This window comes from Crenalkalicoccus roseus (assembly GCF_004761865.1).
In the GTDB taxonomy this organism is placed as follows: domain Bacteria; phylum Pseudomonadota; class Alphaproteobacteria; order Acetobacterales; family Acetobacteraceae; genus Crenalkalicoccus; species Crenalkalicoccus roseus.
Window position 1 is genome coordinate 1 of the sequence record NZ_SJDM01000001.1, and the last position, 110,776, is coordinate 110,776.

104 protein-coding genes, 3 pseudogenes and 3 riboswitches (1 of these 110 cut by a window edge) are annotated in these 110,776 nt (G+C 75.0%); of the genes and pseudogenes, 44 read left to right on the top strand and 63 right to left on the bottom strand.

Annotated elements, in window-relative coordinates; all coding sequences use genetic code 11:
- A partial coding sequence (locus ET526_RS00005; RefSeq protein WP_135465612.1) for a response regulator transcription factor occupies positions 1-347 on the bottom strand: 347 nt, incomplete at its 3' end.
- 263 nt (positions 348-610) lie between these two features.
- On the opposite strand from ET526_RS00005, the gene ribA reads away from it, so the two are divergent.
- Positions 611-1,771 (top strand): GTP cyclohydrolase II, encoded by a 1,161-nt coding sequence (gene ribA / locus ET526_RS00010; protein WP_135465613.1) that lies wholly within the window; start codon positions 611-613, stop codon positions 1,769-1,771.
- 3 nt (positions 1,772-1,774) lie between these two features.
- Positions 1,775-2,284: a L,D-transpeptidase family protein gene (locus ET526_RS00015; RefSeq protein WP_135465614.1), complete on the top strand. Its 510-nt coding sequence runs from the start codon at positions 1,775-1,777 to the stop codon at positions 2,282-2,284.
- Positions 2,285-2,485: 201 nt separating this feature from the next.
- Here the strand turns inward: ET526_RS00015 and ET526_RS21605 are convergent, their stop codons facing one another.
- The 4 genes from ET526_RS21605 to ET526_RS00030 all read right to left on the bottom strand — a co-directional run bounded on the left by ET526_RS21605 (position 2,486) and on the right by ET526_RS00030 (position 6,327).
- Positions 2,486-2,977, bottom strand: coding sequence for a P-loop NTPase family protein (locus ET526_RS21605; RefSeq protein WP_240048186.1), 492 nt, complete (start codon positions 2,975-2,977; stop codon positions 2,486-2,488).
- Positions 2,978-2,988: 11 nt separating this feature from the next.
- Positions 2,989-4,038, bottom strand: a complete 1,050-nt coding sequence (locus tag ET526_RS21810) for a hypothetical protein (RefSeq protein ID WP_240048187.1) — start codon at positions 4,036-4,038, stop codon at positions 2,989-2,991.
- Entirely contained in the window at positions 4,035-5,555 is a 1,521-nt protein-coding gene (locus ET526_RS00025; protein ID WP_240048188.1) for a MutS-related protein, read from the bottom strand. The genes ET526_RS21810 and ET526_RS00025 overlap by 4 nt, the downstream gene beginning before the upstream one ends.
- Positions 5,556-5,943: 388 nt before the next feature.
- The gene (locus ET526_RS00030) at positions 5,944-6,327 is read right to left on the bottom strand and encodes a hypothetical protein (protein WP_135465616.1); all 384 of its coding nucleotides are present in this window, start codon (positions 6,325-6,327) and stop codon (positions 5,944-5,946) included.
- 171 nt (positions 6,328-6,498) lie between these two features.
- Positions 6,499-6,558: riboswitch (Fluoride riboswitch) on the bottom strand.
- Between the two features lie 113 nt (positions 6,559-6,671).
- Positions 6,672-6,732, top strand: a riboswitch (Fluoride riboswitch).
- Between the two features lie 118 nt (positions 6,733-6,850).
- Between ET526_RS00030 and ET526_RS00035 the strand changes: the two genes are divergently transcribed.
- Both ET526_RS00035 and ET526_RS00040 read left to right on the top strand, forming a co-directional pair.
- On the top strand, positions 6,851-8,011 hold the full coding sequence (locus tag ET526_RS00035; protein WP_135465617.1) for a cation:proton antiporter: 1,161 nt from the start codon (positions 6,851-6,853) through the stop codon (positions 8,009-8,011).
- Positions 8,004-8,423, top strand: a complete 420-nt coding sequence (locus ET526_RS00040) for a universal stress protein (protein WP_135465618.1) — start codon at positions 8,004-8,006, stop codon at positions 8,421-8,423. Before ET526_RS00035 ends, ET526_RS00040 begins: the two co-directional genes overlap by 8 nt.
- Before the next feature lie 18 nt (positions 8,424-8,441).
- On the opposite strand, the gene ET526_RS00045 is transcribed toward ET526_RS00040, so the two are convergent.
- From ET526_RS00045 to ET526_RS00070, 6 genes and pseudogenes are all read right to left on the bottom strand, one after another.
- The gene (locus ET526_RS00045; RefSeq protein ID WP_135465619.1) at positions 8,442-9,062 is read right to left on the bottom strand and encodes a histidine phosphatase family protein; all 621 of its coding nucleotides are present in this window, start codon (positions 9,060-9,062) and stop codon (positions 8,442-8,444) included.
- Between the two features lie 38 nt (positions 9,063-9,100).
- Positions 9,101-9,925, bottom strand: coding sequence for a universal stress protein (locus tag ET526_RS00050; protein WP_135465620.1), 825 nt, complete (start codon positions 9,923-9,925; stop codon positions 9,101-9,103).
- 115 nt (positions 9,926-10,040) lie between these two features.
- Positions 10,041-10,859 (bottom strand): universal stress protein, encoded by an 819-nt coding sequence (locus tag ET526_RS00055; protein ID WP_135465621.1) that lies wholly within the window; start codon positions 10,857-10,859, stop codon positions 10,041-10,043.
- A gap of 5 nt (positions 10,860-10,864) precedes the next feature.
- Positions 10,865-12,157, bottom strand: a complete 1,293-nt coding sequence (gene eno / locus ET526_RS00060; RefSeq protein WP_135465622.1) for a phosphopyruvate hydratase — start codon at positions 12,155-12,157, stop codon at positions 10,865-10,867.
- A 167-nt stretch (positions 12,158-12,324) separates the two neighbouring features.
- A pseudogene (gene crcB, locus ET526_RS00065) lies at positions 12,325-12,699 on the bottom strand (fluoride efflux transporter CrcB); the annotation flags it as partial.
- On the bottom strand, positions 12,696-13,940 hold the full coding sequence (locus tag ET526_RS00070; RefSeq protein WP_204623428.1) for an MFS transporter: 1,245 nt from the start codon (positions 13,938-13,940) through the stop codon (positions 12,696-12,698). The pseudogene crcB and the gene ET526_RS00070, both read right to left, overlap by 4 nt.
- A gap of 101 nt (positions 13,941-14,041) precedes the next feature.
- Positions 14,042-14,103: riboswitch (Fluoride riboswitch) on the bottom strand.
- Positions 14,104-14,831: 728 nt separating this feature from the next.
- Here ET526_RS00070 and ET526_RS21815 point away from each other — a divergent pair.
- A pseudogene (locus tag ET526_RS21815) lies at positions 14,832-15,274 on the top strand (transposase); the annotation flags it as partial.
- A 162-nt stretch (positions 15,275-15,436) separates the two neighbouring features.
- Here the strand turns inward: ET526_RS21815 and ET526_RS21820 are convergent.
- From ET526_RS21820 to ET526_RS00110, 6 genes are all read right to left on the bottom strand, one after another.
- The gene (locus tag ET526_RS21820; protein ID WP_135465624.1) at positions 15,437-19,672 is read right to left on the bottom strand and encodes a calcium-binding protein; all 4,236 of its coding nucleotides are present in this window, start codon (positions 19,670-19,672) and stop codon (positions 15,437-15,439) included.
- Positions 19,673-19,794: 122 nt separating this feature from the next.
- Positions 19,795-21,990: a hybrid sensor histidine kinase/response regulator gene (locus ET526_RS00090; protein WP_135465625.1), complete on the bottom strand. Its 2,196-nt coding sequence runs from the start codon at positions 21,988-21,990 to the stop codon at positions 19,795-19,797.
- 106 nt (positions 21,991-22,096) lie between these two features.
- Positions 22,097-24,967 carry a DNA polymerase I gene (gene polA, locus ET526_RS00095; RefSeq protein WP_192898632.1) on the bottom strand — a complete coding sequence of 957 codons (2,871 nt, stop codon included), beginning with the start codon at positions 24,965-24,967 and terminating at the stop codon, positions 22,097-22,099.
- Positions 24,948-25,178 carry a zinc-finger domain-containing protein gene (locus ET526_RS00100; RefSeq protein ID WP_135465626.1) on the bottom strand — a complete coding sequence of 77 codons (231 nt, stop codon included), beginning with the start codon at positions 25,176-25,178 and terminating at the stop codon, positions 24,948-24,950. The genes polA and ET526_RS00100 overlap by 20 nt, the downstream gene beginning before the upstream one ends.
- Positions 25,179-25,276: 98 nt before the next feature.
- The gene (locus ET526_RS00105) at positions 25,277-25,864 is read right to left on the bottom strand and encodes a CoA pyrophosphatase (protein WP_135465627.1); all 588 of its coding nucleotides are present in this window, start codon (positions 25,862-25,864) and stop codon (positions 25,277-25,279) included.
- Positions 25,865-25,898: 34 nt separating this feature from the next.
- Complete coding sequence (locus tag ET526_RS00110) at positions 25,899-26,519, bottom strand: DUF1285 domain-containing protein (protein ID WP_192898633.1); 621 nt, start codon at positions 26,517-26,519, stop codon at positions 25,899-25,901.
- A gap of 111 nt (positions 26,520-26,630) precedes the next feature.
- On the opposite strand from ET526_RS00110, the gene ET526_RS00115 reads away from it, so the two are divergent.
- The 10 genes from ET526_RS00115 (at position 26,631) to ET526_RS00160 (ending at position 38,781) form a co-directional block, all read left to right on the top strand.
- Positions 26,631-27,647: an AAA family ATPase gene (locus ET526_RS00115; protein WP_135465628.1), complete on the top strand. Its 1,017-nt coding sequence runs from the start codon at positions 26,631-26,633 to the stop codon at positions 27,645-27,647.
- Complete coding sequence (locus ET526_RS00120; RefSeq protein WP_135465629.1) at positions 27,644-28,510, top strand: DUF58 domain-containing protein; 867 nt, start codon at positions 27,644-27,646, stop codon at positions 28,508-28,510. The genes ET526_RS00115 and ET526_RS00120 overlap by 4 nt, the downstream gene beginning before the upstream one ends.
- A 70-nt stretch (positions 28,511-28,580) precedes the next feature.
- On the top strand, positions 28,581-31,331 hold the full coding sequence (locus ET526_RS00125; protein ID WP_192898634.1) for a DUF4159 domain-containing protein: 2,751 nt from the start codon (positions 28,581-28,583) through the stop codon (positions 31,329-31,331).
- A 3-nt stretch (positions 31,332-31,334) separates the two neighbouring features.
- Positions 31,335-33,464: a hypothetical protein gene (locus ET526_RS00130; RefSeq protein WP_135465630.1), complete on the top strand. Its 2,130-nt coding sequence runs from the start codon at positions 31,335-31,337 to the stop codon at positions 33,462-33,464.
- Positions 33,461-33,817, top strand: coding sequence for a hypothetical protein (locus ET526_RS00135; protein ID WP_135465631.1), 357 nt, complete (start codon positions 33,461-33,463; stop codon positions 33,815-33,817). The genes ET526_RS00130 and ET526_RS00135 overlap by 4 nt, the downstream gene beginning before the upstream one ends.
- Positions 33,818-33,885: 68 nt before the next feature.
- On the top strand, positions 33,886-34,530 hold the full coding sequence (locus ET526_RS00140; protein ID WP_135465632.1) for an ankyrin repeat domain-containing protein: 645 nt from the start codon (positions 33,886-33,888) through the stop codon (positions 34,528-34,530).
- A 121-nt stretch (positions 34,531-34,651) separates the two neighbouring features.
- Entirely contained in the window at positions 34,652-35,695 is a 1,044-nt protein-coding gene (locus ET526_RS00145; RefSeq protein ID WP_240048189.1) for a phosphotransferase family protein, read from the top strand.
- A 16-nt stretch (positions 35,696-35,711) separates the two neighbouring features.
- Positions 35,712-36,974, top strand: a complete 1,263-nt coding sequence (locus tag ET526_RS00150) for an acyl-CoA dehydrogenase family protein (protein WP_135465634.1) — start codon at positions 35,712-35,714, stop codon at positions 36,972-36,974.
- Positions 36,975-37,049: 75 nt separating this feature from the next.
- Entirely contained in the window at positions 37,050-37,901 is an 852-nt protein-coding gene (locus tag ET526_RS00155; protein ID WP_135465635.1) for a beta-lactamase hydrolase domain-containing protein, read from the top strand.
- Between the two features lie 76 nt (positions 37,902-37,977).
- On the top strand, positions 37,978-38,781 hold the full coding sequence (locus ET526_RS00160) for an enoyl-CoA hydratase (protein ID WP_204623429.1): 804 nt from the start codon (positions 37,978-37,980) through the stop codon (positions 38,779-38,781).
- Positions 38,782-38,784: 3 nt separating this feature from the next.
- Here the strand turns inward: ET526_RS00160 and ET526_RS00165 are convergent, their stop codons facing one another.
- The 6 genes from ET526_RS00165 to ET526_RS00190 form a co-directional block, all read right to left on the bottom strand.
- Positions 38,785-39,627, bottom strand: coding sequence for a carbohydrate ABC transporter permease (locus ET526_RS00165; protein ID WP_135465637.1), 843 nt, complete (start codon positions 39,625-39,627; stop codon positions 38,785-38,787).
- Between the two features lie 11 nt (positions 39,628-39,638).
- Entirely contained in the window at positions 39,639-40,535 is an 897-nt protein-coding gene (locus tag ET526_RS00170; protein WP_338025306.1) for a carbohydrate ABC transporter permease, read from the bottom strand.
- Positions 40,535-41,803, bottom strand: coding sequence for an ABC transporter substrate-binding protein (locus ET526_RS00175; RefSeq protein WP_135465638.1), 1,269 nt, complete (start codon positions 41,801-41,803; stop codon positions 40,535-40,537). Before ET526_RS00175 ends, ET526_RS00170 begins: the two co-directional genes overlap by 1 nt.
- A gap of 107 nt (positions 41,804-41,910) precedes the next feature.
- Positions 41,911-43,227: an ABC transporter permease gene (locus ET526_RS00180; protein ID WP_240048190.1), complete on the bottom strand. Its 1,317-nt coding sequence runs from the start codon at positions 43,225-43,227 to the stop codon at positions 41,911-41,913.
- Complete coding sequence (locus ET526_RS00185) at positions 43,224-43,991, bottom strand: ABC transporter ATP-binding protein (RefSeq protein ID WP_135465639.1); 768 nt, start codon at positions 43,989-43,991, stop codon at positions 43,224-43,226. Before ET526_RS00185 ends, ET526_RS00180 begins: the two co-directional genes overlap by 4 nt.
- Before the next feature lies 1 nt (position 43,992).
- Entirely contained in the window at positions 43,993-45,594 is a 1,602-nt protein-coding gene (locus tag ET526_RS00190) for an efflux RND transporter periplasmic adaptor subunit (RefSeq protein ID WP_158295440.1), read from the bottom strand.
- Positions 45,595-45,657: 63 nt separating this feature from the next.
- On the opposite strand from ET526_RS00190, the gene ET526_RS00195 reads away from it, so the two are divergent.
- The 4 genes and pseudogenes from ET526_RS00195 to ET526_RS22575 all read left to right on the top strand — a co-directional run.
- On the top strand, positions 45,658-46,602 hold the full coding sequence (locus tag ET526_RS00195) for a ketopantoate reductase family protein (RefSeq protein WP_135465641.1): 945 nt from the start codon (positions 45,658-45,660) through the stop codon (positions 46,600-46,602).
- Positions 46,603-46,649: 47 nt separating this feature from the next.
- Positions 46,650-47,612: an ABC transporter ATP-binding protein gene (locus tag ET526_RS00200; protein WP_135465642.1), complete on the top strand. Its 963-nt coding sequence runs from the start codon at positions 46,650-46,652 to the stop codon at positions 47,610-47,612.
- A gap of 487 nt (positions 47,613-48,099) precedes the next feature.
- Entirely contained in the window at positions 48,100-48,483 is a 384-nt protein-coding gene (locus ET526_RS22570) for a hypothetical protein (protein ID WP_408869748.1), read from the top strand.
- A 129-nt stretch (positions 48,484-48,612) separates the two neighbouring features.
- Positions 48,613-49,017: pseudogene (locus tag ET526_RS22575) on the top strand (transposase); the annotation flags it as partial.
- Here the strand turns inward: ET526_RS22575 and ET526_RS00210 are convergent.
- From ET526_RS00210 to ET526_RS00230, 5 genes are all read right to left on the bottom strand, one after another.
- Positions 48,965-49,519: a hypothetical protein gene (locus tag ET526_RS00210; protein WP_135465643.1), complete on the bottom strand. Its 555-nt coding sequence runs from the start codon at positions 49,517-49,519 to the stop codon at positions 48,965-48,967. The pseudogene ET526_RS22575 and the gene ET526_RS00210 overlap by 53 nt on opposite strands.
- A gap of 147 nt (positions 49,520-49,666) precedes the next feature.
- Positions 49,667-52,120, bottom strand: coding sequence for an FtsK/SpoIIIE family DNA translocase (locus ET526_RS00215; protein ID WP_192898635.1), 2,454 nt, complete (start codon positions 52,118-52,120; stop codon positions 49,667-49,669).
- A 117-nt stretch (positions 52,121-52,237) separates the two neighbouring features.
- Positions 52,238-53,035 carry a TorF family putative porin gene (locus ET526_RS00220; protein WP_135465644.1) on the bottom strand — a complete coding sequence of 266 codons (798 nt, stop codon included), beginning with the start codon at positions 53,033-53,035 and terminating at the stop codon, positions 52,238-52,240.
- A gap of 64 nt (positions 53,036-53,099) precedes the next feature.
- Positions 53,100-54,437, bottom strand: coding sequence for an ammonium transporter (locus ET526_RS00225; RefSeq protein ID WP_135465645.1), 1,338 nt, complete (start codon positions 54,435-54,437; stop codon positions 53,100-53,102).
- 44 nt (positions 54,438-54,481) lie between these two features.
- A complete protein-coding gene (locus tag ET526_RS00230) occupies positions 54,482-54,820 on the bottom strand; it encodes a P-II family nitrogen regulator (RefSeq protein WP_135465646.1) in 339 nt (112 codons plus the stop codon).
- 188 nt (positions 54,821-55,008) lie between these two features.
- Here ET526_RS00230 and ET526_RS00235 point away from each other — a divergent pair, with 188 nt between their 5' ends.
- On the top strand, positions 55,009-56,274 hold the full coding sequence (locus tag ET526_RS00235; RefSeq protein ID WP_135465647.1) for an FAD-dependent monooxygenase: 1,266 nt from the start codon (positions 55,009-55,011) through the stop codon (positions 56,272-56,274).
- Positions 56,271-56,765: a YaiI/YqxD family protein gene (locus tag ET526_RS00240; RefSeq protein WP_135465648.1), complete on the top strand. Its 495-nt coding sequence runs from the start codon at positions 56,271-56,273 to the stop codon at positions 56,763-56,765. Before ET526_RS00235 ends, ET526_RS00240 begins: the two co-directional genes overlap by 4 nt.
- Positions 56,766-56,880: 115 nt before the next feature.
- Here ET526_RS00240 and htpX read toward each other — a convergent pair whose 3' ends face one another.
- Entirely contained in the window at positions 56,881-57,786 is a 906-nt protein-coding gene (gene htpX / locus ET526_RS00245) for a zinc metalloprotease HtpX (protein WP_135465649.1), read from the bottom strand.
- A gap of 73 nt (positions 57,787-57,859) precedes the next feature.
- Here htpX and ET526_RS22580 point away from each other — a divergent pair, with 73 nt between their 5' ends.
- Positions 57,860-58,192, top strand: a complete 333-nt coding sequence (locus tag ET526_RS22580; protein WP_408869749.1) for a succinate dehydrogenase assembly factor 4 — start codon at positions 57,860-57,862, stop codon at positions 58,190-58,192.
- Between the two features lie 257 nt (positions 58,193-58,449).
- On the opposite strand, the gene ET526_RS00255 is transcribed toward ET526_RS22580, so the two are convergent.
- From ET526_RS00255 to ET526_RS00265, 3 genes are all read right to left on the bottom strand, one after another.
- Positions 58,450-59,217 (bottom strand): competence/damage-inducible protein A, encoded by a 768-nt coding sequence (locus ET526_RS00255; RefSeq protein WP_135465650.1) that lies wholly within the window; start codon positions 59,215-59,217, stop codon positions 58,450-58,452.
- A gap of 85 nt (positions 59,218-59,302) precedes the next feature.
- The gene (locus ET526_RS00260) at positions 59,303-60,208 is read right to left on the bottom strand and encodes a YihY/virulence factor BrkB family protein (protein ID WP_135465651.1); all 906 of its coding nucleotides are present in this window, start codon (positions 60,206-60,208) and stop codon (positions 59,303-59,305) included.
- A gap of 55 nt (positions 60,209-60,263) precedes the next feature.
- The gene (locus tag ET526_RS00265) at positions 60,264-61,274 is read right to left on the bottom strand and encodes a bifunctional GNAT family N-acetyltransferase/(deoxy)nucleoside triphosphate pyrophosphohydrolase (protein WP_135465652.1); all 1,011 of its coding nucleotides are present in this window, start codon (positions 61,272-61,274) and stop codon (positions 60,264-60,266) included.
- Between the two features lie 149 nt (positions 61,275-61,423).
- On the opposite strand from ET526_RS00265, the gene ET526_RS21160 reads away from it, so the two are divergent.
- The 3 genes from ET526_RS21160 to ET526_RS00280 all read left to right on the top strand — a co-directional run bounded on the left by ET526_RS21160 (position 61,424) and on the right by ET526_RS00280 (position 64,491).
- Positions 61,424-61,612 carry a hypothetical protein gene (locus ET526_RS21160; RefSeq protein ID WP_158295441.1) on the top strand — a complete coding sequence of 63 codons (189 nt, stop codon included), beginning with the start codon at positions 61,424-61,426 and terminating at the stop codon, positions 61,610-61,612.
- 274 nt (positions 61,613-61,886) lie between these two features.
- Positions 61,887-62,873 (top strand): AEC family transporter, encoded by a 987-nt coding sequence (locus ET526_RS00275; protein ID WP_135465653.1) that lies wholly within the window; start codon positions 61,887-61,889, stop codon positions 62,871-62,873.
- Between the two features lie 70 nt (positions 62,874-62,943).
- A complete protein-coding gene (locus ET526_RS00280) occupies positions 62,944-64,491 on the top strand; it encodes an ABC transporter substrate-binding protein (RefSeq protein ID WP_135465654.1) in 1,548 nt (515 codons plus the stop codon).
- A 21-nt stretch (positions 64,492-64,512) separates the two neighbouring features.
- On the opposite strand, the gene ET526_RS00285 is transcribed toward ET526_RS00280, so the two are convergent.
- The 7 genes from ET526_RS00285 to ET526_RS21485 all read right to left on the bottom strand — a co-directional run bounded on the left by ET526_RS00285 (position 64,513) and on the right by ET526_RS21485 (position 72,308).
- On the bottom strand, positions 64,513-65,514 hold the full coding sequence (locus ET526_RS00285; protein ID WP_135465655.1) for an ABC transporter ATP-binding protein: 1,002 nt from the start codon (positions 65,512-65,514) through the stop codon (positions 64,513-64,515).
- Positions 65,511-66,491 carry an ABC transporter ATP-binding protein gene (locus ET526_RS00290; RefSeq protein WP_135465656.1) on the bottom strand — a complete coding sequence of 327 codons (981 nt, stop codon included), beginning with the start codon at positions 66,489-66,491 and terminating at the stop codon, positions 65,511-65,513. The genes ET526_RS00285 and ET526_RS00290 overlap by 4 nt, the downstream gene beginning before the upstream one ends.
- Complete coding sequence (locus ET526_RS00295) at positions 66,488-67,366, bottom strand: ABC transporter permease (protein ID WP_135465657.1); 879 nt, start codon at positions 67,364-67,366, stop codon at positions 66,488-66,490. Before ET526_RS00295 ends, ET526_RS00290 begins: the two co-directional genes overlap by 4 nt.
- A complete protein-coding gene (locus tag ET526_RS00300; RefSeq protein ID WP_135465658.1) occupies positions 67,363-68,280 on the bottom strand; it encodes an ABC transporter permease in 918 nt (305 codons plus the stop codon). Before ET526_RS00300 ends, ET526_RS00295 begins: the two co-directional genes overlap by 4 nt.
- Positions 68,281-68,379: 99 nt before the next feature.
- Complete coding sequence (locus ET526_RS00305) at positions 68,380-70,686, bottom strand: PAS domain-containing protein (RefSeq protein WP_135465659.1); 2,307 nt, start codon at positions 70,684-70,686, stop codon at positions 68,380-68,382.
- 504 nt (positions 70,687-71,190) lie between these two features.
- The gene (locus ET526_RS00310) at positions 71,191-72,156 is read right to left on the bottom strand and encodes a tyrosine recombinase (RefSeq protein WP_275668620.1); all 966 of its coding nucleotides are present in this window, start codon (positions 72,154-72,156) and stop codon (positions 71,191-71,193) included.
- Positions 72,157-72,161: 5 nt separating this feature from the next.
- A complete protein-coding gene (locus tag ET526_RS21485; RefSeq protein WP_192898636.1) occupies positions 72,162-72,308 on the bottom strand; it encodes a hypothetical protein in 147 nt (48 codons plus the stop codon).
- A 51-nt stretch (positions 72,309-72,359) separates the two neighbouring features.
- Here ET526_RS21485 and aroB point away from each other — a divergent pair, with 51 nt between their 5' ends.
- Positions 72,360-74,069 carry a 3-dehydroquinate synthase gene (gene aroB, locus ET526_RS00315; RefSeq protein WP_275668621.1) on the top strand — a complete coding sequence of 570 codons (1,710 nt, stop codon included), beginning with the start codon at positions 72,360-72,362 and terminating at the stop codon, positions 74,067-74,069.
- Positions 74,070-74,130: 61 nt separating this feature from the next.
- Here aroB and panB read toward each other — a convergent pair whose 3' ends face one another.
- From panB to ET526_RS00350, 8 genes are all read right to left on the bottom strand, one after another.
- Positions 74,131-74,952, bottom strand: a complete 822-nt coding sequence (gene panB, locus ET526_RS00320) for a 3-methyl-2-oxobutanoate hydroxymethyltransferase (RefSeq protein ID WP_135465662.1) — start codon at positions 74,950-74,952, stop codon at positions 74,131-74,133.
- Between the two features lie 88 nt (positions 74,953-75,040).
- Positions 75,041-75,847: a c-type cytochrome biogenesis protein CcmI gene (ccmI, locus tag ET526_RS00325; protein WP_135465663.1), complete on the bottom strand. Its 807-nt coding sequence runs from the start codon at positions 75,845-75,847 to the stop codon at positions 75,041-75,043.
- On the bottom strand, positions 75,844-76,335 hold the full coding sequence (locus tag ET526_RS00330; protein ID WP_135465664.1) for a cytochrome c-type biogenesis protein: 492 nt from the start codon (positions 76,333-76,335) through the stop codon (positions 75,844-75,846). The genes ccmI and ET526_RS00330 overlap by 4 nt, the downstream gene beginning before the upstream one ends.
- The gene (locus ET526_RS00335; RefSeq protein WP_240048192.1) at positions 76,332-76,961 is read right to left on the bottom strand and encodes a DsbE family thiol:disulfide interchange protein; all 630 of its coding nucleotides are present in this window, start codon (positions 76,959-76,961) and stop codon (positions 76,332-76,334) included. Before ET526_RS00335 ends, ET526_RS00330 begins: the two co-directional genes overlap by 4 nt.
- Positions 76,958-78,922, bottom strand: a complete 1,965-nt coding sequence (locus tag ET526_RS00340; RefSeq protein WP_135465665.1) for a heme lyase CcmF/NrfE family subunit — start codon at positions 78,920-78,922, stop codon at positions 76,958-76,960. The genes ET526_RS00335 and ET526_RS00340 overlap by 4 nt, the downstream gene beginning before the upstream one ends.
- A 79-nt stretch (positions 78,923-79,001) precedes the next feature.
- The gene (gene ccmE, locus ET526_RS00345; RefSeq protein ID WP_135465666.1) at positions 79,002-79,523 is read right to left on the bottom strand and encodes a cytochrome c maturation protein CcmE; all 522 of its coding nucleotides are present in this window, start codon (positions 79,521-79,523) and stop codon (positions 79,002-79,004) included.
- Positions 79,520-79,675 carry a hypothetical protein gene (locus ET526_RS21165; RefSeq protein WP_158295442.1) on the bottom strand — a complete coding sequence of 52 codons (156 nt, stop codon included), beginning with the start codon at positions 79,673-79,675 and terminating at the stop codon, positions 79,520-79,522. The genes ccmE and ET526_RS21165 overlap by 4 nt, the downstream gene beginning before the upstream one ends.
- Entirely contained in the window at positions 79,672-80,490 is an 819-nt protein-coding gene (locus ET526_RS00350; protein ID WP_192898637.1) for a heme ABC transporter permease, read from the bottom strand. The genes ET526_RS21165 and ET526_RS00350 overlap by 4 nt, the downstream gene beginning before the upstream one ends.
- An 84-nt stretch (positions 80,491-80,574) precedes the next feature.
- On the opposite strand from ET526_RS00350, the gene ET526_RS00355 reads away from it, so the two are divergent.
- From ET526_RS00355 to ET526_RS00380, 6 genes are all read left to right on the top strand, one after another.
- Entirely contained in the window at positions 80,575-80,991 is a 417-nt protein-coding gene (locus ET526_RS00355; protein ID WP_135465667.1) for an EVE domain-containing protein, read from the top strand.
- 4 nt (positions 80,992-80,995) lie between these two features.
- The gene (locus ET526_RS00360) at positions 80,996-81,490 is read left to right on the top strand and encodes a GFA family protein (protein WP_135465668.1); all 495 of its coding nucleotides are present in this window, start codon (positions 80,996-80,998) and stop codon (positions 81,488-81,490) included.
- Positions 81,480-81,836 (top strand): Rieske (2Fe-2S) protein, encoded by a 357-nt coding sequence (locus ET526_RS00365; protein WP_135465669.1) that lies wholly within the window; start codon positions 81,480-81,482, stop codon positions 81,834-81,836. Before ET526_RS00360 ends, ET526_RS00365 begins: the two co-directional genes overlap by 11 nt.
- 113 nt (positions 81,837-81,949) lie before the next feature.
- Entirely contained in the window at positions 81,950-83,884 is a 1,935-nt protein-coding gene (acs, locus tag ET526_RS00370) for an acetate--CoA ligase (RefSeq protein WP_135465670.1), read from the top strand.
- Positions 83,885-84,074: 190 nt separating this feature from the next.
- Positions 84,075-84,875, top strand: coding sequence for a Crp/Fnr family transcriptional regulator (locus ET526_RS00375; protein ID WP_135465671.1), 801 nt, complete (start codon positions 84,075-84,077; stop codon positions 84,873-84,875).
- A 151-nt stretch (positions 84,876-85,026) separates the two neighbouring features.
- Positions 85,027-86,268, top strand: a complete 1,242-nt coding sequence (locus ET526_RS00380; RefSeq protein WP_158295443.1) for an HWE histidine kinase domain-containing protein — start codon at positions 85,027-85,029, stop codon at positions 86,266-86,268.
- 109 nt (positions 86,269-86,377) lie between these two features.
- Here the strand turns inward: ET526_RS00380 and ET526_RS00385 are convergent, their stop codons facing one another.
- A complete protein-coding gene (locus ET526_RS00385) occupies positions 86,378-87,625 on the bottom strand; it encodes a glycosyltransferase family 4 protein (protein WP_135465673.1) in 1,248 nt (415 codons plus the stop codon).
- A 164-nt stretch (positions 87,626-87,789) separates the two neighbouring features.
- Here ET526_RS00385 and ET526_RS00390 point away from each other — a divergent pair, with 164 nt between their 5' ends.
- Positions 87,790-88,068 carry a hypothetical protein gene (locus tag ET526_RS00390; RefSeq protein WP_135465674.1) on the top strand — a complete coding sequence of 93 codons (279 nt, stop codon included), beginning with the start codon at positions 87,790-87,792 and terminating at the stop codon, positions 88,066-88,068.
- Positions 88,069-88,155: 87 nt separating this feature from the next.
- Here ET526_RS00390 and ET526_RS00395 read toward each other — a convergent pair whose 3' ends face one another.
- Entirely contained in the window at positions 88,156-90,192 is a 2,037-nt protein-coding gene (locus ET526_RS00395) for a sensor histidine kinase (RefSeq protein WP_135465675.1), read from the bottom strand.
- An 88-nt stretch (positions 90,193-90,280) separates the two neighbouring features.
- Here ET526_RS00395 and ET526_RS00400 point away from each other — a divergent pair, with 88 nt between their 5' ends.
- Positions 90,281-90,772: a hypothetical protein gene (locus ET526_RS00400; RefSeq protein ID WP_135465676.1), complete on the top strand. Its 492-nt coding sequence runs from the start codon at positions 90,281-90,283 to the stop codon at positions 90,770-90,772.
- A gap of 15 nt (positions 90,773-90,787) precedes the next feature.
- On the opposite strand, the gene ET526_RS00405 is transcribed toward ET526_RS00400, so the two are convergent.
- From ET526_RS00405 to ET526_RS00425, 5 genes are all read right to left on the bottom strand, one after another.
- On the bottom strand, positions 90,788-91,855 hold the full coding sequence (locus ET526_RS00405) for a ketopantoate reductase family protein (protein ID WP_135465677.1): 1,068 nt from the start codon (positions 91,853-91,855) through the stop codon (positions 90,788-90,790).
- Positions 91,846-92,352, bottom strand: a complete 507-nt coding sequence (locus ET526_RS00410) for a hypothetical protein (RefSeq protein ID WP_135465678.1) — start codon at positions 92,350-92,352, stop codon at positions 91,846-91,848. Before ET526_RS00410 ends, ET526_RS00405 begins: the two co-directional genes overlap by 10 nt.
- A gap of 2 nt (positions 92,353-92,354) precedes the next feature.
- Positions 92,355-92,687 (bottom strand): YdhR family protein, encoded by a 333-nt coding sequence (locus ET526_RS00415; protein ID WP_135465679.1) that lies wholly within the window; start codon positions 92,685-92,687, stop codon positions 92,355-92,357.
- A gap of 65 nt (positions 92,688-92,752) precedes the next feature.
- Positions 92,753-93,499 carry a DUF7168 domain-containing protein gene (locus ET526_RS00420; RefSeq protein WP_135465680.1) on the bottom strand — a complete coding sequence of 249 codons (747 nt, stop codon included), beginning with the start codon at positions 93,497-93,499 and terminating at the stop codon, positions 92,753-92,755.
- 196 nt (positions 93,500-93,695) lie between these two features.
- Positions 93,696-94,139: an RrF2 family transcriptional regulator gene (locus ET526_RS00425; protein WP_135465681.1), complete on the bottom strand. Its 444-nt coding sequence runs from the start codon at positions 94,137-94,139 to the stop codon at positions 93,696-93,698.
- Positions 94,140-94,328: 189 nt separating this feature from the next.
- Between ET526_RS00425 and ET526_RS00430 the strand changes: the two genes are divergently transcribed.
- Entirely contained in the window at positions 94,329-94,718 is a 390-nt protein-coding gene (locus tag ET526_RS00430) for a VOC family protein (RefSeq protein WP_135465682.1), read from the top strand.
- A 602-nt stretch (positions 94,719-95,320) separates the two neighbouring features.
- Here the strand turns inward: ET526_RS00430 and ET526_RS00435 are convergent.
- Complete coding sequence (locus tag ET526_RS00435; RefSeq protein ID WP_135465683.1) at positions 95,321-95,686, bottom strand: hypothetical protein; 366 nt, start codon at positions 95,684-95,686, stop codon at positions 95,321-95,323.
- Between the two features lie 169 nt (positions 95,687-95,855).
- On the opposite strand from ET526_RS00435, the gene ET526_RS00440 reads away from it, so the two are divergent.
- Entirely contained in the window at positions 95,856-96,986 is a 1,131-nt protein-coding gene (locus ET526_RS00440; RefSeq protein WP_135465684.1) for a CaiB/BaiF CoA transferase family protein, read from the top strand.
- A 7-nt stretch (positions 96,987-96,993) separates the two neighbouring features.
- Complete coding sequence (locus ET526_RS00445) at positions 96,994-98,160, top strand: acetate/propionate family kinase (protein WP_135465685.1); 1,167 nt, start codon at positions 96,994-96,996, stop codon at positions 98,158-98,160.
- Between the two features lie 96 nt (positions 98,161-98,256).
- Here the strand turns inward: ET526_RS00445 and ET526_RS00450 are convergent, their stop codons facing one another.
- The 3 genes from ET526_RS00450 to ET526_RS00460 all read right to left on the bottom strand — a co-directional run bounded on the left by ET526_RS00450 (position 98,257) and on the right by ET526_RS00460 (position 101,714).
- Positions 98,257-99,684 (bottom strand): MDR family MFS transporter, encoded by a 1,428-nt coding sequence (locus ET526_RS00450; RefSeq protein ID WP_135465686.1) that lies wholly within the window; start codon positions 99,682-99,684, stop codon positions 98,257-98,259.
- Between the two features lie 72 nt (positions 99,685-99,756).
- Entirely contained in the window at positions 99,757-100,752 is a 996-nt protein-coding gene (locus ET526_RS00455) for an NADPH:quinone oxidoreductase family protein (RefSeq protein WP_135465687.1), read from the bottom strand.
- The gene (locus tag ET526_RS00460) at positions 100,749-101,714 is read right to left on the bottom strand and encodes a tripartite tricarboxylate transporter substrate binding protein (protein ID WP_135465688.1); all 966 of its coding nucleotides are present in this window, start codon (positions 101,712-101,714) and stop codon (positions 100,749-100,751) included. Before ET526_RS00460 ends, ET526_RS00455 begins: the two co-directional genes overlap by 4 nt.
- A 69-nt stretch (positions 101,715-101,783) precedes the next feature.
- Here ET526_RS00460 and ET526_RS00465 point away from each other — a divergent pair, with 69 nt between their 5' ends.
- On the top strand, positions 101,784-102,920 hold the full coding sequence (locus ET526_RS00465; RefSeq protein WP_135465689.1) for a CaiB/BaiF CoA transferase family protein: 1,137 nt from the start codon (positions 101,784-101,786) through the stop codon (positions 102,918-102,920).
- A gap of 67 nt (positions 102,921-102,987) precedes the next feature.
- Positions 102,988-104,340 carry a tetratricopeptide repeat protein gene (locus ET526_RS00470; RefSeq protein ID WP_135465690.1) on the top strand — a complete coding sequence of 451 codons (1,353 nt, stop codon included), beginning with the start codon at positions 102,988-102,990 and terminating at the stop codon, positions 104,338-104,340.
- A 141-nt stretch (positions 104,341-104,481) separates the two neighbouring features.
- On the opposite strand, the gene ET526_RS00475 is transcribed toward ET526_RS00470, so the two are convergent.
- Positions 104,482-105,054: a nucleoside 2-deoxyribosyltransferase gene (locus tag ET526_RS00475; protein WP_135465691.1), complete on the bottom strand. Its 573-nt coding sequence runs from the start codon at positions 105,052-105,054 to the stop codon at positions 104,482-104,484.
- 13 nt (positions 105,055-105,067) lie between these two features.
- A complete protein-coding gene (locus tag ET526_RS00480; protein ID WP_135465692.1) occupies positions 105,068-105,274 on the bottom strand; it encodes a DUF6494 family protein in 207 nt (68 codons plus the stop codon).
- A gap of 129 nt (positions 105,275-105,403) precedes the next feature.
- Between ET526_RS00480 and ET526_RS00485 the strand changes: the two genes are divergently transcribed.
- Complete coding sequence (locus tag ET526_RS00485; protein ID WP_135465693.1) at positions 105,404-105,943, top strand: gamma carbonic anhydrase family protein; 540 nt, start codon at positions 105,404-105,406, stop codon at positions 105,941-105,943.
- 90 nt (positions 105,944-106,033) lie between these two features.
- On the opposite strand, the gene ET526_RS00490 is transcribed toward ET526_RS00485, so the two are convergent.
- Positions 106,034-107,113 (bottom strand): SDR family oxidoreductase, encoded by a 1,080-nt coding sequence (locus ET526_RS00490; protein WP_135465694.1) that lies wholly within the window; start codon positions 107,111-107,113, stop codon positions 106,034-106,036.
- Between the two features lie 205 nt (positions 107,114-107,318).
- The gene (locus tag ET526_RS00495; protein WP_135465695.1) at positions 107,319-108,050 is read right to left on the bottom strand and encodes a superoxide dismutase; all 732 of its coding nucleotides are present in this window, start codon (positions 108,048-108,050) and stop codon (positions 107,319-107,321) included.
- Between the two features lie 154 nt (positions 108,051-108,204).
- Here ET526_RS00495 and ET526_RS00500 point away from each other — a divergent pair, with 154 nt between their 5' ends.
- The 4 genes from ET526_RS00500 (at position 108,205) to ET526_RS00515 (ending at position 110,610) form a co-directional block, all read left to right on the top strand.
- A complete protein-coding gene (locus tag ET526_RS00500; RefSeq protein ID WP_135465696.1) occupies positions 108,205-108,552 on the top strand; it encodes a hypothetical protein in 348 nt (115 codons plus the stop codon).
- A gap of 15 nt (positions 108,553-108,567) precedes the next feature.
- On the top strand, positions 108,568-109,005 hold the full coding sequence (locus ET526_RS00505) for a phage holin family protein (protein WP_135465697.1): 438 nt from the start codon (positions 108,568-108,570) through the stop codon (positions 109,003-109,005).
- A gap of 208 nt (positions 109,006-109,213) precedes the next feature.
- Positions 109,214-109,507, top strand: a complete 294-nt coding sequence (locus tag ET526_RS00510) for a GYD domain-containing protein (protein ID WP_135465698.1) — start codon at positions 109,214-109,216, stop codon at positions 109,505-109,507.
- Positions 109,508-109,590: 83 nt separating this feature from the next.
- Positions 109,591-110,610, top strand: a complete 1,020-nt coding sequence (locus tag ET526_RS00515; RefSeq protein WP_135465699.1) for an enoyl-CoA hydratase/isomerase family protein — start codon at positions 109,591-109,593, stop codon at positions 110,608-110,610.
- 20 nt (positions 110,611-110,630) lie between these two features.
- On the opposite strand, the gene ET526_RS00520 is transcribed toward ET526_RS00515, so the two are convergent.
- Positions 110,631-110,776 carry the 3' portion of a DMT family transporter gene (locus ET526_RS00520; RefSeq protein WP_135465700.1) on the bottom strand. 769 nt of this gene lie beyond the right edge of the window, so the window shows 146 of its 915 coding nt (coding positions 770-915); its start codon lies beyond the right edge, outside the window — the gene reads right to left on this strand; the stop codon is at positions 110,631-110,633.

Consider the following 110,776-nt stretch of genomic DNA (forward strand, 5'->3'; position numbering starts at 1 on the left):
GCCAGCAGCTCGTTCAGGCGGAAGGGCTTGGCGATGTAGTCGTTGGCGCCGGCATCGAGGCCGCGCACCACGTCCTGCTCGGCATCCGCCCCCGTCAGCATGATGATCGGGATCTTGATGCCGTCGCGGCGCAGCTTGGCGCAGAACTCCCGCCCGTCGCCGTCCGGCAGGCCGATGTCGAGCAGCACGGCGTCGAAGCGCGCGTCGCCGCCGAGCTTCTCCGCCGCCTCCGCCAGGGTGGCGGCTTCCGCCGGGGCGAACTCGCCGTCGAGGGCAAGCTGTTCGGAAAGGGTCGCGCGCAGGGCGGCGTCGTCATCCACGATCAGAACGGGGCGAGGACCAGACATGATCTTCCAACTCTCCTGCCCGCGCGTTCCGGCTGCCCTAAGGCCGAACGTCCGGCCCCGGGGGCGCGCGCCGGATCCTGCGGATGGGTCCCAGACGGTGGTGCCCTGGCGCAGCCATGGCACCCGACTAATTCCATTGTCGTCATCCCAGGGCCCGGTCGCAAGGCTCGGGCCTCACGACAGCGTTGTTCTTCCGAGGCTGGCGCGCGCCCTGGCCGCGCCACATTCGGGTCGTGCCATGCAGCCGTGATGGATCCATGCCGATGAGCCTTTCCGCCCCCGTGCCGCCGCAGCCGCAGCCGCCGGCGCTTCCGCCGCTCCCCGACGCGGCGGCGCTGGCGTTGCGCGCCGTGCACCGGGCCGCCTCCGAGCTGCGGCGCGGCACGCCGGTGCTGTTGCGCAGCCAGGATCACTTTCTCGTCATCGCGGCGGCCGAGACCGTCGGCGCGCGCGGCCTTGCTGAACTCGCCGCCGCGGCCGAGGCGGCGCCCTGCCTGCTGCTGGCCCCGGTGCGTGCCGCCGCCCTCGGCGTGCCGCGCCCGGCGGGGGAGGAGGCGGTGGCGTTGCGCCTGCCGCCCGCCCTGCTCGATCCCACGGCGCTGCGCGGCCTTGCCGACCCTACGGCCGAGGCGCTCCTGCCGCCCGAAGGGATGCGGGCGGAGCGCCAGGCGCCGCCGCCGCTCGCCGGGGCGGCGCTGGCGCTGGCCAAGCTCGGCCGCCTGCTGCCGGCGGTGATCGCGGCACCCGCCACGGGCCTGCCGCCCCCGGGCAGGCTCGACCTGCTCGCGGTGGAGGCGCCGGCGGTGCTCGGCTACCCCACCACCGCGGCGCTGTCGCTGCGCCGGGTGGCGGAGGCGGCGGTGCCCCTCGAGGACGCGCCGGATGCCCGCATCGTCGCCTTCCGCGCCGGCGATGGCGGCATCGAGCATCTGGCGATCCTGGTCGGGCGGCCCGAGGCGTCGGCGCGCCCGCCGCTCGCGCGCGTGCATTCCGAATGCTTCACCGGCGACCTGCTCGGCTCGCTCCGCTGCGACTGCGGGCCGCAGCTCCGCGGCGCGATCCGGCGCATGGCCGAGGACGGGGCGGGCGTGCTGCTCTACCTGGCGCAGGAGGGGCGCGGCATCGGCCTCGTCAACAAGCTCCGCGCCTACACCCTGCAGGATTCCGGTCTCGACACGCTGGACGCCAACCGCGCCCTCGGCTGGGGGGCGGATGAGCGCAACTTCCTCGTCGCCGCGGCCATGCTCGACCAGCTCGGCATCGCGCGGGTGCGGCTGCTGACCAACAACCCCGACAAGCTCGCCGCCCTCGCCGCCTGCGGGATCGAGGTGGCGGGGCGGGAGGCGCTGGCCTTCGCCCCGAACGGGGTCAACGACCGCTACCTCGAGACCAAGGCGCAGCGCTTCGGCCACCTGCTGGCCTGAGTCATGGCGCCCGGTGCCGGCATCGCCCGCGTCACCCCGGACGGGCTGCTGCGCCTCGGCGGCGCGGTGTGGCGCTGCGCCCTCGGCCGCGGCGGCATCCGCGCCGACAAGCGGGAGGGGGATGGCGCCACGCCGGCGGCGCTGATGCCGCTGCGCCGCGTGCTCTACCGCGCCGACCGGGTGGCGCCGCCCGTCTGCACCGTGCCGGTGGAGCCGATCGGGCCCGGGGATGGCTGGTGCGACGACCCGGCGCATCCCGACTACAACCGCCCCATCGCCCTGCCGCATCCGGCGCGGCACGAGCGCCTGTGGCGGGAGGATGCGCTCTACGACATCGTCGGCGTGCTCGGCTGGAACGACGCGCCGGTGGTGCGCGGGCGGGGCAGCGCCATCTTCCTGCATCTCGCCCGCCCGGACTACGCGCCGACCGAGGGCTGCGTCGCGCTCGCGGAGCGCGACCTGCGCGCCGCCCTGGCCGCCGGCCTCGCCGGCATCGAGACGGTGGCGGGATAGAGCGGATCCCGTTCAGGCGGATCCGCCTGAACGGGTGAAGAGGCTCTCGATCACTGACGGATTTCGCTTCGGCACGACAGGTCAATCCGTGGTCCGCCCGGTATCATTGGGTGCGGGCCAGCCGAAGGGGTCCCTGGGATGGCCAGGGCTGTGAGATCCGCGCGCCCCGGCGGCAAGCGCCTCAAGGTGACCATTCGGCCGCTACTTCATCGGCGCAGGGCTCGGGGTCAGGCGCAGAGCCGGCGTGCCGATGGTTGCCGGACGGTGCGTCCCCTCGCCGAACACGCTGCTGTAGAGGTCCTCGCCGAAGCTCGTCCGCAGGGGTTCGCCCTCGCATAGCCGGAAGGTCCTGGCGCGGTCGGCGCGCAGGAACAGCGCGCGGACGCCGGGCTGCTCGTACAGCGCCCGTGGAAACTCGAAGAGGTGGGTGACGAAAGTGACCTGGATTCCCCTCTCGAGCAGGGCGGAGACGATCTGCCCGGCGATCTCGGAGCCCTCGCGCTCGTTCGTTGCCGCGAAGGATTCGTTGAACAACACCAGGGAACCGGGCGCGACGTGGTCCACGCTCTCGCTCATCCGGCTCAGTTCCTCGTCGAGCTTCCCGCTCTTCATCCCCGTGTCCTCCTCGCGCCGGAAGTGCGTGAAGACGCCATCGCAGAGACTGGCACGAAACACCTCCGCGCCGACGAACATGCCGCACTGGATCATGAGCTGGGCCAGCCCGAGGCTGCGCAGGAAGGTGACTTTCCCCCCTGGTTCGCACCGGTGATGACGAGAGCATCCCTGCCGTCGGCGCTCAGGTCGTTGCCGACCGGCGGCCCGCCAGTCTTGAGCGCCAGGCAGGGATCGTAGAGGCCCCGGCCGGAGAGGCGCCGCGTCGTCGGTGGTTCGGCCGACGGGATGCATATGGGCACGCCGATCCGGACGAGGCGCTCCTGCAGGTTCACGCAGCCGACATAGAACGCCAACTCCCGCCGCAGCACCGCGAAGAAATCGCGGACGTGGTCCGCCGACTGCCCCAGAGCGCTCGCCGCGATGGCGGTGCCGCGGTTCCGCAGGTCCGAGATGATGCCGTGACCGGCCTCGTCGCGCGGGTTCAGCGAGAAGCCGTAGGATTCAGGCTGCGGCTCGAACAGGCGGGAGAACCAGGTGCCCGCCCTTGGCGGCGACCGGTGAAGCACGAAGTCGGCGCCCTTGAGGCCTGCGCCGAGCGAGGCGCTGAACAGGACACCGTGGCGGAACAGCATCTGCCGCAGGTGATCCTCGGCGCGGGCGAAGAATTCTTCCCCGAGTTCCCGCTGCAGCATCGCGAAGAAGGCGGACCAGGCGGGAGCACGGAATTGCGCAGCATGCCGATCGGCGAGGCTCCGCAGCTTCCGCGCCGCGACGAGCAGATCGGCCATCAGCTCGACCGACCAGCGCAGCACCCAATCCGGATATTGCCGCATCGAGCCGAGGTAGTGCCGCTTCTCGCTCTCCGTCGCCTCCACCGCCACTGCGTAGAGGGCGCGCAGGACGGAAGGCTGATCCAGGCAGTCGCGCAGGATGTCCTGCCGGTGCCGGACGGTCGCAAGATCCTCGTACATGCCGGTCGGCACCACGGTCTGGACCACCTCCAGCACGAAGGCATCCCTTTCGGCCATCGCCGCGAACAGCGTGTACAGGTCGAGGTCCCCGGCCAGCGCTCCCGCCGACCAAGGCAGCCGCGCCCTCGGGTCGAAATCGCGATCGGGGTAGAGCAGGTGCGCCTTCATGACGCGATGCGCTCCAGGATGGCGTCGCGTGTCAGCCGGTACTTCTCCGCGATGGCGAGCGCGTGGGCACGCCCGTCCGCCGGCCGGCGGACGACGCGGAAGGTCCGCTCGGCGGGCCGTTCCGGCACGACGGTGCTCACCATGCTCACCGTCTGCGGTCCGAGCGAAGCGAGCTCGTCCACGAAGGTCACCCAGACGCAGAGCAGGTCGAGCGCCAGGATGCGCGCGGCGAGCCGCCGGCTGAGCAGCGCGGCGTCCCGGAAGCTGGTCGCGCTGAAGATCTCGTTCATCACGATGAGGCTGTCCGGCGTCGCCGCGGCGAGGATGTCGCGCGCCCTGACCAGGTCGTCCTGCAGCCGGCCGCGCAAATTGGCGGTGTCCTCCCCGCGCTCGAAATGCGTGAAGATCCGGTCGGGCAGGAACAGGCGGGCCTCGCTGCCCGGCACCGGAAGGCCGAGGGCCGCCAGGTAGTGGAGCTGCCCGAAGCTGCGGGCGAAGGTCGTCTTGCCGCCCTGGTTCGGACCGGAGACCACGATCACGCGCTCGGCGCCGCTCAGCGCGAAGTCGTTGCATACCGCCGCGCGGCCCTCCTGGGCCAGAACGCCGGCCAGCGCCAGGTCGAAACCGTCGCGGCTGGCGGCCGCCTTGCTCGTCCGGCTGACCTCGGGATAGCAGAAGCGCAGCCCCCTCTCGCCGAGCCGCCGGATGTGCTTCAGCCAGCAGAGGTAGAACTGCACCTCCCGGTCGAAGGCGGCCAGCGTCGCCTCGGGGAAGGCCGCATGCCGCTCCCGGAAGGCGGCCAGCGCCTCGAAAGGCGCGGGGAACAGCTTGACGACCTGATCGAGGATCAACTCCTCGACATGATTCATCTCCGGGCGATCGGCGTGGGTGAAGTCGAACCGGCGGCCCGCGCCTTGCCTGAACGGCGCGAAGTCGGCCTGCACCTCGGCGCCGTAGTCGCCCTCGCCCGCATGGCGGAACACATCGACGCGGGAGCCCTCGATGCGCAGCTTGTAGCGGATCGCCGCGAGGTCCGCCGTCAGCATCCCTGCCGCGCGCCGCAACTCGGCGAACGCGTGCGAAGCCACGTAGCGGCGGAGATGGACCCCGAACGCTTTCAGGCCGCGCGACGCCGGCGCCCCGGCCGATAACGCCGCGTCGAGACCGGCGACCCCGTCGCAGTAGGCTTCCGCCGCGGCCAGGAACCAGCGGTCCCGCTGCCGGGCGTCGCGCATCTTCCCCGACAGCGCGAGGTCTTCGCGCGTGGTGCGCATGGAGGAGGCGAGGGTGCGGATCCCATCCAGGAGCACGAGAGTCTCCAGGTCACGCATGACCTCGTGGCGGAACACGACCTCATCCACGTCGTGCAGGGGGAGATGAAAGAACCGCGCCAGATCGTACTCCTCCCTGCCTGCCGTCACGGCGGCGATGACCTGGTCGAGGTTCAGATCGCGCAGGCAGTCCGGTGCCTCGGCGCGCTCCGCTCGGGCGCAATTTTCAGCGGAGCGGAACAGCACGCTCGGGGTTGCTGTCCGAGCGGCCTCGCCCGCTTGCTGAACTCCGGCCACCGTGGCGGCCCGATCCTCAAGCATGCGCAGCCGCCACCCAGCGCCACGCCAGTTCACGAAGTTTCGCCCCGGCCATGGCTTCCGGCGACGGCGCGCCGCGCACCGGCAGGAGCGCCTCTGCCCGCTTCGGCGCGGCGGGAGCGACCCCAGCCGCGCCGGACCCATGGCCAACCTCGCAGAGGCGATCGAGCAGCGCGACGGCGGTGCTCCAGTACGGCGCTGCCCGGTCCGGTGACCCGGCGCGCCGCCCGGCGTGCGCGAGCAGCCGCGCAACGGACCGCGCGCGCAGCCCGGTCCCGAGCGCCAGGATCCGGCCGGCATCCCGCTCCAGCCGCCGTCAGGCGAGGCGCCGCCACCAGCCCTTCAGCGGGCCGTCGCCGCTGGCTGCCTCCGAGTCGGAACGCAGCCGCGGCAGGATCTCCAGCTCCAGGGCGCTGCGCAGGAGCGCCACCCGCTCGCTGTCGCGACCGTCGTCGGTGCCGAGGATGCGGGGCGCGAAGGGCTTCAGACGCTGCAACTCCTCCAGCGGCATCGCGTCGTTCAGCATCACCGCGTAGTCGCGAATCAGCGGCGAAACCCGGGCGGGGATGTCCGAATGCGGCTCTCCTGCGAGCAGGGCGGCGAAGGACATCACGCAGAGGCGCCCCTGGTCCGGATGGCCCGTGCCCCGGCAGAGGGTGACGCGCCCATGGAGGACCTCCAATCGCCGATCGACGCCCATGACCTCCTCGGGTGCAAGGAGGTCCGGCCGCGGTGCCGCACCGGCACGGTGCGCCTTGCGCCGGTGCCGCATCCCGAATGGAGGACGAGAAGCGAAGCTCCGCTGCATGGCCAAGCCTCAACGCATTGGCGGCGGAGCTGCCGGGCTTGGGACACACTCCCGCCGCGTACGGACGTGGCAGGAGTCATCAGCCTCACGGCGGTTAGGGGGGACTCCATCCCCGAGATGGCAGTCTTGGGCCGTGCCGACGCGGCGGCAACATACGGTGGCGTGACCGCGCGGCGCAGCGCGCAGGATCGCCGGACGGCGGCGTTGACCCAAACCATCCGCGCGATCTAGCGTTTGTCCCGACAGGGGATGGAGTCCCCCTTTGACCGCCCCCGGGCTGATGACTCCTACCGCGTGCAGGGCATGTGGTGGGAGTGCGCGACCTAGGTCATCCTGGCATCCCTCGTCTCTCCCATGCCCGACAGCCCACACGGCCGCCGCCTAAACCGGCCGGCCGCACCGGAGGGAGACGGGCATGGAGAACCCCTGGCTGGCATCCGCCCTCTGGATCGGCCTCGCGCTCGTCGCGTCGGTCCTGTCCATCTGGGTCGCGATGTCCGTGGCGCTGGTCGAGATCGTCGTCGGCGCCGTCGCCGGCAACCTCTTCGGCCTGCCGATCGCGCCATGGGTGGACTACCTCGCCGGCTTCGGCGCCATCCTGCTGACCTTCCTGGCGGGCAGCGAGATCGACCCGCAGGTCGTGTGCCGGCACTTCTGGTCGGCGATGAGCATCGGCGTCATGGGGTTCCTCGCGCCCTACGCCGGCGTGCTGCTCTACGCGCACTACGTCGCCGGCTGGGCCTGGCCGCAGGCGCAGATCGCCGGCATCGCGCTCTCCACCACCTCGGTCGCGGTCGTCTACGCCGTCATGGTCGAGACGGGGTACAACCAGACCACGCTCGGCAAGATCATCCTTGCCGCCTGCTTCGTGAACGACCTCGGCACGGTGCTCGCGCTCGGCATCATCTTCGCGCAGGCGACCGTCTGGCTCGCGGTCTTCGCGGCGGCGACCGCGCTCGCGCTCTGGTTCCTGCCGCGCTTCGCGCCGTGGTTCTTCAGCCGCGTCGGCCATCGGGTGAGCGAGCCTGAGACGAAATTCGTGGCGCTGGTGCTGTTCTTCCTCGGCGGGCTGGCAAGCGTGGCGGGCTCGGAGGCGGTCCTGCCGGCCTACCTCGTCGGCATGGCGCTCGCGCCGGCCTTCCTGAAGGATCCGGAACTGCCCCACCGCATGCGCGTCGTCGCCTTCACCATCCTGACCCCCTTCTACTTCCTGAAGGCCGGATCGCTGGTGCGCCTCGACGCGGTGATCGGCGGGGCGGGCCTCATCGCGGTGTTCCTGGCGGTGAAGATGGCCACGAAATTCGTCGGCATCCTGCCGCTGACCCGGACCTTCCGCTTCGGACGGCGCGAGGGGATGTACACCACGCTGCTGATGTCCACCGGCCTGACCTTCGGCACCATCTCGGCGCTGTTCGGGCTGAACAAGGGCATCATCGACCAGGCGCAGTACACGATCCTGGTGACGGCGGTGATCGGCAGCGCCGTGGTGCCGACCCTCATCGCGCAGCGGTGGTTCCAGCCGGCGGAGGCGCCGCCGAAGGCCGCGGCGCCAGCGGAGGAGGCTGAGCATGTTTGAGCGGATCCTGCACGCCAATGACGGCTCCGAGGGGGCGATGAAGGCGCTCGGCGCCGCGCTCGACCTGGCCCGCAGGCACCATGCGGAGCTGCACATGATCTGCGTCGAGGAGCTGCCGAGCTTTCCGGCGACGATGGACGAGGTGCGGGAGGAGCGCATGGAGGCGCAGCACCGGTTCACGCAGGTCATCGCCCGGGCGGAAGCCCTCGCCAAGGGGCAGCGGGTGCGCCTGCACGCCCATGTCCTCGCCGGGCATCCGGTCCGGGTCATCACGGAGTTCGCCCGCGAGCAGCGGACCGATCTGCTCGTCACCGGCTTCATGGGGCACTCGGCCCTCTACAACCGCGTCATCGGAAGCACGACCGACCGCCTGGTGGACCTCGCGCCGTGCTCGGTGCTGGTGGTGAAGTAGGGGCCGGCGCGCCGGCGGTCAGGCGCCCGCGAGATGCTGCGTCCCGTTGACCAGCGCGACCGTGAAGTCCCGGCCGTCGAAGCGCAGCTCGTTCAGGGCGCACGGGTCCTGCCGCAGCCGCCGGTAGGCCTCGGGCGGCAGGCCGAGGGCGTGGCAGAGCGCGGCGCGGTTGACGCTGTCGTGCCCCACCAGCACGACCGTCGCGTCGCGGCCGTGCCGGGCGAGGACCTGGTGGAGCGTCCCGGCCACCCGCGCGACCAGGTCCGGCAGCGTTTCCCCGCCGGGGATGGCGGCCAGGTGCGGAACGCGGAACCAGGCCTCGACCTCCGCCGGCCAGCCCGCCCGCGCCTCCTCGTGCGTCAGCCCCTGCCAGGCGCCGTAGTCGAGATCGTTCAGGCCGGGCAGCACGTCCACGGTTGTGCCGAACGCCCCTGCGATGGCCTCCGCCGTGTCGCGGCAGCGGCCGAGCGGGCTTGTGTAGATCGCGGCAAGGGCCGGAAGGGCCGCCCGCAGGTGCCGCGCCGTCGCCTCCGCCTGCCGCAGCCCCAGCCCGGTCAGCGGCGGCTCCGCCCGGCCGCGGAAGCGCGGCGGCGCGATCCAGTCCACATGGCCGTGGCGCACGAGGATCAGCGTGGTCATGGGGCGTCCTCCGGTCGGTCGGCGGCGCCGGGCGCCGCTCAGTGGCGCATCAGCAAAGGCAGGTCCGCATGGGCGAGCATCCAGCGGGTCACGCCGCCCAGGATCATCTCGCGCAGCGGGCTGTGGGCGTAGGCGCCCATGACCAGGAGGTCGGCGCCGAACGCGTGCGCGGCCGCGAGCAGCGCCTGGCCGAACGGGCCGGGGCCGATCGGCAGCACGTGCTGCTCCACCTGGACCTCGTGCTCCCGCAGGATGGCCGGGACCGCGGGCGGCGCGGCGCCGCCGCGCACGCCGCACAGCAGCGCCACCCGCTCGGCGCCGGCCAGGCAGCGCAGCGCCGGCAGCACCGCCTTGGCGGCGCGGCCGTCATCCCGCCAGGCGATCCCGACGCGCCGGCCGAAGGTCGCGGCGGCCGGGTGGTCGGGCGGCACGACGAGGAGCGGGCGTTCGGTCCTGAACAGCGCCGTCTCGAAGGCCTGCCGCTCCGCCCAGCCATGTCCGGCCGAGGGGCGCGAGATCACGACGAAATCCGCGCGGCTTCCCCTGTCGCGCACCGGATCAAGCGGGTTCGCCTCGAGGAAGGCCCAGTGCGCCGGGAACGGCGCGGCCCTTGCCTCCGCGGCCCAGCGCTCGAAGGCGGCCCGCAGCCGCGCGATGCGCTCCCGCCCGTCGGCCCGCATGCGCGCGAGCACCTCCTCGGGGATGTTTCCGTCCGCCATGTAGATCTCGAAGGTCGGCGGCGGCTGCACCGCCAGGGCGCCGACCGCGCCGCCGCCGGAGAGCTCGGCCAGGCGCTCTCCGGCCCGCAGCAGCGTGTCGGCCGCTTCTGGGCGCCAGAGCACGACCAGGATCACGTTCGGCATGGCGCGCCTCCCTCAAGAGCAGATCGCCGGAGGCCGGCCTCCTCCGGAGCCGAGGTTCTGCCAGGGAACCGATGTCTTGGGGCATCCCCCGTGACCGTACGTGGACGGGAGATCCCTAGTGGCGCATGAGCACCGGCAGGTCCGCGTGGGCGAGCATCCATCGCGTGACGCCGCCGAGGACGAGTTCGCGCAGCGGGCTGTGGAGGTAGGCGCCCATCACCAGCATGTCGGCGCCGAGCGCGTGCGCCTTCGCCAGCAGCGCCTCGCCGAACACGCCCGGACCGATCGGAAGCACGTGAAGCTCGGCTTCCACCTCGTGCTCCTCGAGGATGGCCGGAATCCGCGGAGGCGGCGCTCCGGCGCGGAGCCCCGTGATGACATGCACCGCCTCCGGCGGCAGGCGGCAGCGCAGCGCCGAGAGCACGGCCCGCGTCGCGCAGCGATCCTCCCGCCAGGCGATCGCGACCCGGCGCCCGAAAGGGCCGGTGAAGCCGGGCGGCACGAGAAGGCCCGGCCGGTCGGTACGGAACAGCGCGGCGTGGATCGCCTGCCGTGCCTCCGGCCCGTCGTGCTCGTCGGGGCGCGGCAGGACGAGCACGTCGGCCGCGCGACCCCACTCCTCGACGACCGCATCCGCCAACCCCTCCACCTCGCACCAGCTCGCCGGCATGCCGCCGGCGCTCACGCGCAATGCCCAGGGCTCGAAACTGCGCCGCAGCGCCGCCATGCGCGCCTGCTCGCGCGCTACGATCCGGTCGTGGTGCTCGCGCGTCATCACCTCCTCGCTCGGCAGGATGGTCGTCTCGGGGGGCACGCGCACGGCCAGCGCGTCGATCCGCGCACCGCCGAGGAGCTCCGCCAGCCGCCCGGCGGCGGCGAGGAGCGAATCCGCCCGGTCCGGCCGCTCCAGCAGGACGAGGACGATGCCGCGCATGGCCGTCAGCTCCCGGCGGGCGGCGCGCCGGCCGGTGCGCGGAACGGGCTCTCGTAGACGGCGGCCGGGCCGAGCTCGCGCTCGATCTCCAGCAGCCGGTTGTACTTCGCCAACCGCTCGCCGCGGCAGGGGGCCCCGGCCTTGATCTGCCCGCCGCCCGCCGCGACCGCGAGATCGGCGATGAAGGAATCGTCGGTCTCGTCCGAGCGGTGCGAGACGACGAAGCGCCAGCCGGCCTCCCGGCACAGCGCGACCGCCTGCAGCGTCTCCGTCACCGTGCCGATCTGGTTCGGCTTGATGAGGACGGCGTTGGTCGTGCGCTCCGCGATGCCGCGGCGGATGAAGGCGGTGTTGGTCACGTAGAGGTCGTCGCCCACGATCTGCACCCGGCCGCCGAGCGTCGCGGTCTGCTCGGCGAAGCCCGCCCAGTCCTCCTCGCCCAGCCCGTCCTCGAGGGAGACGATCGGGTAGGACCCGATCCAGCGCCCGTAGAGCGCGGTCAGCTCGCCGCTGGTCAGGCGGCCGCCGCCGGACTTCGACAGCGCGTAGCCCCCCTCGACGGCGAAGCTGCTGGCCGCCGGGTCGAGGGCGATGGCGACCTGCTTGCCCGGCTTCAGCCCGGCCGCCGTGATGGCCTCGACGATCAGCTCGCAGGCGGCCTCGTTGCCCGGCAGGTCGGGCGCGAAGCCGCCCTCGTCGCCGACCGCGGTGGACAGGCCCCGGCGCTTCAGGACGGCCTTCAGGGCGTGGTAGGTCTCCGCCCCGTAGCGCAGCGCCTCGCGGAAGCTGGGCGCGCCGTGCGGCACCAGCATGAACTCCTGGAAGTCGAGCGAATTGTCGGCGTGCCTGCCCCCGTTGATGACGTTCAGCATCGGCACCGGCAGGCGGCAGGCGCCGGCGCGGCCCAGATAGGCGTAGAGCGGCAGGCCCGCGGCCCGCGCCACCGCCATGGACACGCCGAGGATGGCGTTGGCGCCGAGCTTCGACTTGTCCGGCGTGCCGTCGAGGTCGAGGAGCGCCTGGTCGATCTCCGCCTGGCGGGACGGATCGCGTCCCCGCAGGGCCGGGGCGATGGCTTCGACAACCGAGCCGATGGCCCGCTCGACGCCCTGGCCGCCGAAGCGGCGCGCGTCGCCGTCGCGCAGCTCACGGGCCTCGTTCGCGCCGGTGGAGGCGCCGGAGGGCACGCTGGCCGTCCCCTCGGCGCCATCGTCCAGCCCGACCTGCACCCGCAGCGTCGGGTTGCCGCGCGAATCCAGGATCTCCATCGCGTCCATCCGGACGATGCGTCGCTGCATGGCTGCCTCCACTCGGATCAGTGCCGCCCATGGCCGCTTCCGGCGGCCGCCCCGCGGCGGAGAGGATGGCGGGCGCCGCCTCCGGCCGGTCGAGCAGGGCGAGGACGATGACCTCGTGTCCCGGCTCCGCGGTGCCCGTCGCGGCCGCCTGCTCGATGGCGCGCCCCCGCCCCGTAGTGGCCGGCGGCGACGGCGCCGAGGCAGAGCGCCACCGACAGCGCCACGTTGGCCGCCGCCTCGCCCATCCGCCCGTCGCGCAGCAGGTCGAGGGTCTGCAGGCTGAAGCTCGAGAAGGTGGTGAACCCGCCGCACAGCCCGACCATGACGAAGGCGCGGACATCGGCGGGCACCGGGAAGCGGCCGTCGGCGGCGGCGGTGAGCGTGCCGAAGAAGCCGATGACGAAGGAGCCGCCGATGTTGATGTTGATGAGGATGGTGCCCCAGGGGAAGGCGGCGCCCCATGCCCGGGCGGCGACGGCGCTGAGCCAGAAGCGCCCCATGCCGCCGAGGGCGCTGCCGACCGCGACCCACAGATACGTCATGGATGCGGCCTCTCCCGCTTGGTCCCGAACAGCGCGACGAGGAGCGGCACCGCGGCGAACTGCACCAGCAGGGAGGTCCAGGCGACGGCCGCGACCGAATGGTCGTAGAGGACGCCGAGCCCGGCGCTGCCGGCGAACCACGCCACGCCGAACACCGCGTTCAGCAGGCCGTAGGCGGTGCCCCGCCGTTCCGGCGGCGCCATGTCGGCGACGACCGCGCGCATCACCGATTCCTGCGCGCCCATGCCGACGCCCCACAGCAGCATCCCGAGCGCCACGGGCGCCGCGCCGCCGCCGAGGAAGACCAGCGGGGCGGCGAGCGCCGCCAGGGAAGCGCCGACCGCCACGGCCGGCAGGCCGTGGCGGTCGAACAGCCGCCCGAGCGCGAGGGCCGCGAGGGCGTCGCTGACCATCGCCACGGCGTAGAGAGCGGAGATCAGCGGCGGACCGACCGTGCCGGCCGTGCCGAAATGGTAGGCGATCAGCGCGAAGTCGGCGTAGCCGGCGCCGATCAGCGCCACCGCCCCGAGATAAAGCCAGAGGGCCCGGCCGAAGCCGCGCCCCTCCAGCGCCGGGGGCGCCAGCTCGAAGTCCCGCGGCCGGGGGAAGCGCGAGCGCGCCCCGAGCAGCACGAGGAAGGAGAGCGCCGCCGGGATGGCTAGGACGGCGAAGGCCTCGCGGTAGCCGTAGCCCGCCCAGAGCACGGCGGCGACGAGCAGCGGCCCGATGATCGCACCGGCCTGGTCCATCGCCTCGTGCAGGCCGAAGCCCCAGCCGAGCCCGGTATGCCCGGCCGCGTGCGAGAGCATCGCGTCCCGCGCCGGCGAGCGGATCGCGCGCCCCATGCGCTCGGCGACCATCAGCGCCGCCGCCATCGGCCAGTCGCCGGCCAGGGCCAGCGCCGGCACGGCGAACAGGTTGAGCACGTATCCGGCGATGGTCACCGGCCAGTAGCGGCCGGTGCGGTCGCTCAGCCAGCCCGAGCCGAGGCGCGCGGCATAGCCCACCAGCTCGCCCAGCCCCGCGACGATGCCGACCGCGGTGGCCGAGGCGCCGAGCGTGCCGAGATAGGGGCCGGTGATGCTCCGCGCGCTCTCATAGGTCATGTCGCCGAACAGGCTGACGAAGCCGAGGAGGACGATGAACCGCAGGGCGTCCTGCCGCCCGAGCACGGTCCCGGACCGAGCGTGGCCCAACGCGGCAGCCGGCGCGATGCTGGGCGGGGTCGGGGTCTTGGGCACGCTGCACGCTCCTCTGCGCCCTGGCGGGCGGGTTCGGATGCGCGAAGCCGGCGGGGAGAGGCCCGGGCCGGGATCCGGACAGACTCCCACCGCGGTTGTTTCGCGCGGTAGGAGTCATCAGCCTCTGCGGCGGTTGAAGGGGGACCCCATCCCTTGATGCAGGTGACTCTGGTGATCGGCCGATCGGCCGTCAACAGCCGACTTTCCGAATGGACGGCTCCGGGGATGCATGAGGCTGTGCAGGCTGTTCACCGGCATCGGACGCAAGCTTCCCGAGTACGTCCCATCCGCATGGACCGGCGGGGAATGCTCGCTTCCGGCTCCTCTTGCCGCGCTACGGCGGCCCTTCGGGCGTCCCTCTCGCCCTTTCCTCTCCGAACCTTGTGTCTTGCTGCCGCGGCGGGGTGATGACGGCTCGGGGGCCCACTCCCTCGGGACGGCGCGATCCTGGGGCCGTTCCGAACCCCGGTGCAGAGACCGGCCCAAGCAGGGCCCGGATCGCCCTCTCCCATGGCTCGCGCGGTTGCCCGGCGCATGGCCCTACACACGCAGGGGAGGGAGGAGAGATGGCGGAACGAGACGCGTCGCCGGGATCGCTGCCGGCCAGGCATGGCCCGACGTCGCTTCATGGCCGGAAGGCGCAGGCATGCGCTTGACTGGCGATCCCGGCGGGCACCGGGCGCTGCTTGCCTGGCCGGTCCGGCAGCCCGCGCCCGCTTCCTCGACAGCCCCTGCGTCCGGCTCCTCTGCGGGGAAACCCAGGTCCGGCACGCCCCGCCGCTCGGTCGCTCCTCTGTGACACGCTGGCGCAGGCGCATCGGCGCCGAGCGGCTCGAACCGCTGCTCGCCGAGACGCTCGCCGCCCGCATTGCCCGGACCGAGCGCCTCACCGGCGTGCCGGTCAGCATTGGCTCGCTGTGGCGGTTCTTCGCGCGGCGGCGGATCACGCTGAAGAAAAGTCGGCGCACGCGGCCGAGCAGCGGCGCTCCGACATCCTGACGCGACGCCGGGAATGGTTCGAGGGGCAGCTCGATCTCGACCCGGACCGCCTGGTGTTCATCGACGAGACCTGGGCCTCGACGAACATGGCGTTCACCCGCGGCCAGGCGCCGCGCGGCGAGCGCCTGCGCCGCTATCGAGGCGGCCGGCGCGCGCCTGCTCTACCTGCCGCCCTGCAGCCCCGACTTCAATCCAATCGAGAACGCCTTCGCCAAACTCAAGGCGCTTCTCTGCAAAGCCACCGCCCGCACACAAGAGGCAGATGGGACACCATCGGTGAACTGCTCGATCGCTTCACCCCAAGCGAATGCCGCCACTACCTCGAACACTCCGGCTGCACGTTCGAGCAAACCGAAACTGCTCCAGCATCCACCATCCGCCAAGGCCTCCCAGCCGGGAACACGGTCTGGAGGCGCCGGTGCGCCTGCACCGGCTCGGACACCCGCGCCGTCGTCTGGCAGCCGCGGCGCGTTCGCCCGCCGATGCGCCGCCGCGGGTTAGGCCAGCAGGAAGTCGCTCGCCAGCAGCGCCGCCTTCTGGGTGTTGGCGAAGATGACGGTATCGCCCGGTGCAAGGTCGAGCACCACGTGCTGGTTCACCTGCCGCGCCGTGGCGAGAAGCTGCGCGGCGCTGGCGAAGCCGAAGCCCTCCAGCCGCACCTTGTCCAGGCGCGGCGTGAAGTCCATGATCCAGTCGCGGCCGTCGCCCGGGCGGAAGACGAAGACGTCCGCGCCGCCATGGCCGTAGAGCGTGTCGTTGCCGCGGCCGCCGATCAGCGTGTCGTTGCCCGAATGGCCGAGGAGCTGGTCGTCGCCGTCGCCGCCTTCCAGCCAGTCATGGCCGGCATTGCCGTGCAGCAGGTCGTTGCCGGGCCCGCCGAACAGCCGGTCGTTGCCGTCCTGGCCGAACAGCCGGTCATTGCCCTCGCCCCCCTCCAGCGTGTCGTCGCCCGGCCCGCCGAGCAGCGTGTCGTTGCCGAGGCCGCCGCGCAGCAGGTCGTGCCCCTGCTGGCCGAACAGCCGGTCGTCGCCCTCGCCGCCTTCCAGCGTGTCGTTGCCGAAGCCGCCGACCAGCGTGTCGTTGCCGCGGCCGCCGCGCAGCAGATCGTTGCCGTCATGACCGTAGAGACGATCATGGCCCTCGCCCCCGTCCAGCACGTCGTCGCCCTCGTTGCCGAACAGCGTGTCGTTGCCGGGCCCGCCGAACAGCCGGTCGTCGCCGGTCTGGCCGAACAGGCGGTCGTCGCCCTCGCCGCCTTCCAGCGTGTCGTTGCCCTCGCCGCCGATCAGCGTATCGTTGCCGGGGCCGCCGATCAGCAGGTCGTCGCCGGTCTGTCCGAACAGGCGGTCGTGGCCTCCGCCGCCTTCCAGCGTGTCGTTGCCCTCGCCGCCGATCAGCGTGTCGTTGCCGAGGCCGCCGAACAGCAGGTCGTTTCCCGCCTGGCCATGCAGCCGGTCGTCGCCGGCGCCGCCGTCGAGCGTGTCGTTCCCCGCCCCGCCCAGGATGTGGTTGGCCGCCTCGTTGCCGAGGATGCGGTTGTCGAGCGCGTTGCCGGTGCCGGAGATGGGCCCGGCGCCGGGCGCGAGCACCAGCGCCTCCACATGCGCGGGCAGCCAGTAGGGGAGGGAGGCGATCACGGTGTCCCAGCCCTCGCCCTCCTCCTCGATCACCCGGTCGCCGGGATGGTCCACGTAATAGGTGTCGTCGCCGGGGCCGCCGACCAGGGTGTCGGCGCCCGGCCCGCCGTCGAGCGTGTCGTTGCCGGCGCCGCCCGAGAGCCAGTTGCCGCCCGCGGCGCCGCGGAGGCTGTCGTCGAAGGCCGAGCCGATGGCGTGCTCGATCAGCACCAGCCGGTCGGTCCCGCCCCAGCCGTCCCGCGCCCAGCCGGCGGCGAGGTCCACCACCACCCCGGCGGGGTCGGCGCCGTAATCGGCGGTGACCAGCGTGCCGGGCGCCGGGGCGCGCAGCGTGTCGTCGCCGGCGAGGCCGCGCAGGAAGATGCGCATTCCCGGCACGGCGCGGCCGGTCAGGTCGTCGGCGAGGGGCGAGCCCCAGGCGGAGTGGATGTCCACCAGCGTGTCCCTGCCGCCCCAGGGGTCGGTGGCGGTGCCCGCCGCCAGGTCCACCACCGCCCCGCGCCAGGGCAGGCCGGCGGCGGCGCTGTGCACGTCGTAGAAGACGGTGTCGTGGCCGCCGCCGCCCACCAGCGTGTCGTCGCCCGGGCCGCCGGCCAGGCGCTCATCGGCCGCGGAGCCGCGGATGAGGTCGTTGCCGGCGCCGCCCACCGCAACGGTGATGCCGATCAGCCGGTCGGTGCCGCCGGGCTTCTCGGCGCGCGGCTCCAGCCGGAACAGGCCCGCCACCTCGGAAGCGAGGATGATGCGCACGTCGCCCGCGCCGACATAGCGGTACTCGTTGCTGCCGCCGCGGCCGTCGAACAGCTTGCTGCCCTCGGCGCCGGAGAGGAACAGGTCGTCGCCCGCCGAGCCCAGCACCGTGTCGTCCCAGGGCGAGGTGGCGGCGACGCGGCGGATGTTCACCAGCGTGTCGGTGCTGCCCCAGCCGTCCCGCGCCCAGCCGGCGGCGAGGTCCACGAACACCGCCGCCGGGCTCGAGGCGTAGCTCGCCTGCACGCCGCGGCCGCCATTGCCGATCAGGCGGTCGGCCCCGGCGCGGCCTTCCAGGCTGAGCACGTAGAAGCCCTCGCCCGCGGCGCTGCCGTCCAGCGTGTCGTCGCCCTCGGTGCCGGCGATGGCGTGGATGTCGCGCAGCGTGTCGGTGCCGCCACCCGCCTTGGTCACGCGGCCGGCGCCGGCGCCGGCGAGCACGGCGTGGACCGGGCCGGCGAGCCCGGCGTAGCTCACGGCGTTCGGCGCGCCCGCCCCGCCCAGGATCAGGTCGCTGCCAGGGGTGCCGAGGAAGGTCTCCGAGAGGCTGCCGCCCGCCAGCGTGTCGTCGCCCGGTCCGCCCGCGGGCGCGGCGGCGGCGCCGAAGCCGAGGAAGGTGCCAGGCAGGAAGTCTTCCGGCCCGATCGTCACCGGCGCCTCGGCCGCGCCGATCCGCACGACGAGGTCCGCCGCCCCCAGCGCGCCATCGCGGTCGAGGTCCAGCACCAGCCAGCCCCCGGCCGGCCGGCCGGCCTCGACCGCGGGTACCCAGAAGAGGTGGTAGGCCGCCATGCCGCCGAGCGGCTGGGCGGGCAGGCGCAGCCCGGCCGCGATCGCCGCCTGCGCGCCGAGGCTGCCGCCGAACACCAGCGGCAGGGCGAGCCCGTCCGGCCCGGCGAAGAGGCCGGTGGTGGCGCCCCTTCCGCCGCCGCTGCCCGGCCAGGCGTCGCTGATCCGCAGCAGGTCGCCCTCGGCGCGGCTGAAATCCACCACCACGTCCATGGCGGCGAGGGTGGACCAGGCCGCCTGGCCCATGCCCTGCAGCACGAAGAGGTCGGCGCCGGGGCCGCCGAACAGCGTGTCGGCTCCCGGCCCTCCCTCCAGCGTGTCGTCCCCCTCGCCGCCGACGAGCAGGTCGTTCCCCTCGCCGCCGAGCAGCAGGTCGGGGCCGGGGCCGCCCTCCAGGCGGTCATTGCCCTCCCCGCCCGCCAGCACATCCGCCCCCGCGCCGCCGAGCAGCGTGTCGTTGCCCGGGCCGCCATGCAGCGTGTCGAAGCCGGCGCCGCCCACCAGGCTGTCGTCGCCCGGCCCGCCATGGAGCAGGTCGTCGCCCTCGCCGCCGAGCAGGGTGTCGTTGCCGCCGAGGCCATGGAGGGTGTCCGCCCCCGCCGTGCCCGCCACCAGGTCGGAGGCGGCGGTGCCGAGCGTGGCGAAGGTGCCGGGCAGGAAGCTCTCCGCCGTGACCGTACCGCCGGCGGGAAGGTCCACCCGCGCCACCAGGTCCGCGGCGCCCAGCACGCCGTCGCGGTCGGCGTCGAGGATCACCCAGCCGCCCTGGCCCTGGGCGGAGGGCAGGAACCAGACCAGGTAGGCCGCCCCCTCCGTCCGGTCCGGCAGCGCCATGCCGGCCTCGGGCGCGGCGCGGGGGGCGAGGGCGCCGCCGAAGCCGACCGGCAGGGCGGGGCCGCCCGGGGCGGCGAAGCTCGCGGTGGCGAGCGGCAGCAGCGCGCCGGCGGCGGGCTGGGCCCGCAGCGCCAGGCGGTCGCCCTCCGCCGGGTTGAAGTCCGTGATGCGGTCCATCGCGGCGAGGGTGGAGCCGATCGCCTCCCCCGCGAGGTGCAGCACGAAGCGGTCCGCCCCCGGCCCGCCGGTGAGCAGGTCCGCGCCCGCCCCGCCGGCCAGGGTGTCGTCGCCCTCGCCGCCGAGCAGCGTGTCGTCGCCGGCCCCGCCCGCGAGCGCGTCGTCGCCCGCCCCGCCTTCGAGGCGGTCATGCCCCGCCCCGCCGACCAGGCTGTCATCGCCCGCGCCGGCGCGGACGGTGACATGCTCCACCCCGGTGATGGCCGCGCCGTCGAACCAGGTGACGAGGTGAGGGGCGAGGACGAACAGCGTCAGCCCGGCGGTGGCGGCCGAGCGGTCGAGCACCGCCCGGTCCTGGCCCGGGCCGCCATCCACCGTGTCATGCCCGGAGCCGGCGTCGAGCAGGTCGTCGCCGGCCCCGCCGAGCAGCAGGTCGTTCCCCGCGCCGCCGAGCAGCGTGTCCGCGCCCCCGAGACCCGCCAGCACGTCATCGCCCGGCGTGCCGGCGAGCACATCGTCGCCCGCCCCGCCCGTGACCGTCGCCATGCCATCCTCCGACCGGGCGCCCGGCGCGCCCCGCCGCGCGGCATGCTGGCGGCAAATCCTTGCCGGAGGCTGAGCGACGCGGCCGCCCCTGGGGCGTCCTCACCCGTCCGGGGGGATCCGCCCTACCCCACCTCCTCCGCGCGCCTCTCCAGCAGCGCGCGCAGGCGGGCGAGCAGCACCGCCTGGTCGTAGGGCTTGGCGAGCACCGCGAAGCCATGCTCCTCCCCGTCCGCCGCCAGGCCGGCATAGCCGGTGGCGAGCAGCACCGGCAGGCCGGGCCGGAGCTGCCGGGCCGCCTCGGCCAGCCCGATGCCGCTGAGCCCGCCCGGCATGACGATGTCGCTGAACAGCACGTCCACCCTCTCGCCCCGTACCAGCACGGCGAGCGCCGCCTGCCCGTCGGGCACGGCGATGACCTCGAGCCCGGCCTGGCGCAGCGCCTCCGCCATCACCGTGCGCACCCGCTCGTCGTCCTCGGCCATCAACACCCGGCCGCGCGCCGGGGGCAGGGCGCCCCCGGGGGCGGGGGGCGCCGGTGCCGCAGCGGCGGGGGCGGCGGAGACGGGCAGGTAGAGCGTCACCCGCGTGCCGTCGCCCGGCGCGCTCTCGATCGCCACATGCCCGCCGAGCTGGCGGACGAAGCCGAACACCTGCGACAGGCCGAGCCCGGTGCCCTTGCCGACCGGCTTGGTGGTGAAGAAGGGCTCGAAGGCGCGCTCGCGCACCTCGGGCGGCATGCCGATGCCGCTGTCGGCGAGGGCGAGGGCCACATACGCGCCCGGCCGGGCCTCGGCGTTGCCGGCGAGTTCCTCGGGGCCGAGCCGGACCAGCCGGCTGGTCAGCCGCACCTGCCCGCCCTGCGGCATGGCGTCGCGGGCGTTGATCGCGAGGTTGAGCAGCGCCGCCTCGAGCTGGGCGGCATCGGCCCGGCAGGGGGGAAGGTCCGGGGCGAGGTCCAGGGCCAGGGTCGCCACCTCGCCCAGCGCCCGCTGGATCAGGGGCGCGAAGCCGCGCACCAGCGCGTTGGCATCGAGCGCCGTGGCGTGCAGCGGCTGGCGCCTGGCGAAGGCGAGCAGGCTGGCGTTCAGCCGCGCCCCGCGGTCCACGGCGTCGCGCGCGATGCCGAGCAGGCGCCGCACCCGCTCGTCCGCGGCGGGGCCGAGGTGGCGCTCAAGCATCTGCACCGTGCCGAGGATGGCGGTGAGGAGGTTGTTGAAGTCGTGCGCGATGCCGCCGGTGAGGCGGCCGAGCGCCTCCAGCCGCTGCGCCTGGCGCAGCCCCGCCTCGGCGGCCTCGCGGCGCGCCACCTGCTCGCGCAGCTCGGCCAGCGCGCCGGAGAGCCGGTCCCGCATCGCCTGCTCCGAGCGCCAGCGCCGTGCCGCCAGCAGCGAGACGCCGCCGAGCGCGCCCGAGGCGAGCAGGCACAGCAGCCCCGTGAAGGCCAGGTTGGCCAGCCATTCCGCCCGGATCCGGTCGCGCGAGAGGCTGACGCCGACCACCAGCGGGTAGTCGCCGACCCGGCGGAAGGCCGTGATCCACTCTCCCCGCTCGCCGAGGCGCTCGACATGCGCGGCCTCGCCCGCCTCGCGCACGCCGCGCGGCACCGCGGCGGGGTCGGGCGGGGGGATCAGGTCGCTGTCGCCGCGCGGGTGGGTGGCCAGCGCCTGGCCGTCGGTGCGGAGCAGGGTGAAGCGCGCGCGCCCCTCCGGATCCATGGTGTGCCACTGCCGCTGCAGGTAGCTCGGCAGGATCGAGCCGAGGACGAGGCCCTCGAACCGCCCGTCCTCCGCCTCGCGGCGGCGCGCCATGACGAAGGCGACGCGGCCACTGACCCGCCCGAGCGCCGGCGCGCCGAACACCAGCCCCCGCTCGCCCGCGGCGGTGCGTTGGAAATAGTCGCGCCCGGCGAGGTTCGCCTCCGGCGTCGGCCAAGCAAGGCTGATCACCAGCAGCCGCCCCTCGGCGTCCACCAGGTGCAGCGCGGTGATCTGGTCGTGCGGCTCCTCGAGCGCGCGCATGTGGCGGTGGATCGCCTCTCCCTGGGCGGCGATCTCCTCCCGGCCGAGGCCGCGCACCCGGTCCTCGACGCGGTCGAGCACCAGGGCGTTGGTCTCGACCACCTTGAGGGCGTGCTCCCGCGCCACGGCCGAGAGGCGGCCGACGTCGCCGTAGGCCTGCGTCATCAGCCGGTGGTGGTCGAACCAGGCCCCGCCGGCAAGGAACAGCAGCGGCACGAGCAGCGAGGCGGCGAGCAGTCCGCGCAGCGAGAGCGGCAGGCGCGCGGGCTTGGTGCAGCCGGGGCCCTGTCCAGGATCCATTGTGTCCGTGTCCCCCAACTCGCGTCAGGGTGCCGCTCCCGGAGGCGTGATGCAACCTATACCGGTGCAAATGATGCGGTTACGCATTGCTAGCGCGGCGAGGGTGTCAGTGCGCCTCCGCCCAGCTCCGCCCGGTGCCGATCTCGACCGCGAGGGGAACGCGCAGGCTGGCCACCCCCTCCATCACCTGCCGCACCAGGGCGCCGGTGGCTTCGGCCTCCGCCTCCGGCACCTCGAAGACCAGCTCGTCATGCACCTGCAGCAGCATCCGCGCCGCGAGGCCGGCCTCGCGCAGCGCCTTCGGCAGCCGCACCATGGCGCGCTTGATCACCTCCGCCGCCCCGCCCTGGAAGGGGGCGTTGATGGCGGCGCGCTCCGCCCCGGCGCGGCGGGCCATGTCGCGGGCGCCGATGTCCTGGATCCACAGCCGCCGCCCGAAGGGGGAGCGGACGAAGCCGTGCGTCCGCGCCTCCTCCTTCAGCCGCTCCATGGTGTCGCGGATGCCGGGGTAGCGGGCGAAGTAGGCCTCGATGATGCCGCGCGCCTCCCCGGGCGGGATGCCGAGGCGGGCGGCGAGGCCGAAGGCGGACATGCCGTAGATGATGCCGAAATTGATCGTCTTGGCGCGCCGCCGGGCCTCGCGGTCCACCTGCCCGGGCGGCAGGCCGAAGATGTCGGCCGCGGTGCGGGCGTGGATGTCCTCGCCGCGCGCGAAGGCCTCGCGCAGCGCGGGCACCTCGGCGAGGTGGGCGAGCAGGCGCAGCTCGATCTGGCTGTAGTCGGCGGCGAGCAGGACATGGCCCGGATCGGCGACGAAGGCGCGGCGGATGCGCGCCCCCTCCTCGGTGCGGATCGGGATGTTCTGCAGGTTCGGCTCGGTGGAGGAGAGGCGCCCGGTGGAGGTGATCGCCATCGAGAAGTCGGTGTGCACCCGCCCGTCGCGCGGGTCGATCGCGGCGGCGAGGCCCTCCACGTAGGTGGATTTCAGCTTGGCGAGCTGGCGCCAGTCCAGCACCTTGCGGGCGAGTTCCACGCCCTGCGCCGCCAGCTCCTCCAGCACGGCGGCGTCGGTGCTCCAGGCGCCGGTGAGCTTGCTGCGCCTGCCGCCCGGCAGCTTCATCTCGTCGAACAGGATCTCGCCGAGCTGCTTCGGGGAGCCGATGTTGAAGGGCCGGCCGGCGAGGTCCTGGACCTCGCGCTCCAGCACCACGAGGCGCGCGGCGAAGTCCTCGCCGATGCGGGCGAGCTCGGCGCCGTCCACCCGGATGCCGGCGAGCTCCATGTCGCGCAGCACCGCGACCATGCGCCGCTCCACCTGCTCGTAGAGGGCGAGCGCCCCTTCGGGGCGCAGCCGCGGGCGCAGCACGTGCCACAGGCGCAGCGTCACGTCGGCATCCTCCGCCGCGTAGGCGGTGGCCTTGTCGAGCGGCACGCGGTCGAAGGGGATGCGGGCGCGGCCGGTGCCGCAGACCTCCTCGAACGGGATCGGGCGGTGGCCGAGATGGCGCACCGAGAGCTCGTCCATGCCGTGCCCGTGCCGCCCCGCCTCCAGCGCGTAGGAGATCAGCATGGTGTCGTCCACGGGCGCCACCGCGATGCCGCCGTTCTCCGGCCGGCACAGCACCTCGAGGTCGTACTTCGCGTTCTGCATCACCTTGAGGACCGAGTGGTCCTCGAGCAGCGGGCGCAGCGCGGCGATGGCGTCGTCGAAGGGGATCTGCTCGGGTGCCGCCGCCTCCGCCGCCAGCATGTCGGACTGCGCGCCGCCTCCGCCCGGCGCCGCGTGGCGCAGCGGGACGTAGCAGGCCCGCCCTGGCGCGGTGGCGAGGCAGAGGCCGACGAGGCGCGCGTGCAGCGCGTCCAGGCTGTCGGTCTCGGTGTCGAGGGCGACGACGCCCGTGGCCTCCGCTTCCGCGATCCAGCGCGCCAGCGCGTCCAGCGTCGTCACCGTCTCGTAGGGGCCGAAGGGCGCCTCCTGCGGCGCCGGCCGCGCCGCGGCGGCCGCCTGGGCGCGCACCGCGCCGTTGCGCGCGCGGCTCGCCGCGTCGCCGGACGCCTCGCCGAAGCCGAGCCGGGCGAGGATGCTGCGGAAGCCCTGCCGGCGCAGGAACGCCTCCAGCGCCGCGCGCTCCGGCGGCTTCGCCTCCAGCGCCTCGATCGGGGCGGGCAGCGGCGCGGCCTCGTCCAGCAGCACCAGGCGGCGGGAGATGCGCGCCTTCTCGGCGTTGGCGAGCAGCGCCTCGCGCCGCTTCGGCTGCCGGATGCCCTCCGCCTTCGCCAGCAGCGTCTCGAGGTCGCCGTATTCCCGGATGAGCTGCGCCGCGGTCTTCACCCCGATGCCCGGCACGCCCGGCACGTTGTCGGTGGCGTCCCCGGCCAGCGCCTGCACGTCCACCACCCTGGCCGGCGGGACGCCGAAGCGCTCCTCCACCTCCGCCTCGCGGATCGGCTTCTGCTTGATCGGGTCCAGCATCTCCACGCCGGGCCGGATGAGCTGCATCAGGTCCTTGTCGGAGGAGACGATGGTGACGCGCCCGCCCCGCTCGGCGAACGCCCTGGCGTAGGCGGCGATCATGTCGTCCGCCTCGAAGCCCGGCTGCTCGATCTTGCACACGCCGAGCGCGTCCGTCGCCTCGCGGATCAGCGCGAATTGCGGCACCAGCTCGGGCGGCGGATCGGGGCGGTGGGCCTTGTAGTCGGGGTAGATCTCGTTGCGGAAGGTGGCGCGCGCGGCGTCGAACACCACGGCGATGTGGCTGCCGCGGTGCTCGGTGAGGAATTTGGCGATCATCTGGGTGAAGCCGTAGACGGCGTTCACCGGCACGCCCTCCGGGTTGGTCATCGGCGGCAGGGCGTGGAAGGCGCGGAAGATGTAGCCCGACCCGTCCACCAGGATCAGGTGCTTCTGCCCCTCGGGCGTGACCGGCACCGCCTCCGCCGCCGCGGCGGCCGCGGCCTCAGTGGTGGTCGTCGCCACCCGCGCCCTCGCGCAGCACGTAGGTGATGGAGCAGTAGGGGCAGGTCACCTCGCGGTCCACGATGCGCAGCCAGACCCGCGGGTGGCCGAGCGCGGCCGGGCCGATCGCGCCGTCGCAGGGCACGGCGCGGGCCTCCACCTCGACGCGCTGGAGGGGCGTCACGCCCGGCGTCGGCATCGGCGTATAGCCCGTCATCCTGGGGTCGCGCATCGCTCTCCTCGTGCGGTGGGGGATGGGTCGGCACCATACCGGCCCGCCGCGCGGCGGGCCAGGGCGCCCCGGCCCGGGCGTTCGGCCGGCAAACGCCCCTAGTCCCGCAGCACCCGGGCGAGGTTGACCAGCATCGCCGCGGTGGCGCCCCAGATGTAGTGCCGCTCGTGCGGCCAGACCCAGAACTCGCGCATCACCCCCCTCCAGGCGGCGCGGCGCCGCTCCGGGGCGCGCGGGTCGAGCACCACGGAGAGGGGCAGCTCGAAGGGCTCCTCCACCTCCGCCGGGTCGGGGGCGAGGGAGAGCGGCGGGCGTACCAGCCCGACCACGGGGATGACGCGGTAGCCGGTGCCGGTCAGGTGGTCGGGCAGGCGCCCGACCAGCTCGGCCAGGCGGGGGTCGAGACCGACCTCCTCCGCCGCCTCGCGCAGCGCCGCCGCCTCCGGCGTCTCGCCCGCCTCGATCCGCCCGCCGGGGAAGCTCACCTGGCCGGCATGGGCGTTCAGCCGCGCCGAGCGCAGCGTCAGCAGCACCGACGGCTGCGGATGCAGCACGATCGGCACCAGCACCGCGGCGGGGATCGCCCGCTCCGGCGCGAGGCCGTGCGCGTCGCTGCTCGCGCCGGGGGCGGCGCGGGCCAGGGCCTGCGGATCGGCAAGGCGCGCCGCGATCTCGGCCGCGGTCATGGCTTGGGGCGCCGGGCGGCGCCGGGGCGCGCGCTCACTCCGCTGCGGCGCCGACGGCGCTCACCTCGTCGATCGGGAAGAACACGCCCTCGCTCCAGACGCCGAGGACGTCGCGCCCCCCCACGCGCTCGGGCTGGGCCAGCGCCACCATCTCGTAGAAGACGGCGCGGTTGATGCGGGCCTCGAGGCCGGGGCGGATGGTGATGTAGGGGCGCGGCTCGCGCGTGCGGGGGTCTATCTCGACGCGGATCGGATGCTCGGCGTTCGCGGTCACGATCTCGTCGAGATTGGTGCGGAAGGAGAGGCATTGCTGGGGCTTGCCGTCGCCGCAGTCGCAGTCCCGCCAGCACATCTCGACGGCGATGAAGGGAGCGTCCTCCACCTCGATCCGCCCGCGCTCGACCGGGGTCTCCAGCACGTAGGAGCCGTCCGCGTCGCGCTTCAGCACGCTGGCGAAGAGGCAGACCAGCTCCTTCCGGCCGATCGGGCTGCCCTTGTAGTACCAGGTGCCGTCGCGGCCGATGCGGATGTCGAAACGGCCATGGTCGTGCCGCCTGGGCCTTGTTCCCGGCGGCGCCGGCAGGCTCCTGGCCGTCATCCGCTGCGCCAAATTCGCCTCCCCGTTCACCGCTTTTTCCGCGCCATGGCTGGGCATGGGACAGTTGCCTTCCACATATCGAGCGACGCCGCGCGTCCCTGGCACGGCCCGCGGACCGCGGCGGGCCGCGCCGAACGTACCGGCACGCATATAGGGAGCATGGCAGGCATGGTTGAAGTGCCCGGGCACGAAGGGACGGCCGGCGGCCCCGCCGCCCTGGTGGCGGAGGTCGAGGCCCTGGGCGAGCGGCTGCGGCGGGTGCGGGAGGCGGTCGGCCAAGTCATCCTCGGCCAGCAGGAGGTGGTGGACCAGACGCTGATCACCCTGCTCTCGGGCGGGCACGCGCTGCTGGTCGGCGTGCCGGGCCTTGGCAAGACCAGGCTGGTCGAGACGCTGGGGGTCGTGCTCGGCCTCGACGCCAAGCGGGTGCAGTTCACCCCGGACCTGATGCCGGCCGACATCCTGGGCTCGGAGGTGCTGGAGGAGACGGAGGGCGGGCGCCGTGCCTTCCGCTTCATCAGGGGGCCGGTGTTCTGCCAGCTCCTGATGGCGGACGAGATCAACCGCGCCTCCCCCCGCACCCAGTCGGCGCTGCTGCAGGCGATGCAGGAGCAGCGCGTGGCCATCGCCGGGGAGGCGCACGCCCTGCCGAGCCCCTTCCACGTCCTCGCCACCCAGAACCCGATCGAGCAGGAGGGCACCTACCCGCTGCCCGAGGCGCAGCTCGACCGCTTCCTGCTCGAGGTCGAGGTGCACTACCCCGACGAGGCGGCGGAGCGGGCCATGCTGCTCGCCACCACCGGGGCGCGGGAGGCGCGCCCCGCGCAGGCGATGACGGCGGCGGAGCTGATCGCCGCCCAGGGGCTGATCCGCCGCATCCCGGTGGGCGAGAGCGTGCTCGACGCCATCCTGAGGCTGGTGCGCGGCGCCCGCCCCGAGGGCACGGCGCTCGAGACGGTGCGCAGGAACCTGGCCTGGGGCCCGGGGCCGCGGGCGGCGCAGGCGCTGATGCTGGCGACGCGGGCGCGGGCGGTGCTGGACGGGCGCCTCGCCCCCTCGGTCGAGGACGTGCTGGCGCTGGCCGAGCCGGTGCTGCGCCACCGCATGGCGCTGAACTTCGCCGCCCGCGCCGACGGGGTGCGCCTCGGCGAGGTGATCGGCGCGCTGAAGGCGCAGCTCGCGTGACCGCCCCGCTGCACCGCGCCGAGGCGCTCAGCGCCCGCCTCCCCCCGCTTGTCGTCGCCGCCGAGCGCGTCGCGGCGACGGTGCTGCAGGGCGTGCATGGCCGCCGCCGCGCCGGGCAGGGTGACGCCTTCTGGCAATTCCGCCCTTTCCTGCCCGGCGACCCCGCGGCGCGGGTGGACTGGCGGCAGAGCGCCAAGTCCGACCGCCTGTTCGTGCGCGAGACGGAGTGGGAGGCGGCGCAGACCGTGGCCCTCTGGCGCGACGCCTCGGCCTCCATGGAGTGGCGCTCCGGCCCGGCCGTGCCGACCAAGCGCGAGCGGGCGGAGCTGCTGCTGCTCGCCCTCGCCTCGCTGCTGCTGCGCGGGGGGGAGCGGGTGCGGCTGCTCGGCGGGCCGGGCCGCGCCCATGCCGGACGCGCCGGGCTCGCAGCGCTGGCCGAGGCGGTGGCGCTGCGCGGCGCCGGGGCGGCGGAGAGCCTGCCCCCGCCCGATCCCGGCCTGCCGCGCCACGCCCGCGCCGTGCTGTTCGGCGACTTCCTGAGCCCGCTGCCGGAGATCCAGGCCATGGTCGCCGCCCTCGCCGCGCGCCCCGTGCGCGGCCACCTGGTGCAGGTGCTCGACGCGGCCGAGGAGACGCTGCCCTATCTCGGCCGCGTCCGCTTCGAGGGGCTGGAGGCGGAGGAGCCGGCGCTCGTCCCCCGGGTCGAGGGCGTGCGGGAGATGTATGCCGAGCGGCTGCGCCAGCACCGCGCGGGCGTCGCCGCCATCGCCGCCGCGGCGGGCTGGCGCTTTCTCGCCCACCGCACCGACCACCCGCCGGAGCAGGCCCTGCTGGCGCTCTGGGTGGCGCTGGCGCCGGACTGATCCGGACACAACCCTTGCGTGGCACTTCCCTCGCCCGCCGCGCTAGCCTCGAGGGCCGGATGCCGATCCCATGCTGAACCTCGGTCCCATCGCCTTCGCCGCGCCGTGGCTGCTGCTGGCCCTGCCTGCCCTGCCGCTGCTGTGGTGGCTGCTGCGCGTCACCCCGCCCGCCCCGCGGCGCGTCGCCTTCCCCCCCATCCGCCTGCTGCGCGGCCTGATCCCGCCCGAGGAGACGCCGGCGCGCACGCCCTGGTGGCTGCTGCTGCTGCGCATGGCGGCGGCGGCGCTGCTGATCCTCGGCCTGGCGCGCCCGGTCCTCGGCCCCGGCGCCGGCACGGGCGGGGAGGGGCCGCTGCTGCTGGTGGTGGACGATGGTTGGGCCGCCGCGGCCGACTGGCCCGCCCGCGTGGCCGCCGCCGGCGCGGCGCTGGAGCGCGCCGGGCGCGAGGGGCGGCCGGTGGCGCTGCTCGCCACCGCCCCCGCCGAGGGCGGCGAGGCGCCGCGCGTGGTCGGGCCGATGCCGGCCGAGGATCTGCGCGCACGCCTCGCCGCGCTCCGGCCCAAGCCCTGGGCGCCGGACCATGCGGCGGCGCTCGCCGCCTTCCGCGCCTGGCGCGAGGCGCATCCCGGCCCCATGGCGGCGCTGCTGGTCTCGGACGGCATCGAGCACGCGGCCGAGGGCACCGCCGCCGGGCCGCTCGCCGCGGCGCTCGCCGCCGCCGGGCCGCTGACCGCCGCCCTGGCCGAGGGGCGCCCGGTGCGCCTGCTGCCGCCCCCGCTGGCCGAGGCCGACCGGCTGCGGGTGAGCGTGCTGCAGGCGCCGCTGCCGGTGCCGGCCGAGGTGGCGGTGCTGGCCCGCACCGGCGATGGCCGCGCCCTCGCCGGCGCCACCGTGCCGATCCCGGCCGGCGCGGCGCGCGGCGAGGCGGTGCTGGAGCTGCCGGCCGAGATCCGCAACCAGGTGGTGCGCCTCGACCTGGAGGGCGAGGCCGGCGCCGGCGGCGTGGTGCTGCTCGACGAGCGCTTCCGCCGCCGCCCCGTCGGCCTGCTGCCGGGGGCGGAGGAGAGTGCGGACACGCCGCTGATCGGCGACCTCTACTACCTCGCCCGCGCGCTTGCCCCCTATGTGGAGCTGCGCCGCGGCAGCCTCGATCAGCTCCTCGCCCGCCCCGTCGCCGTGCTGGCCCTGGCCGACCGGCCGCTGGCCGAGGGGCCGGAGCAGCAGGCGCTCGCCCGCTGGGTGGAGCAGGGCGGCACGCTGCTGCGCTTCGCCGGACCGCGCACCGCCGAGCGGCCGGACCCGCTGCTGCCGGTGCCGCTGCGCGCCGAGCGCCAGCTCGGCGGCGCCTTGTCCTGGGAGCAGCCGCAGCGCCTCGCCCCCTTCCCGGAGGGCTCGCCCTTCCTCGGCCTGCCGGTGCCGGCGGAGGTCACCGTCACCCGCCAGGTGCTGGCCGAGCCCTCGGCGCGGCTCGCCGAGCGGGTCTGGGCGCGGCTTGCCGACGGCACGCCGCTGGTGACGGCGGAGCCGCGCGGCCAGGGGCGGATCGTGCTGTTCCACGTCACCGCCAACGCCGAATGGTCGGACCTGCCGCTCTCCGGCCTGTTCGTGCAGATGCTGCGGCGCATCGTCGAACTCTCCGCCGGCATCGCCGGCACCGAGGGCGAGGGGCCGCTCGCGCCGCTCGAGACGCTGGACGGCTTCGGCCGCCTCGGCCCCGCCCCGCCGGCGGCGGCGGCGCTGCCGGCGGCGCAGGTGGAGACCACCACCCCCTCGCCGCGCCACCCGCCCGGCTGGTACGGCACGCCGGGCCAGGACGCGCACGGGGCGAGCCACCGCCGTGCGCTGAACCTCGGCGGCGCGCTGCCCGCCCCCCGCGCCGCCCCCCCGCTGCCCGAGGGGGCGGCGGTGGTGCCGATCGGCGGCGTGCCGGCCGAGCGCGACCTCGGCCCCTGGCTATTGGCGGCGGCGCTGGTGCTCCTCGCCGCCGACCTGCTGATCGGCCTTGCGCTGCGCGGCCTGCTGCCGCTGCCGATGCGGCGCGCCGCGGCGGCGCTGGCGCTCGGCCTGCTGCTCTCCGCCCCCGCCGCCCTGGCGCAGCCGCGCGGGGCGGAGCCGGAGGGCGCCTACGCGCTCGCCACCCGCCTGGCCTACATCGTCAGCGGCGACGCGGCGGTGGACGAGGTGGCGCGCGCCGGGCTGGCCGGCCTCTCGGACTACGTGAACCGCCGCACCGCGGCGGCGCTGGCCGAGCCGGTGGCGGTGGTGCCGGGGCGCGACGACCTCTCCTTCTTCCCGCTCCTTTACTGGGTGGTGACGCCGGAGGCGCCGCAGCCCGACGCCGCCGCGGCGGCGGCGCTCAACGAGTTCATGCGCAACGGCGGCATCATCCTGCTCGACACCCGCGACGAGGGCACGGGCGAGGGCTACGCGCCCGGCGCCCGGGCGGCGCTCCGCCGCGTGACGCGCGACCTCGCCATCCCCCCCCTCGCCCCGGTGCCGGAGGAGCACGTGCTGAAGCGCGCCTTCTACCTGCTGCACGAGCTGCCCGGCCGCTTCGCCGGCGGGCAGGTCTGGGTGGCGCGGGACGAGGACCGTGCCAATGACAGCGTCTCGCCGGTGATCATCGGCGGCCACGACTGGGGCGCGGCCTGGGCGGTGGATGCGCGGGGCAACAACCCCTACGCCACCATCCCTGGCGGGGCGCGCCAGCGCACCCTGGCCTACCGGTTCGGCGTCAACCTCGTGATGTACGCGCTGACCGGCAACTACAAGGGCGACCAGGTGCACGTGCCCGCCATCCTCGAGCGGCTGGGGAACTGACCCATGACCCAGGTTCTCGCCGGGGTGGATTTCGCCCCCGTCCTGCCCCCCTGGCTGCTCGCCGCCCTCGGCGCGGTGGCGCTGCTGGCGCTGCTGCCGGGTCTGGTGCGCCGCCCCCCGGAGGGCGGGCTGCGCCTCGTCCCCGCCCGCGGCCTGCCGCTCCGTGCCCTGGTCTTCGCCCTGCTGCTGCTGGCGCTCGCCAACCCCCGCCTGGTCGAGGAGACGCGGGAGACGCGGCCCGACATCGCGCTGCTGGTGGTGGACCGCAGCGCCTCGATGGCGATCGGGGGGCGCGCCGCGCAGGTGGAGGCGGCGCGCGCGGCGATCGAGGCGCGCGCCGCCCGGCTGCCCGAGCTCGAGCTGCGCACCGTCGAGGTGCCGGAGGGGGGCGGCCGCGGCACCCGCCTCTACGGCGCCGTCGAGCGGGCGCTGGCGGAGATCCCGCGCGCCCGCCTCGCCGGAGTGATCGCGCTGACCGACGGGCAGGTGCACGACATCCCGGCCGAGCCGGCGCTCGACGCGCCCTTCCACGCCCTGCTGCCCGGCCGCCCCGGCGAGGTGGATCGGCGGCTGCGGGTGATCGAGGCGCCGGGCTACGGCATCGTCGGCCGCACGGTGGAGCTGCGCGTGGCTGTCGAGGATCTCGGCGTCGCCAACCCGCAGGGGGCGGCGCGGCTGACCATCCGTCGCGACGGCGCGCCGCCGCGCGTCGAGAGCGTGCCCATCGGGCGCGAGCATGTCGTCAGCGTGCCGATCGAGCGCGGCGGGCCGACCGTGGTGGACCTCGCCGCCGAGGAGCGGCCGGGCGAGGTGAGCACGCTGAACAACCGCCTCGCCATCACCGTCCACGGGGTGCGGGACCGGCTGCGGGTACTGCTGGTCTCCGGCGAGCCGCATGCGGGGGAGCGCACTTGGCGCCGCCTGCTGAAGGCCGACCCGAATGTGGACCTCGTCCACTTCACCATCCTGCGCCCGCCGGAGAAGGACGATCTGACGCCGCTGAACGAGCTGGCGCTGATCGCCTTCCCGGTGCGCGAGCTGTTCCAGCAGAAGCTGCGCGAGTTCGACCTGATCGTCTTCGACCGCTTCGCCAATCGCGGCATCCTGCCCCCGGTCTACCTGCGCAACATCGCCGACTACGTGCGCGGGGGCGGGGCGCTGCTGCTCTCCGTGGGGCCGGAATTCGGTGGCCCGGTCAGCCTGGCGCAGACGCCGCTCGGCGCGGTGCTGCCGGCGCGCCCGCAGGCCGGGCTCGGGGAAACGGCGGTGGCGGAGGGAGCGTTCCGCCCGCGCATCACCCAGGCCGGGGCGCGCCACCCGGTGACCGAGGGCCTGGCCGGCGCCAACCCTCCCGGGGAGGCCCGCGCCGAGCCGGGATGGGGCCGCTGGTACCGCCACCTGCGCACCGACCAGCGCGGCGGCGTGGCGGTGATGGAGACCGCGGACGGCGCGCCGCTGCTGCTGCTCGACCGGGTCGGGGAGGGGCGCGTGGCGCTGCTCCTCTCCGACCACATCTGGCTGTGGTCGCGCGGCCATGACGGGGGCGGGCCGCAGGCGGAGCTGCTGCGCCGCGCCGCCCACTGGCTGATGCGCGAACCGGAGCTGGAGGAGGAGGACCTGACCGCACGGATCGAGGCCGGGCGCCTGCATGCCCAGCACCGCAGCCTGGAGGGCGGCCCGCCGCCCGAGGTGACGGTGACCGCCCCGGATGGCGGCACGGCCCGCCACCGCATGGAGCCGGCTGGCGGCGGGCGCGCGACGCTCGAGGTGCCGGCCGGGCAGCCCGGCGTGTGGCAGGTGAGCGACGGGCGGCGCACCGCCTTCGCCGCCGCCGCCGCCGCCAACCCGCTGGAGATGGCCGATCTGCGCGCCGACCCGGCGCCGCTGCGGCCGCTCCTGGTCGCGACCGGCGGGACGGCGCGCTGGCTCGGCGCCGGCGCGGAACCGGCGCTGCCCGAACTGCGACGCGTGGCGCCGGGCCGCGATGCGCATGGCAGCGGCTGGATCGGGCTGCGCCGCAACGGCGACCACACCGTGACCGGCATCGCCGCCCTGCCGCTGCTGCCGCCCTGGCTGGCGCTGCCGCTGGTGCTCGGCCTTGCCGTGCTGGCCTGGCGGAGGGAAGGGCGATGAGGCGCCGTCTTCTCGTTGCGGCCGCGGCGCTCGCGGGCTGCACCGTGCTGCCGCCCCTGGAGACCCGCCTGCAGCCCTGGATCGGGCGCAGCGAGGCCGAGCTGGTGACCGCCTTCGGCGTGCCGGCGCGCACCTACGAGGCCGGCGACCGCCGCTTCCTGCAGTATGAGGAGCGGCGGGCGCAGCTCCTGCCCGCCGATCCCTGGTGGCCGGGCTGGCCGTATCGGGGCCCCTGGTGGTACGCCCCGCCGCCGCCGCCGCCCGCCTATGTGGTGCGGGGCTGCGACGTGACCTTCGTGCTGCGCCGGGGCGTGGTGGAGGGCTTCACCTTCCGCGGCGACGGCTGCCGCTGACCCGCCGGGCGACACTTCGCCGCGCTGCCCGGTTCCGGCCCTCTGCGATCTGCTCTAGTTTACCCTTCATGCGCTCCGCCTCTCCGACCCTCGCCTTTTGGGCCGTGCTCGCTGCCCTGGTCCTGCCTGCCGCCGAGGCCGCAGCCCAGGGCAACCTGCGCAGCGCCGCTCCCCGGAGCGGGGATTCCCCGGCCGTCCGCGCCCCGCCGCCGGCCCTGCCCGGGCTGCAGGGGCGCGAGGCGCCGGAGCCGATCCCGCCCGATCCGGACGCCAATCTCGGCCCCAACGAGGCGCTGTTCGACGCCATCAACCGCAACGACCTCGGCGCCGCGCGGGCCGCGGTGGCGCGCGGCGCAGACATCCGCGCGCGCAACGTGCTCGGCCTGACGCCGCTGGAATCGGCGGTGGATCAGGGCCGGACCGAGATCGTCTTCTTCCTGCTCTCGGTGCGCGGCGGCGCCCCCGCCCGGGCCGCGCCCCCCGCCACCGAGGCCGGACCGGCCCCCGCCCCGCCGCCGCGCACCGCCGCGCGCCCCGCCCCGGCCGCGCGCCCTGCCGCCGCGCCGGCCGAGGCGCCGCTGCCGCGGCTCTGGGCCGGGGATGGGGGATCCCCGATCCCCGAGATCGGCTTCCTCGGCTTCGACGCCGGCCGCCCCGCCGGGGCCGCACCGCCCGCCGAGGCGGCCCGCCCCGCCGGGCGCGGCCGGAGCTGACCGACTGGCTGAAAAGCGGAGGTGCGTTCCGGCTGTTTCCACCGTCCGCGATCTACCTAGGGCAAAAGGCATGATGCCGGGCCGTCGGGCGGAGGGCGGCTACACAGGGAGGAGGCACAGGGTGGCCGAGACAGCACCCCCCGCGGCGCGCCCCGCCGCGCCCGAATTCGACCCCGACCGGCTCGACGCCTTCCTGCGCGGGCGCATCCCGGGCCTCGAAGGGCGGCCGGAGATCGCGCGCATCTCCGGCGGGCAGTCCAACCCGACCTTCTTCGTCACCTATCCGAACCGCCGCCTGGTGCTGCGCAAGAAGCCGCCCGGGGAGCTGCTGCCCTCCGCCCATGCGGTGGACCGCGAGGCGCGGGTGCTGACGGCGCTCGCGGGCACCGAGGTGCCGGTGCCGCCGGTGCTGCTGTTCCATCCCGAGCCGGACGTGGTCGGCACCCCCTTCTACGTGATGGAGCGCGTCGAGGGCCGCGTCTTCCCCACCTGCGACCTGCCCGGCGCGGCGCGGGAGGAGCGGCGCGCCATGGTGCTCGCCTTCGCCGAGACGCTGGCGCGGCTGCACGAGGTGGACTGGCGCGCCGTGGGGCTGGAGGGCTTCGGCCGCCCCGGCAACTACTTCGAGCGCCAGGTGGCGCGCTGGACGAAGCAATGGGAGGCGGCGCGCTTCCGCGACATCCCCGAACTCACCCGCCTCGCCCGCTGGGTGGCGGAGAACGTGCCCCCCGACGACGGCGCGACGGCGCTGGTGCATGGCGACTACCGCCTGGGCAACGTGATGTTCCACCCGACCGAGCCGCGCATCGTCGCGGTGCTGGACTGGGAGCTCTCGACGCTCGGCCATCCGCTGGCCGACCTCGCCTTCAGCGTGCTCGGCTGGCGGGCGGCGCCGGAGGAGTATGGCGGCATCCTCGGCATGGACCTCGAGGCGCTCGGAATGCCGGGCGAGGAGGAGTACGTGGCGCACTACTACGCCAGCCGCCGCACGCCGGCCCCGCGGCTCGGGCGCTTCCACATCGCCTTCGCCCAGTTCCGCTTCGCGGTGATCTTCGAGGGCATCGCCGCGCGCGCGCGCAGCGGCACCGCCGCCTCCGCCGACGCGCTGGCGGTGGGCGAGCTGTCGCGCGCCTATGCGCGCCGCGGCATCGAGACGATTTCTTGACCGGCGGAGGCACGCCATGGACTTCGAATATTCGCCGAGGGTGCGGGCGCTGCAGGCGCAGCTCTGGGACTTCATGCGGGCCCATGTGATGCCCGCCGACGCGGAGTGGCACCGCATCGCCGAAGCCGGGGAGTATCCGCTGGCGATCGTCGAGGAGCTGAAGGCGAAAGCGCGGGAACAGGGGCTGTGGAACCTGTTCCTGCCCACCCTGCGCGACGACGAGCCGGGCACGCGCCTCACCAACCTGGAATACGCGCCGCTGGCCGAGATCATGGGCCGCGTGCCCTGGTCCTCCGAGGTGTTCAACTGCAACGCGCCGGATACCGGCAACATGGAGGTGCTGCACCTCTTCGCCAGCGAGGAGCAGCGCCGGCGCTGGCTCGCCCCGCTGCTGCGCGGCGAGATCCGCTCCTGCGTCGCCATGACCGAGCCGGACACGGCGAGCAGCGACCCCACCAACATCGCCACCTCGATCCGGCGCGAGGGCGAGGGCTACGTGATCAACGGCCGCAAGTGGTTCACCACCGGCGCCATCCATCCGAAGGCCGCGCTGTTCCTGGTGATGGGGCGGCAGGAGGACCGCGCCGGGATGGGGCCGCACGAGCGCCACACCATCCTGCTCGTGCCGAGGGACGCGCCGGGCGTGACGGTGGTGCGCAACGTGCCGATCATGGGCCACCATGCGCCGGAGGGGCATTGCGAGGTGCTGTTCCGCGACGTGCGCGTGCCGCTCGATGCGCGCCTCGGCGAGGAGGGCGCCGCCTTCGCGCTGATGCAGGCGCGCCTCGGCCCCGGGCGCATCCACCACTGCATGCGCACCATCGGCCAGTGCGAGCTGGCGCTGGAGCTGATGGCGGACCGCGCCATGGAGCGCGTGGCCTTCGGCAGACACCTCTCCGAGTTCAGCAACGTGCAGGACTGGATCGCGGAGAGCCGCATCGAGATCGACCAGGCGCGCCTCCTGGTGCTGCGCGCCGCCTGGATGATGGACCGCCACGGCAACAAGGCCGCGCGCACCGAGGTCTCGGCCATCAAGCTCGCCGCGGCGCGGCTGCAGACCCGCGTGGTGGACCGGGCGATGCAGGTGTTCGGCGCCGCCGGCCTCACCCCCGACACGCCGCTCGCCTATCTGTGGACCTGGGGCCGCGCGCTGCGCTTCGTGGACGGGCCGGACGAGGTGCATCTGCGCACCGTCGCCCGCGCCGAGCTGAAGCGCCGGCGCGAGGCGCGCGCGGCGGAGCGCGACGGCGCCCCGCCCGGCGCGCAGGGGCACGGCTGAGGGAAGGCGGGAAAAGGCGGGAACCCGCCCGCGCCGGCCCGGTTCTCTCCCCCGCACCAAGGGTGGAGGGCCTCCATGCAGGACCGGATCCGGATCGGCGAGGGGCTGGTGGTGGGCAGGCGCGCCCCCGGGACGGCGGAGCTCGCGCGGCTCGGCGCCGAGGGTGTGCGCGGCGTGGTGGATCTGCGCCTGGCGGAGGAGACGGCGGGCGGCCTCTCCCCCGCGCAGGAGGCGGAGGAGGCGCGCCGCCTCGGCCTGGCGTACCGGCACCTGCCGGTGCCGAAGGACGGGCCGGACGCAGCGGCGCTGGAGCGCTTCGCCGGGACGCTGGCGGAGCTGCCCGCGCCGGTCCTCGTGCATTGCGACGACGGCGTGCGCGCGGCCACGCTCGGCATCGCCCACCGGGCGAGGCGCGAGGGCCTGCGCATGGAGGAGGCGCTCGCCCGCAGCCTGGGTGGCCGGCCACGCGCCGGGGTGCCGCAGACCCGCGTCTCCCGCCACACCGACGCGGAGATCAATCGCCGCATCGCCCTCGAGATCGAACGCAGCGTGCATTTCCACGCCGCCCGGCCGGAGCTGATCGGCGAGCGGCTGCGCCAGCTCGACGCGGAATGGGACATCGAGCGGGTGCTCGAGACCAACGCCGCCTCCCTGGCGCTGGCCGGCACGCTGCTCGGCATCCTCGTCAGGCGCAGCTACCTGGCGCTGCCGGTGGCGGTGACCGGCTTCCTGCTGCAGCATGCCCTGCAGGGCTGGTGCCCGCCGATTCCCCTCTTCCGCCGCATGGGCGTGCGCACGGCCGAGGAGATCGCGCGCGAGCGCATGGCGCTGAAGGCGCTGCGCGGCGATTTCGACCCGCTGCGCCAGGCGCCGGCGGAGGATGCGCGCGCCAGGGGAGAGGCCGCGCTGCGCGCCGCCGCCGCCTGACCTCCGGCCGTTGACAGGCCCGCCGCGCGCGCCCCAGGCTCCCGCCGGTCCAGAACGGGATGCGGGAGGAGACATCGTGGCATACACCCAGATCGCGGTGGAGCGGCGCGGGGCCGCCGCGTGGCTGCTGCACGACCGCCCCGAGATGCGCAACGCCGAGAGCAGCACGCTGCTCGACGAGCTCGACGCGGCACTGCGCGAGGCGATCGCCGACGAGGGGGTGCGCGTCATCGTCATCGGCGGCAGGGGCGACCACTTCTCGGCCGGGCACGACCTGAAGGAGGGGCAGGAGAAGCGCCAGGGCTTCACGGTGGAACAGCGCTACGCCTACGAGGAGCGGCGCTACCTGGAATACTCCCTGCGCATCTGGGACTGCCCGAAGCCGACCATCGCCTGCGTGCAGGGCGCCTGCATCGCCGGCGGCTTCATGGTGGCCAACATGTGCGACCTGATCGTCGCCTCCGAGGACGCCTTCTTCGCCGACCCGGTGTGCCGCACCCTCGCCGCCTCGGCGGTGGAGGTGCTGGTGCACCCCTGGGTGATGGGGCTGCGCGGCGCCAAGGAGTTCCTGTTCACGGGGCGGCGGATGGGCGCGGCGGAGGCGCATCGCATCGGCATGGTCAACCGCGTGGTGCCGCGGGCCGAGCTGGAGGCGGCGACCACCGCCCTGGCCGAGGAGATCGCCGCCGCGCCGCCCTTCGCCCTCAAGCTCACCAAGCAGTCGCTGAACCGCACCGCCGACATCCAGGGCTTCCGCAACGCCGTGCTGGCGCATTTCGACACCCACCAGCTCGCCCACGCGACGGAGGAGTTCCGCCGGACGCGGGAGCGCGGCCTCGCCTCCGCCATCGCCCGCGGCAGGGCGCAGGCGGCGGGATGAGCCTCATCCCTTCACCGCGCCGGCCGTCAGCCCGGAGACGATGCGGCGCTGGAACACCAGCACCAGGACGATCAGCGGCACGGTGACGACGACCGAGGCCGCCATGATCCGCCCCCAGGGCAGCTCGAAGGCGCTGGCGCCGGTGATCAGCGCGATCGCCACCGGAACGGTGCGCATCTCGTTGGTCAGGGTGAAGGTGAGGGCGAACAGGAACTCGTTCCAGGCGGCGATGAAGGCGAGGAGGCCGGTGGTGACCATCGCCGGGCCCATCAGCGGCAGGAAGATGCGCGTCAGCGTCGTCCAGGGGCCGGCGCCGTCCATCATCGCCGCCTCCTCGAGCTCCGCCGGCAGCTCGCGCATGAAGGTGGTCAGCACCCAGACGGTGAAGGGCAGAGTGAAGATCATGTAGCTCAGCACCAGCGAGGCCAGGCTGTTGTAGAGGCCGAGCCAGCGGATCAGCTCGAACATCCCCGACAGCACCGCCACCTGCGGGAACATGGAGACGCCGAGGATCGCCAGCAGCAGCGGCGTCCGCCCGCGGAAGGCGACGCGGCCGAAGGCGTAGGCGGCGGTCACGGCGAGGAACAGCGACAGCGCCACCACCGCGGCCGAGACGATCACCGAGTTCAGGATGTTGCGGCCGAAGGGCTGCTCCCGGAACACGCCGACATAGTTCTCGAGGGTCGGGTCGCGCGGCACGAGTTCGGTGCCGAACAGGGCGCCGCCCGTCTTCAGCGAGGAGACCACCGCCCAGTAGAAGGGGAACACCGTGTAGAGGACGATCGCCGCCACCAGCAGCCAGAACAGGATGCGGGCGATGCCCCTGCGGACCCTGCGCGCGCGCATGTGCCGCCTCCTCACCGGTTGTCGAGCCGGACGCGGCCGGCGGTGATCGCCACCGCCGTCACCGCGGCGATGATCAGGAACAGGAAGGTGGAGGCGGCCGAGCCGTAGCCCACCTCCTGGAAGTCCACGAGCTGCTGGCGCGCATAGACCGACATCGAGGCGGTGGCGCGGCTGTTGCCGGTCAGCACGAACATCAGGTCGAAAACGCGCAGCGCGTCCAGGGTGCGGAAGATCACCGCCACCATCAGCGCCGGACGGATCAGCGGCAGGGTGATGCGGAAGAAGGCGCCGACCGGGCCGAGCCCGTCCACCTCCGCCGCCTCGTAGAGCTCCTTCGGCAGCACCTGCAGCGCGGCGAGCACCAGCAGCGCCACGAAGGGCGTGGTCTTCCACACATCCACCGCGATCACCGCCCAGAGCGCGAGCGAGGGCTCGGCGACGAAGGCGACCGGCTCGGAGACCAGGCCGAGGGCGAGCAGCACCGCGTTCACCACCCCGAACTGGTCGTGCAGCATCCAGCCCCACATCTGCGCCGAGACCACGGTCGGGATCGCCCAGGGGATCAGCATGGCGGCGCGCAGCAGCCCGCGCCCGCGCATCTGCGCGTTCAGCGTCAGCGCGATGACGGTGCCGAGCACCACCTCCAGCGTCACCGAGACGGCGGCGAAGAACAGCGTGTTCCAGACCGCCCGCCACCAGTTCGGGTCCGCCGCCAGCAGGCGGAAATTCCCGAGGCCCACGAAGCCGTGCCCGCCGATGTCGTAGAGCGTCGCGTCGGTGAAGGAGAAGTAGACGGTGCGCAGCAGCGGCCAGCCCGCGACCAGCGCCAGCACGCCGAGCATCGGCGCCAGGAACAGCCAAGCGGCGCGGCGGCGCTGCCGCTCCAGGCCGGAGGCGAGCCCCGCCACTACCAGCGCCCGCCGCGGCTGACCCGCTCCAGCGTGCGTTCCAGCCGCCGCAGCGCGGGTTCCGGCGCGCTGCGGCCGGAGATGATCTCGTGCACCGTCTCCCAGAACTCCGCCGAGACCTGGTTGTAGCGCGGCCCGGTCACGGCCGAGGGGCGCGGCACGGCCCCGACGAACACCTCGTGGAGCTCGCCCATGAAGGGGTTGGCCGCCAGCACCTCCGGGTCGCGGTAGAGGGCGGCGATGGTCGGGTTGAAGCCGCCGAGAATGGCGCGGCGCTTCTGCTCCGCCGCGCCGGTCAGGTGGCGCACGAGGTCGGCGGCCGCCTCCGGGTGGCGGGAATAGCGCGAGACGGCGAGCTGCTCCCCGCCCAGCGCGCCGCTGTGCCTGCCCTCCGGCCCGCCCTTCGGCAGCGCGGCGATGCCGACCCTGCCGCGCACCGGACTGTCCTCGGCGTTCACCAGCGGCCAGGCATAGGGCCAATTGCGCATGAAGACGGCGTTGCCGGACTGGAACACGCCGCGCGCCTCCTCCTCGGCGTAGTTCAGCACGCCCCTCGGGGCGATGGTGCCGACCCAGGATGCCGCCCGGCCCAGCGCCGCGGCAGCGCGGGGGTTGTTGACGGAAATGGTGCCGTCCGGCTCGACGATCCGCCCGGCGCGGTGGCTGTCCAGCCATTCCAGGGCGTTGACCGTCAGCCCCTCATAGGCGCGGCCCTGGAACACGTAGCCCTGGAGACCGGCGTGGCCCGCCGCGCGCTCCGCCCGCACGATGAGGCGCGCGGTCTCCTCCAGCGCCTCCCAGGTCTCCGGCACGGGGCGCCCGTGGCGCTCCAGCAGGTCGCGGCGGTAGTAGAGCAGGCCGGCATTGGTGAACCAGGGCATCGCCACCAGCCGCCCCTCCACCGTGTTGTTGCGCACCGCCGCCTCGAAATGCGCCGCCAGCGCCTCCGGCTCCATGGCGTCGGAGAGGTCGGCGAGGTGCATCGCCAGGATCCCCGGCCAGACCGTGTCTATCTGCAGCACGTCCATGTCGGGCGAGCGCGCGGCGAGGAGCTGCTGGTAGAGCGCCAAGCGCTGCCCTCCGGCGCCGGGGGTGGAGACCATGCGGATGCGGTTGCCCGTCCGCGCCGCCCAGGCCTCCGCCCCCTCGCGGCAGAGCTCGTACTCGACGCCCACGGCGCCGCAGGCGATGGCGATGGTGGTCTGCCCCGAGGCCGGCGCGCCGAGGCCGAGCAGGGCCGCCACGGCAAGGGCCGCGATGCCTCTCATGCGATGGTCTCCCCAGGGTGTCGCCGCATGGACGGCAGGCGGAACGCGGCTGCGCGCCGCCTGTTCCAGCCCGGCACTGAAGGGCGGGGCACCCGCCCGTCGGGGGCTCAATCGTGCCGCAGCGCCGCGATCGGGTCCAGCCGCGCCGCCCGCCGCGCCGGCCAGAAACCGAAGAACAGCCCGGTCAGCGCGCTGACGGCGACCGCGAGCGCCACCGCGTCCCACTGGATCAGCACCGGCCAGCCGGCGGCGGCGCCGAGCAGGTGCGACAGCCCGATTCCCGCCACCACGCCGGCCGCTCCGCCGAGCAGCGCCAGCACCACCGCCTCGATCAGGAACTGCGCCAGGATGTCCCGTCGCCGCGCCCCGACCGCAAGGCGCAGCCCGATCTCCCGCGTCCGCTCGGTGACGCTGACCAGCATGATGTTCATCACCCCGATGCCGCCGACCAGCAGCGACACCGCGGCCACCGAGGCGAGCAGCATGGACAGCGTGCGCGAGGAGGCGTCGCGCGTCGCCGCCACGTCGGACATGTTGCGCAGGTTGAAGTCGTCCGGCTCGTTCGGCGCCAGGCGGTGGCGCTGGCGGATCAGGGCGCGCACCTCCTCCTCCGCCGCGCGCATGTCCTCGCCCTCGGCGACCTTGAGGCTGACGAAGTTGACCGAGCGCGACCACACCCGCCCCGCCCCCATCACGCTGCGCCGCGCGGTCCAGAACGGGATCATCACCACGTCGTCCTGGTCCATGCCCTGCGCGTTCTGGCCCTTGCGGCCGAGCACGCCGATCACCTCGAAGGGCGTGGCGGCGATGCGGATCCGCGCGCCGACCGGGTTCTCGTAGGGAAACAGCATCTCGGCCACGGTGGCGCCGAGCACCGCCACCTTGCGCCCCGCCCGCGCCTCCTCGGCGGTGAAGGGGCGGCCCTCCTCGATCACCCAGTCGTGCACGACGAAGACGTCCGGGTCGGCGCCCTGGATGGTGGTCGCCCAGTTCTGGTTGCCGGCGATCACCTGCAGGCCCTGGCGGATGTTGGCCGAGGCGGCGACGATGCTCGGCACCTCCTCGACGACTCCCTGCGCGTCGTCCCAGGTGAGGGAGGGGCGCGCCCCGGCGCCGAGCCGCACCGCGCCCTGGCGCACCGTGCCCGGCCAGATCACCAGCAGGTTGGCGCCGAGCGATTCGATCTGCTGCATCACCTGCTGGCGCGCGCCCGCGCCCACCGCGACGGTGGCGATCACCGCCGCGACGCCGATGAAGATGCCGAGCGCGGTCAGCACCGCCCGCAGCGTGTTGGCGGCGAGCGCGGACAGCGCGCTCGCCAGCGCCTCGGCGAGGTCCATCCCGCCGCGGCCGGCGGGCAGCGGCGGCAGGCCGGCGGCCGGTGCCAGCGGCCGCGTCCCGGCCTCGCGGAGCGGCGGGCTCACGCCGCCTCCGCTGGCGCTGCGGGCAGGGCGGCGAGCGCCGCGGCGGCATCCGCCGGGACCTGCGCCCTGTCGCCCACCAGCCGCCCATCGCGGAAGCGCAGCACGCGGGCGGCGAAGCGCGCCACCTCCGCATCATGGGTGACCATCAGGATCGCCACGCCGGAGCGGTTCAGCGCCTGGAACAGCGCCATGATCTCGAGCCCGGTGCGGGTGTCGAGCGCGCCGGTGGGCTCGTCGGCCAGCAGCAGGTCCGGGCCGTTCACCAGCGCGCGCGCGATTGCCACGCGCTGCTGCTGCCCGCCGGAGAGCTGGTTCGGCCGGTGGTGCAGCCGCTCGCCGAGGCCCACCGCGGCGAGCATCGCCGCCGCGCGCTCCCGCCGCTGCCGCCGGCGCACGCCGCGGTAGATCATCGGCAGCTCGACATTGGCCAGCGCATCGGCCCGCGGCAGAAGGTTGAAGCTCTGGAACACGAAGCCGAGACGGCGGGAGCGAATCTCGGCCAGGCGATCCGGCGAGAGCCGCGCCACCTCCTCCCCCATCAGGCGGTAGCTGCCCCCGGTCGGCCGGTCGAGGCAGCCGATCAGGTTGAGGAAGGTGGATTTGCCCGAGCCCGAGGGCCCCATAGCGGCGACGAAGGCGCCGGGCGGGATGGCGACATCCACCCCGGCGAGCGCCGCCACCGTCCCCTCCCCAGCGGCGTAGTGTTTGGTCAGCCCCTCGGTCTCCACCAGCAGCGGGCCGGGGGCGGCATCGGCGTCGCGCATCTCAGAACGGCCGCGCCGCGGTGCGGGGCGGGGCCGTGCCGCGCTCCTGCCCCACCACCACCTCCTGGCCCGCCTCCAGCGCGCCGGCGACGATCTCGGTATGGGTCCCGTCGGTGATGCCGAGGCGCACCGCCACGGGGCGGGGCGCGCCCCCTTCCAGCACCCAGACGGTGCCGGCGCTGCCGCGGCCGCCGCGCGTCTCCGCCAGGCGCGCGCGCTGCTCCGGCGTCAGCACGGCATTGATGCGCGCCACCATGCGCTGGCGCAGCGACTGCACCTGGCGCTGCCGGCCCTCGTCGCGCGGCAGGGCGGCGATGCGCTCGCGCAGCTCGGCCTGGGCCGCCGCGATCTCGGCGCGCTGGCTGTCGGTGAGGTCGGGGAGCTGCTCCAGCGCCTGCTCCAGCGCGCCGAGCCCGGCCCCGGCCGGGCCGGCCGCCGCCTGCTGGCCGGGCGGGCGCCAGCGCAGCGCCGCGTTGGGCACGCGCAGCGCCTCGGGGCGGTGGTCGGCGACGATGCGGAGCGTCGCGGTCATCCCCGGCAGCAGCCGCCCGCGCGGGTTGGGCGCGGTGATCACCACCGTGTAGGTGACGACGTTGCTGATCGTCTCCGCCGCCAGCCGGATCTCCTTCACCGTGCCGATGAGTTCCTGGCCGGGATAGGCGGCGACGCTGAAGGCCGCCTCCTGGCCCGGGCGGATGCGGCCGATATCGGCCTCGTCCACCACCGCCCAGACCTCCATCTCCTCGAGGCTGGCGGCGATCTGGAACAGCACCGGCGCCTGGAAGGAGGCGGCGACGGTCTGGCCGAGCGCGACATTGCGCGAGATGACGATGCCGTCGATGGGGGCGCGGATGGTGGCGTTGTGCAGGTCCACCTCCACCTGGCGGAGCTGGGCGGCGCGCTGCGCACGCGCCGCCTCCGCCGCCTCGACCTGGGCGCGGGCGGTGCGGGCGGCGGCGAGGGCGGAGGCGTGGTTCGCCTCCATCTGCGCCACGGTGGCGCGGGCGCCGTCGAGGTCGGCGCGCATCCGGTCCAGGTTGAAGCCGGCGCGCACCGCATCGCGCGCCGGTCCGGTGCCGCTGCGGCGGAGCTGGGCGGTGCGGTCCGCCTCGTACTCGGCATCGCGCAGCGCCGCCTCGGCGCTGGTCACGCGCGCCACGGCCGCCTCGCGCTGGGCACCGGCCTGCGCGGCGTCCGCCTCGGCCTTCTCGGCGGCGGCGCGGGCGACCGCGACCTGCGCCTCCGCCGCCTGCAGGTCGGCCGCCGCGGCGGCGCGGCGGGCCTCGATTTGCGCCGTGTCCAGCCGGGCGATCGGCTGGCCCGCGACCACCCGGCTGTTGAAGTCGGCCAGCAACTCGCGGATCTGGCCGGAGAGCTGGCTGCCCACCTGTACCGTCACCACCGGGTTCACCGTGCCGGTGGCCGAGACGGCGGCGGTGATCGGGCCGCGATCGGCCACCGCGGTGCGCAGGCGCGGCCCCGCCCCCTCCGCCCCGGCGCCGGGCCAGGGCAGGTTGAAGGCGGTCGCGACCGGGGCGCCGAACCAGAGCAGGCCGGCGCCGAGGCCGGCCAGGACCAGGGCGGGAAGCAGGGCGCGACGCATGGCTTCCGGCATATAGCCCTCCGGTGTAACGCGCCTATTGCGGCAAAGGGGAGGAGCTTCACAATGCGTATCCTGGTGCTCGGGGCCGGCGCCCTCGGCGGCTATTTCGGCGGGCGGCTGCTGCAGGCCGGGGCGGAGGTGACCTTCCTGGTCCGCCCGGGCCGCCGCGCCCGCCTGGAGCGCGAGGGCCTCGTCATCGAAAGCCCCTTCGGGAACCTCCGCCGCCCGGTGCCCACCCTTTCGGCGGAGGAGGCCGTGCCGGGCTGGGACCTGGTGCTGCTCGCCTGCAAGGCCTACGACCTGCCCTCCGCCATCGCCGCGATCCGCCCGGCGGTGGACGGGCGCACCGCCATCCTGCCGGTGCTGAACGGGCTCTCCCATCTCGACGCGCTGCGGCAGGCCTTCGGGCCGGGCGCGGTGCTCGGCGGTCTCGCCAAGATCCAGGCGACGCTCGCGCCCGACGGCACGGTGCGGCACCTGAACGACTGGCGCTACCTGACCTTCGGCGAGCTGGACGGGGCGATGAGCCCGCGCGTGCAGGCGCTGGCCGGGCTCTCCGCCCGCGCCCCCGGCCTGGTGGCGGAGGCGGTGCCCGACATCCTGCAGCGGATGTGGGAGAAGCTCGTCCACCTCGGCACCAGCGCCATCGGAACGGTGCTGCTGCGCGCCAATGTGGGGGAGATCGTGCGCGCCGGCGGCGCCCCCTTCCTGCACCGGGTGCTGGAGCGCAACGCCGCCATCGCCGCCGCCCACGGCCACGGGATGCCGGAGCGGTTCCTGGCGGAGTACCGCGCCCTCTTCGCCGACCCGGGCAGCGCCTACGCCACCTCCATGCTGCGCGACCTGGAGGCGGGGGGGCGGATCGAATCCGACCACATCCTGGGCTTCCTGCTCGACGCCGCGCGCCGCGCCGGGGTGCCGGCGGAGATCCACGAGGCCGCGCTGCTGCATGCCCGCGCCTACGAGGCCCGGCGCGACGCCGGGCGCTTGCCGGTAGCGCGCGGTTAGGCTTTTCCCGCCACCCTGGCGGCGAGGGATCTGGAGAAGGGGCCGCCATGTCGCTGCGGATCGAGGCGCTGTCGCACCGGACGCCCGCGGGCCGCGTGCTCGACCGCGTGTCGCTGGAAGCCGCGCCGGGCGAGTGCCTCGCCCTGCTCGGCCCGCCCGGCAGCGGCAGGGCGGCGCTGCTGCGCGTGCTGGCCGGGCTCGAGGAGGTGGAGAGCGGGCGCGTGCTGCTGGAAGGGCGGGACATCACCCGCCTGCCGCCCTCCCGGCGCGGCATCGGCTTCCTGTTCCGCCAGGACGCGGTGTTCGGCCACCCCACGGTGTTCGACGCGGTGGCGGCGGCGCTGCCGGAAGGGCCGGGGGGGCCGGAGGAGGCCGCCTTCCGCGTGCGGCAACTGCTCGACCTGGCCGGCCTCGGCCAGGATGGCGGCTGGATGCCGGCGATGCTGCCGCCGCCCCGGCGCCACCGGCTGGCGCTGGCGCGGGCGCTGGCCGCCGGGCCGCGCCTGCTGCTGGTGGGGTCGGGCTTCGGCGCCCGGACGCGCCCCCGCCGCTGGCTGAAGGAAGCGCAACGCCGCCTCGGCCTGACCATGCTCCTGGTCGCCACCGGCCCGGAGGAGGCGATGGCGCTCGGCGACCGTGTGGCGGTGATGCAGGCCGGCCGGATCGAGCAGGTGGCGCCGCCCGAGGGGCTGCGGCGCCGCCCGGCCAGCGTCTTCGTCGCGCGGGTGCTGGGCGCCGCGCCCGCCTTCCCCGAGGCGGAAGGACCGGCCGCGGCGCCCGGCCCGCTGCTGCCGGCCTCGGCGCTGGAAGTGGTGGAGGCCGGGGCGGGCACCCCGGCACGGGTGCTGAGCGCCATCCCCTTCGGCGGTACGCTGCGGCTGGAAGTGCAACTCCTCGCCGATGGCAGCCGGCTGGAGGCCGAGGCTCCGGCCGCGGCCGCGCCCCTGCCCCCCGGCAGCATCGTCGGCCTGCGCCTCCGCCCGGCGGGAAGCGGGTCCCCGGCCTGTTGATGAACCCTGCGCTGTCTGGTGTCTGATCAGGCGGCATCGGCCGGCCGGGAGGGAGGCGGGTCCGGCCTGCCACTGGCTGAGATTGGCGAAGACGGGGCGGATGGCGCTGCGGAAGCCGGCGAAGCTTTTGGAGGGTGGATGTTCCGGGGCGCCTTCTTGAAAGACCATCGCTTCCTGCCCGATGCGGCGGAGGCTTGGCACGCAGAGCGGCAGTTCCTCGGTGCGGAGGGGCGGGATCCAGGCTTGGCCCGGATGCGCGCCGGCGTGCCCCGCTGGCCGATGCAGGCCTCGTCTTGCCGCTGGATCTCGCGGCTTGCCGGCCGCCTCCGGTGGCAGGGCGGGCGGTCACGAGGGCGGCGAAAGGTGTCCGAGAGCCAGGGCAAACGGAAAACGCCCTACAGCGTCTTTTGACCTGAGGGGATCAGAGGGCTTTCGCGACGCGGAGCGGAGCTGGTTCGAGCTGTCTGTCGGGAGGGGGCCGACGGGCATGGCGAAGGCGTTGTCGGTCGATTTGCGGGAACGCGTGGTGGCGGCGATCGCTGCGGGCGCACCGTGCCGTGCGGCGGAGCGGTTCGGTGTCGGGGCGCCGAGCGCGATCCGCTGGCGGCCGCTGCACCGGCGGTCGGGTTCGGTGGCGCCGGGACCGCTCGGCGGTGACCGCCGCTTGGGACGCATCGAGGCGTATGCGCCATTGATCCTCGGCCTGCTGAAGCGCACGCCGGACATCACGCTCAGCGAGCTGCGCGCGGAACTGGCCGAGGCCGGCGTGCCGGTCAGCATTGGCTCGCTGTGGCGGTTCTTCGCGCGGCGGCGGATCACGCTGAAGAAAAGTCGGCGCACGCGGCCGAGCAGCGGCGCTCCGACATCCTGACGCGACGCCGGGAATGGTTCGAGGGGCAGCTCGATCTCGACCCGGACCGCCTGGTGTTCATCGACGAGACCTGGGCCTCGACGAACATAGCGTGCACCCGCGGCCAAGCGCCGCGCGGCGAGCGCCTGCGCCGCTATCGAGGCGGCCGGCGCGCGCCTGCTCTACCTGCCGCCCTGCAGCCCCGACTTCAATCCAATCGAGAACGCCTTAGCCAGACTCAAGGCCATGCTGCGCAAGGCCGCCGAACGTACTGTCGATGGCCTGTGGAACGCCATCGGCCACATCATCGGCGCCTTCGCGCCCGACGAATGCACCACCTACTTCGCCGCCACAAGCCCCTGGCCTTTTGATGCGCGAGCCTTTTCACCCGTTCAGGGGGACTTGTCTGAACGGGATCCGCTCCGGAACCGCGCGCATCTTTTCGGACGGCGCCGCCTGGAGGAAGCCCCCTGGCGCGGCGGTCAGACGGGCGGAAGGCCGCTCATGCCGTGGCGCGGCGGAACAGCCCCCAGGCCAGGGCCAGCAGTAGCGTGAAGGACAGGAGCAGGCCAAGGGAGGAAGGCTCGCTGACCGCGGTCAAGGGAGGCGTGGCGTGCCGCGACCCTCCCTCCTCCTGGCCGGAGGGCGGCCAGGACCCCGGCAGGGTGTCCGGCGGATCCCGGGGCATGGCCGCCTCGGCGAAGAGGAGGCCGGCCGGCACCAGGGGCTGCTCCGGGGCGGAGGAGGTCCAGCCCGCCCATTCCATGATGGCGCCGCCCGAGGCCTCTCCGGCGGCGCCCGGGACGGAGGGCGCAGCCTGCGGGCCGGCCGCCATCACCGGGGCGCCGCCCGCGGCAATAGGCGGCGCGGTCTGCACTGGCAGGACGGGCGCGGCGCCGGCGAGGCAGAACAGCCCGATGCGCACTGCGCGCCGCACCGCCACCCGCGCCGCGCTGCCACCCGCGGCGGAGGCGCCGGCGACGCGGCGGACAACCCGCGGCCGCACGGCGCGGCGCAGCCCTACCACGACCGGATACGGAAAGCACTTCACCAGCACCTGTCATCTCCCGCGCGGCCACGCCGGCACCTCCGGCCGAACGGGCCGCCACAGGAGATGGACCCGCCCTTTGTGCCGCCAGTGCATTATATCCGCATCGGCACGAAAATCAATACTGCGCAATGGTCTCTTTTTTTGTCCCGTCCTTCAGTCCGCCGGGCGCGGCGCCAGCACCTCCCGCTTGCCGACATGGTTGGCCGGGCCCACCACGCCGTCCTTCTCCATCTGCTCGATCAGCTTGGCGGCGCGGTTGTAGCCGATGTTCAGGTGGCGCTGGATGAAGGAAGTGGAGGCCTTGCCCTCGCGGGTGACAAGGGCCACCGCCTGGTCGTAGAGGGAGGCTTCGGCATCGGTGTTGCCGCCGAGCAGGCCGGGCGGGACGCCCGCCGCACCCTCCTCCTCCTCGGTTTCCGTCACCTCCTCGACATAGCTCGGCTCGCCCTGCTCGCGCAGGAACTCCACCACCCGCTCCACCTCGGCGTCGGAGACGAAGGGGCCATGCACGCGGGAGATGCGGCCGCCCCCCGCCATGTAGAGCATGTCGCCCTGGCCGAGGAGCTGTTCCGCCCCCTGCTCGCCGAGAATGGTGCGGCTGTCGATCTTCGACGTCACCTGGAAGGAGATCCGGGTCGGGAAATTGGCCTTGATGGTGCCGGTGATGACGTCCACCGAGGGCCGCTGCGTCGCCATGATGACGTGGATGCCCGCGGCGCGCGCCATCTGCGCGAGCCGCTGCACCGCCGCCTCGATCTCCTTGCCGGCGACGATCATCAGGTCGGCCATCTCGTCGATGACCACGACGATCATCGGCAGCGGCTCCAGCACCAGCGGCTGGTCCTCGAACACCGGGCGGCCGGTCTCGGGGTCGAAGCCGGTCTGCACGCGGCGCGTCAGCACCTCGCCGCGCTCCCGCGCCGCCGTCACCTTCTCGTTGTAGCCCGCGATGTTGCGCACGCCGAGCTGGCTCATCGCGCGGTAGCGGCGCTCCATCTCGCGCACCGTCCACTTCAGCGCCCCGATCGCCTTCGGCGGCTCGGTCACCACCGGCGCCAGCAGGTGCGGGATGCGGTCGTAGACCGACAATTCCAGCATCTTCGGGTCGATCATGATGAAGCGGCACTCCTCCGGCGAGAAGCGCCAGAGCAGCGACAGGATCATCGTGTTCACCGCCACCGACTTGCCCGAGCCGGTGGTGCCCGCGATCAGCAGGTGCGGCATGCGCGCGAGGTCGGCGATCACCGGCCCGCCGCCGATGTCCTTGCCGAGCGCCAGCGGCAGCCGGCCGGGGTGGCGCGCCCAGTCCTCGGAGGCGAACATCTCGCTCAGATAGACCATCTCGCGCCGCGCGTTGGGCAGCTCGATGCCGATCACGTTGCGCCCCGGCACGGTGGCGATGCGCACCGCCATCACGCTCATGGAGCGCGCGATGTCGTCGGCGAGGCCGATGACCCGCGCGCTCTTGGTGCCCGGCGCGGGCTCGAGCTCGTAGAGCGTGACCACGGGGCCGGGGCGGATCTCCACGATCCGGCCGCGCACGCCGTAATCCTCGAGCACCGTCTCGAGCATCCGGGCATTGGCCTGCAGCGCCTCCTCGCTCGGCCGGCCGGCGCGGGAGGCCGCCTTCGGCTCGGCGAGCAGGGAAAGGGGAGGCAGGCGCCAGGGCCCGTCGGCGAGGTCGAGGCGCGGCTGGCGCGCCGCGGCGCTCTTCCTGGGCGCGGCGGGGCGGGGGGCGACCCGCGGGGGGGCGGGCGGCGCCTCCTCCTCCGCGGTGGCGGGCGGGGCGGCCGGCGGCGGGCGGCGCCCGGCCGCCGCCTCGGCCGCGTGCAGCACGGCGGCGAGGTCCGCACCCGGCCCGGCCGGCCGGCGCGGCCGGCGGAAGCGGAACAGCCCGGCGAAGGGCGCGCCCAGCCGCCCGAGCAGCCCCGCCGCCCGCCGCGCCCCGGCCCCCGAGAGGCGGGCCGCCCCTCCCGCCGTGCGCCCCGCGGCGCGGCCGAGCCGCAGCCATTCCGCCGGCGACAGCGCCAGGGCCGCGGCGGAGAAGGCGAGCGCGGCGGCGGAGAGCGCCACCTGCCCGACCACCAGCCCGAAGGGGCCGAGCAGGGCGAGGGCGGTGCCGGTGACCGCCTCGGCGACGATCACCCCGCCCGCGCCGCCCGGCCCGGCGGGGCCGGCCATCCCCTCCGGCCAGGGCGGCAGGGTCAGGGAAGCGGCGAGCAGCGGCATGGCCAGCAGCAGCAGCGCCAGCCGCGCCGGGAACAGGCCGAGGCCGCGATGCGTCGCCAGCCGCCAGGCCCAGGCGAGCAGCGCGAGGCCCGGCAGGTAGGCGGCCCAGCCCACCCCCTGCAGCAGCAGGTCGGACAGGTAGGCGCCGGCGAGGCCGGCGAGGTTGGCGGGCGCGCGCTCGGTGGCGGTGGAGAAGGAAGGGTCGGCCGGGTCGTGGCTGGCCAGCGCCAGGATCAGGCCGAGGCCGGCCAAGCCGCAGAGCAGGCCGAGCAGTTCGGAAAGGCGGCGGCGCAGCACCGCCGCCACGGCGGGGGAGGCGAAGCGGCGGACCCCTGCCGGGGAGCGGTCGGTGGCGGTGCGGGACATGCGACGGGACATGGCTCAGGCTGTGCCCGAGGTATACACGCGAAACGGCTGCCGCGCAGGGATTCTCGACCCGCATGGCGGCGCATTCCCGCACCGGGGCGCGGCGGTCCCGCGCCGCGCCCGCCTCCGTCAGAAGGTGCGGCTCAGGGTGAACACCACCCGGCCGTCGCAGAGGCGCTGCCCGCCCTCGGCGCGCAGCGCGACGGGGGCGCAGTCGCGCCGGCGGATGTCGGTGCCGTACCAGCCGACCGAGGCGGTGAGGCCGAGCACGATCTCGCGCTGCAGGCCGATGCCGTACCAGAGGTAGTCCGGCGTGCCGAAGGCGGCGTTGCGCTCGATCCACTGGTGGCCGAGGCGGCCGAAGACGGTGACCTCGAGGGGCAGGCTCACATCCACCCCGCCCTCGAGGTAGAGGGCGTTGCCGGAACGGCCGAAGAAATTGGGCGAATAGGCGAGGGCGGCGGAAAGCTTGGCGATGCCGGCCTCACGCGTGGCGCGCAGCATCACTTCCTGGTACTCGTTCCGCTGCCCGCCCGGCGCCTTGCTCTGGCCGGGATAGAGATAGGCGATGTAGCCGAGGTCGAGCTTCACCCCGGCCAGGGTGAAGCGGTAGCCGGCCAGGAGATCGAGCTCCTGCCGGGTGTCGTTCCAGGGATCGGCGAGGAATTTGGCGCTGCTGAGGAAGGCGCCGACATAGAGTCCGCTCGCGTGCTCGACGTCGAGCGTGCCCTGTACCGCCCAGGTGTTGCGGGTCTGGCTGATGCCGCGGAACAGGTAGTCGGAGGTGACGGCGGGCGTCAGCGTCACCGTCAGGCCGGCCCGCGGCACCTCGAAGGCCGCCGCCTCCGGGGCGGGGGCCAGCGCCGCGGCGGCGGCGGCGGCGGCGAGAGAGAGGGCGGGCAGGGCCGGGCGTGGAAGGGCGGGCATGTCGTTCCCCTGATGCGTGATCGGATGCGGCGCGGGCGGGGCCCGGCCCCCGCCCGCGGCGGCCTCAGGCCAGGCGCTCGCCGTGCTGCGTCACGTCGAGGCCCTCGCGCTCCTCCTCCTCGGCGACGCGCAGGCCGACGACGAGGTCGGTCAGCTTGAGGAGGACGAAGGTGGCGACGGCGGTGAAGGCGAACACGGCCGCCGTCGCGTAGAGCTGCAGCAGGAACTGGCCGAGCGACCCCGCCGTGCCGGGATCGGTCCCGGAGGCGGAGAGCGGGGCATAAGCGAAGATGCCGACCAGCAGGCTGCCGACGATGCCGCACACGCCGTGCACGCCGAAGGCGTCGAGGCTGTCGTCGTAGCCGCACATCTTCTTCAGCGCGGTCGCGCCCCAGAACCCGGCGAGGCCCCCGACCGCGCCGATGATCAGCGCCGGCATCGGCAGCACGAAGCCCGCCGCCGGGGTGATGGCGACGAGGCCCGAGATGGCGCCGGAGATGGCGCCGAGCACGCTCGGCTTGCCCTTGGTCGCCCACTCCGCGAACATCCAGGAGAGCGTGGCGGCGGCGGCGGCGATCTGCGTCACCAGCATGGCCATGGCGGCGCCCGCCCCGGCCTCCAGCGCCGAGCCGGCGTTGAAGCCGAACCAGCCGACCCACAGCATCGAGGCGCCGATGACGGCGAGGGTGAGGTTGTAGGGCGCCATGTTCTCGCTGCCATAGCCCGTGCGCCTGCCGAGCACGATGGCGGCGACCAGGCCGGCCACCCCGGCGTTGATGTGCACCACCGTGCCGCCCGCGAAGTCGAGCGCGCCGAGCGCATAGATCCAGCCGTTCGGGTGCCACACCCAGTGTGCCACCGGGGCGTAGACCAGCAGCGACCACAGCACGCAGAAGACGAGCAGCGCGCTGAACTTCATGCGGTCGGCGAAGGCCCCGGTGATCAGCGCCGGCGTGATGATCGCGAAGGTCATCTGGAACATCACGAACACCGATTCCGGGATGGTGGCCGGGTCCTCGCCCTCCATCATCACGAAGGGCTGGTCCCAGCGCTCCGCGAGGCCGGAGAGGAACAGGCGGGAGAGGTCGCCGATGAAGGCGTTGCCCGGTCCGAAGGCGAGGCTGTAGCCCGCCACCATCCACACGATCGAGACCAGGGCGCAGATGGTGAAGCTCTGCATCATGGTGGCGAGCACGTTCTTCTTGCGCACCATGCCGGCGTAGAACAGCGCCAGGCCGGGGATGGTCATCATCAGCACCAGCGCCGTGGCGGTCAGCATCCAGGCGGTGTCGCCGGCGCTGATGGCGGGCAGGGCGGCCGGCGCCGCCTCCTGCGCCATGGCGGGCAGGGCGGCGAGCGGCGTTGCCGCCGCCACCGCTGCGAGGCGAGCGGGTTTCCTCATGCGTATTGTCCCCTTTGCGTTGGCCCGAGGGCGTGAGGGCGCGCTCACAGCGCGGCCCGGTCGGTCTCGCCGGTGCGGATGCGCAGGGCGCGCTCCACGTCCAGCACGAAGATCTTGCCGTCGCCGATCTTCTCGGTGCGCGCGGCGCGGGCGATGGCCTCCACCACCCCGTCCACGAGTTCCGCGGGCACCACCACCTCGATCTTCACCTTGGGCAGGAAGCTCACCTGGTATTCCGCGCCCCGGTAGATCTCGGTCTGTCCCTTCTGGCGGCCGAAGCCCTTCACCTCGGTCACCGTCAGCCCCTGCACGCCGAGCGGGGTGAGCGCCTCGCGCACCTCGTCGAGCTTGAAGGGCTTGATGAACGCCATCACCAGCTTCATCGGACCCCCGATCCTCTCGTGTCCGGGAGGGTCTTTGCGAATCCCGTGCCACAATCGGTCTGCAGGAAGGTTCGTGCTGGCAGCCGCATAGATTCGCCTTAAAAATAGGCATTGCCTAGAAAGTAGGCATATGGATCGCGCCGCCACCGCCTGTGGACCAGCACCGCCGCCCCTGGCATGCAGCGCGGATGACGAGAACCCTCGAGGTCGCCGCCTGCATCGTCGGCGCCGGGCCGGTCGGCGCCACCCTCGCCGCCACCCTCGCCGCCGCGGACCTGCCGGTCGCGGTGGTGGACAGCGCCCCCCTGCCGCCCATGGAGCTGCCGGAATTCGACGGCCGCGCCTATGCCATCGCCCTCACCTCCAAGCGCCTGCTCGACGCCGCCGGGGTGTGGGAGCACCTGCCCGCGCCCCCCTGCCCGATCCTGGAGATCCGCGTCGCCGACGGCCGCCCGGGCGAGCCCGCCTCCCGCCTGCATCTCCACTGGCGGGCGGCGGAGGTCTCGGAGGAGCCCTTCGGCTACATGGTCGAGGCGCGCGCGCTCCGCGTGGCGCTGAACGCCCGTCTGCCGCGGATGGCGAACCTCGCCGTCTTCGCCCCCGCCCGCGCCGAGGCCGAGCGGCGCGCCGAGGGGGCGGTGGTGCGCCTCTCCACCGGGGAGGAGATCCGCGCCCGCCTGGTGGTCGCCGCCGAGGGGCGCAACAGCCCGCTGCGCCGCCAGGCCGGCATCCGCGCCGCCACCCTCGACTATCGCCAGATCGGCATGGTCGGCGCCTTCGCCCATGAGCGCCCGCACCGCAACGTGGCGCTGGAGCAGTTCCTGCCGAACGGGCCCTTCGCCCAGCTTCCGCTCTCCGGGCCAGGGGGCTTCGGCACCGCCACCCTGCCACACGCCTCCGCCTTCGTCTGGGCGGACCGGACCGAGATCGCGCAGCGCATGCTGGCGCTCCCCGACGTCGCCTTCGGGCGCGAGCTGCGCCGGCGCCTCGGCGAGCATCTGGGGGAGATCCGCCCGATCGGGCGGCGCTGGTCCTACCCGCTCTCGGCGCTTCACGTCTCGCGCTGGTGGGACACCCGCCTCGCGCTGGTGGGCGATGCGGCGCACGGCGTGCACCCGATCGCCGGCCAGGGGCTCAACCTCGGCTTCCGCGACGTCGCGGCGCTGGCCGAGGAGGTGATCGCCGCCTGGAACGGCGGCGGCGATCCCGGCGCGCCGGAGGTGCTGGCGCGCTACCAGGCGCGGCGGCGCGGCGACACGCTGCTGATGCTCTCCGGCATGCATGCGCTGGAGCGGCTGTTCGGCAACGACATCGCGCCGGTGCGCTGGGCGCGCCGCCTCGGCATCGCCGCGGTGGACCGGCTGCCGGGGCTCAAGCGCGCCTTCGCCCGGCAGGCGATGGGGCTGACGCCGGGGGTGACAGGGCTGCTGGCCGGGCAGAGGCTGCGCAGATGACCACCATCCACGTGGACGGCGATGCCTGCCCGGTGCGCGAGGAGGTGTTCCGCGTCGCCACCCGCCTCGACGTGCCGGTGGTGGTGGTCAGCAACGGCGCCCGTTCCGCCCGCCCGCCCGGCCTGCCGAAGGTGCGCCTGGTGGTCGTGGCCGAGGGCGCGGACGCGGCCGACGACTGGATCGCGGCGCGGATCGGCCGCGGCGATGTCTGCGTCACCGCCGACATCCCGCTCGCCGCCCGCTGCCTGGAGAAGGGCGCCCGCGCCCTCTCCCCGCGCGGCCGGCCCTGGACCCCGGACAACATCGGCGGCGCGCTGGCGGGGCGGGAGGTGGCGCGGGCGCTGCGCGAGGCCGGCGCCGCCACCGGCGGCCCGGCGCCGCTGACGCGGGCGGACCGCGCGCGCTTCCTCTCGGCGCTGGACGCGATGGTGCAGGCGGCGCGGCGGGATGCGGCGGCGCCGCCGCCCCGGCCCTGGGTGGCCTTCGAGTGAGGTCCGCCGGCGGGAGCCGGTTCCGCCCGGCCGCGCCCGCGGCAACGGTCCCGGCCCGTCGCCTGCGGAGCGAAAGCGTCGTGCTTCCGGCGTTTCCGCCCTCCGCGATCCGCTTCTACGCCCAGGGGTTGCGCGCGCCGCCGCGGGGCATGGCGGCGCGGGGCGGCGCGGCAGGCGGGGCCAGCGCCATCAGGCGGCGGATCCGCTCCTCGGTCGGGGGGTGGGTGGCGAACAGGCTGTCCAGCCGGAAGCCGGAGAGCGGGTTGACGATGAACAGGTGCGCCGTGGCCGGGTTGGCCTCCGCCGTCTCATTCACGATGCCGCGCTTGTAGTGCTCGAGCTTCTGCAGCGCGGAGGCGAGCCAGCGCGGGTCGCCGCAGATCTCCGCCCCCAGCCGGTCCGCCTCGTATTCGCGGGAGCGGCTGATCGCCATCTGCACCAGCATCGCCGCCAGCGGCCCCACGATCAGCAGCAGGATCAGCCCGATCGGGCCGAACGGGTTCTGCCGCCCGTCCGTACCGCGCCCGCCGAACAAAAAGCCGAACTGCGCCAGCATGCCGATCGCGCCCGCAAGCGTCGCGGTGATGGTCATGATCAGCGTGTCGCGGTTTTTGATGTGGGCGAGCTCGTGCGCCACCACGCCGGCCACCTCCTCCTCGGTCATCAGGTCGAGCAGGCCGGTGTTGAGCGCGACCGCGCCCTTCTCCGGGCTGCGGCCGGTGGCGAAGGCGTTGGGCTGCGCCTCGTGGATCACGTAGAGGGCGGGCATGGGCAGCCCGGCGCGGGAGGCCAGGGTCTGCACCATCTGGTAGAGCCGGGGCGCCCGCTCGGGCGCGATCGGCTCGGCGTTGTGCATGGACAGCACCACCCGGTCGCTGTTCCACCACGCCCAGAGGTTGGTGCCGCAGGCGAGCAGGAAGGCGATCACCATGCCCTGCTCGCCGCCGATGGCATAGCCGATGCCGACGAACAGCGCGGTGAGCACCGCCAGCAGCAGCGCGGTGCGGAAATAGCCTGACATCGCTCGCCGAACCTCCTCCTCGCCGCCTGCGCGGGGCTGGCGGGACGCCCCGCCGCATCCCCAGATGAGCGGCATGACCCAGAGCAGACAAGGGGCCGACGCGGCCGCCCTTCCCGATCCCGCCGGCGTGATGGCAGGCCAGGTGCCGATCTCGCCCAACGACCCCCCGCCCCCCGTGCCGCCCTCCCCGCCGGCGCCTCCCGGCCCCGACGAGCCCGACGCGCCGATCGAGGACCCGCCCGGCCCGGGCGCCCCGAGCCCTGACGAGCCCGACGCGCCGCCGGTGGGCGACCCGCCTTCCGCGCCGCCGGTGCGGATGGCGCCACGGGAGATCGGCGGCCCCGCCGGGCCGGAGCCGACCCGCTACGGCGACTGGGAGCGCAAGGGTCGCGTCAGCGACTTCTGACCTCGGGCCTTGCGGATCGTGGCCGCTCCGCCCCGGGACGCCGGCGGGCGCAGGGCGGCCCGCGCCGGTTGGCGATTCGTTCGCGCGACTCGGGCCAGGGATCTGGAATCGCACGGCCTGGCCGTCGGGGCGGCGGCGCGCCGGTTCCCTTTCCGTTCCTAGGGGGCGGCATGTCTTCCCGGCCGGGGAGGAGGTTCGCATCAACGCCCCGGACCCGCGATGCCGGGCGCGCGGCGGGGGCGCTGTCCGTGCCCTGCCTATTCCGGCTCGCCCTCGACCGGCATGTGCCCGCAGGCGCGGATGAAGATGGCGATGTCGCGCGCCGCCTCCTCCACCGCCGCCGCGTCGGTGCCCTTGGCGACCAGCACCACGCCGTTGCCCTGGGCGCGGTAGAAGGGGTAGCTGCCGATCTCGGTCTGCGGATACCGCGCCTGGATGTGCGCGAGGCCCTCGGCGATGCGCCCCTCGGCCAGGCCGTGCGCGTGCACGCTGCGCGCATGGACGGGGGCGCCGCCCTTCAGCTCGGGCGCCAGCGCCTCGAACATCGCCTGGCAGATGCGCGGCACCCCGGCCAGCACGTGCACGTTGCCGATGGTGAAGCCGGGTGCGATGGAGATGACGTTGGCGATCAGCCGGGCGCCGCGCGGCATGGTCGCCATGCGCTGCCGCGCCGCATTGAAGTCGCCCGGCGGGGTCATGGAGGCGTAGTGGCGCTGCAGCCTCTCCCACGCCTCCGGGTGCGGTTCCCAGGGCACGCCGAAGGCCTCGGCGACGCACTCGCTGGTGATGTCGTCATGGGTGGGGCCGATGCCGCCGGTGGTGAAGACGTGGTCGTAGCGGGCCCGCACCTCGTTGAGGGTGGCGACGATCACCTCCCGCACGTCCGGGATCACCCGCGCCTCGCGCAGCGGGATGCCGATCTCGCCGAGGCGCCGCGCCAGATAGGCGAGGTTGGCGTCCTGGGTGCGGCCCGAGAGGATCTCGTTGCCGATGATCAGCAGGCAGGCGGTCGGGTTCGCGCTCATGCGGCCTCCTCGCGGGCGGGCGGTGCCGTGCCCCGCCCGCCGCCCTCGCCGGCAAGGATAGCGCGCGGGCGGGGCGCGGCCAGCCTCAGCCCTGCCGCTCCTCCTCCGCCGCCTCCTCGCGGGCGCGCAGCGCGCGCTTCATCGGGTCCTCCCGCCCCAGCGCGCGCTCCTGGCGGAGGGCGTTCACCTCCGCCCCCGCCAGCACCGCGAGGGCGGTGAGGTAGAACCACAGCATCAGCACCACCGCGCCGCCGAGGGAGCCGTAGAACACCCCGAAGCCGCGCGCGTGGGAGACGTAGAGCGACAGCCCGGCGGAGGCGAGGAGCCAGAGCAGCGTCGCCGCCAGCGTGCCCCAGGAGGCCCAGAGGCGCTGCGGCCGCCTGCGGCTCGGCGCGTAGGTGTAGAGCGCGCCGATGCCGAGCGCGAAGAGCAGGATCAGGGCCGGCCAGCGCAGGAAGCCCACCGCCTCCGCCAGCCCCCCGCCGACGCGGCCGGCGAGCAGCGGCGGCAGCGCGATCAGCGCCAGGGAGAGGATCAGCAGCGCCAGCGCGGCGAGCGCGATCGCAACGGCCACCGCCTCGCGCCACAGCCAGCTCCGCCGCTCCGCCTCGTCATAGACGATGTTGAGGGCGGTCAGCAGCCCGCTCGCCGCGCGCTGCGCCGCCCACAGCACCACGGCGAGGTTCAGCGCGAGGCCGACGCCGAGGCCGAAGCCCTGGGGCACGGCGGTGACGAACTCCACCAGCAGCGCCACCGCGTCGTCGTCGGCGAGCAGCCGCTCCGCCCCCTCCTCCACCGGTCCGCGCAGCGCCTCGAGGTCGGCGACCATGCCCCAGAGCGCCGCCGCGGCGGCGAGCGCGGGCAGGACGCCGAACATGGCGTGGAAGGCCAGGGCGGCCGCGGCCGTCTGGGTGTGGTCGCTGAACACCTCGGCCAGGAATTCGCGCAGGGGCTGGCGCCGCCTCGCCCCCCTCTCCGGTTCGTCCGCCATGCGGCCCTCCCAACCACCCTGGCACTGGCGCGCAACGCCGCCGGGGCGGGCCGGATCAGAGGAAATCCCGCAGCATCGCCACCAGCGGCCGGTCGGCCGGCGGCATCGGGTAGTCGGCGAGCCGCTGCGGCCGCACCCAGGCGAGCGCTTGGCCCTCCACCGCGCGTACCGTCCCGCCCCAGCGGCGGCAGAGGTAGAGCGGCATCAGCAGGTGGAAGGCCTCGTGCCGGTGCGAGGCGAAGGTGAAGGGGGCGAGGCAGCTTTCCGACACGTCGATGTCGAGCTCCTCCTTCAGCTCGCGGATCAGCGCCGCCTCCGGCGTCTCGCCCGGCTGCACCTTGCCGCCGGGGAACTCCCACAGGCCCGCCAGCGGCTTGCCCTCCGGCCGGCGGGCCAGCAGCACCCGCCCCTCGGCATCCACCAGGGCGCAGGCGGCGACCAGCAGCACCGGCGGCCCCGCCCCCGCCGGCGCCTCCGCCGGCGGCGGGGGGGTGCCGGTCAGCTCCTCCCGCCCGCCGAGGAAGAGGCGCACCGGCATCGGCCCGCCGCGGGAGAGGTATTCCTGCACCCCCTCCCCCGCCTCGCGGAAGCCGAGGCGGCGCAGCACGGCGGCGGAGCGGTGGTTGTCCTGCAGCACGCTGGCGCGGATGCGCTCGATCGGGAGGTTGGCGAGGCCCCAGCGGGCGAGGCGGCCCGCCGCCTCCGGCGCCACGCCATGCCCCCAGTAGCGCCGGCCCACCCAGTAGCCGAGCTCCGCCTCCCGCGCCCCGCCCTCCCGGGCGCGGAGGAGGGTGAGGCCGACGCAGCCGATCAGCACCTCCTCCCCCCGCTCCTCGCCGACGATGGCGAGGTGCCAGGCCTCCCCGGCCGCGATCCGCGCCCAGGTCGAGGCGATCCACTCGCCGGCGAGTTCGCGCGGATAGGGGAAGGGCACGCGGGCGAGGGTCTTCGCCACCTCCCAGTCGTTCACCAGGCGGTGCAGCGCGGCCGCGTCCTCGGCGCGCAGCGGGCGCAGCGCCAGCCGCTCGGTCCTGAGCGGCGGGAAATCGGGCGGGGAGGCGGTCACGGGCGCGGCACCTCGGCGCGGCAGGGGCAGCGCATGGATGGGCAGCCGCCTCCGCCTGTCAACGCGCCGGCCCCGCTCCCGAAGCCGTGGGGTGAACCCGGGGGAGCCTCATGCGCTTAGGCGCCCGTCGTAACTGTTCTGAGGTTCGCATGTCCGCCATCCGCTTCCTGCTTCCCGCCCTCCTGGTGTTCGGCCTCGCCGCCTGCCAGCAGCCCGGCCCCGCCGAGCGCGCCGGGCGCTCCATAGACCGCGCCGCCGAGCAGGTGCGCGACACCGTGGACCCGCCCCGCGGCCCCGCCCAGCGCCTCGGCCGCGACATCGACCGCGCGACGCGCTGACCCGCGGCCGGCGGGGAGCGGCGCCGCGGGGGCCTGCGGCATGATCCCCGCCGCGGGATCATGCTTCGGGCCTTGGCCGGGCGACCTGTCACCGCCCCGGCGCTGCCGCCTCCGCGGATCGGGCGATCGCGTTGGGCGGCGGTTCACCGCTCCGGCGCTGCCGCCTCCGCGGATCGGGTGATCGCGTTGGGCGGCCGATTCACCGCTCCGGCGCTGCCGCCTCCGCGGATCGGGCGCCGGCGCCGCGCCCCCGCGCGGGGGCGGTGCGTGGCCGGTGCCGGGCACCCATGCGGCGCCGGTCGTTCCGCGCCGGCGCAATCCGCCCTATCGTCCCGCCGTGGCGGCCGTCCTTTCCCTGTGCCTGCCGATCTTCGCGGTCATCGGGCTCGGCTGGCTGGCCACGCGCGCGCGGCTGGTGCCGCCGGTGATGGTGGAGGCGGTCGGGGCCTTCGCCTTCCTCTTCGCCCTGCCGGCGCTGCTGCTGCGGCTGATCGCCGCGCAGCCGCTCGGCGAGATCTTCGATCCCCGCTTCTTCGCGGGCTATCTCGGCGCCTGCCTCCTCGTGTTCTTCGCGGTCATGGCGGCGGCGCTGCCCGCGGGGCGCGGCCGCCCCGCCGCCGCCGGACTCGGCGTGGCGGCGGCCTTCGGCAATGTCGGCTATCTCGGTCCGCCGCTGCTGCTCTCGCTGATGGGGGAGCGCGTCTCCGGCCCCCTCGCCATGGCGATCATGGCCGAGGTGACGGTGGTGCTGCTGCTGGGCGACCTGCTGATGGCGCGCCGCGCCGCCGGGGAGGGGCCGCTGCGCCGGGCGCTGCGGGCGCTCGCCGTGAACCCGGTGATCCTGGCGATCCTGCTCGGCGCCGCCCTCGGCGCGACGGGCACGGCGCTGCCGGAGCCGGCGGACCGCTTCCTCGGCTTCCTCGGCGCCGCGGCAGGGCCGACGGCGCTGTTCGCGCTCGGCGGCACGCTCGGACGGCTGCGCTTCCGGCGGCGGCTGCTGGCGCTGGCGGCGGCGGTCTCGGTGGCGAAGCTCGGCCTCTATCCGCTGCTGGCCTGGCTGGTGCTGGGCGGGCTGCTCGGCCTCGACCCGCTCTGGGTCGCCGCCGGCACGCTGCTGGCGGCGCTGCCGATCGCCAGCAACGCCTTCATCCTGGCGCAGCGCCACGAGGTGGGGACGGAGGAGGTCTCGGCGGCGGTGCTGCTCTCCACCGTCATGGCGGTGGCCTCCTTCCCGCTCATCGCCTGGCTGCTCGCGCGCTGAGGCGGGCCGCGCTTGCGGCCGCCCCTTTCCCTGTTCCACTGTGCCGCCACCGAGGACGGAGGACAGGACCATGGCGATCGGGCGGCGCGGACTGGGCATCGCGGCGGCGGGCGGGCTCGCCCTGCCGGCGCTGCTGGGCGGCGGGGCGCGGCGGGCCGCGGCGCAGCGCAACGCGGACACGCTGCGCGTGGTGTTCCGCGACGCCGTGCCGAACATCGACCCCTACTACAACAGCCAGCGCACCGGGCTGATCCTCGGCCACCAGGCGATGGACGGGCTGGTGCACCGCGACCCGGAGAGCTTCGACATCGTCCCCGCCCTGGCGACCGAATGGCGCTGGGTGGACGGCATGACGCTGGAGTTCGAGACCCGGCGGGGCGTGAAGTTCCACGACGGCAGCGAGTTCGGCCCGGACGACGTGGTCTACACGCTGAACACCGTCTCGAGCCCCGAGAGCCGGGTGGCGACGCCGAGCAACTACGCCTGGATCGAGAAAGCGGAGAAGACCGGAGAGCGCCGGGTGCGCGTGCACCTGAAACGGCCGACGCCCGCGGCCCTCGAATACCTCGCCCTGGTCACGCCGATCTGGCCGAGCCAGTACCGGGAGCGCGTGGGGCCCGAGGGCTTCTCCCGCGCCCCGGTCTCGACCGGCCCCTACCGCATCACGCGCGTGGATACCGCCTCCATCGTCGAGTACGAGCGCTTCGACGGCTACTACGAGGGCGGGCCGAAGGGCCGCCCGGCGATCCGCCGCATGACCGCGCGCTTCGTCCCCGACGCGGCGACGGAGCTGACCGAGCTGCTCTCCGGCCGGGTGGACTGGATCTGGAACATGAACCCGGACCAGATCGACAACGTGAACCGGATGCCGACGCTGCGCTCGGTGCGCCAGGAATCCATGCGCGTCGGCTACCTGCTGCCGGACGCCGCCGGGCGCAGCGGCGCCGACAACCCGATGACGAAGCTGAAGGTGCGGCAGGCGATCTTCCACGCCATAGACCGCCAGGCGATCGCCGAGCGGCTGGTCGGCGGCGGCTCCCGCGTGCCCGACACGCCCTGCTACCCGAGCCAGTTCGGCTGCGACGCCGAGGCGGCGGTGCGCTACGAGTACGACCCCGCCAAGGCGCGCCGGCTGCTGGCCGAGGCCGGTTACCCGAACGGCTTCGACGTGGAGCTGACCAGCTACGTGCAGCCGCGGCAGTGGTCGGAGGCGGTGCAGAACTACCTGCAGGCGGTCGGCATCCGCGCGCGGCTGAACCTGCTGCAGGTGGCGGCGCAGATCCAGCGCGCCTGGCGCGGCGAGCTGGCGCTGTCCATGGGAAGCTGGGGCAGCTACTCGGTCAACGACGTCTCGGCGATCCTGCCCAACTACTTCACCTTCGGGAACGACGACTATTCGCGCGACGAGGAGGTGAAGCGCCTGATCGAGGAGGGCGGGTCGAGCAACGACGAGGAGGTGCGCAGGCGCGCCTATTCCGCCGCGATCCGGCGGATCACCGAGCAGGCCTACTGGGTGCCACTGCACACCTACGTCAACACCTACGCCTTCTCCCGCCAGCTCGAATTCCAGCCCTGGCGGGACGAGCTGCCGCGCTTCTACCTGGCGCGCTGGCGCTGAGGGCGGGCTCGGGCGGGGGGCTCACGCCTCCTGCCGCAGCGCCTCGCGCGGGGCGGCGCCCGGCGCGGCGGGGTCGAGCAGGTGGCACTCCGCGAAGCCGCCCCCCGCCGCGGGCCAGGCGGCGGGCGCCTCCGCCGGGCAGCGGCCGAAGGCCTGCGGGCAGCGCGGATGGAAGCGGCAGCCGGGCGGGATGTTGGCCGGGTCGGGCAGGGTGTCGCCGAGGCCGACATCGGGCACGCCGAGGCCGGGCTCGGGCGTCAGCACGCTGGCGAGCAGCGCGCGCGTGTAGGGGTGGGCGGGGGCGCGGAACAGCGCCTCGGACTCGTTTCGCTCCACGATGCGGCCGAGATACATCACCGCCACCTCGCTCGCCACATGCTCCACCACCGCGAGGTTGTGGCTGATGAAGAGGTAGGTGAGGCCGAGGTCGCGCCGGAGTTCCGCCAGCAGGTTCAGGATCTGCGCCTGCACCGAGACGTCGAGCGCCGAGGTCGGCTCGTCGCAGACCACGATGCGCGGACGCAGCACCAGGGCGCGCGCGATCGCCACGCGCTGGCGCTGCCCGCCCGAGAGCTGCGCCGGGAAGCGCTCCCCCTGCTCCTGGCTGAGCCCGACGCGCTCCAGCATCTCGGCGACGCGGCGCGCGGCCTCGGCGGCCGGCACGCTGCCCTGGGCGACGAGCGGCATCGCCACGATGTCCTTCACCCGCCGCCTGGGATTGAGAGAGGCGAAGGGGTCCTGGAACACCGGCTGGATCAGCCGCGCGCGGGCACGGCGGTCCATCTCGGACAGGCGCCTGCCGTCCACCAGCACCTCGCCCTCGGTGGGCGGCAGCAGGCCGAGGATCAGGCGCGCGAGGGTGGACTTGCCGCAGCCGCTCTCCCCCACCACGCCGAGCACGCTGCCCGCCGGCACGGCGAAGGAGACGCCGTCCACCGCCACCACCTGGCGCGGCGGCGCGAACAGGCCCTGGCGCACGCGGAACACGCGGCGCAGGCCGCGCACCTCGATGGCGGCGGTCATGCCGCCCGCTCCCGCAGCGCCCAGTCGGGCGGCAGGGTGCAGAGGAATTCGTGCCCCGGCCCGGCCTCCTGGCGCGGCACCGCCTCGGCGCAGGCGGGGGCGGCGTGCGGGCAGCGGTCGCGGAAGGCGCAGCCGCGGAAGCCGGGCGGGATGCGCGGCACGACGCCGGGGATGCTGCCGAGCGGCTCGTCCCGCCGCACCTTGCCCGGCACCGGCACGCAGCGCAGCAGGCCGCGCGTGTAGGGGTGGCGGGGCGCGGCGAAGAGCTGCGCGGTCGGCGCGCTCTCCACCACCTCGCCGGCATACATCACGGAGACGCGGTCGGCGACGCGGGCGACGATGCCGAGATCATGCGTGATGAGCAGGATGCCGAGGCCCAGGTCGCGCTGCAGCCCGGCCAGCAGCCGCAGGATCTGCGCCTGCACGGTGACGTCGAGCGCGGTGGTCGGCTCGTCCGCCACCAAAAGCTCGGGGTCGCACATCAGCGCCATGGCGATCATCACCCGCTGGCGCAGCCCGCCCGAGAGCTGGTGCGGATACTGGCCGAGGCGCATCCCCGGTGCGGTGATGCCGACGCGCGCCAGCAGCTCCGCCGCCCGCTCCGCCGCCCGGGCGCGCGGCGCGCCGCGGTGGCGGCGCAGCACCTCCGTCATCTGCGAGCCGATGGTGTAGGCGGGGTTGAGGCTGGTCATCGGCTCCTGGAAGATCATCGCCATCCGGTCGCCGCGCAGGCGCGACATCTCCCGGTCCGAGAGGTGGCGGAGGTCCTGGCCGGCGAAGGAGAGCGCCTCCGCCTCCCGCCGCGCGCCGCGGGCGAGCAGGTTCATCACGGCGAGCGCGGTGACCGACTTGCCGCAGCCGCTCTCGCCCACCAGGCAGTGGGTCTCGCCCTTCTCGACCGAGAGCGAGGCGCCGCGCACCGCGGCGGTGCGGCCGCCGAAGGTGACGCGCAGGCCGCGGACCTCCAGCAGGCTCATCGCGCGTCCTGCGTGCCGAGCATGTCGCGCAGCCCGTCGCCCAGCAGGTTGATGCCGAAGACGAGGACGAACAGGGCGATGCCGGGGATCATGATCACCCAGGGGGAGAAGAACATGTAGTCCTTGGCCTCCGCGATCATCAGCCCCCAGGAGGGCAGCGGCGGCGGCACGCCGAGGCCGAGGAAGGACAGCGCCGCCTCCAGCAGGATGGCCAGCGCCATCTCCAGCGTCGCCACCACGGCGAGGTGGGTGGCGATGTTCGGCAGCACCTCCCGCCACAGGATGGCGGCGCGGGAGGCGCCGGCGCACCAGGCGGCGGCGACGTAGTCGAGGTTGCGCACCTGCATGGTGGTGGAGCGCGCCACCACCGCGAAGCGGTCCCACAGCAGCAGGCCGAGCACCAGGATCACCAGGGTGAAGCTGCTGCCCATCAGCCCGACCACGGCCAGCGCCACCAGCACCACCGGGATGGACAGGCGGCAGGTGATGACGAACAGCACCGCATCGTCCACCCGCCCGCCGAAGAACCCGCCGAGCACGCCGAGGGTGGTGCCGATCAGGCCCGAGGCGATGACGGTGGCGAGGCCGATCACCATGGAGATGCGCGCCCCGTAGACCAGCCGCGCCAGGTAGTCGCGCCCGAGCTGGTCGGTGCCGAGGGGGTGGGTCCAGCTTCCCCCCTCCATCCAGACCGGCACGGCAAGTCGGTTGCCGAGGTCCTGCGCGAAGGGGTCGTGCGGCACCAGGGAGGGGCCGAACACCGCGGCGAAGGCGACGAGCCCGACGATCAGCAGGCCGAGCGCGAGGCCGAGGGAGCGCAGCCAGCGCGGCGCGCCGCCCGCGGCGCCGGCCGGGACGAGGACGGCACCGCTCACGACGCGCGCAGCCTCGGGTCGAGGGCGGCGTTCAGCAGGTCGGCGAGCAGGGTGAGGCCGATGTAGATCAGCGCCAGCACCAGCACCACCGCCTGCACCACAGGGAAGTCGTTCTTGCTGATGCTCTCCCAGGCCAGGTAGCCGACGCCGTGCAGCGCGAACACCGTCTCGATCACGATCGAGCCGCCGAGCATGAAGCCGAGCTGCACCGCGGCGATCGAGACCACCGGGATCGCGGCGTTGCGCAGCGCGTGCTTGCCGAGGATGGAGAGGCGCGAGAGCCCCTTGGCGCGGGCGGTGCGGATGTAGTCCGAGGACAGCGCCTCGATCATGCCGCTGCGCGTCAGGCGCATCAGCGCCGGGATGGCGGAGAAGGCGAGCACGATCCCGGGCATCACGTAGTGCTCCCAGGAGCCGGTGCCCGAGATCGGCAGCCAGCCGAGCTGCAGGCCGAGCAGGATCATCAGCAGCAGGCCGAGCCAGAAGGAGGGCATGGCCTGGCCGACCAGCGCCACCAGCATCACGCCGCGGTCCACCCAGCTTCCCTCCCGCACCGCGGCCAGGATGCCGAGCGGGATCGAGACCAGGAGCGCGATGCCGAGCCCGACGAGGCCGAGCGTCAGCGTGATCGGCATGCGCTGCGCGATGAGGTCGGCGACGCGCTCGCGGAAGAAGTAGGAGGTGCCGAAATCGCCGACCGCGGCGCGGCCGACCCAGTCGAGATACTGCACCACCAGCGGCCGGTCGAGGCCGTAGGCGGCGCGGATCAGCGCCACGTCCTCCTGCGTCGCGTTGGGGCCGGCGATGGAGATGGCGAGATCGCCCGAGAGCCGCGTGAGCATGAAGCTCAGCGTCAGCACCGTCATCGCGACGAGGATCGCCACGGCGAGGCGGCGGAGGAGGAAGGTCAGCATGCGCGCGGGCCAGCCTAGAGCAGATCGCGGGGGGCTGGGAACCGGCCGGAGGCGCGGCCCCGCGCCCCGGGCGGGCGGCCACGGCCCGCGCGACGGCGGTCAGGCCAGCGCCGCCTCCGCCGCCGGCGCCCCGCCCTCCCGCTCCGCCAGCACGCGCGCGGCCGGCAGCGCGATGGCGCAGCAGAGCCCCTCCGGCTCCCAGCGCATCGTCACCTCGCCGCCGAGCTGGTGGCGGATCGTCGCCTCGACGACGCGGAAGCCGAAGCCCTGCCGGGCGGGCGGGCAGGCGGGCGGCCCCCCGCTCTCGCGCCAGAGCAGGTCGAGCCGGTCGAGGGCGGGGTCCAGCCGCCATTCCAGCGCCACCCGCCCCTCCGGCGCGGAAAGCGCGCCGTGCCGCAGGGCGTTCGTCGCCAGCTCGTGCAGCACCATGGCGAGCGGCTGCACGGCCGGCGCGGCCAGGGACAGCGCCGGCCCCTCCAGCCGCACCCTCGCGCCGGGGCAGGAGGCGAGCTCGCGCTCGGCCACCGCGCGCAGCTCCGCCCCGGTCCAGCCCGTGGCCGCGAGCAGCGTGTGCACCCGCGACAGCGCCGCCACCCGCCCCTCCACCGAGGCGATGAAGGCGGCCGGCGCGTCGCGCCGGGCCAGGCGCAGCACCGACTGCACCACGGCCAGCGCGTTCTTGGCGCGGTGGTCCACCTCGCGCGCGAGCAGGGCGCGGCGCCGCTCGGCCTCCCGCCGCTCGGTGACGTCCTGGGCGACGCCGGCGATGCGCAGCACCCGCCCGCTCGCGTGGTCGCGCTCGATCGGCGCGCCATGGGAGGCGATCCAGGCCCAGCCCCCCGGCGGGACGCGGCGGCGCACCCGGAACTCGCAGGCGAAGAGCGCCGCCTCGCCGCGCGCCACCGCCTCGAAGCGCGCCGCCACCCCGGCCCGGTCTTCGGGGTGGATGTTGGCCAGCCAGTCCTCGAGGCCGAACCCCTCGGGGGGCGGGGCGAGGATCGCCTCGTCCTCGCGGCCGTGGCGGCGGCCGCGGCCGGTGGGCAGGTCGAACTCCCAGGTGCTCAGCCGCGCCGCCTCCACCGCCAGGCGCAGGCGCTGCTCGCGCTCGGCCAGCGCCTGCGCGGCGCGGCGGCGCTCGTCCACGTCCTCGACCACGCCGACCCATTCGGCCGGCGCCCCGCCGGCCCCGGGCACCGGCACGCCGCGCGCGCGCACCCAGCTCCAGCCGCCGCGCACGGTGCGCACGCGGTATTCCAGATCCACCGGCCGGCCGGCGGCACGGGCCTCGGCCCAGGCGGCGATGGCGGCGGGGCGGTCCTCCGGGTGCAGCATGGCGAGCCAGCCATCGCCAACCAGCGCCCCGGCCGGCTGGCCGGTCAGCTCGGTCCAGCCCTCGGCCTCGCGGATCGCCCCGGAGGCGTCGCCGCGCCACAGCACCAGCGCCCCGGCCTCGGCCAGGGCGCGGTAGCGGCGCTCCTCCTCCGCCAGCCGGGCGATCGCCTGGTCCCGCTCCGCCAGCGCGGCGGCGAGCCGCTCGCCGAGCGCCGCCGCCTCCTCCAGGGCGGGCGCGGGCCCGTCGCCGCGCTCGGCCACGGCGAGGACGCCGAGGCGGTCGAATTCCCGCCGGATCCGTCCCGCCAGCAGCAGGGCGGCGCCGGCGCCGGCCAGCAGCATCAGGGCGGAGGCGATGGCGACCCAGCCGAGCGGGGCGTGCGGGCGGTGCGCCGCCCCGGCGAGCGGCAGCAGCACGACCTGGCCGCCGCGCGGCGCGCGGGCGAAGGCCAGGGCGGCGCCGGCGTGGCGGATCAGGCCCTCCTCTCCCGGACCGGGGCGCGGGAGGGGCGGCGGCGGGGCGCCGGGCAGGGCGGCGAGGAGGGCGCCGTGGCGGTCCAGCAGGGCGGCCCATGCTGCCCCGGCACCCCTCGCGCCGTCCTCCAGCGCGGCGAGGAGGCGCCGCTGCGGCAGCGTGGCGAGGAGGGCGCGGCCCGGCCGGAGTCCCGCCCGCTCCTCGTCCAGCGGCACCAGGATCTCCGCCCCCGGCTCCCCCCCGCCCTCCGCGGGCAGGAGCGGCGCCCCGTCCGGGCCGACCAGGCGGAGGGCGACGCCGCCAAGCGCCGCCGCCAGGGCGTGCATCTCGGCGGCGAAGGCCGCGTGGTCCTCCCGGCGCAGCGCGGCGGAGCCGGCGAGGGCGCGCAGCCCGGCCTCGATGCGGGCGAACTCGCCCTCCACCAGCAGCGCCGTCAGCCGCGCCTTGCCGAGCGCCTGCTCCTCCAGCCGTGCGCGGTATGCCTCCTGCGCCTGCCGGACCGCCCCCGCGGCGAGGAGGGAGAGGGGCAGGGCGATGGCTGCGGCCAGCAGGACGAGCCAGGTGCGGAGACTACCGGAAGGCTTTGCGGGCCGGGGCATCTGCACGTATCAGTAGATATATCTCAGTATAGCACTCGTATATCGTGCGTCAGCCTGACCTTCGCACACTTATTGCGAAAGAGTCATTAAAATCACGAATACGTGAACATACTTCGTCGCGGCAGCCCCCGGCCCGGCCACGTCAAGCCGGGATCCGCCGCCTGCGCCGGGCGCTTACAAGGCCCGCCCCCGCGGCGGAACCACGCGAACGGAGGCAGGCATGGTCCGGCTGCTGCGCAACCTCATTCTGCTCCGCGGCCTGTACGGGCTCTGGCGCCGCGCCCGGAGGCGGTAGGCAGGGCGGAGGGGTCGCCCGAGGCGCCTTCCCTTCGCCCCGGCTCGCGGGAATGCCCCGCGGCGTGATCCGCCCCGGAGCGGATCCCGCGCCGGTGGCCTCGCCTGAATGGGTGAAGAGGCTCGCACCTCCGAAGGCTGGAACCTTCGCCGCGAACGGGGGCGAACGGAAAACGCCCTGGAGCAGATCGCCGACGGCCGGAAACGGCTCTAGCCCGCCTCGGCCAGCGGGTGGTGCGCCTCCACCAGCGCACGCAGCCGCTCCTCGAGCACACGGGTGTAGATCTGGGTGGTCGCGATGTCGGCGTGGCCGAGCAGGATCTGCAGGCTGCGCAGGTCCGCGCCACGCGCCAGCAGGTGGCTGGCGAAGGAATGGCGCAGCGCATGCGGGCTGACGCGCTCGGGTGCGAGGCCGGCGGCGCGCGCCGCATCCTTCAGCAGCAGGCCGAGGCCCTGGCGGGTCATGTGGCCGGAGGCGCCGCGTGCGGGGAACAGCCAGCGCGGCCGCTCCTCCCCGCCCCTGCGGCGGCGGTCCGACAGCGCCGCGCGGGCCGCCGCCGCCGCCTCCCGTGCACGGCGCGAGATCGGCACCAGGCGCTCCCGCCCGCCCTTGCCGCGCACCGCGATCATCGGCTCCTCCGGCCGCAGCGCCGCGGCGGGCAGCGCCACCAGCTCGCTCGCCCGGAGGCCGCTGCAATAGAGCAGCTCCAGCGCCGCGACGGCGAGCGGGCCGCGATGGCCGGGCAGGCGCGCGGCGCCGGCGAGCAGCGCCTCCACCTCCGCCTCCGACAGCGCCCGGGGCAGGGCGGGCGGCGGGCGGGGGCCTTCCAGCAGGGCGGTCGGGTCCTCCGCTCGCACCCCCTCGCGCACCAGGAAGCGGAAGAATTGCCGCAGCGCGGAGAGCCGCCGCGCCGCCGTGCGCGGCTTCAGCCCGAGATCGGAAAGCCGCCCGAGATAGGCCGAGAGCGTCTCCGCGCCGGCCGCCACCGCGCCGCCCCGCGGCGCGGCGAAGGCGGCGAAGTCCTCGAGGTCGGCGCGGTAGGCGGCGAGCGTGTTCGGCGCCGCGCCGCGCTCCGCCGCCAGCATCTCGAGGAAGGCCTCGAGGTGCCGCTCTGCCGCCGCCTCCCGGCGTCCTGCCTGGCCCGGGCCGCCTGCGCCCGCCCGCGCGCGCCGCAACGGGGCTAACGCGTCTGGAACCGGTCGCTCGGCAGCACGCGCTCCACCGGCGTCGGCGTCACGGAAGGCGGGAAGGCGCCGACGGCGAGCAGCGCGACCGCGACCAGTCCCAGCAGGGCCGCGGCGGCAAGGACGACGGGGCGGCGGAACATCGGGGCGGGGCTCCCTCGCGCACGGGCGGCGGTGTGCTACCCTCCGTTCCCGTGTCACGCAACACCGCACAGGCCCCGCAGGCCGCCGGCAGCGGAACGGTTCCCGCCGCGGCGGAAGGGCCGCTCGCCGGCCGCAGCATCGTGCTCGTCGGCATGCCCGGCGCCGGCAAGTCCTCGATCGGGCGGCGCCTCGCGCTGCGCCTCGGCCTGCCCTTCCTCGACGCCGACCAGGAGATCGAGGCCGCCGCCGGCCTGCCCATCACCGAGATCTTCGCCCGCTACGGGGAGCCGCATTTCCGCGACGGCGAGCGCCGCGTCATCGCCCGCCTGCTCGCCGGTCCGCCGGTGGTGCTCGCCACCGGCGGCGGCGCCTTCGCCGACGCCGCGACGCGCGCCGCCATCCGCCGCAGCGGGGCGGTGACGGTCTGGCTGAAATGCCGCATGTCCACCCTGCTGCGCCGCGTCGCGGGGCGGGACCACCGGCCGATGTTCCTCAACGCCGATCCCGCCGCGGTGCTGGAGCGGCTGATGCGCACCCGCCACCCCTGCTACGCCGAGGCCGACATCGTGATCGCCTGCACCGACGAGAGCCCCGAGGGCACCACCCGCCGCGTGCAGGAGGCGCTCGCCGCCTGGCGCCCGCCCGCGCGCCTGCCCGTCCCCCTCGGCGAGCGCGGCTACGAGGTGGTGGTGGGCGAGGGGCTGCTGGCGCGCGCCGGCGGACTGCTCGCCCCCGTGCTGCCGGCGCGCCGCGCCGTCATCGTCACCGACGCGGCGGTGGCGCCGCTGCACCTGCCCGCGCTGCGCGCCGGGCTGGAGGAGGCGGGCTTCGCCATCCCCGCCTGCATCGCCGTCCCGCCCGGGGAGGCCAGCAAGGGCTTCGCCACGCTGCAGCGCGTGCTGGAGGAGATGCTGGCGGCGGGGGTGGAGCGGCGCACCGCCGTCGTCGCGCTGGGCGGGGGCGTGGTGGGCGACCTCGCCGGCTTCGCCGCCGCGGTGGCGCTGCGCGGCCTGCCCTTCGTGCAGGTGCCGACCACGCTGCTCGCCCAGGTGGATTCCAGCGTCGGCGGCAAGACGGGCGTGAACCTCGCCGCCGGGAAGAACCTGGTCGGCGCCTTCCACCAGCCGCGCATGGTGCTGGCCGACACCGCGACCCTCGCCACCCTGCCGCCGCGCGAGCTGCGCGCCGGCTACGCCGAGGTGGCGAAGCACGGCCTCCTTGCCGGCGAGGCGTTCTGGGCCTGGTGCGAGGCGCGGGGGGAGGCGCTGATCGGGGGCGACCGCGAGGCGCTGGCCCATGCGGTGCTGGAGAGCTGCCGCCTCAAGGCCGGCATCGTCGCCGCCGACGAGCGCGAGGAGAGCGCCGAGGGCGGGCGCGCCCTGCTCAACCTTGGCCACACCTTCGCCCACGCGCTGGAGGCGGAGTGCGGCTATTCCGGCGCGCTGCTGCACGGGGAGGCGGTGGCGGTGGGCCTTGGCCTCGCCGCCGCGCTCTCCGCGCGCCTCGGCCATTGCAGCCAGGAATGGCCGGGGCGCGTGATGGCGCATCTCGCCGCCTGCGGCCTGCCGGCGCGGCTCGGCGAGCTGGGGCGCGCATTCTCCGCCGCCGCGCTGCTCGCGCGCATGCGCAGGGACAAGAAGGTGCGCGACGGAAGCCTGCGCTTCGTGCTGCTGCGCGGCCCCGGCGAGGCCTTCACCGCCGCCGACGTGCCGGAGGAGGCGGTGGCGGCGCTGCTCCGCGAGGAGGGCTGCGCGGCCTGACGAGGGCGGCCGGCTCGCCGCTCCGGCGCGCCCGGCCGTCTCCGGCCCTGTGCGATCCGCCCTATCGCTGGCGCGGCGGGAAGCAGTGCTCCGGCCCGGGGAAGCGCCCCGTGCGCACATCCGCCGCGTAGGCCGCCGCCGCCTCGCCGATCGGCGCGGCGAGGTCGGCGTAGCGCTTCACGAAGCGCGGGGTGAAGTCGCGGAACAGCCCGAGCACGTCCTCGGTGACCAGGATCTGACCGTCGCAGGCGGCGGAGGCGCCGATGCCGATGGTCGGCACCGGGACCGCCGCGGTGATCCGCGCCGCCACCGGCTCCACCGTGCCCTCCAGCACCAGGGCGAAGGCGCCCGCCTCGGCCACCGCCGCGGCATCGGCCTGCACGCGCGCCGCCTCGTCCTCGGTGCGGCCGGTGGCACGGAAGCCGCCGGCGGCGTTCACCGCCTGCGGCATCAGCCCGACATGGCCGCAGACCGGGATGCCGCGCTCGACCAGGAAGCGGATGGTCGGCGCCATCTCGGCCCCGCCTTCCAGCTTCACGCCGTTCGCGCCGGTCTCGGCCAGCACGCGCGCGGCGTTGCGGAAGGCCTGCTCCGGGCTCTCCTGGTAGGTGCCGAAGGGCAGGTCCACGATGACGCAGGCGGTCTCCGCCCCGCGCACCACCGCGGCGCCGTGCGCGATCATCATCTCGAGCGTCACCGGCAGCGTGCTGCCGAGGCCGTAGACCACCATGCCGAGGGAATCGCCCACCAGCAGCAGGTCCACATGCGGGTCGAGCAGCCGCGCCATGGGCGTGGTGTAGGCGGTGAGGCAGACCAGCTTCTCGCCGCCCTTGCGGGCGCGGATCGCGGGGATGCCGCGCCTCCTGCGCGGGGATGTGTTCATGCGCTCCCTCTCCGGCCATGGGGCGGCGCGCAGCCAAGCGCCGGCGCGGCGGCGGGTCAACCGCCCGCACGGCCAGCGGCCGGATGGATCAGGGCAGCTCCGCCATCCGCCGCTCCACCATGCCGCGCCAGGGCGCGTCGGGCGGCGCGTCGGCGAGCAGGGCGCGCCAGGTGGCGCGGGCCACCTCCGGCCGCCCCGCCTGCGCCTCGGCAAGGCCGGTGAGGAAGCGCAGGCCGATGTGCTGCGGCGCGCGCGGCAGCGCCCCGGCCAGGAAGCGCGCCGCCTCCTCCTCCCGTCCGTCCTCGAGCAGCACCTGGGCGAGCTGGGCGGCGAGGTCGGCGTCGAAGCCCGCCGCCAGCGCCTGGCGGTAGGCCGCCGCCGCCGCCTCCAGCCGGCCGCGCGAGCGCTCGGCGTTGCCGAGCAGCACGTAGCCCCGCCGCGCCGTCTCGCCCATGGGGTCGAGCTGGGCGAGGCGGTCGCGCAGCGTGGCGAGCAGCGCCTCGTCGCGCTCGATCACCTCCTGGCGCGCCGCGAAGGTGGCGGAGGGCAGCGCGGGCGCGCCCCCCGCCAGGTAGAGGCCGAGCGCGGCGGCCGGCACCGCCACCACCGCCGCCAGGAGGGCGAGCCGCACCCCGCGCTCGCGCGTCGGGGCGGCGATGGTGATGCGCTCCTCCGGCGCGGCGAGCAGGCGGCGCTGCACCTCCAGCACCGCGGCGCGGTGCGCCGCCTCCTCGAGCCGCCCCTCGGCGCGCTCGCGGTCGAGCTCGGCGAGCTGCGCGCGGTAGAGGGCGAGGTCCGCCTCGCGCCGCCCGCGCGCCGGCGGCGGGCGGAGCATGGCGAGGCCGAGCGGCAACAGCGCCGCCGCGGCGAGCAGCGCGATCAGCAGCCAGGTCACGCCGCGCGCTCCCCGTCGCGCTCCGCCGCCCGCAGGCGCGCGCGCTCGGCCTCGCTCAGCTCGGGCGCGGCGAGCGCGGCCTCCGCCGCCTGGCGGCGGCGCATCGCCAGGATCAGCAGCGCGCCGCCGCCAAGCGCCAGCGCCGGCGTCGCCCAGAGCAGCGCGGTGGCGGCGGTGAGCCGCGGGCGCAGCAGCACGAAGTCGCCGTAGCGGTCGTGGACGAAGCGCATCACCTCGGCATTGGACTGCCCCGCCGCCACCTGCTCGCGCACGATGCGGCGGAGGTCGCGGGCGAGCGGCGCGTCGCTGTCCTCGATCGACTGGTTCTGGCAGACGAGGCAGCGCAGCTCGCGCCCGATCGCCTGGGCGCGCGCCTCGAGCGCCGGGTCGCGCAGCCGCTCCGCCGGGTCGCCGACGGCGGCGGGCGCGGGCGGGGCGGCGAGCAGGGCGGCGCCGAGCGCGAGGGCGGGGACGAGGCGGCGGATCATGCGTGGCGCCTCAGCAGCGGCTCGAGGTCGTGGCGCAGCACCTCCTCCGTCAGCGGCCCGGCCCAGCGCCAGCGGATGATGCCCTCGCGGTCGAGCAGGTAGGTCTCCGGCACGCCGTAGAGGCCCCATTCGATCGCCACCCGCCCCGGCTCGTCCACGCCGAGCCGGTCGTAGGGGTTGCCGTGCCGGCGCAGGAAGGCGAGGGAATCCGCGGGCCGGTCCTTGTAGGAGACGCCGTGCACCGGCACGCCCTGGCGCGAGAGGCGCATCAGCATCGGGTGCTCCACCACGCAGGGCAGGCACCAGGAGGCGAAGAAGTTCACCAGCACCGGCCGCCCCGGCGCGCGCAGGTCGGCCGCCGCCAGCCCCGGCCGGCCGCTGCCCTCGAGCGGGGGCAGGACGAAGTCCGGCACCGGCCGGCCGATCAGCGCCGAGGGCACGCCGCGCGGGTCGTAGTCGCCGGTGCGCAGCCCGCGCAGCATGCCGAGGAAGCCGAGCCCCGCCGCGGCGGCGAGGCCGAGCGGCGCCAGCAGCAGGGCGCGCCGGCGCCAGGGGTTCCGCGGCGGCGCCTCGGGCGGGGCGGTGCCGCCGCCGCGCTCCATCCCCTCGGGCAGGCGCGCGCTCATGCCGGGGCCTGCCCGCGGGCGAGCTTCGCCGCCGGCGCCGAGACGCGCATCCGCCGGTCGGAGAGCGAGATGCCGCCGCCGAGCGCCATGATCGCCGCGCCAAGCCAGATCCAGGGCGCGAGCGGGTTGTGGTGCAGCCGCACCACCGCCCCGCCGTCGCGCTCCTCGCCGAGCACGGCGTAGAGGTCCACCAGCCAGTTGGTGTGGATGGAGGCCTCCGTCGTCACCATCCGCCCGACGGGGAAGTTGCGCCGCTCCGGCCGCAGCACCGTCACCTCTCGCCCGTCGCGGGTGACGGTGAGGGTGGCGCGGCGGGCGGTCCAGTTGGGGCCGGTCACATCCTCGACCCCCTCCAGGCGGTAGGTGTAGCCGGCGAGCGTCGCCGCATCGCCCGGGCGCATCAGGGTGAGCTTCTCCTGCGCCAGCCCCATGCCGGCGAGGCCGAGGATGGTGACGCCCACCCCCGCATGCGCCACCGCCGCGCCCCAGGCGGCGCGCGGCAGCCCCCGCGCCCGCGCCCAGGCGGCGCGCGGGCGGGAGAACAGGGCGATGCGGTCGGCGATGTCCGTCGCCGCGGCCAGGATCAGCCAGGCGCCGGCGGCGAAGCCGAGCGCCGGCAGCACCCGCCAGCCCGAGAGGGCGAGGGCGAGCAGCAGCGCCGCCATTCCGCCCAGCGCCGCCCACCACAGCCGCTGCAGCACCGGCCACAGCCGCGCCCGCTTCCAGGGCAGCATCGGCCCGACCCCCATGGCGGCGAGGAGCGGCACCACCAGCGGGAAGGTCGCCATGTTGAAGAAGGGCGGGCCGACCGAGATCTTCTGCCCGAGCAGCAGGTCGGCGAACATCGGATACAGCGTGCCGACCAGCACCACCGCCGCGATCGAGCAGAGCAGCAGGTTGTTCAGCACCAGCCCCCCCTCCCGCGAGAGGGGGGCGAACACGCCCGTCGGCGCCATCGCCGCCGCCCGCCAGGCGAACAGGGCGAAGCCGCCGCCCACATAGGCCATCATCAGCAGCAGGATGAAGACGCCGCGATCCGGGTCGTTGGCGAAGGCGTGCACGCTGTTCAGCACGCCCGAGCGCACCAGGAAGGTGCCGAGCAGCGACAGGCCGAAGGCGAGGAGCGCGAGGAACACCGTCCAGGTCTTCAGCGCCTCGCGCTTCTCGACCACGATGGCGGAGTGCAGCAGCGCCGCGCCGGCCAGCCAGGGCAGCAGCGAGGCGTTCTCCACCGGATCCCAGAACCAGTAGCCGCCCCAGCCGAGCTCGTAATAGGCCCACCAGGAGCCGAGCGCGATGCCGAGGGTGAGGAAGGCCCAGGCCGCCAGCGCCCAGGGCCGGACCCAGCGCCCCCAGGCCGCGTCCACCCGCCCCTCGATCAGCGCGGCGATGGCGAAGGCGTAGGTGACGGCGTAGCCGACATAGCCGAGGTAGAGCAGCGGCGGGTGGAAGGCGAGGCCGGGGTCCTGCAGGATCGGGTTCAGCCCCTGCCCGTCGAGCGGCGGCGGCCAGACCCGCTCGAAGGGGTTGGAGGTGCCGAGGGTGAAGGCGAGGAAGCCCACCGTCACCAGCCCCAGCACCGCCAGCACCCGCGCCTGCAGCCGCGAGGGCAGGTCGCGCCCGAACAGCGCCACCGCGCCGCCGCACAGCGCCAGGATGAACACCCACAGCACCAGCGAGCCCTCGTGGTTGCCCCAGGTGCCGGTGAGCTTGTAGAGCATCGGCTTCGCGGAGTGGCTGTTCTGCACGACGTTCATCACCGTCGTGTCGTTGACCGCGAAGCTCCACATCAGGCAGCCGAGCGAGACCGCCACCGCGAGCAGCACGCCGGCGGCGAGCGGCGGTGCTGCGGCCATCAGCCGCGCCTCGCCGCGCTGCGCGCCCCACAGCCCGAACACGGCCTGCGCCGCCGAGAGGGCGAGGGCGAGGGCGAGGGCGAAATGCCCGAGTTCGGGGATCATGCGGCCACCCCGCGGGGCGGGGCGGCGGCCGGGCTGCGCCGGGACATGGCGGTGCGCCTCCGTCTGTCGGTGCCGCCGGTCAGGAGCCGTCGCGCCCCGGCATGCGGGCCGGGTCGAGCCGGTTCCAGCTTCCGGCCGGCGGGGCGGCCCCCTGGGCGGGGTCCCAGTGGCCGGCGCGCTTCAGCGCGTCGGCCACCTCGGGGGGCATATAGGTCTCGTCGTGGCGCGCAAGCACCTCGCTCGCGCGGAACAGCCCGTCCGGGCCGAGCCGGCCGAGCGTGACCACCCCCTGTCCCTCGCGGAACAGGTCCGGCAGCACGCCGGTGTAGGTCACCTCGATGGTGTGCGCCCCGTCGGTGACGCGAAAGCGCGCCGCCGGGCGGCCATCCGGGGCGGTCGTGCGCTCGAGGCTGCCGGCCTCGACCAGCCCGCCGAGGCGGAAGGCGCGCTCCGGCGCCGGCGCGCCCTGCGCCACCACGTCCGAGGGCGAGAGGAAGAACACCAGGTTGTCCTGGAAGGCCGTGAGGGTCAGCGCGGTGGCGCTGCCGAGGCCGAGGCCGCAGAGCAGCAGCACCCACAGGCGGCGGCGCTTGCGGCTCATGCGCCGCCTCCGCCGCGCCGCGCGCGGGGGTCGAGCAGCGCCAGCCGCCGCCGCGCCGCGCGGTGGCGCCGCGCCGCGCCGAGCCCGAGGGCGAGGAAGGCGGCGAGGACGAGCGCGTAGCTCGCCGCCACATGCATCCAGTGCAGGGTCATCCGACGCTCCCGGCCATCCGGTCCCCGGTGGGCATCTCCGCCCGCCGCGCCGCCGCCACCTGCAGCGCCCGCACCCGCCGCTCCATCACCGCCGCGCGGGTGCGCGCCAGCACCACCGCGGCGAAGGCGAGGGTGAAGCCGAGGGCGCAGACCAGCAGCGGGTAGAGGATGTCCACGTGCAGCGCCGGCGCATTGAGCCGCGTCAAGCTCGCCGGCTGGTGCAGGGTGTTCCACCAGTCCACAGAGAATTTCACCACCGGCAGATTCACCACCCCGATCAGCGCCAGGATCGCGCCCATGCGCGCCCCGCGTTCCGCGTCGTCGAAGGCGCGCACTAGGGCGGCGTGTCCGAGCCAGAGGAAGAACAGCACCAGCACGCTGGTCAGCCGCGCGTCCCACACCCACCAAGTGCCCCACATCGGCTTGCCCCACAGGCTGCCGGTGGCGAGGCAGAGCGCGGTGACGGTGGCGCCGACCGGGGAGAGTTCCCGGCAGAACAGGTCGGCCAGCGGATGGCGCCAGACCAGGGCGGTGGCCGAACCGATGGCGAGCGCCAGGTAGCCGCCCATCGCCAGCCAGGCCATCGGCACATGGACGTAGAGGATGCGCACCGTCTCCCCCTGCTGCCAGTCCGGCGGGGAGAACAGCAGCGCCCAGGGCAGGCCGATGGCGAGCGCGAGCAGCGCCGCCCCCGTCAGCCAGGGCAGGACGCGGCCGGACAGCCGCAGGAAGCGGCCCGGATTGGCGAAGCGGTGCAGGGAGCCGCGCCCCGCGGGGGGGCGGGCCTCCGCCGCGAGGGGGCTGGCGTGGTCCACGGCGCCTGACTTAAGGGCTGGGCGCGGATTGTTGAAGCGCCGCCGGCGCCGCCGGCGCGCCGTTCCGCGGACGGAGGGGGGTAGATGCGCTTCTGGCTGGTGAAGAGCGAACCGGAGGCCTTCTCGTGGGAGGAGCAGGTGCGCAACGGCACCGAGCCCTGGACCGGGGTGCGCAACGCCCAGGCGGCCGGCCACCTGAAGGCCATGCGCCTCGGCGACCGCGCCTTCTTCTACCATTCCAACACCGGCCGCGAGATCGTCGGGGTGGTGGAGGTGGCGCGCGAGGCCTATCCGGACCCCACCGACCCGTCCGGGCGCTGGGTCGCGGTGGACCTGCGCACGCTCGGGCCGATGCCGCGCCCGGTGCCGCTCGCCGCCATGAAGGCGGCGCCGGAGCTGGCCGGGCTGGCGCTGATCCGCCAGCCGCGCCTTTCCGTGATGCCGGTGGACGCGGCGCAGTGGGACATCCTGTGCCGCATGGGCGGCTGGGAAGGGGGGTGAGGCGATGCTGCTGGAAGGCTCCTGCCACTGCGGCGCGGTGCGGTTCCGGCTGCGCTCCGCCCACCCCTATCCCTACCAGCGCTGCTACTGCTCGATCTGCCGCAAGACCCAGGGCGGGGGCGGCTATGCCGTCAACCTCGGCGGCGAGGCGGCGAGCCTGCGCGTCAGGGGCAGGCGGCATGTGCGCGTCTATCACGCGAAGCTGCGCGGGGCGGAGGGAGCGCGGGCCCGCCGCAGCCCCGCCGGGCGGCATTTCTGCGGCGAGTGCGGCAGCGCGCTGTGGCTGTGGGACCCGCGCTGGCCGGAGCTGGTGCACCCCTTCGCCTCGGCGATCGACACCCCCCTGCCGGCGCCGCCCGAGCGCACGCACATTCTGCTCGGCTCGAAGGCGCCCTGGGTGGAGGTGGCGGCGGGCCCGCGCGACCGGTGCTACCGCGGCTACCCGCGGGAGAGCATCGCCGAATGGCACGAGAGGCTGGGGCTCGCCGATGCCGGCTGAGGCGGAGGAGCGGGTTCTCTGCCGCGTCGAGGACATCCCGGAGGGCGGCGCCCGCGGCTTTCCCGCCGCCGCGGGCGGCTTCACCGGCCTGTTCGCGGTGAAGAAGGAGGGGCGGATCCGCGTCTACGTGAACTCCTGCCCGCACATCGGCCTGCCGCTGGAGCCGCTGCCGGACCGGTTCCTGGACGCGAAGCGGCAGATGATCCTCTGCTCCGCCCATGGCGCGCGCTTCCGCATCGAGGACGGGGTCTGCGTCAGCGGCCCCTGCCTGGGGGAGGCGCTGGAGGCGGTGCCGGTGCGGATCGAGGACGGGCGGGTGCTGGTCCCGGCGGAGGCGGGGCTGTAGCGGGCGGCGGCCTTCGCGACCTGCGGCGCCGGCGCGCCGGCCGTTGACGCGGCGCAAGGCGGCGTGGGCAAACTCGGGACAGTCACGCCCGCCTTCTGGGAGGAACCCGGCCCATGCCCGATGACGCCCTGATCCCCGTGAAGCCCGAGATCGCCGCCAAGGCCCATGTGGACGCCGAGAGGCGGCGCGCCATGGTCGAGGCGGCCGAGAGGGACCCCGAGGGCTTCTGGCGCCAGGAGATGCGGCGCATCGCCTGGATGCAGGAGCCGACGAAGATCAGGAACGTGGATTTCGGCGGCGAGGTCTCGATCCGCTGGTTCGAGGACGGGGTGCTGAACGCCTCCGTCTCCTGCCTCGACCGCCACCTGGCGGCGCGGGGCGACCAGGTGGCGATCCTCTGGGAGGGCGACGACCCCCACATGGACGCCAGGGTCACCTACCGCGACCTGCACGCCCGCGTCTGCCGTCTCGGCAACGCGCTGCGCCGGCTGGGGGTGCGCAAGGGCGACCGGGTGTGCATCTACCTGCCGATGATCGTCGAGGCGGCGGTGGCGATGCTCGCCTGCGCGCGCATTGGCGCCATCCACTCCGTCGTCTTCGGCGGCTTCTCGCCGGACAGCCTGGCCTCGCGCATCCAGGATTCCGAGTGCAGCGTGCTGATCACCGCCGACGAGGGGCGGCGCGGCGGGCGCACCGTGCCGCTGAAGGCCAACGCCGACGAGGCGCTGGCCGGCTGCCCCTCGGTGCGGCACGTGGTGGTGGTGCGCAACACCGGCGCCAGCGTGCCGATGCGCGCCGGGCGCGACCACTGGTACGAGGAGATCACCGCCAACGAGCCCGCCGAGTGCGAGCCGGAGCGCATGGGCGCCGAGGACCCGCTGTTCATCCTCTACACCTCGGGCAGCACCGGCAAGCCGAAGGGCGTGCTGCACACCACCGGCGGCTACATGGTGTGGGCCGCCTTCACGCACGAGCTGGTGTTCGACTACCAGCCGGGCGAGATCTACTGGTGCACCGCCGATGTCGGCTGGGTGACCGGCCACACCTACATCGTCTACGGCCCGCTCGCCAACGGCGCCACCACGCTGATGTTCGAGGGCGTGCCCAATTACCCGGGCGTGGACCGCTTCTGGCAGGTGGTGGACAAGCACCGGGTCAACATCTTCTACACCGCGCCCACCGCGATCCGCGCCCTGATGCGCGAGGGCGAGGCGCCGGTGAAGAAGCACAGCCGCAGGTCGCTGCGCATCCTCGGCTCGGTCGGCGAGCCGATCAACCCCGAGGCCTGGCTCTGGTACTACCGCGTGGTCGGGGAGGAGCGCTGCCCGGTCGTGGACACCTGGTGGCAGACCGAGACGGGCGGCATCCTGATCTCGCCCCTGCCGGGCGCGGTGGACCTCAAGCCCGGCTCCGCCACCCTGCCGCTGCCCGGCGTGAAGCCGGCGCTGGTGGACAACGACGGCACCCTGCTGGAGGGCGCGGCGGAGGGCAACCTGGTGCTGCTCGACTCCTGGCCGGGGCAGATGCGCACCATCTTCCGCGACCATCCGCGCTTCGGGCAGACCTACTTCTCCACCTTCAAGGGCATGTACTTCACCGGCGACGGCGCGCGCCGCGACGCCGACGGCTACTACTGGATCACCGGCCGGGTGGACGACGTGATCAACGTCTCCGGCCACCGCATGGGCACGGCGGAGATCGAGAGCGCGCTGGTCGCCCACCCGAAGGTCGCCGAGGCCGCCGTGGTCGGCATGCCGCACGAGCTGAAGGGCCAGGGCATCTACTGCTACGTCACGCTGAAGGCGGGCGTCGAGCCCTCGGAGGCGCTGCGCAAGGAGCTGATCGCCTGGGTGCGCAAGGAGATCGGCCCGATCGCCACGCCGGACGCGATCCAGTGGGCGCCGGGCCTGCCCAAGACCCGCTCGGGCAAGATCATGCGCCGCATCCTGCGCAAGATCGCGGCGAACGAGACCGACAGCCTCGGCGACACCTCGACGCTGGCCGACCCGGCGGTGGTGGAGGACCTGGTGGCGAACCGCGTCCGCTAGCGCGCGGTCCTCGCGGGACGGGGGCGGGCGGTGGCGGTCCCGGCCCGCAAGCCCCTGATGGCGCAGGGCCCGATCTGTCCGCTATGAGACAGACCGGGGCCGCGCCGGCATGGCAATCTTCCGTCGCACGGAATGGCCGGCAGCCTCCCCTTCCCTCCTGCCGGCGTCTGCCCGGGGGAGAGAGGATCGCATGAACGGGGACCATGAGCCCGCGCGTGCCGCCATGGCGATGGGCCGGCCGCGCTGCGGCAACCGGCTGCTCGACACGCTGTCGGACGCCGATTTCGCGCGGATCGAGCGCCACCTCGAGCCCATGGAGCTGCCCCCCGGTCGGGTGCTGTTCGAGCCGGGCGACGACGTCACCCATGCCTGCTTCCCCTGCGACGGTGCCGCGGTCGCGCTGGTGGCCGTGATGACGGACGGGCGCAGCGCCGAGACCGCGGTGATCGGCTGCGAGGGCGCAGTCGGCGTCATCATCAGCGCCGGCGACAAGCCGGCCTTCACCCGCGCCGTGGTGCAGATGCCGGGCAGCGGCCTGCGCCTCGAGGCCGCGCGGATCGAGCAGCTCAAGCTCGAGTCGCCGCGCGCGCGCGACCTGATCAGCCGCTACGCCGACGCGCTGCTGGCCCAGGTGCTGCAGTCCGTCGCCTGCAACGCGCTGCACCCGGTGGAGGCGCGCGCCTGCCGCTGGCTGCTGAGCCTGCAGGACCGTGCCGGCACCGCCGAGTTGCCGCTCACCCAGGAGCGCCTGGCGGAGCTGCTCGGCGTGCGGCGCACCACGGTGACGCGGGTGATCGCCGATCTGGAGGCGGCAGGGATCATAGACCACAGCCGCGGCCGGGTGCGGGTGGCCAGCCGCGCCAGACTCGAGCGCAACGCCTGCGAATGCTACCGCACCGTGCGCGACCACTTCATGCGCGTCGCGCCGGGCCTCTACCCGGAGCCGCAGGCAACTGCGGATGACGCGGACGTGAAGGCGCGCGGCCCATGAAGTGTCGCAAAGGGCACAAACCTCTCGGAAACGGGATACTAGCATCGCCGGTCGAACAAGCCCGGTGCGGTTCACCTGCGTGCTGTCCTCCCCGCGTCCCTTGACCCCCCTTCCGCCATGGCCGGGAGACGCCGGGCGGACCGGCATCGGCTTGCTGCTGCGCGAGCCCGGCGGCACCGTCCTTGCCTGGAGCGCGGGCTGCGAGCGCCTCTTCGGCATCCCCGCCGCGGCGGCCATCGGCCGCCCGGCCCGGGCGCTGCTCGGCGCCGCCCCGCCCGCATCGGTGGAGGAGGCCGAGGCGGTGCTGCGGCGGGAGGGCCACTGGTCGGGCGAGCTTGCGCTGCGCCTGCCCGATGGCCGGGTGCGGCGGGTCGCCGCCTGCTGGCTGCTGCACGCGCCGGACAAGGGGGCGCCGCTGGTGCTGGAGGCGGCCCTGCCCCTTCCCGGCGAGGGCCGGCCTGCCCTCGACAGGCTGGAGGCGGTCGCCGGCTTCGGCACCTGGGAGCTCGATCTCGCGCTTGGCGGCGCCTGGCTCAGCCCCGGCTGCCGCGCGCTGCACGGCCTGCCGGCGGAGGGCGAGCCCCCGGCCCCGCGCGCCTGGCTCGCGCTGCTGCATCCGCAGGACCGCGCGCCGGTGCTGCGCGCGGCGCGAACCGCGCTGCGCGGCGGCGGGGCGCTGCGCTGCCGCTTCCGCCTGCGCCCGCCCGGCCAGGCGGAGCGGTGGGTGGAGGCGCGCGGCGGCTGCCCCGGCCCGCGGCGGCTGCTCGGCATCCTGCTCGACATCACGGCACAGAAGACGGAGGAGGAGCGCACGGCGCTGGTGATGCGCGAGGTCGGCCACCGCGCCCGCAACGCGCTCGCCTCCGTGCAGGCCCTGCTGCGCCTGACGCGGGCCGAGACGCCGCGTGCCTATGCCCGCGCGCTGGAGGGGCGCGTCGCCGCGCTCGGCCGCGCCCATGCGCTGCTGGCCAATGAGAGCTGGTCGGGCGCGGCGCTGCGCGACGTGCTGGAGGCCGAGTTCGCCCCCTATATTGCCGACGCCCCGGCGCGCCTGGCGATGGAAGGCCCGACGGTGGCGCTGGAGGCGGGGACGGTGCAGCCGCTCTCCATGGCGGTGCACGAGCTGGTCACCAACGCCGCCAAGCACGGCGCCCTGTCCAGGCCCGAGGGCCGGGTGCGGCTGAGCTGGCAGGTCGGCGCGGAGGGGCTGCGCCTCGCCTGGCTGGAGCGCGGCGGCCCGCCCCTGCCGGGCCCTCCGCCCCGCCGCGGCTTCGGCTCCAGCCTGCTGAGGAGCCTGGTCGAGGTGCAGCTCGGCGGCTCGGCCAGCCTGCGCTGGGAGCGCGAGGGCCTGGCCTGCGAGATCCTGCTGCCCCGCCGCGCCCTGGCGCCCTGATGCCGGCGGCACCGGTCTTCGACTGATGAAGGCGCGCGGGGCGCGCCTCGAGGCTGCGGCGCAACGCGGCCCATGCCGCGTGCTGCCCGGATGCGCCGGGCCGCCGGCATCACGCCGCGTCGCTGAAGGCGGGCCTGCGCCCCGCCGCCACGGCGTCGAGCAGGGCGAGCTGGCGCGGCAGGCAGACCCGGTGCAGGTCGAAGCGCTCCTCCGCCGTCCGCCGCGCCGCCCGGCGCAGCGGCGCCATCGCCGCCGGCTCCGCGAGCGCCCGCGCCACCGCCCCGGCCAGCTCCGCGGAGGAGAAGAAGTCCACCAGCAGCCCGTTGCGCCCGTGCTCGATCACCTCCTCGATCGGCGGGGTGCGGGAGCCGATGACGAGGCAGCCGCAGGCCATCGCCTCGATCACCGACCAGGAGAGGACGAAGGGATAGGTCAGGTACACATGCGCCGAGGAGAGGCTCAGCAGCGACAGCAGCCGGGCATGGGGCACCTTCCCGGTGAAGTGCAGGCGCGCCCGGTCCAGCCTCTCCCCCAGCTCGGCGAGCATCACCTCGCGCCAGGTGCCCCCCTCGGGCGGCTTGGCGCCGTAATGCGGCTCGTCGCCGCCCACCACCACCACCTGCGCCCGCGGGCGACGGGCCATGATCTCCGGCAGGGCGCGCATGAAGACGTGGAAGCCGCGATAGGGCTCTAGGCCGCGCGCGACGAAGGTGACCACCTCGTCGTCGGGGCCGAGGACGCGGCCGTCCGGCAGGGTGAAGCGCGCCTCGGGCTGGCGGCGGATCGCCGCGGTGTCCACGCCCTCATGCACGACGGAGAGCCGCGCCCGCGCCCAGTCCGGGAAGCGGCTGGCCTGCCACCGCGTCGGCGTCTGCCCCCAATCCGCCTGCTCGAGGGAGAGGAGGTGGGTGGCGTTCATGGTGCGCACCCGGCAGGCATCGTCGATCGGCACCGGGCCGGGCGGCTCGAAGCCGACATCGGCGCCAGCGGCGCGGTAGTAGAACTCGAAATAGTAGAGCAGCCGCGCCTCCGGCCAGACGTCGCGCAGGTAGAGCCCCTCGCCCCAGCCGGGGTGGCAGCAGACCAGGTCGGGGACGAAGCCCCGCTCCTTCAGCGCCAGCGCGGCGCGGGCCACCTGCTGGCCGCGGAACACCGCCGCCTCGAAGCGGCGGACATAGCGGTGGATCTCCCGGCTGCCCTCGGGCGGAGCCTTGTAGCGCACATGCTGCACGCCGGGCAGCGCCTCGCCCGGATTCTCGCCGAGCCCGACCACCTGCACGCCCCTGCGCCGTGCCAGGGCGGGCGCGACGTGCCGGTACTGCGCCGGGAAGTTCTGATGGACGAAGAGCACCCGCATGCGCAGCCAGCTCCCTTCCGCCGCGCGGCCGGGCTTCCTGATGCCTGATCCTGACCTACGATGCAATTGCCAAGCGAGAGTACCCGCTCCGGTTGATAATCCGGGGCTCCGCGCACAAGCGCGCCAGGGGTGGAACGCAATGGCGCCAGGCGCTTTCGTCGCCGGTGATGCAACTGGTCGTCGAACCCACCGACTGGGCCATCCTCTCGAACCTGCTCCGCCGGGCGGAGCAGGAGGGCTGGCGCATCGCCTTTCGGGGCGATGGCATCGAGATCACCAGCCCCCGCGCGGGCGGCGGCGTGCTGGCCCTGCCCGCGGCGCTGCTGCGGCATGCCCGTGCCGAGGGGTGGCATGTGTGCCGCAAGCCCTGCGCCATGGCGCTGCGCCACCCGGCGGTGCGGCAGGCGGTGCATCTGAGGCTCGGCAGCCCGGACGGGACCTGAGAGAAGCGGCATCGCCGGAGCGGCGATCGGCACCCGGCAAGGGGCGGAAGCGTGGTCCTCCGCCGCGGCGGATCATGCCCCAGCCCCTCAGGAGGGCTCGCCCCGCGCCGGGGTGTCCGGCGCGGGGGCCGCGTACGCGAGCAGCGCCGGGCCACGGGGCGGGGGCGGCGCGCCGGGCTCCGCCCCGCCCGGCGGCGCGCGGCCGCGGGCCGCCCCGCCGCTTGGGAAGCGGACCCAGGCCCGCAGCCCCTCGGGGGCGAAGGCCAGCCGCACCTCCGCGCCCGTGCCGAGATCGGAGGCAAGGCCGCGTTCCAGGAGGCGCATGCCGAAGCCGCGCCGGTCCGGTCGGGGCGGGCGCACCGGCGGGCCGCCGCTCTCCCGCCATTCCATCTCCGTCCGGCCATCCGGGCCGCACCGCCAGCGCAGCTCCACCCGGCCCTCCTGGTTCGACAGCGCGCCGTACTTCACGGCGTTGGTCGCCAGCTCGTGCAGCGCCAGCACCACGGCCTGCGCCTGGGAAGGGCGGAGCAGGACGCCCCTGGGCCCCTCGATGCCGAGGCGCGCCGGCATGGTCTCGAGCCAGGGCGCCAGGGCGGCGCGCACCACGGCCGCGAGGTCGGTCGGCTCCCAGGCATGGGCGGTCAGCAGGTCGTGCGCGCGGGCGAGGGCGAGCAGCCGCGCCTCCAGCTCGGCGCTCAGCCGCGCCGGGTCCGCCGCGGACTGGCGCAGGGTGACGAGCGCGATGGCCTGCACCGTGGCCAGCATGTTCTTCACGCGGTGATTGAGCTCCCGCATCAGGAGCTCGCGCGCGCGCTCCGCCCGCACCCGCTCGGTCACGTCCTGCAGCACGATGCTGATGCCGGTGATGCGCTGCTCGCCGTCGAGGGCGGGGTGGCAGCTCGCCAGGAAGTGGCGCTCGTTGCGCAGCGCCCCCGGCGCCTCCGCGGAGAGCGGCAGTTCGATCACCGGCTGCCCGGTGCCGATCACCTCGCGCAGCGCCTCCTCCAGCGCCTCGGCGATCGCCGCCGGCAGCACCTCGGCGGGACGGCGGCGCAGGTGCTCCTGCGCCCTGATGCCGGTGACGCTGGCGAATTTCGCGTTCACCGAGATGAAGCGCAGCTCCCTGTCGGTCAGCGCCAGGCCCACCGGGATGGTGTCGTGCAGCCGCCGGGCCTCGGCCAAGCCGTGCAGCGCCGCGGCCTCGCTCGTCTCCGCCGCGCGGCGCGCCGCTTCCGCGGCGAGCAGGGCCTGCTCGAGCCTCCGCCACGGCCGCCGCCGCAGCGCCAGCCAGGCGGCGAGGGCGGCGAGCGCCGCCATGCCGGCGGAGACGAGGAGGACCGGCAGGGCACCCGCGGGCGCCGGGGCGGGAGGGGGCGGGCGGGTGATCGCCACCTGCCAGCCGGGCAGGGTCTGCAGCGGGCTCGTCGCGTGCAGGAGGGGCGCGGCGGCCCAGGCCTCCCGCCCGGCCGGCGGTCCGGCGGCGCCCTCCCGGGCGACGACCCTGCCCCCCGCCCCGAGGATCGCCGCCGATCCGCCCTCCGCCGCCGCGCCGCCGAGCAGCCGCACCAGGGCCTCCGGCGGGAGCCGGCTGGCGATGACGGCGACGACCCTGTCCTCGCGTCGCACCGGCACGGCGAGGGAGACGCCGCCCGCCACCGCCTCGCCCGCCGTGGCACGCCCGGAGTCCAGCGTCTGCAGCGCCACCGGGGCGTCGTCGAGGCCGGGCAGGGGGGTGCCGAAGGCGACAGCGGTGTTGGCGAGCTGGGCGAGGGAGGTGTCGGCCACGGCGACCGGCGCGTTGAGCACCGAGGCCACCGCCCGGGCCTGCTGATCGAGCGCCCGCAGATCCCCGGCCGGCTGGTCGAGCGCCGGGGAGGCCGCGAGGGCGGCGAGCAGGGAGAGGCGGCGCTCCACCTCCGCATCCGCCGCCAGGGCGAGGCCGCGCGCCTCGGCGGCCAGCGCCTCGGCCTGCGCCGGGCGATCCGTCCCGCCCGGCACCAGCGGGGCGAGGAGGAGAAGAGTGCCAAGACCCGCCACCGCCGCGCTGAGGAAGAGGACCAGGCCCGTAATGAGGAGGGTCCTGGCCGAAGGAGCGGGGCCGGGCGGGGTACGTCGCGGCTGCATTCCCAGCGGGTCCGTGTTATCCCGGGCCGGTCCATGCGGCCTGGGCGTGCTTGACGCAACGGGCGATGTCGGGTCGGCTCTTCAATCCATGGTCATGATTCGCACCATCCTGGCTGCAGCGGCCCTGTCCCTCCTGGCGGCCTGCGAGGCGCCCTCCGAGCTCCGCCCCGGCTCGCCATCGCCGGCGACGGCCCGGGCGACGCGTCCGCCCGCCCCGCCGCCCGCGGCGCGGCCGCCCGCCGCCCCTGCCCCGCGCGAGGCGCGCGGTGGCCGCCCCGCCCCGCCGCCCGCCGAGGCGGCGGAGGGCACCGCCTACCGGGTGGTGGCCGACGGCACCGTGGGCTGCGCCGACCCCCAGGCCCTGCGCGTCCTCCGCCAGCTTCGCGGCACCGAGGGTGCCGGGCCGCGGCTGCTCGCCCAGGCGCACCGCGACGGGCGGTGCATGACCGTCTTCCAGGGCAGCACCTGGACCGCCGAGGCGACCGAGGGCGACCTGATCCGCCTGCGCCTGGCCGAAGGCGGGGCGGAGGGCCAGCCGATCGCACTCTACTTCCTGCGCGACGAGGTGCGTCCGCGCTGAGGCGGGCGGCCCGCGCTACAGGTTGATGCCGGCGACGTTCTCCGGCCGCGCCTCGACCTCGCCGCGCTCGACGCGCTTCACCGCCTCGACCAGCGCCGCATTGGCGGGGGCGGGCAGGCCCGCCCGCGCGCCCTCGCGGACGATGTGGCCGTTGAGGAAATCGATCTCGGTGCGCCGGCCCTTCCGCATGTCCTGGCCCATGGAGGGGCGCTGCAGGTCGCTGCGCTTCCCGGCGTTCGCGGTGGCGAGAATCGTCCCCTCGGCCATGTCGAGCGCGGCGGCATCGCCCTCTCCCGCGCGGGCCAGCACCTCGGGCGGGATGCGCTGGATCGCCTCCAGGCTGTAGCCGAGCGCCTGGCCGATCCGCACCCCCTCGGCGCCGACACGGATGGCGAAGCGGCGCAGGCGCGCGTCGCGGTCGCAGTCGTTGCCGGACAGCCCCGTGGCGGCGCTGATGCCGTTGCGCATGGCGTTGACGCAGAGCTTGGTCCAGCGCTCGCCCCAGAGGTTGGTCGTCACCTTCACCGTGTCGATGCCGCCGAGCATCGCGCCGAGGCGCTCGGCGCGCGGGGTGACGCGGCCATGCACCTCCCCCACCCCGAACACCGCCTGCCCGCCGAGGCCGCCGAGCGGCACGGTGCGGCGGATGCGCCCGGGCTCGTGCAGCTCCACCGAAAGGGTCGCGGCGATCATACCGACGGTGCGGCCCCAGCCGACGATGCCCGCGATCGTCTCCTCGTTGATGCCGTTCTGCAGGGAGACGACGAAGCCGGTCTCGCTCAAATAAGGCGCGATCAGGTGCGTCGCCCAGGGCGTGTCGTAGGACTTCACAGAGACGAAGGCGATGTCCACCGGCCGCTGCTTCGCGATCCCCTGCACCTCCGTCACGTGCATCGCCGGCACCTCGACGGTGACGTTCTCCGCCTCCGTCAGGCCGGAGAGGGCGAGGCCCCGGGCGCGGATCGCCTCCACATGCGCCGGCCAGGCATCCACCAGCGTCACGTCGTGGCCGAGCCGGGCGAGGTGCCCGCCGACATAGCCGCCGACCGCGCCGGCGCCGACAAAGACGAGCCTCAAGCGCATGATCCGGTTCCCTCCCGCCTGTGGCGGCGGAGGGTAGCCGGCGACGGTCCGTCGAGGAAGGCGGGGCGCGCCTCCGGGTCGAAGGGGATGCCCGCCGCGGCGAGGGAGCGCGCCAGCGCCGCCCCGTCCATGCGCGCATGGCGCACGAGCAGGCGGAGGTAGATGCCGACGAAGGCGGGGCCGTGCCCGTCATGCGCGCCCTCCGCCGTGCTGGTCATGGCGTGCGCGATCTCGTGCAGCAGCACCCAGCTCGGCAGCGCCTCCGGCGCCTCGATGGCGAGGCGGGTGGCGCGGGCCAGGGTGCGGCGCGCCTGGCGCGGCAGCGGGCGCACCCGCGGGGGGAAGCGCAGCCCCTCCGCCGCCCAGACATGGTCCACCAGCGCCTGCAGCCGCGCGAAGGGCACGAGGGAGCGATCGCGCGGCGCCACCACCCGGTCCTCCCAGGCGTAGAGGCGCCCGGCCCCGGCCCGGGCGGCGCGGCGCGCCGCGGGCGGCATGGCTACTCCGCGGCGGCGCGGAGGTGCGGCAGCGGCGCCCGCGTGATGGCGCTCATCCGCTCGCGCACCTCGAAGACGCGGATCTGCACCTCGGACAGCTCGGGGTTGGCCTTCAGCCGCGCCACGATGGGGCCGTTGACGTAGGCCTCGGCGGCGGCGCGGTCCTCGAACAGGTAGAGGCCGCCGGCCAGGCGCTCCGCCTCGCCGTCCAGCCAGATCTTCCAGTGCAGGCCGGGGACGGAGAGGAATTGCGCCGCGCGCTCGTCGGTGTAGCGCGCCTCCCATTCCGCCTTCGGCATGTCGGGGCGGCGGTAGTTGATCTGCACGACGACCATGGCGGCTCTCCCTCCGGTGGGGCGGGAAGGGTGGGCCGGGCGGCCCGGCGCGGCAACCGGAATCGCTACCGCCGCGGCAGCCGCCCCGCGCCCGGTGCGGCGCCGACCGGACGCTCCAGCCGCACGCGCCCGCCCGCCTCCGCGCCCCGGCTCCAGGCGCTGCGGTCGCGGATGGTGGCGGTGGCGGAGACGGTGCGCAGCCGCAGGCCGAGGCCGCGGAACGCCTCCTCCACCTTGCGCTCCTTGGCCAGCACGAGCGCGGTGGAGGCGGCGCGGCCCATCGCCGCCGCCCGCCGCGCCGCCTGCGCCGCCGCCCGCTCCTCCGCCATCGCGTCGAGCCGCCGCGCCACGCGGTCGGCGAAGCCGTAGCGGAAGCTGCGCAGCACCGCCTGCGGCGGCAGGCGGGCGGCGGCATAGTGCGGGCCGCGGCGGTACTGCGCCTCCTCCCAGGCGAGGGCGCGGGCGATCACGTGCAGCAGGTACTCCGCCATCTGCACGTCGGGCTCGAGGCCGAACAGCACGAGGTCGTGGCGCCCGTCGGTCCAGCCGCGGCACTCGCAGAAGCGCAGCAGGGCGGGGAACAGCCAGCGCAGCGCCACCCGCCCCGGCCCGTGGGCGGGGATGCGGCGCTGCACGCAGGCCTCCTCGCGCAGCTCCACCTCGGACATGGAGAGGCCGTAGATGTCGAGCAGCTCGCCCACCTTGGCGGCGGCGGCCATCGCCTCGGCCTCGGAGCAGCCGCGCTCCACGGTCTTGGCGGCGAGGGCGCGGATGCGCGCCTTCACCCTGGAAAGCTCGGTCTGCTGGTCCATCCGGTGCCGAATCCCCTTCGTGGCGAGGCTGCGGGCCCGCCGCGGCGGCGGTCAAGGCCGCGTGCCGCCCCTGCCGGCGGCCGCCGCTTCGGGCCCCGTCGCGCCAGCCGCCCTACAGCGCGATCCGCCTGCGGATCAGGCGTCAGGATCCCGGCAGCCCTGCGCGCGGATATCTCCGGCGAGACCGCCGGCCGCATCAGTCCGCCTCCACCGCCTCCTCGGCCAGCGGCACCGCCGCGAGGTCGGCGATGCTGGTGCCGTCGAGGATCGCCGCGGTGGCATCCCGCACGCGCCGCATCACCAGGCGGATCGAGCAGGTGGCCGGGTCCGGGCAGTCGGCGCAGGGGCGGTAGGCGGAGAGGCTGGCGCAGGGGATCGGCGCCAGCGGCCCGTCCACCATGCGGATCACCTCGCCGACCCGCACCTCGCGCGCCGGCCGCGCCAGGCCGTAGCCGCCCGCCTTGCCGCGGGTGCTGGCGAGCACGCCGTGGCGGCGCAGCTCGAGCAGGATGGCCTCGAGGAATTTCTGCGGCGCGCGCGCCCGCTCGGCGATCTCGTGGATCGGCAGCGGCACGCGCGGGTCGGCCTCCGCCAGCACCGCCAGGGCCCGCAGCGCGTATTTCGCCTTCTGCGTCAGCATGGCCCCGAAGACCCTCCCGGTGGTGGCGGGATGCCGATTAGCTTGCTGGGGGCGCCGGCACAACGCCGCGGCGGCCGCCGGGAGCGCTCCCGCCCATCCTCCGCGGAGCGGCTTCACGCTTCCGGCCGGTTCCGGCCCTCCGCGATCCGCTCTAGGCTTTCCACCCCCAGGCAGCCGGGAGGAGAAGGCATGTCCCGTTTCGGCTTCGACCACATCCACCTGCGCAGCCCCGACCCGGAGGCGACCGCCGCCTGGTTCGAGCGCATGCTGGACGCGGAGGTGATCCGCAGCACGCAGGACGGCAAGCCGCGGATCGACCTCAGGCTCGGCGGCCAGAACGTCTTCATCGCCCAGGTCCCGGAGGATGGCAGCGTCGCCCCGCCGCCCTCCCCGCCGCATCAGGGGCTCGACCATTTCGGCCTGCGGGTGGACGACCTCGACGCGGTGGCGGCGGAGCTGAAGGCGAAGGGGGTCGCCTTCACCATGGAGCCGCGGCAGGCCCGGCCCGGCCTGCGCATCGCCTTCATCCGCGGCCCGCAGGGCATCTCGATCGAGCTGCTCGAGCGCCGGACCGCCTGATACGCCTCCGCTCCGCTGGAACCCGTATCGGGTGGTGTCCGGACCGGGTGGAAGCGGCCGGGAGGGAGGCGAGTTCGCCCTTCCACCGGCCGATGGTGCCGAGGCAGGCCCGGATGGGGCGCGGCTGTCGGTGGCGTTCCGGCGATCAGCCGCCATCCGGCGCGCTGCCGGGCAGCGGGCCCCGATCCGGGCGAGGAAGGCGACCATGCCGGGGCCGGCGCTCTGCGCGGCCCCGCGGGTGACGACCTCGCGCGCCGGCCAGCGTCACGCTCACCCGGCCGTGGCTGCCCGGCAGCACCGCCCGCCGCGCCCGATCCCCGCGCCCCGAGGCGGGGCGGTGGCGTCCACGAAGAGCCGCGGGCCGGCCGGGTCCGCCTCGGCGGCTGCCGTCGGCGGCGGCGTGCCCGCCACGACCCCCGGCGAACCGGCCCGGCCCCCTCGTCGCAAGAGTCCATGGGAGACGAGGTTTGCCGACGCTCCGGCTGCCCGGCGCATCGGGCGGCGCGGGCCGCGTTCCGGGATCCCCGGCGACGCGGCGCGGCATCATTTCGTCAAATGCGCGCCCCTCGCGCCCCGGCACCGGTCGGGGGGCGGACGGAGGGTCAGGCGCGGCTGCGGTGCTCGGCGCGGCGCAGCGCCGCGCAGAGGCGGGAGAAGCCGAGCCAGAACCCGCCATGGCCGGGAGCGGCCTCGCCCCCCGGCGGCTCGCCGCGGCGGAGCAGGCCGAGCCGCGCCTCGAACCGCCCGCGCATGTTCTCGAGGAAGGCGCCGGAAGCGGCGAGGTACTGCTCCAGCATCTCGGCCGCGACCTCGATCTCCACCGCCGCCTGGCCTTCCGCGGTGAAGCGCTTGAGGGCGCGGCTCTCCTGCGCGAGGGCGAGGTGCAGCCGGTGCAGCTCCGCCAGGTGGCGGGCGATGCGCAGCCGCGCCTCCCGCGCGCGTTCGGCGACCGGATCCTCCTGCGGCATGGCGGCGCCTCCCCGGATCATGCGCGTGTTCGGGCGAGGCGGGCGCGCCCCGCTCCGCCGCAGCATGGCCGGGGGAGGTGAACGGGCGGTTGACGCCCGCCGCGGCGCCTTGACCCGTGCGCGGCGCCCCGCCCACTCTCGCCCCGTCCAGGAAGGGGAAGGCCGGGCCATGCTGCCGCTCGAAGGCATCAAGGTGGTGGAGATCGCGCAGAACCTGGCCGGCCCCTACGCCGCCGAGATCCTCGGCATGCTCGGCGCCGAGGTGGTGAAGATCGAGCGGCCCGGGGGCGACGACGCGCGGGGCTGGGGCCCGCCCTTCGTGGACGGCGTCGCCACCTCCTTCCACGCCGTCAACCGCAACAAGCGCAGCGTGGCGCTGGACCTGAAGGACCCGAAGGCGGTCGCCTGGCTGCGGGAGTTCGTGCGCGGCGCCGACATCCTGGTGCAGAACATGCGCCCCGGCTCGCTCGACGCGCTGGGCCTCGGCGCCGGGGCGCTGCGCGCCCTCAACCCGCGCCTCATCTACTGCAACCTGCACGCCTTCGGCGCGCGCGGGCCGATGGCGCGGGCGCCGGGCTACGAGCCGATCGTGCAGGCCTTCGCCGGCATGTTCAGCGTCAACGGCACCGCCGACGGGCCGCCCTCCCGCGTCGGGATGCAGGTGCTCGACCTCGGCACCGGGGTGTGGGCGGCGCTCGGCTGCCTCGCCGCGCTGCAGCGCCGGCAGGCGACGGGCGAGGGCTGCGTGGTGGACACCTCGCTGCTGGAGACCGGGCTCGGCTGGATGGCGCAGCACATCGCCGGCTTCGGCGCCACCGGCCGCCAGCCGCCGCGCGACCGCACCGGCAACCCGAAGCTGATCGTGTTCCAGGCCTTCGACACGGCGGATGGCGAGATCGTGGTCGCCGCCGCCAACGACCGGCTGTTCGCCCGCTTCTGCGCCGTGCTCGGCCACCCGGAATGGGGCGCCGACCCGCGCTTCGGCACCAACCGGGACCGCATCGCCCACCGCGACCTCCTGGTGCCGATGCTGGCCGAGGCGATGCGCGCCCGCACCAGCGCCGAGTGGGAGGCGGCGCTGGAGGCGGCCGGCATCCCCTGCTCGCCGATCCACGACATCGCCGCGGCGACGGCGCACCCGCAGGTGCGGGCGCTCGGCATCCTGCAGCCGGTGCCGGGAGTCGCGCTGGAGGGGGTCGGCCTGCCCGTCAGCTTCGATGGCGCCCGCCCGCCGGTGCGCCGGGGCGCACCGGCCCTCGGCGAGGCCAATGCGGCGCTCGGCGCGCCGCCGCCGGGCTGAAGGCGGCATGGGCGCGGCGCCGCTGGTCGGCGTGGTGAACGCCGGCTCCTCCTCGCTGAAATTCGCCCTCTACGAGGGCGAGCGGCGGCTGCTCTCCGGGCAGGTGGAGGGGATCGGGACCCGGCCGGCGGCGCGGGCGCGGGATGCCGCCGGCGCGCCGCTCGACCCGCCGCTGCCCGACCCGCCGCCGGCGAACCCGGCCGAGGCGGCGGAGGCGCTGCTGCCCTGGCTGCGGCGGCACCTCGGCGGGCGGCCGCTCGCTGCGCTTGGCCATCGCGTGGTGCATGGCGGGCCGCGCCATGCGCGGCCGGTGCGGGTCACGCCTGCCCTGCTCGCCGAGCTGGAGGCGCTGGTGCCGCTCGCGCCGCTGCACGAGCCGCACAACCTGGCGCCGATCCGCGCCGTGCTGGCGCGCGACCCCGGCCTCGCGCAGGTCGCCTGCTTCGACACCGCCTTCCACCGCACCATGCCGGCGGTGGCGCAGGCCTTCGCCCTGCCGCACGCGATGTTCGAGGAGGGCATCCGCCGCTACGGCTTCCACGGCCTGTCCTACGAGTACATCGCCGCCGTCCTGCCGGAGCGCGCGCCGGCGCTGGCGCGCGGGCGGGTGGTGGCGCTGCACCTCGGCAACGGCGCCTCGGCCTGCGCGATGCGGGAGGGGGTCTCGGTCGCCACCACCATGGGCTTCACCGCGCTCGACGGGCTGCCCATGGGCACGCGCGCGGGGGAGCTGGACGCGGGGGTGGTGCTGCACCTCCTGCGGCAGAAGGGCATGGCGGCGGAGGCGGTGGAGGAGCTGCTCTACCGCCGCTCCGGCCTGCTCGGCCTGTCCGGCGTCTCCTCCGACGTGCGCGCCCTGCTGGCGAGCGCGGAGCCGCGCGCCGCCTTCGCGCTCGAGGTGTTCTGCGACCGCGCGGCGCGCGCCGTCGCCTCCCTCGCCGCGGCGCTGGGCGGGCTGGACGGGGTGGTGTTCACCGCCGGCATCGGGGAGAACGCGGCGCCGGTGCGCGCGGCGATCTGCCGGCGCTGCGCCTGGCTCGGCCTCGATCTGGACGAGGCGGCGAACGCCGCCCACGGCCCGCGCATCAGCGCCCCGGGCAGCCGCGTCGAGGCGCTGGTGATCCCGACCGACGAGGAGCGCATGATCGCCCGCCACACCCTGGCGCTGCTCTGATGCCGGTCCCGTTCCGGCGGACGCGCCCGAACGGGCGAGGAGGCTCGCAGGCAAGCCCGCCGGCACGGGCCGCGCGCCGCCGCCTGCGGGCGGCGCTCATCCCGCCACGCGGTGCCCGCTCACCGCCGCCCCCGTATCGGGCGGCAGGCGCGCGAAGAAGGGGGCGGAGGCGGCGACCAGCGCGCCTCCCACCAGGAAGCCCGCGGCGAAATCCCCGACCGAGAGCGCATGCCGCCCCGCGAGCGCCGCGCTCGCCTCCAGCGTCGCCGTCGCCAGCACCACGCCGAGCGCCGGGGAAAGCTGCTGCAGCGTGCCGAAGAAGCTGGTGGCGGCGGAGAGGCGCTGCTGCGGCACGTCGGCGAAGGCGAGCGTGTTCAGCGCCGTGAATTGCAGGCTGCGGAACAGCCCGCCCAGCGCCAGCACCGCGAAGATCGCGGGCAGCGGCCAGGCGGCGCTGAAGGCGGCGCAGACCGCGATGCTCGCCCCGGCCAGCAGCGCGCCGGCGGTGATGACGGTGCGGAAGCCGAAGCGGCGCAGGATCGGCCGCACGATCGGCTTCATCGCCAGCGCCCCGAGCGCGGTGGCGAAGGAGACCATGCCGGCCTCGGAGGCGCTGTGCCCGAACCCCACCTGCAGCAGCATCGGCACCAGGAAGGGGGTGACGCCGGCGCCGGTGCGGAACAGGCTGCCCACGATCGCCGCCTGGTGGAAGGAGGGGATGCGCAGCAGGGAGAAGTCCACCGCCGGCCGCCGCGCCCGCCGGCAGTGGCGCACCGCCGCCCAGCCCACGAGGAGGCCCGCCAGCAGCCCCGCCTCCGGCAGGCCTGCGGGCATCACGCCCCGCCCCACCGTCTCCAGCCCGAACATCAGCAGCGCCAGGGCGAGGCCGATCAGCAGCATCCCGGCGCGGTCCGGCGGGCCGGGGTCGGCGGGGGGCGCGGGCGGGATCTTCCACGCCACCAGCACCAGCCCCAGCGCGCCGATCGGCAGGTTGATCAGGAACACGCTGCGCCAGCCGAAGGCGTCGGTCAGGAAGCCCCCGAGCGGCGGGCCGCTGATCGGCCCGAGCAGCGCCGGCATGGTCAGCCAGGCCATGGCGGAGAGCATCTCCTCCTTGCGGACCTGGCGCAGCAGCAGGAGGCGCGCGACGGGGACCATCATCGCCCCGCCCAGGCCCTGCAGCACCCGCGCCCCCACCATCTCCGGCAGGCCGGTGGCACGGGCGCAGAGCAGGGAGGCGAGGGTGAAGAGGGTGATCGCGCCCATGAACACCCGCTTCGCCCCCAGCCGGTCCGCCACCCAGCCGGAGAGCGGGATGAACACGGTCAGCGCCACGAGGTAGGAGGTGATGGCGACGCCGAGCCGCGCCGGCTCCTCGCCGAGGTCGCGCGCCATCGCCGGCAGGGCGGTCATCACCGCCGAGCTGTCCAGGTTCTGCATGAACAGCGCGCTGGCGACGATGGCGGCGACGAGGCGGGGATCGGCGCGCGGCGGCGCGGGCGCGGCCCCGGTGGAGTCGGTCATGGGCGGGAAGGCTACGCCCGGGCCGGGCGGGCCGCCAGCCGCGCCTGCCGCGCGGCGGGGGTGCGGCCCGGATCAGGGCCGCAGCACCACCCGCCCCGCCGCCTGCCGCCCGCGCACCTCCGCCATCGCCTCGCGGAACCGCTCGATCGGGAAGGCGGCGTGGATCTCGGGGCGGATGGCCCCCTCCCCCCACCAGTGCAGGAGCTGGTCCCACAGCGCCCGCACGCGCGGGGCGTGGCGGTGGCGGTTGTCGCCTGGCGACCAGCCGACATAGGTGCCCCAGTTCAGCCCGGCGACGCCGATGTTCTTGAGCAGCAGCAGGTTCACCGCGAGCTGCGGGATGGCCCCGGCGGCGAAGCCGAGGGTGAGCAGCACCCCGCCATCGCCGAGGCAGCGCAGCCCCTCGTCGAAGGCGGCGCCGCCCAGCGTGTCCACCACCACGGCGACGCCCTCGCCGCCGGTGATCTCCTGCACCGCCTGGCGGAAGGGGAGCGCGCTGTCGAGCACCGCCTCGGCGCCGCGGGACTGCGGCAGGTGGTGCTTGGCGGCGCCGCAGCGGGCGATGACGCGGGCGCCGACCGCCTTCGCCACCTCCACCGCGGCGAGGCCCACCCCCCCGGCCGCGCCCTGCACCAGCACCCACTCCCCGCGCCCGAGCCGGGCGCGCCAGAGCAGGGCGGCGGCGGCGGTCGGGTAGCTGATGGGCAGCGCGATGGCGGGTTCGAGCGGCAGCCCGTCCGGCAGCGGGACGACGTGGATCGCGTCCACCACCGCCTCCTCGGCCATGGCGCCCCAGTCGAGCACGGCGAAGACCCGGGTGCCCGGGGGCGGCGGGTCCGCCACGTCGGGGGCGGATTCGATCACCGTGCCCACCGCCTCGGTGCCCGGCACGAAGGGCAGCGGCGGCTTGCGCTGGTACCTGCCCGCGACCACGAGCTGCACGGCGAAGCTGACGCCGGCCGCGGCGACGCGGATCCGCACCGTCCCCGGCCGCAGCGGCGGCGGGGGGATGTCCTTCAGCTCCAGCGCGTCGAAATCGCGCCAGGAGGCGCAGACCAGCGCCCTCATTGGCCGGCTCCGATGCCGGCCTCGCGGATGAGGCGGCCCCAGCGCTCGTGCTCGGCCTGGACGAAGGCGGCGAAGTGCCGGGGCGGGTCGGCGAGCGGCTGGGCGCCGAGCGCGGCCAGGCGCTCGCGCACCTCCGGCGCCTGCACGGCGAGCGCCACGGCACGCTGCATCGCCAGCACGATCTCGGGCGGGGTGCCGCCCGGCGCCCAGATGCCGTACCAGGTGGCGATCTCGTAGCCGGGCAGGCCCGCCTCGGCCATGGTCGGCAGGTCGGGGAAGGCGGGCTGGCGCTGCGCGGTGGTCACCGCCAGCGCGCGCAGCCGCCCGTCCCGCACCACGGCGGCGCTGCTCGACATGGAATCGAACATCACCTGGACGTTGCCCGCGATCAGGTCCGGCAGGGCGTGGCCGCTGCCGCGATAGGGCACATGCAGCATGTCCACCCCGGCCATGCGCTTGAACAGCTCCCCCGCGAGGTGCGGCGCGCCGCCCTGCGAGGAGGAGGCGTAGGAGAGCCGCCCCGGATTGGCCCTGGCATAGGCGATCAGCTCCTGCACCGAATGCACCGGCAGGCCGTTGGTCACCACCAGCATCAGGGGCACGGCGGCGATGGCGGTCACCGGCTCGAAATCGGCCAGCGGATCGTAGGGCAGGCGCTGCAGGTGCGGCACAATGACATGCGCCGAGGCGTTGACCAGGAAGGTCGCCCCGTCCGGCGCGGCGCGCGCCGCCGCCTCCGAGCCGATGGCGCCGGCGGCGCCGGTGCGGTTCTCGACCACGAAGGGCTGCGGCAGGTCCTCCCCGAGCCGCTGCGCGAGGACGCGGGCGAGGAGGTCGGTCGGTCCCCCCGGCGGATAGGGCACGATGAGGCGGACCGGCCGCTGCGGCCAGGCCGCGGCCCGCGCCGCCGCGGCCGGCGCGGCGGCGAGGCCTGCCATGACAAGGCGGCGCGTGATGCGCATGCCCGACATCCCTTCCCTAAGTTCCGGTTCCGGGCAGGATAGGGCCTGAACCTTGCGAGGGGAAACGCCATGGAGGACGCGCCGAGGCCCTATCGGGGCCTGTTCGTGCTGGATGCCAGCCAGGGGATCGCCGGCCCCTACTGCGCCACCCTGCTCGCCGCCTGCGGCGCCGACGTGGTGAAGATCGAGCCGCCGGCCGGCGACTGGTCCCGCGGCCTGTCCACGCGGCGGGAGGGGCAGAGCGTGATGCATGTCGCCTTCAACCGCGGCAAGCGCAGCGTCGTGCTCGACCTGCAGAACGAGAGGGGCCGCGCCGCCGCCGCCGCCCTCGCCGCCCGCGCCGACGTGATGCTGGAGGCCTTCCGCCCCGGCGTGGCGAGGCGCCTCGGCATCGTGCCGGAGGCGGGCAAGCCCGACGTGGTGTTCCTCTCCATCTCCGGCTTCGGCCAGCGCGGCCCCTATGCGGAGCGGCCCTGCACCGACGGCGTCGCCCAGGCCTTCACCGGCATGGTGGCGCTGAACGCCGGCATGGACGGGGTGCCGCACCGCACCGGCCCGATCATGGCGGTGGACGTGACCACGGGGCTTTCCGCCTTCATCGCCGTGCAGGCGGCGCTGGCCGAGCAGCAGCGGGACCGGCTGACCGGCGCGGCGCCGCGGCGGCGGGTGCTCGACGTGTCGCTGATGCACTCCGCCGCCGCGCTGATCGGCTTCAACATCGCCGAGCACGGGCTGGTCGGCGGCCCGCCGGGGGCGCTGAACGTGCCCTCCGGCACCTACCTCGCCGGCGACGGGCGCTGGGTGATGGTGGCGATGCTGCGCGACCCGGAATTCGCGCAGATGTGCCGGGTGCTGGACCTGCCGGACCTCTCCGCCGACCCGCGCTTCACCACCTACGCCGCCCGCGCCGAGCACCGCGACACGCTGCTGCCCCTCATCCGCGAGGCCTTCCTCAAGCAGCCCGCCGCGGAATGGGTGCGGCGCTTCCAGGCCGCGCGCATGCTGTGCGACCTGGTGAACGACCCCCTCTCCTACCTGGCGGACCCGCATGTGCGGGCGACGGGCTCGGCGGTGCCGCTGGAGCAGCCCGGCCTCGGCACCATGCCCTTTCCGGTCCTGCCCGGCCTCGGCCCCTGGAGCGTGAAGGCCCCCGCGCTCGGCGAGCACACGGCCGAGGTTCTGGCCGAGTTCGGCATCGAGGCGTGAGCGCCCCGCCGCGGTGGATCGCACCGCGGCGGGGCGGCATGATCGGGCAGGGAGAGGAGGAGGTTCCATGCCGCAGGATGCCCACGGCCACGCGCTCGGCACCGTCTCCGAGGAGGCGGCGCGCGGCTTCGACGCCGTCCTCGAGGGATACCTGAAATACCGCTTCGACACGCCGCTGCGCCTGAAGGCGCTGCTGCGGGCGGACCCGGAGTTCGGGCTTGCCCACGTGCTGGAGGGCTGCTTCGCCCTGCTCGCCTACCGGCAGTCGCACGTCGCGGCGGCGAGGGAGGCGGCGGAGGCGGCGCGGCGCCTGACCGCCGGCGCCACCGCGCGCGAGCAGGCCCACGCCGCGGCGCTCGCCGCCTGGGCGGAGGACGAGATGGACCGGGCGCTCGCCATCTGGGAGCAGATCCTGGCCGACCATCCCCGCGACATCCTGGCCTTCCGCCTGCACCATTTCTGCGCCTTCTGGCTCGGTCGGCCGGAGCAGATGCTGAAGGCGGTGGAGACCGTCCTGCCGCGCTGGGACGCCACCATGCCGCACTGGAGCAGCCTGCTCGCCTGCCGCAGCTTCGCCAACGAGGAGTGCGGCAACTACACGGTGGCCGAGGCGGCCGGCCGCGCCGCGATCGAGCATGATCCGGGCGAGCTCTGGGCGGTGCATGCCGTCGCGCATGTGCTGGAGATGCAGGGCCGCCGCGGCGAGGGCATCGCCTGGATCGAGGGGCTGAAGCCGCATTTCGAGGGCGGCAGCAACATCGTCCACCACATCTGGTGGCACCAGGCGATGTACCATCTGGAGCGGCGGGAATTCGCCCGCGTGCTGGCGCTCTACGACGAGGGGTTCCGCAACCTCGCCTCGCCGGTCACCCGGCAGCAGCCCGACCTCTACATCGACGTGCAGAACGCCGCCTCCATGCTGTTCCGCCTGCAGCGGCACGGCGTGGAGGTGGGCGACCGCTGGGTGGAACTCGCCGACAAGGCGGAGGCGCGGATCGGAGACTGCCGCAGCGCCTTCACCCTGCCGCACTGGATGATGGCGCTCTGCGCCACGGAGCGGTGGGAGGCGGCGCGGCGCATGATGGAGGCGATGCGCGACTGGGCGCGCGCCAATGGCGGCACCACGGCGCCGATCGTCGCCCGCTGCGCCCTGCCGGTTTGCGAGGCGGTGCTGCGCCACGCCAGGGGCGACCATGCCGGCGCGGTGCGGGCCATGCGCCCGGCGCTCGGGGTCATGCACGCGCTTGGCGGCAGCCACGCGCAGCAGGACGTGCTGGAGCAGCTCTTCCTCGACGCGGCGATGAAGGCGGGGCTTGCGGAGGATGCGCGCCTGCTGCTCGAGCGCGTCGCCGGGCGCCACCCGGTGCCGCCGGAGCGGCGCCTCGGCTATGCGGAGGCGGCGCGGCGCATCGTGCACTGAGGCTCGCCCGATCGGCGGCAGGCCGCCGCCGATCGGGCGCTGGAGCCGTTTCCGCTCGGTCATGAACGCGGAAACGGCTCCGGCCCATGTTTGCAGAGCAGAGTCACGCTCCCGGCTGTTTCCGGCCGTCCGCGATCTGCTCTAATCGGCCGCCGGGGCGAGGCCGAGCGTCCGGGCGGCGAGCGCGACGCAGCGCTCGAACACGTCGAGCGCGTCGAAGGGCCGGTCTCGCCCGTCGGGCGGCAGCACGAGCGGGTGCCCGCCCCCGTCGAGCACCGCCCCCGCGACCATCAGATTGTCCGGCAGGCCGAACCCCTCCACCGAGAGGTCCGGCACCGGGTCGGGAATGGCGGCGACCTGCCGGCGGCTGCGCTCGGCGAACAGGATGGCACTGTTCGAATAGCCGAAGACCGGCCTGCCGCGGCCGAGGAACCAGCCGAGCTCGACCAGCGTGCCGGCATCGGCGGAGGCGCCGCGGAAGGGCGTGAGGTTGGCGATGACGAGATCGCACTCCTCCATCATGGCGAGGTCCTTGCGGAAGATGGCGAGCCAGGCCTCCGCCTCCGCCATGCCGGCCAGGCTCGCGACGTCCTCGTTGAGCGGCGGGCGGCCGAGGATGCCGTGGCGGGCGCAGATCTCCACCTTGCGCCGCGCATGCGCGCGCGCCTCCGGCAGGAACACGTCGGGGCCGGCGAGGTAGGCGCGGGGCGGCATGGCGCCCGCCCGCTCAGCGGAGCGCGATCTCGTCCTCCACCTCGTGGCGCAGCCCGACACCCTCGAGGGTGAGCGTCACCCTGGCCTTCAGCGTCTCGTCGCCGCGCAGCCGCCCCTCCCGCATCGCCTCGCGCACCGCGTGCTCGATCTCACGCTGCGAGGTCACGCCGACCACCTTGAGGAATTTGCGCACCGACATGTTGAACCGGTCCTCGTCCATGGCGCCCTCCCGAGCCGCGTCCGCGGCCAGGATGCGCGCCCGCGGCCCGGAGGGGCAAGCGGCCCGTGGCGCCTGCCCGCCCGCGCCGCTACACCCTTGGCGGGGAAGGCCCGCGCAGGAGGGAACGCCATGCCGATCTACGCCCTGGACGAGCACCGCCCGACGCTGCCGGAGGCGGGGCACTTCTGGATCGCGCCCGATGCGCACGTGATCGGGATGGTGCGGCTCGGCCCCGATGTCGGCGTCTGGTTCGGCGCGGTGCTGCGCGGCGACAACGAGCTGCTCGACATCGGCGCGCGCGCCAACATCCAGGAGGGGGCGATGCTGCACGCCGACCCCGGCTTTCCCCTGTCCGTCGGGGAAGAGGTGACCGTCGGCCACCACGCGATCCTGCACGGCTGCACCATCGGGGCCGGCAGCCTGGTCGGGATGGGGGCGACGGTGCTGAACGGGGCGCGGATCGGCGCCTCCTGCCTGATCGGCGCCAACGCCCTGGTCACCGAGGGCAAGGCGTTCCCGGACCGCTCGCTGATCATCGGCGCCCCGGCCAAGGCGGTGCGCACCCTGGACGACGAGGCGGTGGAGGCGCTGCGGCGCTCCGCCCGCGCCTACGTGGCCAATTGGCGCCGCTTCGCCGCGGGGCTGCGGCGGCTCGACGCGGCGGGCTGACCCCGCCGCGCCCGCGCCATGGCCCGCCCCGGCGGGCCACGCCGCCGCCTTCCGGGCGGCCGGGTCACCTTCCGGCGAGGCCGCCCCCGCTCACCACCATCCCCAGCCTGCTCCGCGCCGGCGCGCGCGGCGGCGCACCCGCCCCTCGCCGAGCCGGCGCGCCGTCGCCGCGCCGACCGCGAGCGTGCCGAGCCCGGCCAGGCCGGCCAGCGTCGCCACCGGATGGAGCTGCGCCTCCAGGAACAGGCTGGTCCGGCGCACCGGCGCCACCGGGCGGGTGCGGCTCATTTCCGTGCCGTCCTCGCGCGGGGCGCGCAGGTTGTCGGCGCGCGCCGGGGAGGGAGCGCGGTCGGTGGTCTGCGCCGCCTGGCCGATCGCCTCCATCACCAGGTCGGTGATCCGCGGCGCGAGCTGGCCGGCGAGCGCGATGGCATGGCCGCCGAAGCCCACCACCAGCTCCCGCCGCGGATGCTCGCAGGCGTGCAGGATGGCGCGGGCGACGAGGCGGGGGTCGTAGGCCGGGGGCGGCACCCGCACTCCCTGGCTGCCGAGCAGGTTGCGCGCGTGCTCCTGGAACGGCGTCTCGATGCTCGAGGGCTTGACCAGGGTGACGCTCACGGGCGCGCCGTCGCGCTCGAGCTCCATGCGCAGCGCGTCGGTGAAGGCGCGCACCGCGTGCTTGCTGGCCGAATAGGCGCCCTGCAGGATCATCGCGCGGTCGGACAGCACGCTGCCCACATTGACGATGGCGCCGCCGCCGCGCCGGCGCAGCTCCCGCACCGCGATCAGCGAGCCGTTCACCACGCCCCAGTAGTTGGTCTCGAACAGCCGGCGATGGTCCTCGACCGGGGTCTGCTCGAGCGTGCCGTAGATCGAGACGCCGGCGTTGTTGACCCAGGAATCGAGGCCGCCGAACGCCTCGTCGGCGCGGCGCGCGGCGGCTTCCAGGGCGGTGCGGTCGGCGACGTCGGCGACGACGTGGATCGCCTCCCCGCCGCGGCCGCGCAGCTCCTCGACGATCTCGCGCAGCGCCTCCCCGTTGCGGGAGACGAGGACGAGCCTGGCGCCGCGCGCGGCGGCGAGGCGGGCGGTGGCGAGGCCGATGCCGGAGCTGGCGCCGGTGATGACGATCACCTGCTGGTCGATCGGCTTCAGGCGCGGATGGGCCATGGCGCAACTCTCCTCAGGGGGTTCGCTCGGGCGGCGTCGCGCCCCGGGGGGCGGCACCGGGCCGCGGCGGAGGGCGCCGGTCGTGCGTCCCTCGCGGTCCGGCGCCCGCGAGGCGCTCCGGGGCTTCACGCCCATGCGACCCGTTCCAACCGCGCCGGGCGGCCTCCGGTTCCGCCCCGTAGGCCGGGGCGGCGCGGGGCCGGCCTCAGATCCGCAGGTTGCCCGCCCTGGCGGCGGCGTAACGCTCGCCGATGCGCTCCCAATTGAGCACGTTCCACCAGTTCCGCACATATTCGGCGCGGCGGTTCTGGTAGCGGAGGTAGTAGGCGTGCTCCCAGACGTCGTTGCCCATCAGCACGCGCTTGCCCTCCATCAGCGGCGTGTCCTGGTTCGGCTTCTGCACGATCTCGAGCTTCCCCTCGCGGTCCACCGTCACGAAGGCCCAGCCGGAGCCGAAGATGCCGGTGGAGGCCTGCTCGAAGCGCTCGCGGAAGCGGTCCCAGCCCTCGAAGTCGCGGCGGATCGCCTGCATCAGCTCGCCCGAGGGCTCGCCGCCGCGCCCGCCCATGATCTCCCAGAACATGCTGTGGTTGGCGTGGCCGCCGCCGTTGTTGCGCACGCGCGTGCGCACCGATTCCGGCACCTGGCCGAGCTTCGCCAGCAGCTCGTCGAGCGGCATCCCCTGCAGCGCCGAATGCTCGCGCAGCGCCTCGTTCAGGCTGTTGACGTAGCTGCGGTGGTGCGCGCCGTGGTGCAGCTCCATGGTCCGCGCGTCGATCGCCGCCTCGTTGGCGTCGGGCGCGTAGGGCAGGGGGGGGAGGGTGTGCGGGCCCGCGGCCGCGCCCTGCGCCGAGGCCGGGCGGCGGAAGCCGCAGGTGGCGGTGACGGCGAGGGCGCCGCCGAGCAGCAGGGCGCGGCGGTTCAGGGCGCTGGGCATGGCATTGTCTCCCGCATCGGTCTCGGCGCAGTATGCGCGGCTGGAGCAACGGGCGACCGGGCCTGCGGTTGACGTCCGCGCGACCGGCCGGGCGCGGAACCGTCCCGCCCGGCCCGCGTTCCCGACAACGTTCCCCCCAGGAAAGGAGCGAGGCATGGGCAGCGCCGCGAACGACTTCTCCGATGACGCACGCAAGCTGCGGGACCAGGCGGCCGCCTCCGCCGACCGGCTGCAAGAGGATGCGCGGGAGGAGCTGGCCAAGCTCCGCGCGCAGGTCGAGCGGCTGATGCAGGAGCGCGTCACCCCGGCGCTGGCCGGCGCCGCGGACCAGGTGCAGAGCTACGCCAACCGCGCCCGCGACACCATCGAGCACCAGGCGGACGCGCTGTCCGAAACGGTGCGCGAGCGGCCGATCGTGGCGGTGGTGGTGGCGGCCCTCGGCGGCTACCTGCTCGGGCGGCTGATGGGCGGCAACACCTACGTCTATTCGCGCGACCGCTAGGCCGGCGGCGCGGCGATGTTCCGGGTCTTCAGCCTGCTCCGCATCGCGGCGCAGGCCGAGGGGCTGCGCTGGCGGCGCATGGGCCAGGGCTACGCCATGCAGGCGGGGTTCGCGGCCGGCGCCGCCGTCTTCGGCCTGATGCTGCTGATCATGCTGCACGCCGCCGCCTATGCCTGGCTGGCGCCTCGGCAGGGGGCGGTGGCGGCGGCGCTCGTCATCGCCGCCGTCGACCTCGTGCTGGCCGCGCTGCTCGGCTGGCTGGCCGCCAGGCACCGGACCGACGCGGTGGCGGAGGAGGCGGAGCGCGTGCGCGACGACGCGCTCCGCCAGGTGGGCGACCAGACGGCGCGCGCGGCGCTGCTGCTGCCGCTGCTGCGCAGCCAGAGCGCGAAGAAGGGTCTGATCGGCGCCGCGCTGACCGCCGCCGTGGTCGGGCTGATGGCGCGCCGCTAGTAGCGCCCGATCCGCGGCGGCGTCGCCGGAGCGGCGAACCGGCCGCCCGGCGGCGGCGGAGGCGCGCCGCCCCGCCGGGGCCGGGACGTTCTCCGGGCCGCCGCCGGTCGTGATTGGTGCCGCCGGCCCCGCCTTCCGACCTGTGGCGCACGCCGGCCGCAGGCCGGGACAGGACGGCGGAAGCCGCCGCGAAAGGAGGAGGCGAGCCATGACCACCTATGTCGCGCTCGGCCGCTGGACCGAGCAGGGTGCGCGGGCCATCACCGACTCGCCGCGCCGCCTGGACGCCGCCAGGCGGCAGCTCGAGGAGATGGGCGGCCGCTTCATCGGCTTCTACATGACCATGGGCGAGCACGACTTCCTGCTGATCTACGAGACGCCGGACGACGCCATCGCCGCCCGCTTCACGCTGATGCTCGTCGCCCAGGGCGCGGTCGCGACCAGGACGATGAAAGCCTTCCCCGAGCAGGCCTACCGCGAGATCATCGCCTCCCTGGCCTGAGGCGGCCGGCCGCCCCGCCGGGTTGCCGCCCGGCGGCGGCCGGGCTAGGCGACGCCCCCTGCACAGCCACCGAGGAGCGTCGCGTGAGCGAGACCGCCGAGCCCACCGTGATCGCCCGCCGCGAGGGGGCGGCCGGCACGCTGCTGATGAACCGCCCGAAGGCGCTGAACGCGCTCGACCAGGCGATGATCCGCGCCTTCCAGGCCGCGCTCGACGCCTGGAGGGACGACCCGGCGGTGCGCCTCGTGGTGCTGGAGGGGGCGGGCGGGCGCGCCTTCTGCGCCGGCGGCGACGTGCGCCGCATCCGCGACCTCGCCCTCGCCGGCGACACCGAGGGGGTGGAGGCCTTCTTCCGCGAGGAATACGCGGTGAACCGCGGCATCGCCACCTTCGGCAAGCCCTGGGTGTCGCTGATCGACGGCGTCTGCATGGGCGGGGGCATCGGCCTTTCCGTGCACAACGGCCCGCGCGTGGTGACGGAGAACGCGCTCCTCGCCATGCCGGAGACGGCGATCGCCCTCTTCCCCGATGTCGGCACCTCCTACGTGCTGCCGCGGCTGCCGGGCGCGGTCGGCACCTGGCTGGCGCTGACCGGGGCGCGGCTCAAGGGCGCGGACGCGGTGCATGCCGGCCTCGCCGACCACTACGTGCCGCGCGAGCGGCTGCCGGCGCTGCGCGCGGCGCTGCTCGAGGGCGACGCCGCGGTGGTGGCGCGCTTCGCCGAGCCGCTGCCCGAGGCCTCCTTCGCCCCGCACCGCGCCGCCATGGACCGCTGCTTCGGCCGCGACAGCGTGCGGGAGATCCTGGCCGCGCTGGAGGCGGAGGGCACGGAGTGGGCGGCGGAGCAGGCGGCGATCCTGCGCCGCATGTCGCCGACCAGCCTCTGCGTCTCGCTCGAGCTGATCCGCCGCGGCGCCGGGTCGACGCTCGACGAGTGCCTGGAAAGGGAGCTGCGCCTGACCCGCGTGGTGGTGCACCGCCACCCCGACTTCCGCGAGGGCGTGCGCAGCGTGCTGGTGGACAAGGACGGCAAGCCCTCCTGGACCCCGCCGACGGTCGAGGAGGTGGACCCGGCGGCGATCCGCGCGATGTTCGAGGGCTGAGGCACGTGGCGGGGCGGCCCCTACCGCCCGGCCAGCACCAGCACGACGCCCGCCACCAGGATCAGCGCCCCCGCCACCTCCGCCCGCGTCGGCGATTCGCGCAGGTAGAAGCGGCTGAACAGCAGGGTGAACAGGATCTCCACCTGCCCCACCGCGCGCACCAGCG

Bases quoted from the DNA above. Each gene is read 5' to 3' on its own strand.
- ribA (WP_135465613.1), top strand. From the start codon at position 611: ATGAGCCTTTCCGCCCCCGTGCCGCCGCAGCCGCAGCCGCCGGCGCTT.
- ET526_RS00015 (WP_135465614.1), top strand. From the start codon at position 1,775: ATGGCGCCCGGTGCCGGCATCGCCCGCGTCACCCCGGACGGGCTGCTG.
- ET526_RS21605 (WP_240048186.1), bottom strand. From the start codon at position 2,977: ATGTTCGTCGGCGCGGAGGTGTTTCGTGCCAGTCTCTGCGATGGCGTC.
- ET526_RS21810 (WP_240048187.1), bottom strand. From the start codon at position 4,038: ATGAAGGCGCACCTGCTCTACCCCGATCGCGATTTCGACCCGAGGGCG.
- ET526_RS00030 (WP_135465616.1), bottom strand. From the start codon at position 6,327: ATGGGCGTCGATCGGCGATTGGAGGTCCTCCATGGGCGCGTCACCCTC.
- ET526_RS00035 (WP_135465617.1), top strand. From the start codon at position 6,851: ATGGAGAACCCCTGGCTGGCATCCGCCCTCTGGATCGGCCTCGCGCTC.
- ET526_RS00040 (WP_135465618.1), top strand. From the start codon at position 8,004: ATGTTTGAGCGGATCCTGCACGCCAATGACGGCTCCGAGGGGGCGATG.
- ET526_RS00045 (WP_135465619.1), bottom strand. From the start codon at position 9,062: ATGACCACGCTGATCCTCGTGCGCCACGGCCATGTGGACTGGATCGCG.
- ET526_RS00050 (WP_135465620.1), bottom strand. From the start codon at position 9,925: ATGCCGAACGTGATCCTGGTCGTGCTCTGGCGCCCAGAAGCGGCCGAC.
- ET526_RS00055 (WP_135465621.1), bottom strand. From the start codon at position 10,859: ATGCGCGGCATCGTCCTCGTCCTGCTGGAGCGGCCGGACCGGGCGGAT.
- eno (WP_135465622.1), bottom strand. From the start codon at position 12,157: ATGCAGCGACGCATCGTCCGGATGGACGCGATGGAGATCCTGGATTCG.
- ET526_RS21820 (WP_135465624.1), bottom strand. From the start codon at position 19,672: ATGGCGACGGTCACGGGCGGGGCGGGCGACGATGTGCTCGCCGGCACG.
- ET526_RS00090 (WP_135465625.1), bottom strand. From the start codon at position 21,990: ATGGATCCTGGACAGGGCCCCGGCTGCACCAAGCCCGCGCGCCTGCCG.
- ET526_RS00100 (WP_135465626.1), bottom strand. From the start codon at position 25,178: ATGCGCGACCCCAGGATGACGGGCTATACGCCGATGCCGACGCCGGGC.
- ET526_RS00105 (WP_135465627.1), bottom strand. From the start codon at position 25,864: ATGACCGCGGCCGAGATCGCGGCGCGCCTTGCCGATCCGCAGGCCCTG.
- ET526_RS00110 (WP_192898633.1), bottom strand. From the start codon at position 26,519: ATGCCCAGCCATGGCGCGGAAAAAGCGGTGAACGGGGAGGCGAATTTG.
- ET526_RS00115 (WP_135465628.1), top strand. From the start codon at position 26,631: ATGGTTGAAGTGCCCGGGCACGAAGGGACGGCCGGCGGCCCCGCCGCC.
- ET526_RS00125 (WP_192898634.1), top strand. From the start codon at position 28,581: ATGCTGAACCTCGGTCCCATCGCCTTCGCCGCGCCGTGGCTGCTGCTG.
- ET526_RS00130 (WP_135465630.1), top strand. From the start codon at position 31,335: ATGACCCAGGTTCTCGCCGGGGTGGATTTCGCCCCCGTCCTGCCCCCC.
- ET526_RS00135 (WP_135465631.1), top strand. From the start codon at position 33,461: ATGAGGCGCCGTCTTCTCGTTGCGGCCGCGGCGCTCGCGGGCTGCACC.
- ET526_RS00140 (WP_135465632.1), top strand. From the start codon at position 33,886: ATGCGCTCCGCCTCTCCGACCCTCGCCTTTTGGGCCGTGCTCGCTGCC.
- ET526_RS00150 (WP_135465634.1), top strand. From the start codon at position 35,712: ATGGACTTCGAATATTCGCCGAGGGTGCGGGCGCTGCAGGCGCAGCTC.
- ET526_RS00155 (WP_135465635.1), top strand. From the start codon at position 37,050: ATGCAGGACCGGATCCGGATCGGCGAGGGGCTGGTGGTGGGCAGGCGC.
- ET526_RS00165 (WP_135465637.1), bottom strand. From the start codon at position 39,627: ATGCGCGCGCGCAGGGTCCGCAGGGGCATCGCCCGCATCCTGTTCTGG.
- ET526_RS00175 (WP_135465638.1), bottom strand. From the start codon at position 41,803: ATGAGAGGCATCGCGGCCCTTGCCGTGGCGGCCCTGCTCGGCCTCGGC.
- ET526_RS00185 (WP_135465639.1), bottom strand. From the start codon at position 43,991: ATGCGCGACGCCGATGCCGCCCCCGGCCCGCTGCTGGTGGAGACCGAG.
- ET526_RS00190 (WP_158295440.1), bottom strand. From the start codon at position 45,594: ATGCGTCGCGCCCTGCTTCCCGCCCTGGTCCTGGCCGGCCTCGGCGCC.
- ET526_RS00195 (WP_135465641.1), top strand. From the start codon at position 45,658: ATGCGTATCCTGGTGCTCGGGGCCGGCGCCCTCGGCGGCTATTTCGGC.
- ET526_RS00200 (WP_135465642.1), top strand. From the start codon at position 46,650: ATGTCGCTGCGGATCGAGGCGCTGTCGCACCGGACGCCCGCGGGCCGC.
- ET526_RS22570 (WP_408869748.1), top strand. From the start codon at position 48,100: ATGGCGAAGGCGTTGTCGGTCGATTTGCGGGAACGCGTGGTGGCGGCG.
- ET526_RS00215 (WP_192898635.1), bottom strand. From the start codon at position 52,120: ATGTCCCGTCGCATGTCCCGCACCGCCACCGACCGCTCCCCGGCAGGG.
- ET526_RS00220 (WP_135465644.1), bottom strand. From the start codon at position 53,035: ATGCCCGCCCTTCCACGCCCGGCCCTGCCCGCCCTCTCTCTCGCCGCC.
- ET526_RS00225 (WP_135465645.1), bottom strand. From the start codon at position 54,437: ATGAGGAAACCCGCTCGCCTCGCAGCGGTGGCGGCGGCAACGCCGCTC.
- ET526_RS00230 (WP_135465646.1), bottom strand. From the start codon at position 54,820: ATGAAGCTGGTGATGGCGTTCATCAAGCCCTTCAAGCTCGACGAGGTG.
- ET526_RS00235 (WP_135465647.1), top strand. From the start codon at position 55,009: ATGACGAGAACCCTCGAGGTCGCCGCCTGCATCGTCGGCGCCGGGCCG.
- ET526_RS00240 (WP_135465648.1), top strand. From the start codon at position 56,271: ATGACCACCATCCACGTGGACGGCGATGCCTGCCCGGTGCGCGAGGAG.
- htpX (WP_135465649.1), bottom strand. From the start codon at position 57,786: ATGTCAGGCTATTTCCGCACCGCGCTGCTGCTGGCGGTGCTCACCGCG.
- ET526_RS22580 (WP_408869749.1), top strand. From the start codon at position 57,860: ATGACCCAGAGCAGACAAGGGGCCGACGCGGCCGCCCTTCCCGATCCC.
- ET526_RS00255 (WP_135465650.1), bottom strand. From the start codon at position 59,217: ATGAGCGCGAACCCGACCGCCTGCCTGCTGATCATCGGCAACGAGATC.
- ET526_RS00260 (WP_135465651.1), bottom strand. From the start codon at position 60,208: ATGGCGGACGAACCGGAGAGGGGGGCGAGGCGGCGCCAGCCCCTGCGC.
- ET526_RS21160 (WP_158295441.1), top strand. From the start codon at position 61,424: ATGTCCGCCATCCGCTTCCTGCTTCCCGCCCTCCTGGTGTTCGGCCTC.
- ET526_RS00280 (WP_135465654.1), top strand. From the start codon at position 62,944: ATGGCGATCGGGCGGCGCGGACTGGGCATCGCGGCGGCGGGCGGGCTC.
- ET526_RS00285 (WP_135465655.1), bottom strand. From the start codon at position 65,514: ATGACCGCCGCCATCGAGGTGCGCGGCCTGCGCCGCGTGTTCCGCGTG.
- ET526_RS00290 (WP_135465656.1), bottom strand. From the start codon at position 66,491: ATGAGCCTGCTGGAGGTCCGCGGCCTGCGCGTCACCTTCGGCGGCCGC.
- ET526_RS00300 (WP_135465658.1), bottom strand. From the start codon at position 68,280: ATGCTGACCTTCCTCCTCCGCCGCCTCGCCGTGGCGATCCTCGTCGCG.
- ET526_RS00305 (WP_135465659.1), bottom strand. From the start codon at position 70,686: ATGCCCCGGCCCGCAAAGCCTTCCGGTAGTCTCCGCACCTGGCTCGTC.
- ET526_RS21485 (WP_192898636.1), bottom strand. From the start codon at position 72,308: ATGTTCCGCCGCCCCGTCGTCCTTGCCGCCGCGGCCCTGCTGGGACTG.
- panB (WP_135465662.1), bottom strand. From the start codon at position 74,952: ATGAACACATCCCCGCGCAGGAGGCGCGGCATCCCCGCGATCCGCGCC.
- ET526_RS00330 (WP_135465664.1), bottom strand. From the start codon at position 76,335: ATGATCCGCCGCCTCGTCCCCGCCCTCGCGCTCGGCGCCGCCCTGCTC.
- ET526_RS00335 (WP_240048192.1), bottom strand. From the start codon at position 76,961: ATGAGCGCGCGCCTGCCCGAGGGGATGGAGCGCGGCGGCGGCACCGCC.
- ET526_RS00340 (WP_135465665.1), bottom strand. From the start codon at position 78,922: ATGATCCCCGAACTCGGGCATTTCGCCCTCGCCCTCGCCCTCGCCCTC.
- ccmE (WP_135465666.1), bottom strand. From the start codon at position 79,523: ATGAGCCGCAAGCGCCGCCGCCTGTGGGTGCTGCTGCTCTGCGGCCTC.
- ET526_RS21165 (WP_158295442.1), bottom strand. From the start codon at position 79,675: ATGACCCTGCACTGGATGCATGTGGCGGCGAGCTACGCGCTCGTCCTC.
- ET526_RS00355 (WP_135465667.1), top strand. From the start codon at position 80,575: ATGCGCTTCTGGCTGGTGAAGAGCGAACCGGAGGCCTTCTCGTGGGAG.
- ET526_RS00360 (WP_135465668.1), top strand. From the start codon at position 80,996: ATGCTGCTGGAAGGCTCCTGCCACTGCGGCGCGGTGCGGTTCCGGCTG.
- ET526_RS00365 (WP_135465669.1), top strand. From the start codon at position 81,480: ATGCCGGCTGAGGCGGAGGAGCGGGTTCTCTGCCGCGTCGAGGACATC.
- acs (WP_135465670.1), top strand. From the start codon at position 81,950: ATGCCCGATGACGCCCTGATCCCCGTGAAGCCCGAGATCGCCGCCAAG.
- ET526_RS00375 (WP_135465671.1), top strand. From the start codon at position 84,075: ATGAACGGGGACCATGAGCCCGCGCGTGCCGCCATGGCGATGGGCCGG.
- ET526_RS00385 (WP_135465673.1), bottom strand. From the start codon at position 87,625: ATGCGGGTGCTCTTCGTCCATCAGAACTTCCCGGCGCAGTACCGGCAC.
- ET526_RS00395 (WP_135465675.1), bottom strand. From the start codon at position 90,192: ATGCAGCCGCGACGTACCCCGCCCGGCCCCGCTCCTTCGGCCAGGACC.
- ET526_RS00400 (WP_135465676.1), top strand. From the start codon at position 90,281: ATGGTCATGATTCGCACCATCCTGGCTGCAGCGGCCCTGTCCCTCCTG.
- ET526_RS00405 (WP_135465677.1), bottom strand. From the start codon at position 91,855: ATGCGCTTGAGGCTCGTCTTTGTCGGCGCCGGCGCGGTCGGCGGCTAT.
- ET526_RS00410 (WP_135465678.1), bottom strand. From the start codon at position 92,352: ATGCCGCCCGCGGCGCGCCGCGCCGCCCGGGCCGGGGCCGGGCGCCTC.
- ET526_RS00415 (WP_135465679.1), bottom strand. From the start codon at position 92,687: ATGGTCGTCGTGCAGATCAACTACCGCCGCCCCGACATGCCGAAGGCG.
- ET526_RS00420 (WP_135465680.1), bottom strand. From the start codon at position 93,499: ATGGACCAGCAGACCGAGCTTTCCAGGGTGAAGGCGCGCATCCGCGCC.
- ET526_RS00425 (WP_135465681.1), bottom strand. From the start codon at position 94,139: ATGCTGACGCAGAAGGCGAAATACGCGCTGCGGGCCCTGGCGGTGCTG.
- ET526_RS00430 (WP_135465682.1), top strand. From the start codon at position 94,329: ATGTCCCGTTTCGGCTTCGACCACATCCACCTGCGCAGCCCCGACCCG.
- ET526_RS00435 (WP_135465683.1), bottom strand. From the start codon at position 95,686: ATGCCGCAGGAGGATCCGGTCGCCGAACGCGCGCGGGAGGCGCGGCTG.
- ET526_RS00440 (WP_135465684.1), top strand. From the start codon at position 95,856: ATGCTGCCGCTCGAAGGCATCAAGGTGGTGGAGATCGCGCAGAACCTG.
- ET526_RS00445 (WP_135465685.1), top strand. From the start codon at position 96,994: ATGGGCGCGGCGCCGCTGGTCGGCGTGGTGAACGCCGGCTCCTCCTCG.
- ET526_RS00450 (WP_135465686.1), bottom strand. From the start codon at position 99,684: ATGACCGACTCCACCGGGGCCGCGCCCGCGCCGCCGCGCGCCGATCCC.
- ET526_RS00455 (WP_135465687.1), bottom strand. From the start codon at position 100,752: ATGAGGGCGCTGGTCTGCGCCTCCTGGCGCGATTTCGACGCGCTGGAG.
- ET526_RS00460 (WP_135465688.1), bottom strand. From the start codon at position 101,714: ATGCGCATCACGCGCCGCCTTGTCATGGCAGGCCTCGCCGCCGCGCCG.
- ET526_RS00465 (WP_135465689.1), top strand. From the start codon at position 101,784: ATGGAGGACGCGCCGAGGCCCTATCGGGGCCTGTTCGTGCTGGATGCC.
- ET526_RS00470 (WP_135465690.1), top strand. From the start codon at position 102,988: ATGCCGCAGGATGCCCACGGCCACGCGCTCGGCACCGTCTCCGAGGAG.
- ET526_RS00475 (WP_135465691.1), bottom strand. From the start codon at position 105,054: ATGCCGCCCCGCGCCTACCTCGCCGGCCCCGACGTGTTCCTGCCGGAG.
- ET526_RS00480 (WP_135465692.1), bottom strand. From the start codon at position 105,274: ATGGACGAGGACCGGTTCAACATGTCGGTGCGCAAATTCCTCAAGGTG.
- ET526_RS00485 (WP_135465693.1), top strand. From the start codon at position 105,404: ATGCCGATCTACGCCCTGGACGAGCACCGCCCGACGCTGCCGGAGGCG.
- ET526_RS00490 (WP_135465694.1), bottom strand. From the start codon at position 107,113: ATGGCCCATCCGCGCCTGAAGCCGATCGACCAGCAGGTGATCGTCATC.
- ET526_RS00495 (WP_135465695.1), bottom strand. From the start codon at position 108,050: ATGCCCAGCGCCCTGAACCGCCGCGCCCTGCTGCTCGGCGGCGCCCTC.
- ET526_RS00500 (WP_135465696.1), top strand. From the start codon at position 108,205: ATGGGCAGCGCCGCGAACGACTTCTCCGATGACGCACGCAAGCTGCGG.
- ET526_RS00505 (WP_135465697.1), top strand. From the start codon at position 108,568: ATGTTCCGGGTCTTCAGCCTGCTCCGCATCGCGGCGCAGGCCGAGGGG.
- ET526_RS00510 (WP_135465698.1), top strand. From the start codon at position 109,214: ATGACCACCTATGTCGCGCTCGGCCGCTGGACCGAGCAGGGTGCGCGG.